This window comes from Paraburkholderia domus, from assembly GCF_905220705.1.
Classification (GTDB): Bacteria; Pseudomonadota; Gammaproteobacteria; order Burkholderiales; family Burkholderiaceae; genus Paraburkholderia; species Paraburkholderia domus.
Genome location: NZ_CAJNAT010000002.1, coordinates 284806 through 400148 on the forward strand (window position 1 = coordinate 284806; position 115343 = coordinate 400148).

Genomic DNA, 115343 nt, shown 5'->3' on the forward strand with positions numbered 1-115343 from the left:
CACGCTCAGCGTGCGGCGCTCGCCGCCGCTCGTGAGCATGGCGTCTAGCGTGCCTTCGCCGCCATCGGCCATCGGACAGATGCGCACAGTGGCGTCGGGCCGGGCACGCTGGATGCCGGACGCAATCGCCTGCGCGACCTGTTCCGCGCTGAGCGAACCTTTGAAGGAATCGGGAGCAATGACGACGACAGGCGAGGACGGCGAATTCGGCATGGTGTCTCTGAATGGTTGGGATCGTTGCGAGGGCGGACGATATGAAAAAATGCAGGCGCAGCCCCGAGCGCGTCCGTTAGCTTATCAGCATGGGCGCGCCGACTGAATATGTCGAACGGCATAGCCGGGATCGTCCGTGGCAGGGCGTGCGTGAATCACGAGCTGGAACGCGCGCGGCAAGCGGGGCGCTGTCGGTCATGCGGATCCCTCTGACGGTAGCGGCGCCGATGAAAGGAATTGTTGAACTGCCGCAAGCCGTATGGAAACTGGCGGGGGCCGAGCGCAAAGCAGGCACCAAATAGCCACCAGGCAAGCTGCAAACAGGTAAAAAACAGCGCGGAAATCGGCCCGAACACCGATAAAAACGCACGCAATCGTCGAATCCCGGCTAAGCGCGCAAATAGTTTGCTAAAATATTCGGCTCTTTGGACCCAACCGTGCTGCCGGCGGCCTGCAAGCCCGCGGCGCAGGCGCCGAATTGATGTAACGCGCGATGCGAAGCGACATCGAAAAGCGGCACGCAGAAGATAACTGATTCGCTCGAATAATTTTAGGACGATTGAAGCCATGGCTAACGTTGTTGAAAACCTCGGCAAGCTCGAACGCCGCGTAACGATTTCCCTGCCGAAGGACGCCGTGCAGAAGGAAGTGGACTCGCGTATCCGTCAACTCGCGAAGAATGTGCGCATGCCGGGTTTCCGCCCGGGCAAGGTGCCGCTCAAGATGGTGACGCAACAGTATTCGGGCCAGGTGGAAGCCGAAGTGCTGAGCGACAAGGTCGGCAAGGAGTTTTTCGACATCAGCCGCGCCGAAAACCTGCGCGTTGCCGGCCAGCCGAGCTTCGCGCCGAAGGTCGAAGCTGCTGAAGGCGATTACGCGTTCGACGCGACGTTCGAGGTGTATCCGGAAGTGAAGCTGGGCGACGTCGCCACGGCAGAAATCGAACGCACCACGACCACCATCAGCGAAGCGGAAATCGACCGCACGCTGGACATCCTGCGCAAGCAGCGCGTGCATTTCCACGCTCGCGGCGAAGCGGGCGAGCATGGCGATGGCGGCGCAGACACGGCCGCTAAAGACGGCGACCGCGTGACGGTCGACTTCGTCGGCAAAATCGACGGTGAAGTGTTCCAGGGCGGCAGCGCTGAAGACTTCGCATTCGTGCTGGGCGAAGGCCGCATGCTGCCGGAATTCGAAAAGGCAGCGTTGGGCCTCGCGGTCGGCGCATCAAAGGAATTCGATCTGGCTTTCCCGGCTGACTATCACGGCAAGGATGTCGCTGGTAAGACCGCGCAATTCACGATCACGATGAAGAAGATCGAATGGCCGCACCTGCCGGAAATCGACGCTGAATTCGCGAAGTCGCTCGGTATCGAAGACGGCGATCTGGTCAAGATGCGCGCTGAGATCAAAGACAATCTCGAACGCGAAGCGAAGCGCCGCACGCAAGCTATCGTCAAGAACCAGGTCATGGACGCGCTCCTGAAGATTTCGGAACTCGACGTGCCGACCGCATTGATCGCACAAGATCAGGAACGCCTGGTCGGCATGGCTCGTCAAGACCTCGAGCAACGCGGCGTGCCGAACGCCGCTGACGCGCCGATCCCGGCTGAAATGTTCAAGGAACAGGCTGAGCGTCGGGTGAAGCTGGGCCTCGTGCTGGCCGAGCTGGTCAAGGCGAACGAGCTGCAAGCCAAGCCGGAGCAAATTCGTGCCGAAGTCGACGAATTCGCGAAAAGCTACGAAGACCCGAAGGAAGTCGTCCGCTGGTATTATTCCAATCAGCAACGGCTTGCCGAAATGGAAGCGTACGTCGTTGAAGCCAACGTCGTCGATTTCGTCCTCAGCAAGGCCAAGGTGACGGACAAGGAAGTAAGCTTCGAAGAACTGGCAAGCGCAACGGCGCAAGCGTAAGCGTCGCTGCAACGGCGTGCCGGCTGTCGGAGCGACGGCCCGCACGCCGTTTTTTTGTGCTGTGAAAATGCGTTGCGTTTTGCATGGTGTTGCACACCGCGTCCGCACTGATCGCGCACTTGAATACGGGCTCGTCGACCACACCTGTCTAGCATCTAATATTTAGAATATTTCCAGACAAGGATCCATTGCATGACCTTTCGCGCCCAAATGCTGGACACGTTGACCTCCCAGTCGTCCCGGGATCTCGAAGCGCAGGCGCTCGGACTGGTGCCGATCGTTGTGGAAACGAGCGGCCGGGGCGAGCGCTCGTATGACATCTATTCGCGTCTGCTGAAGGAACGTATCGTGTTCCTGGTCGGCGAAGTAAACGACCAGACGGCCAACCTCGTTGTCGCGCAGATGTTGTTCCTTGAAAGCGAGAATCCGGACAAGGACATCAGCTTCTACATCAACAGCCCGGGCGGTTCGGTTTCGGCCGGGATGGCGATCTATGACACGATGCAGTTCATCAAGCCGGACGTGTCGACGTTATGCATGGGCCTCGCGGCCAGCATGGGCGCGTTCCTGCTGGCAGCGGGCGCAAAGGGCAAACGCTTTGCCTTGCCGAATTCGCGTGTGATGATTCACCAGCCGCTGGGCGGCGCGCGTGGCCAGGCGTCGGACATCGAAATCCAGGCACGTGAAATTTTGTACCTGAAGGAACGGCTGAATCATCTGCTCGCGCACCACACCGGCCAGCCGGTCGAGCGTATCGCGCGCGACACCGACCGCGACAATTTCATGTCGGGCGATGACGCGCAGGCTTACGGTCTGGTTGACCAGGTGGCGCACAAGCGTCCGTGAATCGGTGCGGTTTTGCCCCAATATGGGGCAAAACCGTCATCGGATCGGTTGTGAAATAATCAAGACTCGTCCGAGCGCCTGCGGCAAACGCCGTTATTTTGGCTCAAGCCCTGCCGCGCCCAAACCGCGAGGCCAGGGCAAACGGCGTATCATGTAATCGAGTGTCCGGAGGCTCACACATCTATGGCGGACAAGAAAGGTTCTAACAGCGAAAAGCTGTTGTATTGCTCGTTCTGCGGCAAGAGCCAGCATGAAGTCAAAAAACTGATTGCCGGCCCGTCGGTGTTCATCTGTGATGAATGTATCGACCTGTGCAACGAAATCATTCGCGATGAGGCTGCAGGTGCGGGTATCGAGGCGGGCTTGTCCAAGTCCGATCTGCCGAGTCCGCAGGAAATCCGTGAAATTCTCGACCAGTATGTGATCGGTCAGGAACGCGCGAAGAAGATTCTCGCGGTCGCGGTGTACAACCACTACAAACGCCTCAAGCATCTCGACAAGAAGGACGAGATCGAGCTGTCCAAGAGCAACATCCTGCTGATCGGTCCGACCGGTTCCGGCAAGACGCTGCTCGCGCAGACGCTCGCGCGCCTTCTGAACGTCCCGTTCGTCATTGCCGATGCAACGACGCTGACGGAAGCCGGCTACGTCGGCGAAGACGTCGAGAACATCATTCAGAAGCTGCTGCAGAACTGTAATTACGAAGTCGACAAGGCTCAGCGCGGCATTGTCTACATCGACGAAATCGACAAGATCAGCCGCAAGTCCGACAACCCGTCGATCACCCGTGACGTATCGGGTGAAGGCGTGCAGCAAGCCTTGTTGAAGCTGGTTGAAGGCACGATGGCGTCGGTGCCGCCGCAGGGTGGCCGTAAGCATCCGAATCAGGACTTCATCCAGGTCGACACCACCAATATTCTGTTTATTTGCGGTGGCGCGTTCGATGGCCTCGAGAAGGTCATCGTAGACCGTACCGAGAAGACCGGTATTGGCTTCGGTGCGAGCGTGAAGAGCAAGCAGGACCGCGACGCCGGCGAAGTGCTGCGCGAAGTGGAGCCGGAAGATCTGATCAAGTTCGGTCTGATTCCTGAGCTGATCGGTCGTCTGCCGGTGGTGGCTACGCTCGGCAAGCTCGACGAAGTGGCGTTGATGAAGATCCTCGTCGAACCGAAGAATGCGCTAGTGAAGCAGTACCACAAGCTGTTCAATATGGAACGCGTCGAGCTCGAGATTCGTCCGGCCGCGTTGCAGGCTGTCGCACGTAAAGCGATCCGTCGCAAGACGGGCGCCCGCGGTCTGCGCTCCATCCTGGAACAGGCGTTGCTTGATGTCATGTACGATTTGCCGCAGATGAAAGGCGTTAGCAAGGTCATCATCGACGACAACGTGATTGACGGCGACGGTAAGCCCCTACTGATCTACGAAGACGCGCCCAAAGTGGCGGGTTCGAACTGATCGGCTTTCGGGTTCTGCAAAAAAAGCCGTTCATGGCGACGTGAACGGCTTTTTTCGTTTATCGTGTGGTCAGGATGGTTGTTTTCACTATGGAGTCACTGAACCTTCGGAGTCACTGAACTTTTCCCACACGCGGAGGCTTGCAATCTTTTCTGCTGGCCTCACCTATCGAACGAACTGATTCCACTCATGGGGAAATGAAATGTCAGGAACCCAACTCCTTCCGCCGGAACGCATTACGCTCCCGCTGCTCCCGCTGCGCGACGTAGTCGTCTTCCCGCACATGGTGATTCCGCTCTTCGTAGGCCGCCCGAAGTCGATCAAGGCTCTCGAAGCAGCGATGGAAGGCGGCAAGCACATCATGCTCGTCGCCCAGAAAACGGCTGCGAAAGATGAGCCGACCGAAAAGGACATGTACGAAGTAGGGTGCGTTGCCAACATCCTGCAAATGCTGAAGCTGCCCGATGGCACCGTTAAGGTGCTCGTCGAAGGCTTGCAGCGCGCGAAAACGCTTTCCATCGAAGAGCAGGAAACGCAGTTTTCGTGCGAAGTCATGCCGCTCGAACCCGACCACGCCGACAGCGCTGAAACTGAAGCGCTGCGCCGCGCGATTGTGTCGCAGTTCGACCAGTATGTGAAGCTGAACAAGAAGATCCCGCCGGAGATCCTGACATCGCTGTCGGGCATCGACGAGGCTGGCCGTCTGGCCGATACGATCGCGGCGCACCTGCCGCTCAAGCTCGACCAGAAGCAGCACATCCTCGAAATGTTCCCGGTCATCGAGCGCCTCGAGCATCTGCTCGCGCAACTCGAAGCCGAGATCGACATCCTGCAGGTTGAAAAGCGCATCCGTGGGCGTGTGAAGCGCCAGATGGAGAAGAGCCAGCGCGAGTACTACCTGAACGAACAGGTCAAGGCGATCCAGAAGGAACTGGGCGAAGGCGAAGAAGGTGCGGATCTCGAGGAACTCGAGAAGCGCATCACGGCTGCCCGCATGCCGAAGGAAGCCAAGAAGAAGGCCGACTCCGAGCTGAAGAAGCTCAAGCTGATGTCGCCGATGTCGGCTGAAGCGACGGTCGTGCGTAACTACATCGATACGCTGATCGGCTTGCCGTGGCGCAAGAAGAGCAAGGTCAACAACGACCTCTCGAATGCGGAACGCGTGCTTGACGAAGACCATTTCGGTCTCGAGAAAGTGAAGGAACGCATTCTCGAGTATCTCGCGGTCCAGCAACGTGTCGACAAGGTCAAAGCGCCGATCCTGTGCCTCGTTGGGCCTCCGGGTGTCGGTAAGACGTCGCTGGGTCAGTCGATCGCTCGCGCAACGAACCGCAAGTTCGTGCGTATGGCGCTCGGCGGCGTGCGCGACGAAGCTGAGATTCGCGGTCACCGTCGTACGTACATCGGTTCGATGCCCGGCAAGATTCTGCAAAGCCTGACCAAGGTCGGCGTGCGCAATCCGCTCTTCCTGCTCGACGAAGTCGACAAGATGGGGCAGGATTTCCGCGGCGATCCGTCGTCGGCTCTGCTGGAAGTGCTCGATCCGGAACAGAACCACACGTTCGCCGATCACTACGTCGAAGTCGACTTCGATCTGTCGGACGTGATGTTCGTGGCGACGTCGAACTCGCTGAATATTCCGCCGCCGTTGCTCGACCGGATGGAAGTGATCCGTCTGTCTGGTTACACGGAAGACGAGAAGGTCAGCATCGCGCAGCGTTATCTGTTGCCGAAGCAGAAGAAGAACAACGGCCTCAAGGATGGTGAGGTCGATGTGACGGAATCCGCGATCCGCGACATCATTCGTTACTACTCGCGTGAATCGGGCGTGCGTTCGCTCGAGCGTGAGATTTCGAAGATCTGCCGCAAGGTTGTGAAGATGCTTCTGCTGAAGAAGGCGGAAGGCGCGGTGACGGTCGACGCTAGCAATATCGACACGTTCCTCGGCGTGCGCAAGTACGACTTCGGTCTGGCCGCCAAGGAAAATCAGGTTGGTCAGGTCACGGGTCTTGCGTGGACGGAAGTGGGCGGCGATCTGCTGACCATCGAAGCCGCAGTGATGCCGGGCAAGGGCAACGTGATCCGCACGGGTTCGCTGGGCGACGTGATGAAGGAATCCGTCGAAGCCGCGCGCTCGGTGGTTCGCTCGCGTTCGCGCCGTCTGGGTGTCAAGGACGAAGCGTTCGAGAAGCAGGACATTCACATCCACGTGCCGGAAGGCGCGACGCCGAAGGACGGTCCTTCGGCCGGTATCGCGATGACGACCGCGCTGGTGTCGGTGTTGACCGGTATTCCGGTTCGCGCCAACGTCGCGATGACGGGCGAAATCACCTTGCGTGGCGAAGTCCTGCCGATCGGCGGCCTGAAGGAAAAACTGCTGGCAGCGCATCGCGGCGGTATCAAGCTGGTGCTGATTCCGGAAGAAAACGTCAAGGATCTGACGGAAATTCCGGACAACGTGAAGAACGCGATCGAAATCGTGCCGGTCCGGTGGATCGACAAGGTGCTCGAGTTGGCGCTCGAACGTGTGCCTCAGGCATTGCCGGACGAAGAGCCGAAGCCGGCTGCGCCTGCTGTCGCAGCGGCTGAACCTGGCAAAGACGCCGGTGCGACGGAAGTCGTGAAGCACTAAGGTAGTCAGCGGCGAAAGCTGTTTGCTGTATTAAAACCCGCGGCCTTGGCCGCGGGTTTTTTATTGCAGGCAAGGTGCAGGAAGGCGCGTCTGAAACGCGCACAATCCCACCTTTTGAGCAAAGGGCGTTTCCAGTTGCCGACTGGTTGTGCGTGCATCGATTTGCGGCAAGATTTGGTTATAAGAAGTGCCTTCCAGAACCGCTCTAATCAGGCTCAATCCCGCTTGACACAAGGGTTTCGGCCAATTCTAATGAGTCGGCTCGGCGTTACCCGCCAGCCGCGTGATGCCAGGTGCTATAGAGCGCCGTCACGATTGCCATAAATATTCTCGGGGGTTGGAATGAATAAAACGGAATTGATCGATCACATTGCACAGCAAGCCGATATTTCGAAGGCCGCGGCCGGCCGTGCACTGGATGCGGTGATCGGCGGGGTCAAAGGTACGTTGAAGAAGGGCGGTTCGGTGACTTTGGTGGGTTTCGGTACATTTGCCGTGGGCAAGCGCACGGCGCGTACGGGACGCAATCCGCGCACTGGCGCTGCCATCAAGATCAAGGCAGCGAAGGTTCCTAAATTTAGGCCTGGCAAAGCTCTGAAGGATGCGCTAAACTAATGGGCTTGCTGCTTGATGAATTGCAGATTCGTTAGAAAGAAGTGCGGCGAATTCTGCGTGACTTGGTGTCGCATTAGTTGATGCGCAAGTTGATGAATCGGGCAGCAAAAGCAGAAGCACACTGAATCGCGAAACGGGTGCTTAGCTCAGTTGGTAGAGCGGCGCCCTTACAAGGCGTAGGTCGGGAGTTCGAGCCTCTCAGCACCCACCAGTTTCAGATTCGGCTCAGTGGTTCTGCTTAGCAGTAGTAGTTAAGCGCAGTATAAGGAGTGGTAGTTCAGTCGGTTAGAATACCGGCCTGTCACGCCGGGGGTCGCGGGTTCGAGTCCCGTCCACTCCGCCAGTATCCTCGAAAGGCGAACTCCGGTTCGCCTTTTTTATTGCCCGCTGTTGTAAGATCGGGCGTTCTGTTTTTGGCACTCGTTCACGCATGCTCGATTTTTTCCGCAATCACAAACGCCTGATGATGTTCATGCTCATCCTCGTCATTGTGCCGGGGTTGGGTTTTGTGGGTATTCAAGGTTTTCGCGGCTTCTTTGACGAAAGTGCAAACGTCGCCAGCGTCAACGGTCACAAGATTACTCGCGCAGAGTACGACGACGCGATGCGTCAGCAACTCGACCGCGCCCGTCAAATGCTCGGTGCGCAGTTCGACATGAAGTCATTCGATACGCCGGCGCGTCGTGGCGAAATGCTCGACGGGTTGATCGAGCAGCGTGTGCTGGCCGACGAAACCCAGCGCCTGCATCTGACCGCATCCGACGACGCGGTTCGTCGTGTGCTGCTGAACGATCCGGTGATCTCGTCGCTGAAGAATCCTGATGGTTCAATCGACGTTGACCGTTACAAGCAGTTGCTTGCGATGCAGGGCATGACGCCCGATCAATACGACGAACGTGTGCGTTACGGCCTCGCCACGCAGCAGTTGCCTGCCAGCATTCAAGGCAGTGCCTTCACGTCGAAGACCCTCGCACAGCATCTGACCGAGCTCGCCGAACAGCAGCGCGAAGTGCAAGGCATTGCATTCCATCCGCGTGACTATGCCGCGAAGGTGCAACCTACGGATGCGCAACTGCAAGCGTATTACGACGCGCATCGCAACGACTTCGCCACGCCGGCCACGGCAACGATCCAGTACCTTGTGATGTCGCCGGCAACGTTGTCTGCTGCCATTCAGCCGAGCGACACCGACCTGAAAAAGTACTACGACGACAACATCGCGCATTACCGTACGGACGGCCAGGTGCGCGCGAGCCACATCCTGATCTCCGCGCCGAAAGATGCAAGCGCGGCTGACAAGGCCAAAGCGAAGCAGAAGGCCGAAGAGGTGCTCGCGCAGGTCAAGGCGCATCCGGATCAGTTCGCGCAGATCGCGCAGCAGGACTCGCAGGATCCGGGTTCGGCGTCGAAGGGCGGCGACCTGGGTTACTTCGGGCGCGGCATGATCGCCGGCGGCCAGGCGTTCGACGACGCCGTGTTCGGTCTCAAGAAAGACGAAGTCAGCAGCATCGTGCAAACTGACTTCGGCTATCACATCGTCAAGGTGACGGACGTGAAGCCGGCAGTCACAAAGCCGTTCGACGAAGTGAAAGATCAGATCGCGAAAGACCTGAAGACGCAACTGGCGAGCAAAGCATTCAGCGACGACTCGGACGGCTTCACGTCGATCGTCTACGAGAAGGCGAAGAGCCTGCAGCCCGCCGCTGACAAGTACAAGCTGCAACTGCAAACGGCCACGGTGACGCCGCAGCCGGATCCCAAGCTGCCGCCTGACAGCCCGCTGAACAATGCGAAGTTCCTCGCTGCCGTATTCGCAAACGATGCCGTCACCGCGCGCAACAACACGCAAGCGATCGACGTTGGCGGTAACACGCTGATCGCGGCGCATGTGACCGATTACAAGGCTGCGGCCGTGCCGGCGCTCGATGTCGTCAAGGACGCAGTGCGTCAGAAAGTGATCGCGGTTCAGTCGAACGAGGCCGCTCACAAGGATGGCATCGCGAAGCTGGCGGAGTTCGACAAGTCGAAGGCCACAACGGGCTTCTCGTCGCCGCTGAAGGTTTCGCGCAATGACGCGCAGGGCGTGCCGCCGGCTGCATTGAGTGCAATCTACAAAGCGGACGCGCAAAAGCTACCTGCCTACGTCGGCGTGGATCTCGGCGACGACGGCTATGCGATCTATCGCGTGAACTCGGTTGTTGCGGCTGCCCCGATCGATCCGCAGCGTTTGGTTGCTGCGCAGCAGCAGATTGCACAAGTCGATGCACAATCCGAGGCGGAGGCTTACGTCGAAGCGCTGCGTGCCCGTTCGAAGGTGAAATTCTACGGTTCGCTCGACAGCAGCAACGCACAAGCGAACGGCGAGTAAGTTCCGGCGCGAGAGCACAAGCAAGTAAAGCACGCAGTACAAAAAAGCCCCGCAAAATTGCGGGGCTTTTTCATTTGACGAGTGCAAGCGCGTCAAACGGTTTACTTCAGGTTGCGGCGTCTTATGCCGTCAGCCGCTTAGAGGCAAGCGCTGATCGAGCTGGTGGCATCGCTGCCTGCAGCGCCATTGGCGCGGAAGCCGACCCACGAACCCGGGCCGCTGTAGGACGGCCGCACCACGGCCGCTGCGCCGTTTGGCGGCTGCTGACCTGGTACATAGACGTCCATTGCCTGATCGTTAGCCATGATGTCTTGCGACACGACTTGCTGTTGCGAGCTATCGGCCCATTTATGCGCGATGCACGTAGCGACGGCCTTTGGCGGTTGCTGACTTTGGCCCACGGATTGGACGCCAACAGGCGGTTGAGCGGCGCATGCAGAAATTGCCACGGTCAAAGCGATTAACGGTAAATATTTCACGTTATCTCCTCAGAAGTCGCTCAGAATCGAGCCGGGTCACGCGGGATTGCGAAAGTGTCGAAGCGACCTTGGCGATCCGCGCTCCCCAATTACCGGAAACAAGTTGTTAGCGAGCTTTTCAGTGCGGCGAACTTGTGCGAAGGAGTGGCTTGACAGCCGGCCACACGTTGTTGAGCAGCACGGGTTGTGCCTGCTGCGTGGGATGGATCTGGTCCGCCTGAAACATGTCCGGTTTGTCCGCGATGCCGGCCAGCAGGAAGGGCACCAGCGGCACGCGCAATTGCTTCGAGAGTTCGCCGTACAGGCCGTGGAACTTTTGCGTGTAGTCGGGGCCGTAATTGGGTGGAACATACATGCCAACCAGCACGACCTTCGCATGGCCTTGTTGAGCCTGCTCGATGATCGTACGCAGATTGTCTTCGGTGGTGGAGAGCGGTACGCCGCGCAGCGCATCGTTGGCACCGAGTTCGACGATCACGATACTCGGCTTGAGGCGCTGCAGAAGCGCCGGCAAGCGGGCCCGGCCGCCGCTGGTGGTGTCGCCGCTGATGCTTGCATTGGCGACGCTATAATCGATTCGCTCGTCGGTGAGGCGCTGGCGCATCAAGGCAACCCAGCCGGTGTCACGGGGCAAGCCGTACTCGGCCGAGATGCTGTCGCCGAGTACGACGATCACCGGCCTGGTCTGTTCGGGCGTGTTGGCCGCATGGGCTGGGAAGGGCAGCGAAAACAGGGCGGCGGCCAGCAGGGCCGAGCCGAATGCCGTAGTCAGCGCCGGCGCACAAGACGCTGCGGCGCGCACTTTCAACCTACGCTTCACCATGCTAAACAAAACTGATCCAGTCATTGAAGTGCGGGGTTTGTGCAAGAAGGTTAAGGATGCAACGGGCGAACTGACGATTCTCGAGGACATCGATCTTGCTATCGATGCCGGCAGCAGCGTGGCAATCGTCGGCGCATCCGGGTCCGGCAAGTCTACGCTGCTTGGCTTGCTCGCAGGATTGGACAGCGCGAGTTCGGGCTCGGTTCGGCTGCTCGGCCGCGAACTCACCGAACTGAGCGAAGACGAGCGCGCGGCGTTGCGCAGCGGCTCGGTCGGTTTCGTGTTTCAGTCGTTTCAACTGATGCCGCATTTGACGGCGCTCGAAAACGTCACCTTGCCGCTCGAACTGCAAGGCGGCATCGGCACGCGCGAGGCTGCGGCGCGCGCTCGCGGATTGCTGGAGCAGGTAGGGCTCGATAAGCGCACTGGGCACTATCCGAAGCTGCTGTCGGGCGGCGAACAGCAGCGGGTTGCGCTCGCGCGCGCGTTCGTTACGCGTCCGGCGATTCTGTTTGCCGACGAGCCGACTGGCAGTCTCGATGCCGCCACCGGTCGCGCGGTGATCGATTTGATGTTCGAGATGAACCGCGCGAACGGCGCCACATTGATCCTTGTCACGCACGACATCGAGCTGGCGCGCCGCTGCGATACGACGGTGACGATCGAAGCGGGTCGTCTGGCTTAAGCGTGCCGCTCGCGCGCGCGAAATCATTCGTACCAGCGCACAAAAGCAAAGCGGGCCGCAAGGGCCCGCTCTTCATTTCAGCCAACGCAACTCAACGCATCGAACAGGGCGCAAAGGCACGCCTAAGTGCACGGTTGAACGATCAGCATTTGCGGCGCAAGCAAGCGCGCCGCTCACGCTTAGCGCTTCAGCGCAGCCCGCGCCCGCGCGATCAACGCCGACGTCGACGAGTCATGCTTTTTCTCATCGACGCTTGCCGCCGTCAGATCCGCCTCGACGACCTTGCCGAGAATCTTGCCGAGCTCGACGCCCCACTGATCGAACGGATTGATGTCCCACACCGACGCCTGCACCAGCACCTTGTGCTCATACAACGCGATCAATGCGCCGAGCGAACGCGCGGTGAGCGCATCGACCAGCAGTGTGCTCGTCGGACGGTTGCCCGGAAACACCAGATGCGGCGCCAGTTCCGGCTTGTCCGCACCGGCGACCTTCTTCGCTTCTTCGAGCGTGCGGCCCAGCATCAGCGCTTCGCTTTGCGCGAAACAGTTCGCCAGCAGCTTCGGATGATGGCTGACAAGCGGATGCTCCGGCGTCAACACGGCGACGAAGTCGATCGGCACGATGGTCGGACCCTGGTGCAGCATCTGGAAGAACGCATGCTGTCCGTTCGTGCCTGGTTCGCCCCAGGTCACAGCCGCAGTCGGATAGTCGACCATCACGCCATCCAGGCGCGCCGACTTGCCGTTGCTCTCCATCTCGAGTTGTTGCAGGTACGACGGCAGGAAATGCAGCGCTTCCGAATACGGCGCGACCAGATAGCTTTGCGAGCCGAAGAAGTTGCGATACCAGATGCCGATCATGCCGAGCAGCACGGGTAGATTCTTCTCAAGCGGCGCGTCGCGGAAATGCTGGTCCATCTCGTTGGCACCGGCCAGCAGTTCACCGAACTGTTGCGGGCCGATCGCAATCATGATCGACAGACCCACTGCCGACCACAGCGAATAACGCCCGCCGACCCAGTCCCACATCTCGAACACGTTCTCTTTCGCGATGCCGAACCTGACCACCTCAGAAGGATTGGCCGACACGCCGACGAAGTGCTTCGCCAGCGCGCTTTCCGGGCAACCTTTCTCGATGAACCAGTCGCGCAACGAGCGCGCATTGGTCATTGTTTCGAGCGTCGTGAAGGTCTTGGAGACGATGATCGCGAGCGTCTGTTCGGGATCGATCATCTGCATCACGTTGTACAGATCCGCGCCGTCCACGTTCGACACGAAGTGCGTGGTGATCTCCGGCGTGGCCAGATGATGCAGTGCGTGCACGACCATCTTCGGCCCGAGGTCCGAGCCGCCGATACCGATGTTCACGACATAGCGAATCCGCTTGCCGGTGTAGCCGGTCCACGCACCGCTGCGGACCTGGTCGGCGAACGCGGCCATCTTCGCGCGTTCGGCCTGAATTTGCGCATGAAACGGTGCTTTCGGATCGGTGGCGCGCAACGCGGTGTGCAATGCGGCGCGACCTTCGGTCGGGTTCACGATCTCGCCCGCGAACATCGCGTCGCGGCGTTTCTCGACGCCGGCTTCGCGCGCGAGTTGCACCAGTAGTTTCAGGGTTTCGTCGGTGATGCGATTCTTCGAAAAATCGGCCGCGAGACCGCCGCCCGCGAACGCAAAGCGCTCAGCACGGGTAGGGGCGGGATCGTTCTCGGGGGCGAACCAGTCGCGCATGTGCGCATCGCGAATCTTCTCGTAATGCGTTTGCAGCGAGGACCAGGAGGGGAGCGAGTTCTGCGTCATAGCGTCCGTCTAACGAAGGGGCACGAAGAAAGGCGCGCGCGTGAAGCGCTGCCGAGGATGATGCAACGATGCTGTTAGAGCGATGCCGCGCGGCCGGGTTGCGGTGGGTTGCCGTGAAGCTTCGCGAGCTTGCCTTACGATCGAACCGGCTTGCTGAAGTTTCGCCGCAACCCGCGATGACCTGACGCGCGGCGCGGTCAATCAGTATAACGGCGTTGCGTGACAGGTGGCAGCGGTTTGGGCGTCCCAGGCACACTGTGGGATGAGTTGGTTCATTCAGCCGTCGCCGGATAGAACATACGATTAAGCAAAGTCCGCACCATCGGGGCGAGTTCGCCCGCCGTCAAACCCGCCGGACCGTGGCCCTGCGCGCTCAGCGTGTCGGCGGCGAGGCCATGCAGGTAGACGCCTGCCAGCGCGGCTTCGTATCGCGGCAGGTGCTGGGCGAGAAATGCGCCGATGATGCCGCCGAGTACGTCGCCCGTGCCGCCTGTCGCGAGTGCCGCATTGCCGGTCGGATTGATCGCGACGCGGCCGTCCGGTGCCGCGATGACGGTGCCTGTGCCTTTCAGCACCACCACGCCGGCAAAGCGCGCAGCCAGTGCCCGCGCTGCGGCGAGGCGGTCGCGTTGCACGCTCGGCGCATCGATGCCGAGCAGGCGCGCGGCCTCCAGCGGATGCGGCGTCAGCACACACGGATCGCCTTGAACGCCGCGCGCGGTGACTTCGGCTGCAAGCGACGGGTCTGTCGAGATCAGATTGAGGGCGTCGGCGTCGAACAGTTTGGGCACGTCGAGTGGCAACACGTTGTGCATGAGAAGTGTGGCGCGATCGCGCAGACCCATGCCGCAGCCGACGGCAAGCGCGTCCATCTTGTCGAGCGGCAAGTCGTCGACCGCATGCAGCATCAGCTCGGGATGCGGCGGATCGTAGGGCGGGGCGCCGTCGCCGAGCAAGGCGACGTGCACTTTACCCGCGCCGGTGTACAGCGCCGCGCGCGACGCGAGGATCGGCGCGCCGCACATGCCGGTGTCGCCGCCGACCACGGCGAGGCTGCCGAAAGTGCCCTTGTTGGTGGCGAAGTCGCGCGGCGGCAGGAAGGCGGCGAAAAGCTCGGGCGCGTTGAGTTGCACGGCCGTGCGAGTGGTGCTGTCAACACCGATCGGCGCCACCGTTACCGCGCCGGCGAGATCGCGTCCCTGCGCCATGAAGAGGCCGGGTTTCGCACCGATGAAGGTGATCGTGTGCGTCGCGTGGACCGCGGCACCGTCGCTTTGGTTGTCGCTTCGGCCCGCGCCTTGATCCCGTCTCTCGCCGACGACCGTGCCGGTGTCGCTGTCGAGGCCGCTTGGCGTGTCGAGCGCCAGAACGCCGCCTCGTTTGGACTTTGCTTTCGTGCGTTGCGAGAGTTGGCGGGCGATGCTGGCAAAGATGCCTTCCAGGGGGCGGGTCAGGCCGATGCCGAACATGCCGTCCACCAGCCATGTATAGCTTTCCAGCGAAGCCGGCGGTGTCGAGGAAATGGCTACGCCTGCCGCGCGGGCGGTGTCGAGCGCCCAGCGGGCTTCGTCCGGCTTGACTTCAAGCGGCATGCAAAGGTCTACGGCGATACCTGCCTGGTGCAGCTCCGCGGCCATGATCAAGGCGTCGCCGCCGTTGTTGCCCGGGCCTGCTACGAGCCATACCTTGTGCTTCGATTTTTCAGTCGACGTGTCGCGGGTGATCCGCTCTTGCAGATAGCTCGCGGCGGCTTTGCCGGCTCGGGCCATCAGGGTGTGCTGAGGCAGTGCTGCCGCGGCCTGGGTCTCAAGGATCCGCAGGTCGGTTAGCGTGAGTAGCGGCAACGCCCGATTTCGCGGGCTGATTAAGGTCGGGAGCGTGGATTCGGGCACAGTCATGGCGAGGCTTGGAGTTCACCTTGGGCAAGGTGAAGAAGCTTTAGGAGCCACTATGTTAGTGCCGATATGCTTCGGGCGCGCGCCGTCTTGGCCTGTGCCGGCCGTGTTTTTGCCTGATTGGCGTGGATTTGGCCTGCTTGGGTCTGATTGGCGTTGCCCGTCGCGAAGCGGCGCCGCCTTGCTCCGCGTGTGCCGCGTTCGGCCCGCTCCAGAGCGGGCCCACCCTTTACTGGAATCGGTCCGCGCGCAGCGCAGCCAGGGTGTCCGCCGGGACGTCGGGGGTGTTGCCCGAGACCAGGTCGGCGATCAGTTTGCCCGACCCGCATGCGAGGCCCCAGCCGGCGGGCCCGTGGCCGGCGTTGACGAACAGGCGCGGATGAAGCGCGTTACCGATCACCGGCATTCCGTCCGGCGACAGCAGTTTTACGCCCTCCCACGGCAGGGCGGCAGAGATTCGGGCAGCGCCCGGGATCCAGTCGTGAGTCGCCTGGCCCAGCAGCGCCAGGGCTTCTTTCGTCAACGCCTCACCCAGCGGCTTGTCGATCTGGCCGGCGCCCTGCAAAACCGCACCACCCGCAATCCGCAGGCGATGATTCATACGGCTGATCGTGATCCGCTTGACCGCATCCACGATCGCGACGTGCGGTGCGCATTCCTCATGCGCAATCGGCGCCACCAGGTTATGCAAACGCAATGGATGCAGCGGCAAGCGCAGCCCCAGGCGTTCCAGCAGCGGCAGGCTGCCTTGCCCGGCGGCGACGACGATTGCGTCGGCGTTGATCACGTCGACTTCGCGTGAGCGCGTTGCGGTGGAGTTGGCGCCCGGCCGCGGCGCCAGTTCCACTGCGGCGCGCTGCCCCTCCAGGCGGATCGCCGAGACTTCGCAGCCCAGCATGAATTGCACGCCGCCCTGCGTATCCAGGGTCTGCTTGATCAGTTTCGCGAAAAGCGGGCAGTTGGCCGTGCGCTCGTGGTCGAACAGCACGCCGCAGGCGAATTCCGGTTCGGTCCGCACGGAATGCTCGAACGCGGCGCACTCGGCAGGGGTCAGCACGTGGTGCGGTACTTCGTATTGGCGCAGCAGATCGAGCGCGGTCTGTGTCTGTTGCCATTCCTGCTCGGAACGCACCAGATAGAGCAGGCCGCTCGCCTGTTCGAATTCCAGCCCGAAGCGCGCTTCGATGTCGGCCATCGCGTCACGCGAGGCTTCGATCAGCGGGCGCAGCCGCCCATATTGGCGGCTGAACGCCTCCGGCTCCTGCAAAGCGGCTAGCTGCTTGACGAACTGGCGCGCCGGCCCGTTAAAGCCGGCCTTGCTGATCACACCGTTTTTGGCGCCCTGACGGCTCGCCATGAAGGTCGGGCCGAACCAGACATCCAGCGGGGTCGGCAAGACGGTGCCGCCGTGCCCATAGGTCGCGCCTTGCGCGACCGTTGCGTGGCGCTCGACGACACATACCCGGTGGCCGGCCGCGCGCAGTTGATAAGCGGTGGCGACGCCCACAATCCCGCCGCCAATGACGATGACATCCATGATCTGATTCGATTTGCCGGCGGGCCGCCGAAGCACAGCGTTCCCGTTAAGCGTGGCATGCGGCGCGCTGCCCGGCATTGCTCAGGCCACTCGCGCCGATCTGGTGAAAGGGCGAATGATAGCAGTCAAACCGACAGACCGGCCACGCAAACCCCGCCAAAACCCTGGTGCGAAGCCCGTTGGCGGCCCGTTCCCGGGGTATAATCCCGGACTTCCTTTCCGCCTCACGTCGCCTTCACGCGCGACTCATCGGCATCACTCATCGGCATCATTAGCGACGCACCGTCAAGTCCATGGCCCACTTCTCGTGTTTCCCCGGCGCTTCGGCCCTTTCCGATTTCCGTCAAACCCGCCTGCTCGACACGCTTACGCGCATCGACGCCAACATCACTGGCGTGCGGGGGCAATATCTGCACTTCGTCAACGCGCAAACGCCGCTGTCCGCGGAAGATAACGCGAAGATCGAAGCGCTGATGCACTACGGCGATCCGCTCGAAGAAACCAAAGAGCGCGGCACGGCCGACACGTTCCTCGTGGTGCCGCGCTTCGGCACGGTGTCGCCGTGGGCCAGCAAGGCAACCGATATTGCTCACCTCTGCGGTCTCACGCAGGTGCGCCGCATCGAGCGCGGCGTCGAATACACGGTCACGCTGAAAAGCGGTCTGCTGGGCGGCAAGAAGGCGCTTACCGACGAAGCACGGGCAGCCGTCGCCGCAGCGCTGCACGACCGCATGACCGAAAGCGTGTCGCCTTCGCGCGATCACGCACTGCATCTGTTCGACGAACTGCCGGCCAAGCCGCTGCAAACCGTCGACGTGTTGAGCAAGGGCCGCGTCGCGCTGGAAGCGGCAAACACGGAACTGGGCCTCGCGCTCGCCGACGACGAAATCGACTACCTCGTCGACGCCTTCACGAAACTCGGCCGCAACCCGACCGATGTCGAGCTGATGATGTTCGCGCAGGCGAACAGCGAACACTGCCGTCACAAGATCTTCAATGCAGATTGGACGATCGACGGCGAGAAGCAGGACATCTCGTTGTTCAACATGATCCGCAACACGGAGAAGCTGAACCCGCAAGGCACCATCGTCGCGTATTCGGACAACTCGGCGATCATGGCCGGTGGCGTGGCTGAGCGCTGGTTCCCGCGAACGCCGGCTGACCTCGGTGCAAGCGAATTGCCCGAGCACTACCGCCGCAACGTCGAACTGACGCACACCTTGATGAAGGTGGAGACGCATAACCACCCAACCGCGATCTCGCCGTTCCCGGGCGCCTCGACCGGCTCAGGCGGCGAAATCCGCGACGAAGGCGCAACAGGTCGCGGTGCGCGTCCGAAGGCGGGTCTGGCGGGCTTCACGGTGTCGAATCTGGAATTGCCGGACGGCGTCGAAGCATGGGAAAACGCCCGTGATGCCGCGCAACCGCTGGCACACCGGAACCCGGACGACAAGCACGAAGCATATGGCCGTCCTGACCGCATCGCATCGCCGCTGCAAATCATGATCGACGGCCCGCTTGGCGGCGCCGCGTTCAACAACGAATTCGGCCGGCCGAATCTGGGTGGCTATTTCCGTGCGTACGAGCAGAACGTCGCGGGTCTGGTGCGCGGCTATCACAAGCCGATCATGATCGCTGGCGGCATCGGCAATATCTCCGATCAGCACACGCACAAGCACGATCTGCCGGAAGGGTCGCTCCTGATCCAGATCGGCGGCCCGGGTATGCGTATCGGCATGGGCGGCGGCGCCGCGAGCTCGATGGCGACCGGCACGAACACGGCTGAACTCGACTTCGACTCGGTTCAGCGTGGCAATCCGGAAATCGAGCGCCGTGCGCAGGAAGTCATCAACGCGTGCTGGCAACTCGGTGAGAAGAACCCGATTCTGAGCATCCACGACGTGGGCGCGGGCGGTCTGTCGAACGCGTTCCCGGAAGTGGTGGACGGCGCCAGCAAGGGCGCGATCTTCGATCTGCGCAAGATCCAGCTGGAAGAGAGCGGTTTGTCGCCGCGCGAAATCTGGTCGAACGAAGCGCAAGAACGTTACGTGCTGGCGATTGCGCCGGCCGATCTGCCGGCTTTCGAGGCGATGTGCAAGCGTGAGCGCTGCCCGTTCGCGGTGGTCGGCACGGCTACGGCCGAACGTCAGTTGAAGGTGATCGACTCCGAAGCGAATGACGGCGCCGCACACGAGCCGGTCGACATGCCGATGGAAGTGCTGCTCGGCAAGGCGCCGCGCATGCATCGCGACGTGAAGCGCGTCGAGCAGAGACTCGAACCGGTGGACGTCACCGGCATCACGTTGTCGGAAGTCGCGGTCAGCGTGCTGCGTCACCCGACGGTTGCCAGCAAGTCGTTCCTGATCACGATCGGCGACCGCTCGGTGGGCGGCACGACCGCGCGCGACCAGATGGTCGGCCCGTGGCAAGTGCCGGTGGCCGACGTCGCGATTACGACAATGGACTACGCGGGTTTCCGCGGCGAAGCGATGACCATGGCCGAGCGTACGCCGCTCGCCGTGATCAACGCACCGGCATCGGGCCGCATGGCGGTCGGCGAGGCGGTCACCAACATCGCGGCGGCGCCGATCGCGTCGCTCGATAAGCTCAAGCTGTCGGCGAACTGGATGGCCGCGTGCGGCGCAGCGGGCGAAGACGCCGCGCTGTACGACACGGTCAAGGCCATCGGCATGGAACTGTGCCCGGCGCTTGGCATCAGCATTCCGGTCGGCAAGGATTCGCTGTCCATGCGGACCAAGTGGGAAGACCGTGGCGTTGCGAAGGAAGTGGTCGCGCCGGTCTCGCTGATCATCACGGCATTCGCGCCGGTCGAAGACGTGCGTCAGCACCTCACGCCGCAACTGCGCCGCGCGAGCGGAGCGGATGGTGTGGGCGACTCCGTGCTGATCGCGATCGACCTCGGCCGCGCCAAGCATCGTCTGGGCGGCAGTATCCTCGCGCAAGTCACGCAGCAGGTCGGCGATACGGTGCCGGACGTCGACGATCCTGAGGATCTGAAGCGTTTCTTCGCTGCGATCCAGTCGCTCAATAGCGACGGCAAGCTGCTCGCGTACCACGACCGCTCAGATGGCGGTCTGTGGGCGACGGTTTGCGAAATGGCGTTTGCGGGTCACGTCGGCGTGTCGCTGAACGTCGACATGCTGGTGCTCGATCCGAACCACGAATCCGACTACGGCGACGCGAAAGACTGGGCGAAGCAGACCAGCGGCCGCCGTGAAGACCGCACGATCCGCGCGCTCTTTACCGAGGAACTCGGCGCCGTGATTCAAGTGCGCGCGACGGACCGCGATGCGGTGCTGGGCGCATTGCGCGAACACGGCCTGGCGGCATGCTCGCACGTGATCGGCAAGATCAACGAGCGCGACACGATCGAAATTTATCGCGACGCAAAGAAGATCTACGACGCACCGCGTACCGAGTTGCATCGCGCGTGGAGCGAAGTGAGCTGGCGTATTTCGCGTCTGCGCGACAACCCGGCTTGCGCCGATGCCGAATACGACGCGCTTTCCGACGCCGCCGATCCGGGCATCTCGCCGATCCTCACGTTCGATCCTTCGGAAGACGTTGCCGCACCGTTCGTTGGCAAGAGCGCACGCCCCCGTGTTGCGATCCTGCGTGAGCAGGGCGTGAACTCGCACCTCGAAACCGCCTATGCATTCGATCGCGCCGGTTTCGACGCGCACGACGTCCACATGAGCGACCTGCTGGCCGGCCGCGCCAACCTGGCGGATTTCGCCGGTGCGGTGGCGTGCGGCGGCTTCTCGTACGGCGACACGCTGGGTGCCGGTGAAGGCTGGGCGAAGGCGATCCGCTTCAACTCGCAACTGGCCGATATGTTCGCCGCGTTCTTCGGCCGTGAAGACACGTTTGCGCTGGGCATCTGCAACGGCTGCCAGATGATGAGCAGCCTCGCGTCGATGATTCCGGGCGCCGAAGCCTGGCCGAAGTTCACGCGCAACAAGTCGGAGAAATTCGAAGCGCGCTTCTCGCTGGTCGAAGTGCAGGCTTCGCCGTCGATCTTCTTCGCAGGCATGGAAGGCTCGCGCATTCCGGTGGCGATCGCGCACGGCGAAGGTTACGCGGACTTCTCGCAGCAAGGCGACGCGTCGAAGGTAGCGGTGGCGATGCGTTACGTCGATCATCGTGGCGTGGCAACGGAGCAGTACCCGTTCAACCCGAACGGTTCGCCGGACGGCATCACGTCGGTCACGACGCCTGATGGCCGCTTCAGCGTGCTGATGCCGCACACCGAGCGCGTGCATCGCGCGGTGCAGATGAGCTGGCATCCGGAAGGCTGGGGTGAGGGCAGCACGGACGCAAGCCCGTGGCTGCGCGTGTTCCAGAACGCACGCCGCTGGTTGGGGTGATAGTGGAAAACAAAAAAACCGCCACGAGGGCGGTTTTTTTGTTCTGAAGCAGCCGGTAAAAACCGCTTACTGAATCTTCGCGTTCTTACGCAGACCTTCTTCGAACGCCTGCAGCTTCTCCTGCTGGATCTGCTGCACGATTTGCGGACGCACTTGTTCGAGCGGCGGCGGCGTGATGTCGCGCACGTCGTCGACTCGGATGATGTGCCAGCCGAATTGCGTATGCACCGGCGTGTCGGTCATCTGGCCTTTCTGCAGATGCGTGGCCGCGTCCGCGAATTCAGGCACGTAGGCCTTCGGGTCCGACCAGTCCAGATCGCCGCCGTTCTTGCCCGATCCCGGGTCCTTCGAGTATTGCTTGGCGAGATCTTCGAAGCTCGCGCCGGCCTTGATCTTGGCGATCAGATCCTTTGCTTGCTGTTCGTTGTCCACGAGGATGTGGTGCAGGTGATATTCCTTGCCGCCCGCGTCCTTGATCAGCGCGTTGTAACGCGCGGTCACTTCGGCGTCGCTCGGCGTGTTGTTCTTCACGAAGTCTTCGATCAGCGCGCGCAGCACGACGGTTTGCTGGGCAACGGCGATTTGTGCCTTGATGTCCGGCCGATTCGGCAGGCCGCGGCGCAGCGCTTCCTGCATCAGGATTTCGCGGTTCACCAGCTCTTCGCGCACAGCCATTTGCAGTTGCGGCGTGTTTTGCTGGCCTTGATGAACCAGTTGATCGATCAGTGCGTCGGCGCGCGCTTTCGGAATCGGCGTGCCGTTTACGACAGCGATGTTCTGTGCGAATGCAGGTGCGGCCGCAAACGCAGCCAGCAATACCCAAAGGTGGGTTTTCTTCAAGGTCATCGAAAGGTTTCCTAGCGGGGCAACAAAGCGAATTCTTCGGGCGTATACGCCGTGATTGCAAGGGCGTGAATGCCGCGCTGCATGGCATCGGCCAGCGCATCATACACCATGCGATGCCGCGCCACGCGGGCTTTCCCGGCGAATGCGGCGGCCACGATCGTGACACTGAAATGACCGCCGGCGGAGGCGCCGGCGTGGCCCGCGTGCTGCGCGCTGTCGTCCGTGATCTGGATCGAGGCGACCGGCGCGAGCGCGGCGGTGAGGCGCGCCTCGATCAGCGCGGCGCGCTCGGCGGTGGTGGCGTGCATGAACACATCGTTCGTCATGTCATTCTTCCTTCATATACTTCGACAGCCACAAACTCTGCCCGACGATGAATACCACGAGGCACCCGGTCGCGCCGAACAGCTTGAAATTGACCCACTGGTCGGTCGTGTAGTGATACGCGACGAACAGGTTAACCAGTCCGAGCAGCACGAAGAAGATCGCCCAGACAATGTTCAGCTTGCCCCAGATCGTGTGTGGCAGCGTGATCTGCTTGCCCATCATCGCTTCGATCAGGTTCTTGTTGAAGGCCACCTGCGAGACGATCAGCGCGACCGAAAACGCCCAGTACAACACGGTCGGCTTCCATTTGATAAAGGTGTCGTTATGCAGCACGAGCGTCGCGCCGCCAAATACGGTGACGACGCCGAGGCTCACCCACAGCATCGGGTCGACCTTGCGATGGCGGAACGCCACCCAAGCGATCTGCACCAGCGTGGCAACGATCGCCACTGCCGTCGCCGTAAAAATGCCCCATATCTTGAAGGTGACGAAGAACAGGATGATCGGGAACAGATCGAACAGGAATTTCATTATCTGGTCGGGAATTCGGAGAGTGGGTCGGAGAAAGAGGGACGCGGCGCGAGGCGCCAGTGGTGGTTGGCTGCATGAACCCGCCGCCGCAGCTGGTGAACGGTGCTGGCCAGTGCTAGCTGCCGCTCGTTGCCTGACTGCAGACCGTGGGTTGTCCGGTTCGCAAGCCGGATGAAGGGTGTTGCGGCCGACGGGCGGGTGATGCAGCTAGCGTGCGTGCATGCACCGATGGCCCGCCGGCCGCGCATCATTCAACTGGCGCCGAACTCCGCGCTGCTTTACTTGGGCTCGAATTGTAACGCAGCCGAATTGATGCAGTAACGCAGACCGGTCGGCGCAGGTCCGTCTTCGAACACGTGGCCCAGATGCGCGCCGCAGTTCTTGCACTGCACCTCGATGCGCAGCATGCCGTGCGTGCGGTCGGTTTTTTCGGCAATCACTTCGCCGTTGATCGGTTTGAAGTAGCTCGGCCAGCCGCAACCGGCGTCGAACTTGGTGTCCGATTCGAACAGCGGCGTGCCGCAGCAGACGCAGTCATAGATGCCGCGGTCCCAATGGTCGTGATAACGGCCGGTAAAGGGGCGCTCAGTGGCCGCGTTGCGCGTCACCTGGTATTCGATGTCGGAGAGCTGCTTGCGCCACTCGGCGTCGTCTTTCTGGATGGCGGGGGCTTCGGTGTTGAGGTCGTCGGGCTTGCTCATGGTAGGGATTCCTGTCTCGGGGTTATTTTTTGGGGCTCGTCACGAAGAGCAACTCACTTCCAGCGAGCTGGCCCAATCTGGCGGCAGCCCCGCATACGCTTCATATTCCGGTTGCTCGTCGAACGGACGGCGCAGGACGGCTGCCAAACGTTCCACTTCGGAGAAGTCCTTCTCTTTCGCACGGCGGATCGCCGTTTCCGCCAGATGATTACGAAGTACGAATTTGGGGTTCACACGGTTCATTGCAATGGCGCGTGTCGCGTCGTCGCGTGTTTCTTCGGACAGGCGCGCGCGGTAGTCGTTCACCCACGCATCGAACGCTGCGCGGTCGAGGAACAGGTCGCGCACCGGCGCGTCGCCGCTTGCGTCGTGCTTCGAAATGCGCGCCAGATTGCGGAACGTCAGCGTGAAATCCGCACGGTTGGCGTGCATGACTTCGAACAGACGGTTGACCAGCGAAGCGTCGCCCGACGTGTCATCGCCGTCGCGCTCGGTGTCGAGGCCGAGCTTGGCGCGCATGCGCTTTTCCAGCGCCGGCGCGAAACGGTTTTTGAAGCCGCCGAGCACACGCTGCGCGTCTTCGATCGCCTTGTCGCCGCGCACGCTTTCCTCGTGCTGAACGCCCAGCAGCGGCAGCAGCCCTTGCGCGAGGCAAAAGAGGTTCCAGTACGCGATCTGCGGTTGCATCTTGTACGCGTAGCGGCCTTGCGAATCAGAGTGATTGCAGATGTAGCCGGCGTCGAAGCCGTCCATGAAACCGAACGGGCCGTAGTCGATCGTGAGACCGAGGATCGACATGTTGTCGGTATTCATCACGCCGTGGCAGAAGCCGACGGCTTGCCATTCGACCATCAGATCGGCCGTCGACATCACCGCTTCATTCAGCAGCGCGAGATATGGATCATCGGCTTCGCGGCAATGCGGATAGAAACGGTCGATCACGTGATCGGCGAGCGCGCGCAGCGCATCGACGCGATCGTTCGAATAGAAATGCTCGAAGTGGCCGAAGCGTACGAAACTCGGCGCCACGCGCGTGACGACTGCAGCGGTTTCGATTTCCTCGCGGCGCACTGGCTGGTCGGAGCCGATCACACACAGCGCGCGCGTGGTCGGAATGCCGAGGTGATGCATCGCTTCCGAACACAGATATTCGCGGATTGACGAGCGCAGCACGGCGCGGCCGTCGCCCATGCGCGAATAGGGCGTGCGGCCCGCGCCTTTGAGCTGCAGTTCGAAGCGATGGCCGTCGTGTTCGACTTCGCCGAGACCGAGCGCGCGGCCGTCGCCGAGCTGGCCGGCCCACACGCCGAACTGATGCCCCGAATACACCGACGCGTACGGCAGTGCCGCGGAAGGCCATTCACGCGTGGCGTTGCCGGAGAACAGCTCGGCAAAGCCCGGATCATTCTGGAGCCCGGGCTCTAAACCGAGCAACGCAGCGGTTTCTTCGGAGAATCCGACCACGTAAGGCGCACTAAGCGGAGCCGCGGGTAGCCGCGTCAGAAACGCGCTACCAAGCCGTGCAAATGCGCTTTCAGGCGAGGTAATAAGTGCGTCGGAAAGAGCCGACAAAGGCCCGGATAACCCTGCAATGCTTGGGGAAAACGACATATTGAGCGCCTCTGGATTAACCGATATTGTAAGTCCGCGCCCGCGGAGCTGCTGGCCGGCCCTTCGCCCGAGGTTTAGCCAGACACACGCCTGCGTGCCGGGCGTCTCCTGCCGGAGCGCTCCTGCGCCGTTTCAGAGTACGCCACGCGACCCGCCGGAATGTCCTTTGCGATTGACCGGAGCGCGCCGCGTGGCGCCCGAGCTGCCACCCCAATGACGCAAAAAAGGCGAGGAGACCTCTTTTTATGACGACGCCGCTGCTTGGCCAGATGATGGACGTGCCGCTCACCGTGTCCTCGTTGCTCGCGCATGCCGCGCGGCATTTCGGCGACACCGAGATCGTGTCGCGGCGCATCGAAGGCGACGTGCATCGCTACACCTACCGCGATTGCGAAAAGCGCGCCAAGCAGCTGGCGCAGGCGCTGATTGCGCTCGGCGTCGAGCCCGGCGAGCGGGTGGCCACGCTGGCCTGGAACGGCTACCGGCATCTGGAAGCGTATTACGGCACGACGGGCTTCGGCGCCGTGTGCCACACGATCAATCCGCGCCTCTTTCCCGATCAGATCGCCTACATCATCAACCACGCCGACGACGCCTACGTGCTCTTCGACACCACGTTCGCGCCGCTTGTCGATGCCTTGGCGCCGCAGTGCCCCAAAGTACGCGGCTGGATCGCCCTGGCCGACGAAGCCCATCTGCCGAAGATGCAAACGCAGGTGCTGAGCTACGAAACGTTGGTAGAAGCGCAGGACGGCAATTACGACTGGCCGCAACTCGACGAACGTCAAGCGTCTTACCTCTGCTATACGTCGGGCACGACCGGCAATCCGAAAGGCGCGCTGTATTCGCACCGCTCGACAGTCCTGCACGCGTTCGGCGCATCGCTGCCCGATGCGATGAGCTTGTCCGCGCGCGACTCCGTGTTGCCGGTCGTGCCGATGTTCCATGTGAACGCCTGGGGCATTCCGCACTCCGCGCCACTGACCGGCGCGAAGCTCGTGTTTCCCGGCAAGGATCTCGACGGTAAATCGCTCTATGAATTGATGGAAAGCGAACGCGTCACGTATTCGGCCGGTGTGCCGACCGTATGGCTCGGTTTGCTCAACCACCTGCGCGAGGCCGGCGTGCGGTTCTCGTCGCTCAATCGTACGGTGATCGGCGGTTCAGCGTGCCCGCCGGCAATGCTGCGTGCCTTCGAGGACGACTACGGCGTGCAGGTGATCCATGCCTGGGGCATGACCGAAATGTCGCCGCTTGGCACCTTGTCGAAGCTGACGTGGGAGCAGAGCCAGCGCTCGCTGCCTGAGCAGCGCAAGTTGCTCGAGAAGCAGGGCCATGCGATCTACGGCGTCGATATGAAGATCGTCGGCGAAGACGGGCGCGATTTGCCGTGGGACGGTGTGGCGTTCGGCGATCTGCACGTACGCGGCCCTTGGGTGATCGACCGGTATTTCCGCAAGGACGATTCGCCGCTGGTGGATGGCTGGTTCCCCACCGGCGACGTCGCCACCATCGACCGGGACAGCTTCCTGCACATCACGGACCGCTCGAAAGATGTCATCAAATCCGGCGGCGAGTGGATCAGTTCGATCGACATCGAGAACGTTGCGATCGCGCATCCGGCGGTGGCCGAAGCCGCGTGCATCGCCTGCGCGCATCCGAAATGGACCGAGCGGCCGCTGCTGGTGATCGTCAAGCGGGTGGGTTTCGACGTGACACGCGAGGAACTGCTCGCGTTCTACGACGGCAAGGTCGCCAAATGGTGGATTCCCGACGACGTCGCCTTCGTCGACGAACTCCCGCACACGGCCACCGGCAAGCTGCAGAAACTCAAGCTGCGCGACATTTTCCGCGACCACATCCTGCCGTCGGCGCTCGAAGACGAAAGGGATTGCCCCCTTACTCCGCTCACCAGGGGAAACCCCGTCTAACGATAAATTGAACGAGCGTGCTTTTTTGTGTATTCTGCCTGCTGACCCCGGGAAAATCGGAAATAAAGTCGGACAATGAGTCGACTCGACGAACCGGACGGGCGGCGCGTGCTGCGCCGCCTCATCGCATGGAGGCTGGCAGATGGCAGTGGACTACACAACTCATGACGGCGTGGCCGTCATCACGCTGAACAATCCCCCCGTAAACGGTCTCGGCCTCTCGACGCGAGCTGGTATCGTCGAAGGGATCGAGCGCGCGCAGAACGATCCGGCCGTCAAGGCGATCGTGCTGACGGGCGCTGGCAAAGCCTTCTCGGGCGGCGCCGACATCACCGAATTCAACACGCCGAAGGCGACCCAGGAGCCCACCCTCCATACGGTCATCAAGACCGTCGAGGGCAGCGCCAAGCCGGTTATCGCCGCGATTCACAGCGTCGCCATGGGCGGCGGCCTCGAACTGGCGCTCGGCGCGCATTACCGGATCGCCGCACCCGGCGCGCAGATCGCGCTGCCGGAAGTGAAGCTCGGCATTCTGCCGGGCGCGGGCGGCACGCAGCGTCTGCCGCGTGCAATCGGCCTGGAAGCCGCGCTCAACATGATCGTCTCCGGTGCGCCGGTGATGTCGGAGAAGCTGGCCGATTCGGGCCTGTTCGACGAAGTCGTGGAAGGCGATCTGGCCGAAGCCGCGCTCGCGTTTGCCCGCAAGGTCGGCGCCAAAACGGGTCCGCATCCGAAGGTGCGCGACCGCAAGATCGAGCATCCGAATGCCGCCGGTTTCATCCAGTTCGCGCGCAATACAGTCGCGGGTGTAGCCAGGAATTTCCCGGCACCGCTGAAGTGCATCGACGCGGTGGAAGCGGGCGTGCAGAACGGCTTCGACAAGGGCCTCGCGTTCGAACGCGAATGCTTCATCGCACTTGTGCAGACGCCGGAAAGCCACGCGCTGCGCCATGCGTTCTTCGGCGAACGTGCAGCGAGCAAGATTCCCGATGTGCCGTCGGACACGCCGGTGCGCGACATCAAGCAGGTGGCCGTGATCGGCGCCGGCACGATGGGCGGCGGCATCGCAATGAACTTCATCAACGCGGGCATTCCGGTCACGCTGCTGGAAACCAGGCAGGAAGCGCTCGACCGCGGCGTCGCCACGATTCGCAAGAACTACGAAGCCACCGTCAAGAAAGGCAAGCTCAAGCCTGAAGCGCTGGAACAGCGCATGGCCTTGATCACGCCGACGCTCTCCTACGACGACCTGAAAACCGCCGACATGATCGTCGAAGCGGTGTTCGAAGAACTCGGCGTCAAGGAGCAGGTGTTCAAGCGTCTGGACGAAGTGGCGAAGCCCGGCGCGATCCTGGCCTCGAACACGTCCACGCTTGACGTCGACAAGATCGCCGCTTTCACGAAGCGTCCGCAGGACGTGGTCGGCATGCACTTCTTCAGCCCGGCCAACGTGATGAAGCTGCTCGAAGTCGTGCGCGGCAAGGAGACGGCGAAAGACGTGCTTGCCACCGTCATGAAGCTCGCGAAGAAGATCAAGAAGACCGCCGTGGTCTCGGGCGTGTGCGACGGCTTCATTGGCAACCGGATGATCGAGCAGTACATCCGTCAAGCGCTCTTCATGCTCGAAGAAGGCGCCTTGCCCGCTCAAGTGGACAAAGCTATCGAGAAGTTCGGCTTCGCGATGGGCCCGTTCCGCATGAGCGATCTGGCGGGTAACGACATCGGCTGGGCGATCCGCAAGCGCCGCTATCAGGAACATCCTGACATGCACTACTCGAAGATCGCCGACCGTCTCTGCGAGACGGGGCGCTTTGGGCAGAAGACCGGTGGGGGCTGGTACGACTACAAGGCGGGCGACCGCACCGCGTATCCGTCGAAAGTGGTCGACGAGATGATCACCGAGTTTTCGAAGGAAGCCAACGCGGAGCGCCGCAAGATCAGCGACGAGGAAATCGTCGAACGCCTCGTGTTCGCGCTCGTCAACGAAGGCGCGAAGATTCTTGAGGAAGGCATTGCGTCGAAGGCGTCGGACATCGACATGGTCTATCTGACCGGCTACGGCTTCCCGCTCTATCGCGGCGGTCCGATGCTGTACGCGGATACGGTCGGTCTCTACAACGTCGAGCGCGCGATTCGCCGCTATGCATCGCGCCCGAATGGCGACGCGTGGCAGTTGGCGCCGAGCATCGCAGAGTTCGCGGCGAAGGGCCGTGGGTTCAACGGTTGAAGCGCCGCCGCTCAGGCGAAATGAGTGAAATGAATGAAGTGGAGCGACTGAGCGATCCGCCAGCGCGCCCACCATCAACATCTGGAAGTACCAGCCGACTTGCATGGGACCCGAGTAAGCGCTAAAGCGCCAACTCGGGTCGACCGCTTTGCATAGGACCCGAGTAAGCGCTAAAGCGCCAACTCGGGTCGACATAGGAGAGATGCATGACTGACGCCGTAATCGTATCGACCGCCCGTACGGGTCTCGCCAAATCATGGCGCGGCGGTTTCAACATGACGCATGGCGCAACGCTCGGCGGACATGCAACCCAGGCCGCTGTCGAGCGCGCGAAGCTGGATCCGGCGCGCATCGAAGACGTGATCATGGGCTGCGCGAATCCGGAAGGCGCGACGGGCGCCAACATCGCGCGGCAAATCGCACTGCGCGCCGGCTTGCCGGTCAGTGTGCCGGGCATGACGGTGAACCGTTTCTGTTCGTCGGGTTTGCAGACGATCGCGCTGGCTGCGCAACGCGTGATCGCCGGTGAGGGCGATGTGTTCGTCGCGGGTGGCGTGGAATCGATCTCGTGTGTGCAGAACGAGATGAACCGCCACATGGTGGCCGAAGGCTGGCTCAGCAAGAACAAGCCGGAAATCTATTGGTCGATGCTGCAGACCGCCGAGAACGTCGCGAAACGCTATTCGATCTCGAAGGAACGTCAGGACGAATACGGCGTGCGCTCGCAACAGCGCGCTGCGGCCGCGCTCGAAGCCGGCAAGTTCAAGGACGAGATCGTGCCGATGACGGTGCTGGCAGGCGTCGCCGACAAAGCGACCGGCCGTCTCTACACGAAAGAAGTGACCGTCAGCGCCGACGAAGGCATTCGTGCCGACACGACGCTCGAAGGTGTGTCGAAGATTCGTACCGCAATGCCGGGCGGCGTGATCACCGCAGGCAACGCGAGCCAGTTCTCGGATGGCGCGTCGGCTTGTGTCGTGATGAACGCGAAAGTCGCGGAGCGCGAAGGTTTGCAACCGCTGGGTATTTTCCGCGGCTTTGCGGTGGCCGGTTGCGAGCCGGACGAGATGGGCATCGGCCCGGTGTTCGCGGTGCCGAAGCTGCTCAAGCAGGCCGGCCTGAAGGTCGAAGATATCGACCTGTGGGAGCTGAACGAAGCGTTCGCGGTGCAGGTGCTGTATTGCGCCGACAAACTCGGCATTCCGCACGACCGCCTGAACGTGAACGGCGGCGCGATTGCGGTGGGCCATCCGTATGGCGTGTCGGGCGCGCGCTTGACCGGCCATGCGCTGATCGAAGGCAAGCGGCGCGGTGCGAAGCTGGTCGTTGTGACGATGTGTATCGGCGGCGGCCAGGGTGCGGCGGGCTTGTTCGAAGTAGTCTGATGCGTGCGGTTTGCGCGGGTTGGCCTGGTTTGGCGCGACCCGGCGGCGGCCTGGTGTGACGTAGTGTGACGTGAGGACGCGTCACGGGTGGCGAGAGCGGGTGTTGCGGTTCGGTGTCGATTGCATTGAATCCACGACACCCGTTTTTTTTTCGTGCGCGTCTCGCCAGATCAGGCCGCCGGTATTAAGGAAACGCCATCCCGAGCGCAGGCAGGCTCAACGTACCTTGATTGACAAAACGATAACCGCCCGCCAGACCCGTCGTGACGCCGCCCGAAAAGCCGTCGGCGAGCTTGCCACGCAGGATGTACGGAATCTGGCCTGATTGAGTGGCGTCCGCGAAGGCGAAGGCTTGGCGAACCGCGGCGAAAGCCGGCACCGTCAGGGGCACGTCGACAATGATTTCGCCGTAGCGCGGCACGACGCCGCTTTGATTACTGACGCCGCTTGCGAACGGCTTGCCGTTCAGTTCGAGATCGAGCGAGACGCCGTCGAAATTGATGGCGGATTCGTTGGGATTCTGGACGCGCAGTTTGACGTTGAAGCGCACTTCCAGGCCCTGACTGTCGATCGGCTCGATGCCGGCCACGTTCACGCGCACCGGCTCGCTGCCGAACATCCCGGCGCAGCCGTTGAGCGTCAGCGCGACGAGGGCGATGATCGCTGCCAGACGAGGGGTACGGGAAAACCGTAACGCGCGAAAGAATGACATGACCGGCACCTCGAAGGAAGCGGGTTGGATCATGCATTGTAACGGGCGGTTTGCCCAGTGGAGACGTTTCAGACGGCGCGCCGCAGACGTGTTTTAGCGAGATTGGCCAGATGATGCGCAGCTTGACGGATGAAGCTGTGCCGCGCGTTTTCAGCCTGCCGTGGCTGCACGACGAACACCGCGGGATGGGTGTGCGCTGCACTGATCGAGACGAGACCGCGCTGCGGGGTCACAAAACGCTCGCCTTCGTGCAGTGTGATCGACGTGACCGGAACGGTGTCGCCGAGCCACGCCAGAGAATGATCGCGGAAGTCGAGTTGCAGCGCGCCTTCGACGGCCACGATGGAGGTTTGTGCGCGGAGATCGTGCACGGCCATCTGGCCCGCCGCCAGGCGCGAGGTGACGGCATCGCGAGGCAGACCGGCGTGAAGTTGAGTAATGGGCATAACCGATTCCTTTAAACCGTTTTCATGCCACACAGCTTATTGAGTCCGTCCACGTGAAAACAGGCGCAGCTATGAGCGATGTGAACCGGTACAGAGTGACGTTTCAGCGCGCTGTATCGGTTGGAATCACGCTGATGTGTATCTGTCGCCACGCCCGAACTGTCCGCACCATCGGATCATGAACTCTTCGATCCTTATGTCAGATGAATCAGATGAACCGCTTGCGCACCGCGCGGAAGCACTACTCGTGGACGGGACCTCGGCCTGCCTGTCGCCGGATGCGCCGGATGTGGACTTGCGCGCCGACCGTGTATCGGTGGACGACGGGCTCCTCGATCGTCGCCCGCGGGTTGGTCAACCCTCGGACGGTCGGCCCCTTTACCGTCAACTGGCCGACCAATATCGCCGTGCAATCGATAACGGCGCGCTGCGTCCCGGCGACCGCATGCCGTCGATGCGCGCATTCATGCAGCGGCACGGCGTCAGCCTGGCGACGGCCACCGAGAGCTATCGCACCCTGGAACGCGAGGCACTGATCGACGCCCGTCCACGCGCTGGCTATTTCGTGCGAGCCCGACAGACGCTTACATTGCCCGCGGCCACCGAGCCCGACCTTGCGGCCGCGCCCGGCGCCGCGCAGTTCGTCGGCATCCATTCGACGATTTCGGCGATCGTGTCGAAATTCCAGCGCTATCCCGACGCGCTGAATCTCGGCGGCGCGACCGCGTCGCCGGATCTTTATCCCACCGACGCCTTGCAGAAAGCAGCGCTTCGCGCATTGCGCCGACGGCCGACCTTGCTAACCGCGGCCGGACACGATCAGGGCGATCCCGAGCTGCGCGCAATCATTGCGCGCCGTGCGCTCGACGTCGGCATCCAGATCGGCGCGGACGATGTGATCATGACCCATGGCGGCATCGAGGCCGTGAACCTGGCCTTGCGTGCGGTCACGCAACCGGGCGACACGGTCGCGGTGGAGTCGCCGTGCTTCTTCGGCTTGCTGCAGGCGCTCGAAAGCCTCGGCCTGCGCGCGCTCGAAATTCCGGCCAGTCCTACTACCGGCCTCGCCATCGAAGCGCTGGCGTTCGCGCTGCAAACGCATCCCGACATCAAAGCGGTCGTGGTCGTGCCGAATCTGCAGAACCCACTTGGCAGCGTCATGCCAGACACGCACAAGGCGCGGCTCGTCGAACTGTGCGCACGAACCGGCGTTCCGCTGATCGAAGACGATCCTTACCGCGAACTCGCTGACACTGCGCAGCCGCCTAAATCGTTAAAGGCCTGGGACGTCGACGGCACCGTGATCCATTGCACGTCGTTCAACAAGACGCTCGCGCCCGGCATGCGGGTCGGCTGGATCAACGGCGGACGCTGGCATCCGCGCATCGGCATGCTGAAGTTCGCGCAGTCGCGCCATAACGAGCAGTTGTCGCAAGTCGTGCTCGCCGAATTTCTGGGAACCAATGCGTATGAGCGGCATCTTCGGCGTTTGCGCGACCGTCTGCGAATTCAGCGCGAACGGATGGCCGCAGCGATCGCCGCATCGTTTCCCGACGGCACGCGCTTCACGCCGCCTGGCGGCGGCATGTTTTTCTGGATCGAGCTGCCGCGCGACGTGTCGTCGTCTGTTTTTTTCGACGCGGCTTTGGATGAAGGCATCCGCGTGATGCCGGGCACCGTGTTTTCGAACGCAGGGCGCTTCGATCATTTCATTCGTCTGAGTTGTCCGAGCACGGATCTCGATCAGGCCGATGAGGCGGTACGCAGGTTAGGGCGTCTGGCGGCACGGATGGTGGCGCATGCGTGAACGCCATAGCGGTTATGATTTCAAATTGAATTGAACAAGGTAATCCCGTGATCCGTCATATTGTGATGTGGAAGCTCAAAGAACACGCAGAAGGTGCCTCGCGTGCTGAAAACGTCCTGAAGCTGAAGGAAAAGCTCGAAGGCTGCCGCGACATTGTTCCTGGCATCCTCAAGCTCGAAGTCGGCATAGCGGCACCGGGTCTCGAGTCGACCTACGACATCGTGCTGGTGTCGGACTTCGCCGACAAAGCCGCGCTCGACGCCTACCAAATCCATCCGAAGCACACGGCGCTGAAGGGCTTCACCGGCGCGGTGCGCGAATCGCGTGAATGTGTCGACTACGAATTCTGAAATCAGCAATGACCGATTCATCCTCATCTAAAACGGGCAGCGCGTCGTTGCCTGAAAGCCCGTTCGTCGACCGGCTCGGCGCGCAACTCGTGTCGGTTGCAGACGGCGTCAGCGAAGTCGTGCTGCCACTGCAGCCCGATCACATGAACACGTGGGATGTCGCGCATGGCGGCGTGACCATGACCCTCGCCGACGTCGCGCTCGCGATGGCCGCGCGCAGTTTAGCCGGCGACGGCGTCGGCGTGGTCACGATCGAAATGAAGGTCAACTTCATGCAGCCAGGCCGCGGCGAATTGCGCGCCACCGGCCGCGTGCTGCACCGCTCGACCACCATGGCCTATTGCGAAGGCGAGATCCGCGATAGCGAAGGCCACTTCGTCGCCAAAGCGCTCGGCACCTTCAAATACATGCGGCGTCTCGCCGTGGGTCGCGACGTGACGCAACAGCGTCTGCGCAGCGATCCTTCGGCGAAACCCGGCCCAAGCGACGGCTAATCACCGGATGAACAGCGTGCGTGTCGAGAGCGTCGCGCGCTGAATCCTGTTGCTGCAGACGCCGTTCGTTCAAATTATTCGCCGAACACATCGGTAACCCATGGAGACGATCGTCATGCCCCAGATCAACCGTCAACTCGTGCTGGCTTCGCGCCCGCAAGGCGCTGTTACGCCGGATAACTTCAAGCTCGTCGAAACGCCGCTCGCGCCGCTCGTCGACGGCGAATTCCGCGTACGCAATCACTTCCTGTCGCTCGACCCGTACATGCGCGGCCGCATGAACGACAGCAAGTCGTATGCTGCGCCGCAGCCGCTGAACGAGGTGATGATCGGCGGCACGGTGGGCGAAGTGGTGGAGTCGAAGAATCCGAAGTTCGCAGTCGGCGACAAGGTCGTTGCGATGTTCGGCTGGCAGGAGTACGGCACCTCGAACGGTGCGGGTGTGCAGAAAGTTGACGACACGCACGTGCCGCTGTCGGCGTATCTCGGCCCGGTCGGCATGCCGGGTGTGACGGCCTGGTATGGCCTGAACAGGATCATCGCGCCGAAAACGGGCGAGACGGTGGTGGTCAGCGCGGCGAGCGGCGCGGTGGGCAGCGTGGTCGGGCAACTGGCGAAGCTGGCCGGCGCGCGCGCGGTCGGCATCGCGGGCGGCGCGGACAAGTGCCGCTATGTGGTCGAGACGCTCGGCTTCGATGCCTGCGTCGACTACAAGGCCGGCAATCTGTACAAGGATCTCAAAGCCGTGACGCCGGACGGCGTCGATGGCTACTTCGAGAACGTCGGCGGCGAAGTGCTCGACGTGACGCTCGCGCGCATGAACGCGTTCGGCCGCATCGCGTTGTGCGGGTTTATCGCAGGCTACGACGGCCAGCCGCTGCCGCTCAAGCATCCGTCGCTGATGCTGACGCAGCGGCTGCTGGTGCAGGGCTTCATCGTCAGCGAGCATATGGACGTGTGGCCCGAAGCGCTCAAGCAACTCGGCACGCTGGTCGCGCAGAAGAAGCTGCAATACCGCGAGACCATCGCACAAGGGCTCGATGCGGCGCCCGAGGCGTTCATCGGTCTCCTGAAGGGCAAGAACTTCGGCAAGCAGCTCGTCAAGCTGATCTGATCTGATCTGATCGCAGCGGCAGTCGGATCACCCACGCGATATATGGCGATGGCCGCCTGCCGATAGACCCACGCCGATAAACCCAGGAGAGAAATGATGTTCGAATTCGAAGGCAAGGTGGCGGTGATTACCGGTGCGGCAAGCGGCTTCGGCCGCGCGTTTGCGGAGAAGGGCGCGTCGCTCGGCATGAAGCTCGTGCTGGCCGACGTGAATCCCGAGGCGCTTCTTCAAATCGTCGACGCATTACGCGCCGACGGCGTCGAGGTAATCGGCGTGCCGACCGACGTGTCCGACGCCGCTCAGGTCGAAGCGCTCGCGCAAGCGGCGCTCGACGCCTACGGCCGAGTGCATCTTCTGTTCAACAACGCGGGCGTGGGCTCGGGCGGCTACCTCTGGGAAAGCTCGGTGAACGACTGGGCGTGGGTGTTCAACGTCAACGTGATGGGCGTCGCGCACGGTGTGCGCGCCTTCACGCCGATCATGCTGCGGCAGAACGAACCGGCGCATATCGTCAACACGGCCTCGGTAGCGGGCTTGCTGTCGCCGCCCGCGATGGGCATCTACAACGCCTCGAAGCATGCCGTCGTGTCGTTGACGGAGACGCTTTATCACGACCTGCAACTCGCGCAAGCGGCGAAACCGGCGGGGGATGGCGAGGTTGGCTGTTCGCTGTTGTGCCCGGCCTTCGTGCCGACCGGCATCGCCGACGCGGAACGCGCGCGGCCCGCGGAACTGCGCAACGATAGCGGACCGACCCGCTCGCAGATCGCTGCCGGCAAGCAACTGCAACGCGCGGTGCAATCGGGCAAGCTGACGGCGACCGACGTCGCTGACATCACGTTCGAAGCGATCGCGGCGCGCCGTTTCTATATCGTCACGCATCCGGGCATCATGGCGACGGTGAAGCTGCGCCACGAGGATATCGAGCAGTTGCGCAACCCGACTGATCCGATGTCGCTGAAACCCGAAGTGAAGAACGCAAGCTAGGCGGCCACGGCATCATATAGCGGGTTTTTTGCAGTTCGCGCTACTGCTCGTCCCGCTGCTTACCTATTCTTTGACCCAATAACCTTCGGCGCCCACGCGCCGCCAGACGAACAATGCCGCTGAATTCGAAGATCGAGCAGGTGCTCGACATGATCGCGCGCGCGAAACGCCCGCAACTTCACGAGTCGAGCCCGCAACAGGCGCGCGCGTCCTACGAGAAAAGCGCGCCGATTCTGGAAATCGCGAGCGCACCCATGTTTTCGGTCGAAGACCTGCAAGTGCCGACGCGCGACGGCGCGACGATTCGCGCGCGTCTCTATCAACCTGTCGAGCCGAGTTGGGCCGAGCCTGCACCAGCGCTGGTGTATTACCACGGCGGCGGCTTCACGGTCGGCAGCGTCGACACGCACGATGCGTTGTGCCGGATGTTCGCGCGCGATGGCCGTTGCACGGTGCTGTCTGTCGATTACCGGCTCGCGCCCGAGTACAAATTTCCCACCGCCGTTGACGACGCGTTCGATGCCTTGACGTGGCTGCACGCGCATGCCGCGGAATATGGCGTCGATGCTAAGCGGCTGGCCGTGGGCGGCGATAGCGCGGGCGGCACGCTGGCCACAGTGTGCGCGGTGCTGGCACGCGACGTCGGCATCAAGCTCGCGCTGCAATTGTTGATTTATCCGGGTACCACGGGCTATCAGCAAACCGACTCGCACTCGCGCCTCGCCGACGGCTTCCTGCTGTCGGGCGACACGATTCAATGGTTCTTCGAGCTATACGTGCGCGATAAGAATGACCGCGACGACTGGCGTTTCGCGCCGCTCGACGGTACGCGCGGCGCGCCCGATTTCAGCGGCCTCGCGCCGGCATGGATCGCGACCGCCGAATACGATCCCTTAAGCGACGAAGGCGATGCGTATGCGGAAAAACTCCGCGCAGCGGGCAATCAGGTCACGCTGAAGCGCTACCCGGGCATGATCCACGAATTCTTCAAGATGGGCGGCTTCGTGCCCGACGTGGCGCAGGCACATCAGGATGCCGCCGCGGTATTACGGGCGGCGTTCGGCGTCGAGTAATCGCCGCTATTAGCAGCGCCTCAGGCGATCTCGCGTTCAACGTTGAAGGCAAAGCTGCGTTCGAAGTCGCCGGGTCGAACGATCCGGTGCGAACCGTTGTCGTCGCTGCGCTCGGCGGCCGCTACGCTGATCACCTCGCCGTGCGCGACCACGCGCACCGCCGTGGTGCCGCGCGTGCCGTACTCGGGCGTTTCAATAAACGCCGCCGACAGTGCCCGTTCGCGTTCGAGCGGAATGCCGGTGGACGGCAATTCGTTATCGCGCGCAAGGTGCGGATCGCGCATCAGGTCGATCAGGCGTTCGAGCGGCGGCATCGCATCGCGCGCGAGCATGGCCCCGAGTTCCGCGCGCTTTTTGACCAGCTTCGGCCAGGCGGTGTCGAGCACCGCGTTCGAGATGCCGTGCGTACCGGGTGCGAGCAGCGTGGGCGCAATGTTCGACCGGTTGCAGTACCAGCCGAGCTCGCGGCGCGTCCAGTCGCCGACGAGCAGATTGAAGCCGTTGTAGATGTCGCCGGTTCGCGCGACGTGTTGCAGATAGTCGAGCGGTGTTTCGTGCTGGCCGTTGCCCGCGCTACTGAGCCAATCGCTGACGAGCGTGCCGCGAGTCGGCGCATCGGCGCGCATTTCATGCGGCGCGCGGTAATTGGTCAGCGCGGCGAACCGGCCATCTCGCGACATGCCGAGCCACGTGCCGCCGCCCACCAGATCGCGCCCGGCCAGCACGGTCGGCGCGTCATGCCACCAGTTGATCGGCTCGGCGGTGCGTCGGAAAAATTCGTCGCGATTCGCAGCGAGCGTGAAGAGCGGTCCGTCGGCCGCATCGGGCCGCCAGTCGAAGACGATCAGGCACATCGGGTGGAGTCTCCCGGTGAAGGCAGTGGAGGAACTGATGCCATGAAAAAGCGGCGCTTGTTGCGCCGCTCGGGTTCGGGAGCTTAAACCTCAGCCGGCAACCCGTACGGCAACGCCAGGAACGTCAGCGCCGGACCTTCCGCCGCGCCCAGATGCACCGAGCCGCCTTCGAGCGCCGCCAGCTTGACCTCCACCAGCACATCGACGCCGCCCTCCGGCGCCGACGCAGCATTCACCACCATCCCGCACGGTTGGCCTGGATCGTCCGAGTGGAACAGTTCGGCACCGGCCTTGACCGTAGCCAGTTCGCCCGCCACGTTCGCGAGCGAGGTGCGCCGCTTGATCGTGCCGCGATACTGGCTGCGCGCCACCACTTCCTGACCCGGATAGCAGCCTTTGCGGAAATTGACCGCGCCGAGCACGTCGAAATTGACCATTTGCGGCACGAACTGCTCGACCACCGGCTGCGTGATGCGCGGTTCGCCGGCCCGAATGTCGAGCCAGTCCCATACCGCCGGCGACACCCGCTTGAGCTTTTCGTCGAGCAGGGGCAGGTGCGCCTCGACCGCGGCCTTCGGGCCGACCCACAAATAGCGCAGCCGGCCGAGCGCGTCCGGAACACGAATCAGCGAACCCGCAGTTCCGTCCACCTGGACATGCACGCCGTCGGGCAGCGCATCGAACACGCCGGAAAGCGCTTTGCGCACGTCGCCCGCGAGGCCCACCACCGCCAGGTCGCCGCTCGCATCGACGAGCCTGGCCTTGGCGCGCAGAACGAACATGGACAGCCGCTTTTGCACGGCGGCCTGCACGTCTTTCGACACCAGCAGGCGGATCCGGTCGCCCGTGCGCCACGTCAGGAACGACGCCAGCAGCCGGCCTTTGGCCGAGCAGTAGCCCGCCAGGCGCGCATTGGCGGCGTCGAGATGCTGGGTGTCGTTGGTCAACTGGCCGTGCAGGAAGCTCGCCGCGTCGTCGCCGGTCGCGTCGATCACGCCGAACTGCGTCAGCGGCATGTAGGCGCCTTGGTGAATGACGGCGTCGAATTCGTCAGCGGCGGGGCGTGGCAAAGCAGGAAGTCCGGCAGGCGCGGAAGCCTGTGCCGTGGCGGCGGTGCCAGTGTGAGCAACGGCGGGAGCAACTGAAGGCGTGCCTGAAGCGGTAGCGAGCGGTGTGTTCATGGATTCCGAGAACAGTCAATTCTGACTTTAGCTAAGGCAAACAAGTATTATATGAGGTCCAACCCAGCCACGTTACGCATGTCCCTTTTGAAGAAATGTTTCGCCGCCGGCTCAATCGTCGTTGTGCTGGCCGCAGCCGCAATCGCAGGCGGATATCACTGGGCCACCAGCCCACTCGATTTGACCCCCGCGCAACTCGATGTCACCGTCAAACCGCACAGCAGCTTGCGCAGCGTCACGCTGCAGCTCAACCGTGGCGGCGTCCCGGTCCAGCCTGAACTGTTCGTCATCATGACGCGCCTGCTCGGTCTGCAAGGCAATCTGAAATCAGGCAACTACGAGTTCAAGACAGGCATCACGCCGTACGAAGTGCTGCAAAAAATCGCGCTCGGCGACGTCAATGAATATGTGGCGACCATCATCGAAGGGTGGACCTTCAAGCGTATGCGCGCCGAGCTGGACGCCAATCCGGCGCTCAAGCACGATACGGCCGGCATGAGCGACGCCGATCTGATGAACGCGATCGGCGCACCGGAAGCCTCGATCGGCAACGGCGAGGGGCTGTTCTTCCCGGACACCTATCTGTTCGACAAGAACACCAGCGATCTGGACGTCTACCGCCGTGCGTACCGGCTGATGCGTGTGCGTCTCGACGAAGCGTGGATGGCCCGCGCGCCGAACCTGCCGTACAAGACGCCGTACGACGCATTGACGATGGCGTCGATCATCGAAAAGGAAACCGGCAAGCCATCGGACCGGCCAATGGTGGCGGCCGTGTTCGCGAACCGTCTGCGCGTGGGCATGCCGCTGCAAACCGATCCGACCGTGATCTACGGCATGGGGGATGGCTACACCGGCCGCATCAGGAAGAAAGACCTGCAGGCCGACACTCCCTACAATACCTACACCCGGATGGGGCTTCCGCCAACACCCATCTCGCTGCCCGGTGTCGCATCGCTGCAGGCAGCGATGAACCCGGCGCAATCCACCGCGCTGTACTTCGTATCGCGCGGCGACGGCAGCAGTATCTTTTCTGACACCCTCGGCGATCACAACAAGGCCGTGGACAAATACATTCGAGGGCAATGATGGCGCGGGGCAAATTCATCACGTTTGAGGGCATCGACGGTGCCGGCAAAACCACCCACCTGGGCTGGTTTCGCGAACGCCTCGAAGAGAAAGTCGCGAGCACCGGCCGTTCGGTCGTGATGACGCGCGAACCGGGTGGCACGCCGCTCGGCGAACAGATCCGCGAGATTGTGCTGCATCAGAAGATGGACCTCGAAACCGAGGCGCTGCTGATGTTCGCGCTGCGCCGCCAGCATCTGGCCGAAGTGATCGAGCCGGCGCTGGCGCGCGGCGACTGGGTGCTGTCCGACCGTTTCACCGACGCGACCTTTGCCTACCAGGGCGGCGGCCGCGGCCTGCCGCGCGACAAGCTGGAAACGCTGGAGCGCTGGGTGCAAGGGGGCTTTCAACCGGATCTGACGGTGCTGTTCGACCTGGATCCGGAGGTTGCCAACGAACGGCGCAGCGCCGCGCGCGATCCGGATCGTTTCGAAAGCGAGTCGGAGGCATTTTTCAAGCGCACCCGTGCCGAATATCTGCGCCGCGCGGAAGAGGCGCCATACCGGTTCGCTATCATTGACTCTTCGCAGAGCATCGCACGCATTCAGAAACAACTTGAAGAATTGATCACAGTTCTTTGATTTTAAAAGAATATAATTCTTAATTATAACGGTCACGAAGTTCGCTTAACGTCTCATCAAGCGTCGTCAACCGATTGATTTAAAAGAGAAGCGATGATCTATCCGTGGCAAGCCGATGACTGGAATCGCCTTCAGCAGTTGCGTGGGCACTGGCCGCACGCCTTGCTGCTGCATGGCCAGGCGGGGATCGGCAAGCTGCGCTTCGCGCAGCACCTGGCGCAGGGGCTCCTGTGTGAGTCTCAGCTGGCCAATGGCGAGCCCTGCGGCGCGTGTGTGGCGTGCAACTGGTTCACGCAGGGCAATCATCCGGACTATCGGATCGTCGTGCCTGAGGCGCTCGCCGCCGAAGCCGGTCTCGGTAACGCCGCAGAGGAAAAAGCCGAGAAGGCCGACGGCGACGAAGGCAAGAAAACTCGCGCGCCCAGCAAGGAGATCAAGATCGAGCAGATTCGCGGCTTGCTCGATTTCGTCGGCGTCGGCTCGCACCGTGGTGGCGCGCGCGTGGTCGTACTGTATCCCGCCGAGGGGTTGAACATCGCCGCGGCCAACGCGCTCCTGAAAACGCTCGAAGAACCGCCGGCGGGCGTGGTGTTTTTGATGGTGTCGGCGCGCATCGATCGCCTGCTGCCCACCATCATCAGCCGCTGCCGCCAATGGCCGATGACGATCCCCGCACCGGACGTGGCAACGAAGTGGCTCGCCGCACAAGGCGTCGCCGAAGCGCCTGCGCTGCTTGCCGAGGCCGGCGGTGCACCGCTCACGGCCCTTGCGCTGGCGAGCGACGAGAACCGCGCGCTGCGTGACTGGACGCTTAAGCAACTGGCCGCCGGAGCCGATTGCGACGCCTTTGCCTGTGGCGAGGCGCTGCAGAAGCTGCCGGTGCCGCTCGTGCTCGGCTGGCTGCAACGCTGGATGTACGATTTGCTGGCGCAACGCACAGCCGGCACGCCACGCTATTTTCCGCAGGCGTCGACGGCATTGACGCGCTGTGCGTCGCAAGCCGACGCCAGCGCGTTCGCGCGGTTCATGCGCACCGTGACGCGCCAGCGCGCCGTCGAGAACCATCCGCTGAACGCGCGGCTGGTGTTCGAAGAACTGTTTATCGGCTATCGCGAACTGTTCGCGTAAGTCGGTTGATGGCGGACGGTCCGGCCGGGACAGGCCCGCCTGACTGCGCCGCGCCCACCCGCGCCTCCGTCCACTGATTCATCTTCCATCTCACGTTCAAAGCACCATGAGCCTTTCTTACCGCGATGCCACGCTCGACGATCTGCCCGCGATCGTCGCTATCTACAACTCGACCGTGCCGTCGCGGCAAGTCACCGCCGATCTGGAGCCGGTGAGCATTGAAAGCCGTCTGGCGTGGTTTCACGCACACGGCCCGCACAAGCGCCCGCTGTGGGTGGTGGAAGATCCGCAGCAGTCCGGCCGCGTGATCGCGTGGTTGAGCTTCTCGGATTTCTACGGCCGCCCGGCCTATCTGCGCACTGCCGAAGTCAGCATCTATCTGGATGAGAGCGCGCGCGGCAAGGGGCTCGGCAAGCAACTGCTGGCGGCTTCACTCGAGGCGGCGCCGGCGCTCGGCATCGACACGGTGCTGGGGTTTATCTTCGGCCACAATGACGCGAGCCTGCGTCTGTTCCGCGGCTTTGGTTTCGACACGTGGGGGTCGCTCCCGCGCGTCGCGGTGCTGGACGGCGTGGAGCGCGATCTGGTGATTCTCGGCAAGCGGCTCGACGCGGCTGCCGCCTGATTTGCAGTCATATTGACAGCCAGATTCACATCAAGCTATTCATCAGCAGGACATCATCATGTTTGTCGATTCGCACTGCCATATCAACTTCGAAGGACTCGCCGACCGCCTGCCACAGGTGCTCGAGAACATGCGCAGCCACTCGGTCACGCATGCGCTGTGCGTCTCGGTCGACCTCGAGACGCTGCCATCCGTCCTCGCGATCGCCAGCCAGTACGAGAACGTGTACGCGTCGGTCGGGGTGCACCCGGATCACGAGGACATGCGCGAGCCGAGTCTCGCCGAACTGATCGAGCTGGCCGAGCATCCGAAAGTGGTCGCGATCGGCGAGACCGGCCTCGACTACTACCGCCTGGAAGGCCGCACGATTGCCGATATGGAATGGCAGCGCGAGCGCTTCCGCACGCATATCCGCGCGGCGCACGCCACGAAGAAGCCGCTGATCATTCACACGCGGTCGTCGGCGGAAGACACGCTGCGCATCATGGCCGAGGAGCGCGCGAGCGAGCCGGGCGGCGTGATGCATTGCTTCACCGAACCGTGGGCGGTGGCTGAGCAGGCGCTGGCGCAAAATTTTTACATTTCGCTGTCAGGCATCGTCACGTTCAAGAGCGCGACCGACGTGCAGGACGTCGCGCGCCGCGTGCCGCTCGATCGCTTGCTGATCGAAACCGACTCGCCGTACCTCGCGCCCGTGCCGTACCGCGGCAAGCCTAATGAACCTGCATACGTAAGTTATGTCGGACGCTTCATTGCGCAACAACGCGAGATGCCGGATACGGCGCTTGCCGCCGCGACGACACACAACTTCTTCCGGCTCTTCAAGATTCCCGCGCCCGCGGGCGTGTGATCGGTAAAGTTAATAAATATCAAATGGATAGGGAAGTTTCCTAAAGTAAAACATGACAAATTATTCGACTTCGACTGTAGCGTTTCAGGCGACTTCAGCGGTGCAAACCGCCCTCGGTTCGGCACGCCGCAGCGCGTCGCGCCTCGCGCTGACCGCCGCGCTCGCCTGCGCCGCGCTGTCTTCGCTGATCGCCGCGCCGGTTCAGGCCGCGCCGATCGATTCGCTCATCAAGTCGGTCAAATTCGACGACGTCGACGGTGTCAACAAGCTGCTCGCCAAGGGCATGGATCCGAACAGCGTCGACAACCAGGGCTTCCCGCTGCTGGTGATCGCCGCGCGCGAGAAGTCGGACAAGGTGGGCGCCGCGCTGATCGCCAATCCGAAGACCAACATCGAGATAGAGGACAAGGCCGGCGAGAACGCGATGATGATGGCCGCGCTGAACGGCGACCTTGACTTCGTCAACCTGCTGATCGCGAAGGACGCCGAAGTCAACAAGAAGGGCTGGGCGCCGCTGCACTACGCGGCCGCGAACGGCCATGACGATATCGTCAAGGTGCTGCTCGACCATTCGGCCTATGTCGACGCCGGCTCGCCGAACGGCACCACGCCGCTGATGATGGCCGCACGTGGCGGTCACGTGTCGACGGTGAAGCTCTTGCTCGACAACGGCGCGGACCTGACAGTGAAGAACCAGATCGGCCTGACCGCGCTCGATTTCGCGAAGACGTACAAGGAGCCGGACGTGGTCGAAGGACTCACCGCGCGCCTGCAGCAGATGCAACAGAAGTGAACGGTGTGAAAAACCGGAGTGCCGGCCACCGGTACGTCGCCGACCGGATTACCGGCCGCCAGAGTACCGGACCGCACAAAATTGCCTGAAGAAAGCGGCCGCCGGCATGCCTGCCGCTTCGCAAAACAGTGCAGAATGACGACTTGGCGCGTTGCGAGGCGCGCCGGTTCGATGCGGCGCAAGACCGCCTGATAAACGACCCTGGAAAGGAACACCATGCTGCGGGCTTTGATTTTCGCCAGCGCACTTGCCGCACCGCTATCGGCATTTGCGTTTACGGGGGGCGACCTCAACAAGCTGTGCACCAAGACCGATGTGGCATCGCGTAGCGCGTGTGCCGCGTATATCGAGGGCGCCGCCGACGGCATCTTCAATACGATCGACGCGATCGGCGGCACTACCGGGCCGCGCGTCGGCCAGTACTTCTGCCTCCCGCCGGATGCGCGTTCGGCGCAACTCACCGACGCGGTACGCAAGTACATCGCCGAGAATCCGATCGTCGCGGGCTATAACGCCAGCACGGCGATCTCGCTGGGGCTCGGCAAGGCATTTCCTTGCAAGAGCGGCAATTAATGGTGGTTGGTCTGACATTCGATGTGAATCGCGGCTGACCCCTACGCCGCGTGCCTGTTTTCATGCCGGCTCAACGCCGGCTGCCCGCTTCTGGACGCTGCCAATTCTCGACGACCTCAGCAGTGTCGCCGAAGCCCCGCTACATTTCAGTTATCAGCGATGCGCCGGTCAGATGCAACTGATCGCGCGCTAACGCGGTCGAACTGTCCATCTGATCCACGAACCTGGCGCGGTTTTGTCTTTCCGGCCTGCTTTACCGGCTGGATTTCGCTGAAGCGTGCTAATGCCTAAGCAGGCGAAGCGTTTGCAGCACACGGGCCGCGCCGTGCGAATCAAGGAGGACGACCAACATGGGCCGACTGATCGTCGTGTCGAATCGTGTCGCAACGCCGACGGAAACCAAAGGATCGGCGGGTGGCCTCGCGGTCGGCGTGTTCGGCGCGCTGAAGGACGCGGGGGGCGTGTGGTTCGGCTGGAGCGGCGACGTGGTGAGCGAGACCGTTGCCAACGCCGGCCCGACGCTCGAGCAGGACGGCGTGGTGACCTTCGCGACCGTCGGACTCACGCGCAAGGATTACGACCAGTACTACCGCGGTTTTTCAAACGCGACGCTATGGCCGGTGTTCCACTACCGCAACGACCTCGCGCGCTACGAGCGCGACGAGTATGCGGGCTACCGGCGTGTCAACGCATGGCTCGCACACAAGCTGATCAAGCTGCTCGAACCCGACGACGTGATCTGGATTCATGACTACCATCTGATCCCGTTCGCCGAAGCGTTGCGTTCCGAAGGCGTCACGAACCGCATTGGTTTCTTCCTGCACATTCCGTTTCCCGCACCGCAGATTCTGCTCAACATTCCACCGCACGAAGAGCTGGTGAAATCGCTGTCGTGCTACGACCTGCTGGGGTTCCAGACTGCAACCGATGAACTCGCTTTCCACGACTACGTGACGCGCCACGCGCGCGGCACTGTCACCGAGGGCAATCACGTCGAAGCCTTCGGCCGCAAGCTGCGCACGGGTGTCTATCGGATTGGCGTATTCCCCGACGAAATCGCCGAACAGGCCAAACGCTACGAAAGCCGCCAGCACGTGCTCGACCTGAAGCAGAGTCTGGAAGGCCGCAAGCTGATCATGAGCGTCGACCGGCTCGATTATTCGAAAGGGCTCGTTGAACGTTTTCGCGCCTTCGAGCAATTGCTGGAACGCTCGCCGGAATGGCGCGGCAATGTCACGCTAGTGCAGATCGCGCCGCCGACCCGGTCGGACGTCGCCACCTACCAGAAGATCCGCCAGGACCTGGAATACGAAGCGGGGCGCATCAACGGCCGTTATTCGGGCCTCGATTACACGCCGATCCGCTATCTGAATCAGCAGTACGACCGCTGGAAGCTGATGTCGCTGTTTCGTGAGTCGCAGATCGGTTTTGTCACGCCGTTGCATGACGGCATGAACCTCGTCGCGAAGGAGTATGTCGCCGCGCAAAATCCGGAAGATCCCGGCGTGTTAGTGTTATCGATTTTCGCTGGCGCGGCGGCGGAGTTGACCGGCGCGCTGCTAGTCAATCCGCATGATGCGATTGGCATGTGCGAAGCCTTGCAGCGCGCGCTGCAAATGCCGCTCGATGCGCGCCAGCGGCGTCATGAGATCAACATGGCGGCGCTGCGCAAGAACGATCTCGGCGTGTGGCGCGACACCTTCCTGAACGATTTGCGCAACGTGCCCGTGCAGAAGCCGGGCAAGGGCGGCGGGCATAACTAATGATGGGCTTTAACGAAGTTGTTTTACCGGGCGTCCGAAGGCGCGCGTCGGTTCGGAAGGTGGCCGCATGCTGAGGACCTTGGCTATCGCAGGGTATCGGTCGCTACGCGAGTTGATCGTGCCGCTCGGGCAGTTGAATGTCATTACGGGTGCGAATGGCAGCGGGAAATCGAGCGTGTATCGCTCGCTGCGGTTGCTGGCTGAGACCGCGCGCGGCGGTGTGATTACGTCGCTCGCGCGCGAAGGTGGTTTGCAATCCACGTTGTGGGCTGGGCCTGAACGGTTCTCGCGCGCGGTGCTGGCCGGCGAGATGCCGGTCGAGGGCACGCGCCGCAAAGAACCGGTGAGTTTGCGGCTCGGCTTTTCCGGCGATGAATTCGGTTATGCGATTGATCTCGGTCTGCCGCCGCTTGATAGGGCCACCCGGTTCCCGCTCGACCCCACGATCAAGCGCGAGTGCATCTGGAGCGGTCCCGTGCTGCGGCCATCGGCCTTGTTGGTCGACCGGCACGGCGCGGCACTGCGCACGCGTGACGAGCAGGGCGACTGGCAAACCATTCCCCAACCCGTCGCCAGTTTCGACAGCATGATGACGGAGTTCTCCGACCCGCGGACCGCCCCCGAGATGATCACGGTGCGCGAGCAGATTCGCTCGTGGCGCTTCTACGACCACTTCCGCACGGATGCCGAAGCAGCCGCGCGTCTACCGCAGATCGGCACGCACACGCCGGTGCTCTCGAACGACGGCGCGGACCTCGCCGCGGCCTTGCAAACCATTCGCGAAATCGGCGATCCGGTTGCGCTCGACGCCGCCATCGACGACGCCTTCCCGGGTTCGCACCTCGACATCGCGACTCAGGATGGCCGCTTCGAGGTGTCGATGCAGCAACACGGCTTGCTGCGGCCGCTGAAGGGCGCGGAACTGTCGGACGGCACCTTGCGTTACCTGTTGCTCGTGGCCGCGCTGTTGACGCCGCGTCCACCCGCGCTGCTCGTGCTGAACGAACCGGAGACGAGCTTGCATCCGGACCTGCTGCCGGCGCTGGCGCGCCTGATCGCGCGGGCGTCCACGCATTCCCAGGTGCTGGTGGTGTCGCACGCGGCGCGTTTGATCGCGGCGCTCGAACGTGAAAATGGCAGCCAGTCGATCGTGCTCGAAAAGCACTTCGGCGCCACGCGCATCGCCGATGCGGACGATCGGGACCTGCCGGCCTGGAAATGGCCGGCGCGATGACCGCAGGGCAGCGGATAACAGACACGACACCGGATGTAAGCTGAATGTAACAGCGCGCAGCAATTGCAAGTCCAAGGGCTTTTTGTCGCGCCCTGATGAATAATGCTTTGATGCGGATGGTGCAGGCGGACGCGCGGCGTTCGCCGCATTGATGGAGAAGGACCGGCGCTGCCATACTCAGCGCCGCTGACGTGCACCGCCATTGGCGCAAGCCGTCAGTTCACGGAGACAAAATATGAAAATTGCGCAGATCGCCCCCTTGACCGAATCGGTGCCGCCGAAGCTATACGGCGGCACGGAGCGCGTCGTGTCCTACATCACAGAGGCGCTGGTCGAACTTGGCCACGACGTGACGCTGTTCGCGAGTGGCGACTCCGTCACCAGCGCAAAGCTCGAACCCGTCTGGCCGCGTGCGTTGCGTCTGGACCCGGGTATCCGCGACCGCATCGCGCCGCATATGCTGTTGATGGAACTGGTGCGCCGCCAGGCCGAAAACTTCGACGTGCTGCATTTTCACCTCGACTATTACTCGTTTTCGGTCTTCAAGCGCCAGGACACACCCTTCGTCACGACCATGCATGGTCGTCTCGACTTGCCCGAGCAACAGCCGGTGTTCGACACCTTCAACACCGCGCCGGTGATCTCGATTTCGAATGCGCAGCGTCATCCGTTGCCGCAGGCCAAGTGGCTCACCACCGTCTATCACGGTCTGCCGGAGCAGCTCTATACGCCGCAGCCGGTCGAGCAGAAGTACCTCGCGTTTCTCGGCCGTATCTCGCCGGAAAAGCGGGTCGATATTGCGATCCGGATTGCCGGGCGCTGCGGGATGCCGATTCGTATCGCCGCGAAAGTAGATTCCGCCGACCGCGAATACTTCGAGCGCGAAATCCGGCCATTGCTGGACTTGCCGTATGTCGAATTCATCGGCGAAATCGCGGATCACCAGAAGGCTGAGTTTCTATCTGGCGCGCATGCGCTGCTCTTCCCGATCGACTGGCCGGAGCCGTTCGGCCTGGTGATGATTGAAGCCATGGCGTGTGGCACACCGGTGATCGCGTTCAATCGCGGTTCGGTGCCGGAAGTGCTGGAAGAGGGCGTGACGGGCTTTATCGTCGAAGACGAGATCGGCGCCGTGGCTGCGGTCAATCGCCTGCATAAGGTGCCGCGGGCGGGCGTGCGGCAACGCTTCGAGGAGCGTTTCACATCGCACCGGATGGCGCAGCAGTATGTTGATGCGTATCAGTCGGTGATTCGCGCGCAGAAGCGTTCGCGCTTCAAGGTGATCGATACGTCGGGAAGCTGAGCGGCCTAAAGCCGCTCACGCGGCAGTCTGAAAAAGAACGGCGACGTGCACTGCGCATCGCCGTTTTTTTATTGCCACCGTGCTCGGGACCGGTAAATGGATCGCGCGCCTAGATCTTCAGGCGCGATACCTTGGTACCCTGCAGCGAGATATCCGCCATCAGGCCGGTATTGGTCAGCACGAATACTTCGACCGGAGCCGTCGCTGTGGTTGTGTCGATCGCGCCGTTGGCGCCCATCTTCACCAGCGCGACGGAGGCGTCGCCGCCCGCCGACCAGCCGTCGGCATTGCGGAATGAGTCGAGCGAGTCCTGCGTCATGAACAGGAAGACGATGGCCTTCGACTGCGCGCCTGCCGTCAGACCGAACGAGCCGGAAATCGTGCTGTAGTAACCCACCGAGCTGCCGCCTACGCGCAGCGCACCTTCGCCATACTGGCCGCCAACGATGAAACCCGCTTGCAGGACCGACGGGAACACCAGTACGCCGCGGGCCTTGGATACGAGTTCGCGCGAACCCTTCACGGTCGTGAACAGGCGCGACATGGTGCCGTCGACGCTGGCGTCGATCGACTGGCGTTTGGATGCATCAGTGGAGGGTGTGCTTGGGCTGCTGCCGTTGGTTGTACAACCAGCGAGTGCAAGGCCTCCGAAAGCGAGCGCAGCGGTAGTCTTCAGCATGAAGTTTCGTCTTTGCATCGTTTTTCTCCATCATGGTTCCTGGGCGCAACCTCAAGTGGTGTTGCCGGGTTGCCTTTCAGTTATATCACACGCAAGCGTATAAGAAGCGCTTCGCCGTTCGGCGAAAAGCCTTGCGTGGCGGGGGTTTCGAGCATCGCACGGCGTGACGATGTAATTTTGACCGACCGCATCGGAGCGTAAAAAGACGCTGGTGTAGCGCGCTCGAATGGGCTTTCGATGAATCATGCCTGGCATGGGCCGGCGTGTCGTTGGCGGGGCTGAAACCGTATCAGGTGCCCGTTTTTACCGATTTTTCGCGTTCACGATTCTCATTGAAATCGAACTGAACGTGCTGTCATGGCGCCGTACCGCGTCCTCACCCATGGTTCGCGGGACTTTTGACCGGCGGCCGCCGCAAGGCACGGCGAATCATCCCGATCAACACGCCAATCAGGAACAGCGTGACGGCCGGCACGATCCAGTAGCCGACGAACGCGTGCCAGAGGTAAGCCATCAGCGTAGAGCGGCGCACGGTGTATTCGTTGCGGGCATCCTGCTGGCGCGGTGCATTGGCGGCCAGCACATCGGCCGGGCAGCCGGCGGCTTGCGCCTCGTCGGGCTTGCCATGGCAGCGCGCGGGCGCACCGGCGGCGCGTTGTGCGTCGGTGAAATTCCAGGTGGTCAGTTCGCGGTCGAGGTCGACGGCGTTATACGCCATTTCTTCCCGGATCTCACTGACCGCAACGATCGCCACGGGCACGGCCCAGAATACGATGACGACCAGCCACCGCCTCAACCAGCGGTTTTTATGCTTCGATACCATCCTTGCCTCCGATCGATGCTCTGCAGCACCAACGACAAGATGGCGGCCCGTCTAATGTTGTATATGGGGGTGGGCCGTCTCCGCAGCCATCATAGAAGAAAAACGGCGCGTTCGCGCGGACGGACTGCGAAGCGATGTGTCGAGCAAGGGCGGTTGCGGGGGAGACGAACTGCCGGGGAGAGCGGAAGAAAGCGCAGGAGTCGGGACAGAAGAAAGGCAGCAGCCGCGCCGGAAAATGACGCGGCCCTGTTCGAGCAACACGCGGCGAAACGCGCGGCGTGCGGGCCGCGCCGATCGCCTCGCGTTTTAGTTGGCTGGCGCGGACGACAGGCAGGTCTTCATGAAGGCCTTGCGGTCGTCGCCTTTCTTGCCGGTGGCTTGCGTGTTGCACGCCTTCATCTTGTCCTGCTGGCTCATCGGCGCTGAGGCGGCGACCGGCTTGGCGGACAGGCAGGTCTGCATGAAGGCCTTGCGGTCGTCGCCTTTCTTGTCGCCGGCCTGCTTGTTACAGTCGGCCATTTTCGTTTGCTGGCTGTTCTGCGCGAACACCGGCGAAACGAGGACAGCACCCAGCACCAGCGTAGCGATAGCGGATTGGATTTTCATGTGACACTCCATCGGTGGTGAAAACGTTTTTGGTCGTTCATGCGCGCGGGCGTCAACGGCGTCCAGGGCCCCTCGGCACATCCATTATGGCAAATGCTGTTTGCCAGAAGAACGGATAAAAGAGCATTCTGGTTGACAGGCGCCCACGCTGGTTTTCCCCTACGCAGCGGGGCGGAGAGCGATGCTCCGGCGAATAAAACGGCTGAATCGCAGCAGTGAAAAATATGTTATGCAATCCGGATCAATTGGCGAGACGCATGCAAATGAATTAGCTCGCCGTCATTTCCATATGGCGGATCAAATTCTAAACATTCGATCCGCATTGCTGCAGGTGCAAATGAATAAAAAATAGGCAGAAAATTCCATTGAAGATCAAGGGGGTAATCTTGACTCGACTCCCTGCGCCGAGGCACCGCCCGCCGTCTCTGTCACGCAAGCCAAAGGAGGCTCGCCATGCACTACCTGTTGATGTATGACCTCGTACCGGACTACCTCGAACGGCGTGGCGCGTATCGCGACGACCATCTGAAACTCGCCTGGGCGGCAGCGGCGCGCGGTGAATTGAAACTGGCCGGCGCGTTGACCGAGCCCGTGGATACTGCCATGCTGCTCTTCGAAGGCGACGCTCCTGCGGCCGCCGAAGCCTTTGCCAGAGCCGATCCGTATGTGCTCGCGGGACTCGTGGAGCGCTGGCGCGTACGCCCATGGATGACGGTGGTGGGTGAGGGCGCGGCAAACCCCGTACGCTAGAAGCAAGCCGATCCGCGCGCCCGTGCGGCGTCGAGAGGAATGAGAACCGCATGCTCAAGCGCTGCGTTCGCTTGCGCGACCATGTGTCTCGAGGTCAGTCAGGTGCTGTCCATCCACTGTGCCCGTGCACGTCCCCGTCGGGCAAAAAATACGTTCAAAACGCATCGAAATGCATTGCGGATCAAATATCGGTTTCACAAAATCAATTTGCCGCCATTGCCGTGCCATTGTGCCGTGCAATAGTGACTTTTGAAGCCTGAACTGCCAGCCGTTCTGTTACAGCAATAGGTGGGGCGACGCAGCAAAAAGGACAAGATTGTTTCCATCCGTAACACTTGTCTCAACGATATTCACGCAAACCCTGGTGATGGTATGCTTCGTGCACAAATTCTCCCATGCACGAGTGAGACCACGTTTTGTGCTTCGCAATAGGGACAAACCGCACTAAGCCAGTGCGACATTGACCCAGCAAACAGAACGTACAAAACATATTTGTGCAACCGCGGGCTGCACACGGATCGTGAAAGTTGAATCCGTGGCCGTCCAACGCCGCGGCCCGGCCAGGCTGCGTGGAGAAAACCCAATGTTTTTCGATGAGCTAAGCAATGACGAATGGGCGCTGCTGGCAGCGCTTGTCTCTGATGAGCCGGCCGTCCGTCTGAACCGACGCGGCCGGCCCCGCGCCGAACCGCGTATCGTGGCGAATGCCGTCCTGTGGATTCTGACAACGGGCGAACCCTGGTCGAAGCTGCCGGGCCGCTATCCGTCGGGGCCTACATGCCGGCGCCGTTTCGAAGAATGGCAATTGAACGGCACCCTCCTCGAGATGGTTCGGCTGTTGTCGCAGGCCACCGGGCGCACCTTCGCGTACGTCCCGCAACCGGCGCCGCCCGTCGCGGCCAAGCCGGCAGCTCCGGTCGCAGAAACGCCCAGCGTGCGCGACGAAGGTCTGCGTGGCGTGACGTGGAAGAGCCCCGAGTCCTGGCAGGCGCCCGGCATCTCGAACAGTCTTAGCCGATGGCGTTCGGCCGATCCGATCGCCGATATCACGCGCCAATTGTCCGGGCTGACGAACGTGCCGCCGGTGCCGGCTCCTGCTGCGTCCTCGTCACTCGCAGCACGGCCTGCCATGCGCGCCGATCTGCGGAGCATGGACGAAGTGCGGGCCGTGGACGCGGCTATGCGCAGTCTGGATTCGGCCATCACGTCGGCACGTCACACGCAACAGCTTGAAGATCAGCGCAGCCCGCTGTCGATGAGCCTCGCGCCACGCGGCACGCAGGTCGCCGACCGGCGCGGCTATGTGATCTACGTGGCGGCGGAGCAGGTGCCCAGCGCCATGTATCGCGCGTGGGCGGAGATCATGAAGGACGGCAAACGCGTCGAGCGTTCCGGCCTCGTCGGCCCGCGCTTTGAGGAGGCCGACGCGGCGGAGCAATATGCGCTCGAATGGGCGCGGCAGTGGATTGACCGTGAATGCCGCACGCAGGCTGCAGCCGATGCCGCACCTGCAGTCAACGCCACCGCGGTGGCGCGTCCGTTGCCGGCCATGCGTCATGTGCCGGAGCCGGTTACGGTGAATCACGGCGGCCCTTTGCATGGTCCGCTCAATGGGTTCCGTGGACCGCTGCGCCGTTACCCCGGCGAACCGGCCGCATCTGCGAAACCAGCTGCATCCGCGACCGAAAGCAGTGCATCAGATCGTTTCCCGTCGTATCCAGAACTCATCTCCCATGCGGGATGAGCGCGGCGGCCAGCACGGCTGTAAGCGCGGCAACTAACACGACAGTACCCCGCGGCCGGTAGGAGCAACCGCCGCAGGTTCCCGCTTCTTCCGTTGTGAATCATTGGTGTTGCCTGATTGACGCTGAATCGATGCTGCCTGGGCGCCGCTTTAACGTTGCCCGCCGGCCTCCTTCACCGGCGTTCCTCATTGGCATGCTTCAGCGATTTGCTTCAATGACACGCTTCATTGGCGTCCATACGTGTCGTCGAAGCGCACGATATCGTCCTCGCCGAGATACGAACCCGACTGCACCTCGATCATTTCGAGCGGCATCTTGCCCGGGTTCTCGAGACGATGGGTCACGCCCAGCGGAATATAAGCCGATTCGTTTTCGGAGACGATGAAGCGCTCTTCGCCTCGCGTGACGAGCGCGGTGCCGCGCACGACGATCCAGTGTTCCGCGCGGTGATGATGCATTTGCAGCGAGAGCCGCGCACCGGGCTTCACGACGATGCGTTTCACCTGGAAGCGCTCGCCGGTGTCGACGGAATCGTAGTTGCCCCACGGGCGATGCACCTTGCGATGGCTGGCCGCCTCCAGGCCGCCATCGTTACGAATCCGTCCGACAATCTTCTTGACGTCCTGCACACGCGATTTGTCCGCGACCAGAATCGCGTCGGCCGTTTCGACGACCACGAGATCCTGCGTGCCGACGCAGGCAATCAGGCGTCCTTCCGAATGCGCGAAAGTCGAAGTCGCCCCTTCGAACATCACGCGGCCGCGGCCCACGTTCTGATCGGCGTCCTTCTCCGAGATGTCCCAGATCGCGTCCCACGAGCCCACGTCCGACCAGCCCGCCTGCAGCGGCACCACCACGCCGGACGCGGCGGTCTGATCGTTGCCCAGTTGTTCCATCACCGCGTAATCGATCGAATTCGACGGCGAGGCGCTGAACGCGTCGCGTTGCAGACGGAAGAAATCGCCGTCTGCTTTGCCGCCTGCAAACGCCGCTTCGCAGGCTTCGTAAATCGCCGGCTGGAAATGGTGGATCGCCTTCAGCCAGGTCGATGCGCGCATGATGAAAATGCCGCTGTTCCACCAGTATTCCTGCGATTCGATATAACGCTGCGCCAACTCCAGATGCGGCTTTTCGACGAAGCGATCGAGTTTGTGCGCGCCGATCTTGCCAGCTGAATCGATGTCTGTTGCGCGAGCGTCGTTAGGCGTGCCAAGCGCCGCGCCGATACGGATGTAGCCGTAGCCCGTTTCCGCACGCGTCGGCACGATGCCCATCGTCACGATATGGCCGGCGGCCGCATGCTGCACGCCGGCGGCCACCGCCGCGTGAAAGCCGTCGATGTCGGTCACGGCGTGATCGGCGGGCATCACGACCATGATGCCGTCTTCATCCTGCGCGGCGATCGAAAGGGCGGCCACCGTCAGCGCCGGCGCCGTGTCGCGCCCGGCCGGTTCGAGAATCAGCCGGGTCGGCTTGCCGCTCGTGCGCAATTGCTCGGCCGTGGTGAAGCGCTGTTCTTCATTGGCCACTACGACGAGTTGCTCGGCGAGCAGATGGCCGGCTTCGAGCCCGTCGAGCCGGCGGGTGGTCGATTGCAGCAGCGAATCGTCGCCGAGCAGGCCAATCAGTTGTTTCGGATGCTGCTCACGCGACATCGGCCACAACCGTGTGCCGGAGCCGCCCGCCAGAATCACGGGATGAACCTTGAGCTTGACGTTAAGGGGCATAGCTTGCGTGGACCGGGTGGCGGCGGGTGTGGCCGTAACCGAAGCTGTCATGATGGACTCCTCGAGGCAGGGTGAATGCGTCAAGTTTTATCACGAAGTAAAGAATCAATAAAAGCGCGTTAAATAGAAACTATATAAAACGCCAAATAAAATTATCTGTTTCGTGAAGGAAAAATGTCTGACTGGTTTTTAAAAAAGAAAAATTACCCGAAAAAAATCGCAGGCAATTTTTTTATCCGAAGGAATGACGCAGAATGGCGACGAAAGGCGAGACGTAAGCTTTGTAGGAAAACGGACAGATTGGTTCGGAACGGCTTCCAGAAAGCCCTGAAATGGTCATTTCAAACGCCAATCCGGTAACAATTGCCGCACAAAATTCGGAAAAAATATCGAAATTTTGACCGATACAATTTGAGATATTTTGCTATCTTGCGGTCCGAATTTTAATATCGCTTTATCTATACCTGTACAAGGGTATTCACTCATTTCGACACCTGCTTTCCGAATTGTCCGTTCAGGATTTTTTTAGTCCGGAAAGCGGCAGGGAAATTAGCACCGCCTCAATCAGTTTCGCGTCGCGCGTTTATCTGGCCGGCGCGCATACCGGCGTTGTGCGCCCGGTGGACGGACTGGATGAGAGGCGAATTCAACCAACCAATGGATGGCACTTGACTGACGAACTGAGGGGCAGCGCATGCTGAGCGTTCTATCGAGAATCATCGACATTGCCATGGTCGTGTTCGGCGCCGCCATCGCGACGGCCGTGCACAGCGGGAAATTGGCGTGGCTGGACGACGTCCAAAGCGTGTCGCTCGCGTTCGACTGCCTGCTGGTGGTGGTGGTCTTTCCCGCGCTGGGCATCTATCAGTCGTGGCGCGGCAAGCCGCTCTACGACCTGCTGTGCCGCGTCGCGGGCGGTTGGGTGATGGTGGAAGTCACGGGTGTGCTGATCAGCTTCAGCCTGCACCGCTCGGACAGTCTGTCGCGGCTGTGGCTCGTGTATTGGGCGGTCGCCACGATCGTGCTGCTGATCGTCACCAAGATGATCATCTATTCGATCCTGCGCGGACTGCGCCGCGAAGGCTTCAATCAGCGCGCGGTGGCGATCGTCGGCGGCGCACCGTATGGACGCTTCCTGATCGAACAGATGCGCAGCCGTCCGGAAACGGGCTTCAGCCCCGTCGTGGTGTTCGATGAGGAAGGCACGATCAACCCTTATGAAGACCCCGATGCGAGCGACTCGATCGAAGGCGTCCCGGTCGAGCGCGATTACGCGCAAATGCTTCAACTGGTGCGACAGCGCGCGATTCGCGAACTGTGGCTCGCGCTGCCGATCTCGAAGGAGAAGGTGATCCATCGCTTCGTGATGGACCTGAAGAACGACTTCGTGAACATCCGCTTCATTCCGGACGTGCGCAGCCTGACGCTCTTCAATCAGCCGATGGTCGATCTGCTCGGCGTGCCGGCGATCAACCTGGCCGCCTCGCCGATCACCGATCTGCGCGTGCTGCCCAAGCGCGTCTTCGACCGGCTGTTCGCGCTGGCGGCATTGACCGCGCTGGCACCGGTGATGCTGGCGATCGCGGTGATGGTGAAGGTGAGCTCGCCGGGGCCGGTGTTCTTCCGCCAGAAGAGGAAGGGCATCGACGGCAACCAGTTCGAGATCTACAAGTTTCGCTCGATGAAGATGCACAAGGAAGAGGCCGGCAAGATCACCCAGGCCACACGGCGCGATCCGCGCATCACCGCGGTCGGTGCGTTCCTGCGGCGCACCAGCCTCGACGAATTGCCGCAATTCATCAACGTGCTGCGCGGCGAGATGTCCGTGGTCGGCCCGCGCCCGCACGCGCTCGAACACGACGACATCTACAAGGATCTGGTGAAGGGTTACATGCACCGTTACCGGATCAAGCCGGGCATCACCGGATGGGCGCAGATCAACGGCTATCGCGGCGAAACCGATCGCATCGAAAAGATGATGGGCCGCGTCAAGCTCGATCTGTACTACATGCAGCACTGGACCTTCTGGCTCGACATCAAGATCGTCGTGCTGACGCTGTGGAAGGGCTTTGTGGGCAGCAACGCGTACTGAGGGGGCTCCGGCTGTCGCTCAGCGCCAGCCACGCAGCTCAACGCGTGACCTCATTTACTGATTCAACTCCATTTTCCGAGGTGTAATACATGAACCTGACGATCATCGGTAGTGGCTACGTAGGCCTTGTGACGGGCGCTTGTCTGGCGGACATCGGCCATGACGTGTTCTGTCTCGACGTCGATCAGCGCAAGATCGACGTGCTCAACAACGGCGGCGTGCCGATCCATGAACCGGGTCTGCAGGAGATCATTGCGCGCAATCGCAAAGCCGGCCGCCTGAGGTTCTCGACCGACATCGAGGCTGCGGTCGCGCACGGCGACATCCAGTTCATCGCGGTGGGCACGCCCTCCGACGAAGACGGTTCTGCCGATCTGCAATACGTGCTCGCCGCCGCGCGCAACATCGGCCGCCACATGACGGCCTTCAAGGTGATCGTCGACAAATCGACGGTGCCGGTCGGCACGGCGTCGCGCGTGCGCGACGTGATCGCCGAGGAACTGGCCGCGCGCAACGCCAGCCATATGTTCTCCGTGGTGTCGAATCCGGAGTTCCTGAAAGAAGGCGCAGCCGTGGAAGACTTCACGCGGCCCGACCGCATCGTGCTTGGCTGCGATGAAGACGTGCCCGGCGAAAAAGCCCGCGAACTGATGAAACGCCTCTATGCGCCGTTCAACCGCAATCGCGAACGCACGCTATACATGGATGTGCGCTCGGCCGAGTTCACCAAGTACGCGGCCAACGCGATGCTCGCTACGCGCATCTCGTACATGAACGAACTCGCGAATCTGGCCGACCGCGTCGGCGCGGATATCGAAGCGGTGCGCCGCGGCATCGGTTCCGATCCGCGTATCGGTTACGACTTCCTGTATGCCGGTTGCGGCTACGGCGGTTCGTGCTTCCCGAAAGACGTGCAGGCGCTGATTCGCACGGCAGCCGACCACAAGGCCAACCTGCGCATTCTCGAGGCGGTGGAAGCCGTCAACGACACGCAGAAAAAGATCCTCGCACACAAGATCGTCGATCGTCTGGGCGAAGACCTGTCGGACCGCACCTTCGGCGTGTGGGGCCTCGCCTTCAAGCCGAACACGGACGACATGCGCGAAGCGCCGAGCCGTCCGCTGATCGCCGAACTGCTGCGCCGCGGCGCGCGCGTGAAGGCTTACGACCCGGTCGCGATCGACGAATCGAAACGCGTCTTCGCGCTCGACCTGAAGGACGTTCCGCAACAGCATGCGCGCCTGTCGTTCGTGAACGAGGAGATGGATGCGGCCGAGGGCGCCGATGCGCTCGTGATTCTCACCGAGTGGAAGGTCTTCAAGAGCCCCGACTTTGGTTTGCTCAAGCAGAGTCTCGCCACGCCGCTGATTTTCGACGGCCGCAATCTGTATGAGCCGGACGCGCTGCTCGAACTCGGTATCGAGTATCACGCGATCGGCCGTCAGCACGCGCTGCGCAATGCGCCGGCTAAGGTCGGCGCGAATGGCCTGCTGGTAACGGCACACTCGGCCGACCCGGTCGAGGCCGGCCAGTAAGCCGCCACGCCTCGTTAAGGAGCCCGCTATGTTCGCCAACGTTCTGATCGTCTGCCACGCCAACGTGTGCCGTTCGCCTGCCGCCGAGATGCTGTTCAAGTCCCGGCAGCGCGCGTCGTCGCGGTCGTCCTCAGCGCCGATCGCGTTTCATTCGGCGGGCCTCCGTGCCGTGAACGGCCACGGCATGGACCCGGTGATGCGTCGCCTGCTCGCCGAGCAGGGCGTCGCCTCCGGCATCCACTATTCGCGGCGCCTTGACCGCAAGCTCGTGCGGTCAGCCGACCTGGTGCTCGTCACCGAGCGCGCGCAGGTGAGCGCGGTCGAAGCGCTCGATCCGGCCTCGCGCGGCAAGGTCTATCCACTCGGCAAATGGGACGACGACTCCGATGTCGCCGATCCGCACGGCCACGTGGAAGCCGACTATAGGGAGAGTCTCGTGCTCATCGAACATCTGGTCATGGGATGGCTGAAAAAAATATGCTGATGAAAAAAATCGCTACACACACATTCGCGAACTTGAACTCGACGGGTTTTAAATCGAGATTCGCCGCCACGCTTTTGCTGACGTCCTTTCTGTCGGCCTGCGCTACCGCACCTGGCAATTACCTCGACACGTCCCGTCTGAAAGACGACGGCAAGCAGCAGAGTCAGCAAGCTAACGAAACCTATCCGGTCCACCTGATCGACGGCGCGCTGGTCGCCGAGCAGGCACAGACGCAAGCCGCCGCCTCCGCGCAGCAGGTGCTGCCGGCCTCGCGCTACAGCGATCCGTCGCAGTACGTGTACCGGCTCTCGCCGCAGGACATTCTCGGCATCACCGTATGGGACCACCCTGAATTGACCACGCCGCAGGGCAGCACGCTGTCGGCGGGTGGCAACACCACACAGTCGATCGGCGGCGCCCTGCAGCAGCCGTATACCGCTGCGCTGCCAGGCCAGGCCGATCCCTACGGCCAGACCATCGCCGCCGACGGCACGATCTTTTTCCCGTTCGTCGGCCGCATCGAGGCTGCGGGCAAGACCGTAGGCGAGTTGCGCGATCAGTTGAGCGCCGGCCTCGTGCGCTACATCCGCAATCCGCAGGTCGACGTGCGTGTGTTGTCGTATCGCGGTCAGAAAGTGCAGGTGACCGGCGACGTGAAGACGCCGGGCCCGCTCGCCATCAGCGACGTGCCACTCACGCTGGTCGACGCGATCACGCGCTCGGGCGGCACGAACACCGACGCCGATATCCAGCGGGTGCGCCTAACGCGCAACAACAAGCTGTACGTGCTCGACGCCAATCGCATGCTCGACCAGGGCGACACCACGCAGAACGTCATGCTGCAAAACGGCGACGTAATCAACGTGCCGGACCACAGCGACAGCCGCATCTTCGTGATGGGCGAAGTGAAGACGCCGATCCAGGTGCCGATGTTGAAGGGCCGTTTGACGATCGCCGACGCGCTCACCCAGTCGGGCGGCATTCTCGACACGGACGCCAATCCGCGCCAGATCTTCGTGATGCGCGGCATGCGCGAGCATCCGACCACGCCGGACGTGTACCGCCTCGACATGACGCAGCCCGACGCGATCATGCTGTCGTCCCAGTTCCAGTTGCAGCCGATGGATGTCGTGTATGTGGGCACCGCCGCTTCGACCACGTTCAACCGTGTGTTGCAGCAGGTCCTGCCGACCATACAGACGCTGTTCTACCTGAAGCAGTTGACGAAATAACCGTCTGAGCCGTCGACAGGCCCGCGCCGCTTTCCCAGGGCGCGGGACCGAAGCAAACGCCAAGGCACATGCCGAAGCACACGCTGAAGCACACGCCGAAGCAACCGAAACGGGATCGAATTGTGAGCAATCAAATCTCTCCACACATGGCCGGTCCGATCAGGACCGAAGAAGAGGACGTTGTCCTCGGGCAACTGGTGCAGGTGATCCTCGACGACATCTGGTGGCTGATCGCCATTGCCGGGATGATCGTCGCGCTGGCCGCCGCGTACTGTTTCCTCGCCAAGCCGATCTATTCGGCCGATGCGCACGTGCGGGTCGAGCAGTCCGACAACACCTCGCAGGCACTCACGCAAACGCAGACGGGTGCGGCGATCACCACCGGCTCGACCTCGCTGCCGACCGACGCCGAAATCGAGATCATCAAGAGCCGCGGTGTAGTCGGCCCGGTGGTCCAGCAATTGAAGCTGAACTTCAGCGTAGCGCCGAAGACGATTCCGCTGCTCGGCAGCATCGCCGCGCGCATGGCAACGCCGGGCCAGCCGGCGCGGCCATGGCTGGGCCTGTCCTCATACGCCTGGGGCGGTGAAGACGCCGAGGTCGATTCGATCGACGTGGTGCCCGCGCTCGAAGGCGAAAAGCTGACGATGAAGGTGTTCGACGACCAGCACTACGAACTGTACGCAAAGAACGGCTCGCTGCTGCTGCGCGGCCAGGTCGGTCAGCAGGAGCAGGGTGGCGGCGTGACGATCCTTGTCAGCAAGCTGGTGGCCCGTCCGGGTGAAGAGTTCACCGTGACGCGCTTTAACGACCTCGACGCGATCACGGCGTTCCAGTCTGCGATCACCGTGCAGGAGCAGGGCAAGCAAACCGGCGTGATTCAGATTTCGCTGGAAGACAAGAGCCCGGAGCACGCTGCTGAAGTGGCAAACGCGCTCGCGCAGTCGTATGTACGTCAGCATGTGTCGAACAAGCAGGCCGACGCAAGCAAGATGCTCGACTTCCTGAAGAGCGAAGAGCCGCGCCTGAAGGCCGATCTCGAACGCGCCGAAGCCGCGTTGACCGCGTATCAACGCCAGTCCGGTTCGATCAATGCGAGCGATGAAGCCAAGGTCTACCTCGAAGGCAGTGTGCAGTACGAGCAGCAGATCGCCGCTTTGCGTCTGCAGATGACGCAGCTGGCCGAGCGCTATGGCGACGACCATCCGACGCTCGTGGCCGCGCGCCAGCAGATGGCCGAACTGGAGGCGCAACGCGCCAAATATGCCGATCGTTTCCGCGATCTGCCGGCCACCGAAGTGAAGGCCGTGCAACTGCAACGCGACGCCAAGGTGGCAGAAGACATCTACGTGCTGCTGCTCAACCGTGTGCAGGAATTGTCGGTGCAGAAGGCCGGTACCGGCGGCAACGTGCATATCGTCGACCAGGCGATGCGCCCGGGTGCGCCGGTCAAGCCGAAGAAGGTGCTGATCCTGTCGGCGGCGGTGATTCTGGGCCTGATCTGCGGCACCGGTTTCGTGTTCCTGCGCCGCAATATGTTCAAGGGTATCGACGACCCCGACCATATCGAGCGCGCCTTCCATCTGCCGGTGTACGGTCTCGTGCCCTTGAGCGCCGAACAGGCTGTGCTCGAAAGCAGCTTCCAGCGCGGCGGCGAACGCCTGCGCGCGGTGCTGGCGAATGCGCGGCCCAAGGATGTCACGATCGAAAGCCTGCGCAGCCTGCGCACGTCCATGCAATTCACGATGATGGACGCGAAGAACCGCATCGTCATGCTGACAGGCCCTATGTCCGGCGTCGGCAAGAGTTTTCTGACGGTCAATCTGGCGGTGTTGCTGGCGAACTCAGGCAAACGTGTGCTGATGATCGACGGCGATATGCGTCGCGGGGTGCTCGAACGCTATGTAGGCGGTGTGCAGGACAACGGCCTGTCGGAATTGCTGAGCGGGCAGATCTCGCTCGAGGAAGCGATCCGCAGCTCGAATATTGAAGGCTTGAGCTTCATCTCCTGCGGGCGTCGTCCGCCGAATCCGTCGGAACTGCTGATGTCGCCGCGTCTTCCGCAATACCTGGACGGCCTCGCGAAGCGCTACGACGTGATCCTGATCGACACGCCGCCGGTGCTGGCCGTGACGGATGCGTCGATCATCGGGGCGTATGCCGGTTCGACCTTCTTCGTGGTTCGTTCGGGCGTGCACAACGAAGGCGAGATCGCGGAGGCACTGAAACGTCTGCGCGCAGCCGGCGTACACGTGCAGGGCGGCATCTTCAACGGTATGCCGGCGCGCGCGCGCGGCGGCTACGACCGCGGCTACGCATCGGTCCAGGAATATCTGAGCACCTGAGCCGTCAGGCTGAGCCCATTGCTCTGATCCCAGCGCAAACACGATAAAGAAGGACATCACGATGAAAGTGACGGTACTGGTTCCGACTTACCGCCGCCCGGCCGACCTGGCGCGCTGCCTCGCGGCGCTGCAACGGCAGTCGCGCGCGCCGGACGAAGTGGTGGTGGTCGCGCGCGCCGACGACGAAGCAACCCATGTCTGCCTGCGCGATCCCGCCGTGCCGGGCAAGCTGCCGTTGTCCGTTGCGCGGGTGGACGTGCCCGGCCAGGTCGCCGCCCTGAATCGCGGCCTGGAAGCGGCCAACGGCGACGTCATCGCGATTACCGACGACGACGCTGCGCCGCACGTCGACTGGGTCGAACGTATTGCTGCCGCGTTCGGCAGCGATGCGCGCCTGGGCGCGCTGGGCGGACGCGACTGGGTGCATGAAAAAGGCCGCGTGCTCGACGGAGAGCGGCCGCTGGTCGGCAAGGTGACAGCGCACGGCAAGATCATCGGCAATCATCACCTTGGGGTCGGCGGCGCACGCGAAGTCGACATCCTGAAGGGCGCCAACATGAGCTACCGGCGCGAGGCAGTCCGCACGATCCGTTTCGATGGGCGTCTGCGCGGCGCGGGCGCTCAGGTCCACAACGACATGGCCTTCAGCCTCGCGGTGAAGAACGCCGGCTGGAAGCTGATGTACGACCCGCGCGTGGCCGTCGACCATTTCCCGGCCGAACGTTTCGACGACGACCGGCGCGACGCGCAAACCATGGCGGCGTTGCGCAATGCGGCCTTCAACTTCCATCTGATCCTGCGCGACCAGTTGCCGCCGCTACGTCGCGAAACCGCCTGGTGGTGGTGGACATTGGTCGGCACGCGCGTCTATCCGGGTCTCACGCACGCCGCGCTCGCGCTGGTTTCGAAACAGGCAAGCCTGAGGCTGTCGCGTTGGCGCGCGGTGCGTACCGGCGCGCATGAAGCGCGCCGCGCGCTGTCCCGAACCGCATGACCCTCCGTGACCCCGCGCGATCCCGCGTGTCCCAATCGTCCCGCACGTTCGTGCATCGGCACCGGCGCCTGCTCGCGCATGCTGATGCTCCTTTCCACCGGCAGAGCGGAGTGTCTGCATGAGTACGAAAGTTCACGTTCATCTGTTTTACGGCGCCGACCCGCGCTTTTACCGGCCGGGCGACGACATCGGCTGTCTGTACGGCTATCACCACGCGCAATCTGACGCGTTCGCCCTGACCTATTCGCAGGACGCGCGCGAGAGCAAGCCAGTGCGTTTGCTGCGCCGCGGGCTGAAGGCGGCGCTCGGGTTCGACATCATTCATACGTGGCGCAACCGCGCCGAGATGTTGCGCTCGGACGTGATCTGGACACATACCGAGCAGGAATGGCTGTCCGCCGCGCTGATGCTGCTGCTGAGCGGCCGCAAGGCGGGCGCTGATGGCTCAGAACCCTTGCTGCTCGCGCAAAGCGTGTGGCTGCTCGATAAATGGCCTTCCTATGGGATTTTGCGCAGCTGGCTATATCGCAAGCTGATGACGCGCGCTGACCAGCTGACCACGCTCGCCAGCGAAAACGCCGAACTGTGCCAGCGCTACTTCGGCCGCGACGCGAAAGCGCTCCTTTATGGCCTCAACACGCAGGACTTTCCCGTGACGGCGCCGACCGACTGGCAACCGCACACGCCGATCCGTATCGCCGCGATCGGCAACGATCGCGATCGCGATTGGGAGACGCTCATCAAGGCCTTCGGCAACGATGCGCGCTACACGGTGAAGCTCGCGACACGCCGGCGGATTCCCGCTTCGCTACGCGCACCGAACGTGGAGATCGCCTTGTTTTCGGGCATTAAGAAGCAGCACGAGCTCTACGACTGGGCCGACGTGATCGTCGTGCCGCTGCGGCCGAATACGCACGCCTCGGGCATTACGGTGATGCTGGAAGCGGCGGCGGTCGGCAAGCCAATGGTGGTCACCGACGTCGGCGCGTTGCAGGATTATTTTCCGGCGGGCGAAGCGGCTTATATCCCGCCGTTCAACCCGCAGGCGTTGCGCGAGGCGGTAGACCAGCTCGCCGCCTCTCCTGCGGATGCGTTGAGGCAGGCACAAGCGGCAGCTGCCGGTTTGCTGTCGCGCGATCTGACCACGCAGAACTATGCGATGCAGCACGTGCGCATCACGCAGGAGATGCTGCGCGTGCGCGCAGCGTCGCGCGGACGGCCCGCGCCGGCCAGGGCCGATACGGACGTGACGACGACGCCGCGCGCTGCGGCCGGCGCGCAAGGCCAACGTTCCAGCACGCGCGAATCACACGGAGGCCTCTAAACGATGTCGACAATCACGCGAGCCGGTGGCGATAGCGCGGGGCGGAGTCTGTCCAGCGGTCGCAAGGAATGGCTGCCGGAGGCCTTGCTGTGGCTGATCACGGCGATGCTGATCATCGCGCATCAGGGCACGGTGCTCACGCTCGGATTCCCGGTGCTCGCGATCCTGACGGGCCTGTGGCTCTACTTCAAGAGCCCGGCGCGCTACATCGGTTTCATGTGGTGGCTGTGGTTCCTGAGCCCGGAGGTCCGGCGTCTCGCCGACTGGTCCAAAGGCTCGTTCACGCCGACCAGCCTGATTCAGGTCGCGCCGCTCGCGGTGACGATGATCAGTGCGTTTTCCTTGCTCCGTTACTACACGCTGCTTTCGCAGCGGCGCGGCTTGCCGGTGCTGCTGATTCTGATGGGGCTCGCCTACGCGTTCATGATCGGCGTGATGTCGAGCGGGCCGCTCGCCGCAACCTATGACCTCGCGAACTGGCTCTATCCGATCCTGATCGGCTTTCACATCATGGCGCACACGCGCCAGTACCCGAAGTACCGCGACACCATCGTCAATACCTTCATCTGGGGCATGCTGGTGATGGGCGGCTATGGCCTGATTCAGTTCTTCATCATGCCGCCGTGGGACGCGCTGTGGATGCTCGGCTCGCAGATGAATTCGCAAGGCGATCCGGTGCCGATGGGCGTGCGCGTATTCAGCACGATGAACTCTTCGGGACCGTTCGCTTTCGCGATGATGGGCGCGATGGTCTACGTGATGGCGGCGACACACCGCGTGCGCTGGGTCGCGGCGGCGCTGGGTTTCTTTGCGTTCGCCCTGAGCCTCGTGCGTTCGACGTGGGGCGGCTGGGTGATCGCGCTCCTGATCCAGCTGGTCAAGTCGAACAACAAGGTGCGTGTGCGGATCGTCGCGAGCGCGGTGCTGCTGGCCGGTCTATGTGTGCCGCTGCTCACGGTCGGCCCGGTCGCCGAGCGGATGCAGGCGCGCCTGAACACGCTCGTCAACCTGAGTGACGACCAGAGCTACGCCGCGCGTAACGAGTTCTACGCGACCTTCGCGAAGACCGCCTTTACCGACGTCTCCGGCGAAGGCATGGGCGCGACCGGCACCTCGACCAAGCTCTCGAACGACGGCGGTCAGCTCGGCCAGTACGGCAACTTCGACAGCGGCGTGATGAACATCCCGTTCGTGCTCGGCTGGCCCGGTACCTTGCTCTACATGTCGGGCATCGTGTGGCTGGTGGTGCGTGCGGCGCTCGCGTCGTTCAAGCTGCGCAACGACAAATTCGTTTCCGCCTGCCTGAGCCTCAGTCTCGCGACCTTCGCGATGCTGGTGTTCACCAATTCGCTGGTGGGCACGGGCGGGCTGCTGCTTTTCATGAGTGTTTTTTCGATCCTTTCTGCGGTGCACTACGAAAAGATGAACCGCAGACGCACGCTATTTCTCCACGGAGGCACTGATTGAGAGTCGCCATTGTCACGCACGTCGTGCGCCATAACGACGGCCAGGGGCGCGTCAACCACGAGATTGCGCGCGCCGCCCTCGACGAGAACATCGGTGTGACGCTGGTCGCGTCGCATGTCGCCCCGGATCTTCTTGCCCATCCGGAGGTCCGCTGGGTGCCGATCAAAATCGGCCGCTGGTGGCCCACCAATCTGCTGCGCCAGCAGGTGTTCGCCTTCAAGAGCGCGATGTGGCTGCGCGCGCATCGCCGCGAATTCGACGTGTTGCACGTAAATGGCTTCATCACATGGGCGCCCGCCGACGTCAACACCTCGCACTTTGTGCATAGCGGCTGGTTCGGCAGCAAGTACTACCCGTTCGGGCTCACCAAAGGCGTGTGGTCCGCGTATCAGTCGGTCTATACGCGCTGCAACGCATGGCTCGAACGCTGGGCTTACCGGCGCTCGAAGGTCATTACGGCGGTGTCGCAAAAGGTCGCCGATGAAATCCGCGCGATCGGATTGACGCCACATAACCAGGTCGATGTCATTTACAACGGCGTCGATACGCAAGGCTTCGCGGCCGCAACCGGCGACCGCGCGAAGTTTGGTTTGCCTGCGGACGCCTTCCTGCTGCTGTTCGTCGGCGATTTGCGCACGCCGCGCAAGAACCTCGGCACGGTGCTGGCCGCGCTCACGCATCTGCCCGAACACGTGCAGATCGCGGTGGCCGGGTTCCTGCCGGGCAGTCCGTATCCGGAAGAGGCGAAGGCGCTGGGTATTGCGCACCGCGTGCATTTTCTCGGGCTCGTCAAGGAGATGCCGGTGCTGATGCATTCGGTCGACGCGTTCGTGTTTCCGTCGCGCTACGAGGCCATGAGCCTGTCGCTGCTCGAAGCGATGGCGGCGGGCCTGCCGGTGGTTACGGCACGCACGGCGGGCGGCGCGGAAATCATCACGCCGGAATGCGGCATCGTGCTCGACGATCCGGACGATCCCAAAGCATTGGCCGGCGCCGTCGCGCATCTTGCCGACAACGACGACGCGCGCCGCGCGATGGGTGTCGCCGCCAATGAACTGGCGACGGGCTTCGGCTGGGCGCGCATGGCCGCGCAATACATCGCGCTGTACCGGCAATTGGCGGGGCAGCAGAAGGACCGCCGGCGCAGCGAAACGGAAGCGGCGGTGGTCGCCAAGACCGACGCGCTAACGCTGAACACGCTGGCCCGGCAGACAATCCACAACAACGCACAGAACGCACAGGGGCAACAATCATGACGACGAGCTCAATCAAATCGCTGCAGATCGGGATGCACTGGTTTCCCGAGCGCGCGGGCGGCCTCGACCGCATGTACTACTCGCTGGTCGGCGCATTGCCGGGTGCGGGCGTCGCGGTGCGCGGCGTGGTGGCCGGCTCGCCTAAAGTCGCCGCGGACACCGGTGGCGCGATCAACGGTTTCGGCTCAGCCGCGCAATCGTTGCCGCTGCGCCTGATGGCCGCACGCCGCGCGCTGCGCCAGGAGATCGGCACCTCGCGCCCCGACGTGATTTCGTCGCACTTCGCGCTGTACACGTTTCCGGGTCTCGACGTGACACGCGGCATTCCGCAGGTCTCGCATTTTCAGGGGCCGTGGGCCGATGAGAGTCACGTGGAAGGCGCCGATTCGCTCGGCCAGCGTGCCAAGCGCTATCTCGAGCAATCGGTGTATGCGCGCTCGTCGCGGCTGATCGTGTTGTCGGAGGCTTTCGGCAAAATCTTGACTTCCCGCTATCGCATCTCGCCGGACCGCGTTCGTGTTGTGCCGGGATGCGTGGATGTCGAGCAGTTCAATCTGCCGATCACGCCGGCCGAGGCGCGCCTGAAACTCCAATTGCCGCAAGACCGGCCGATCGTGCTGGCCGTGCGGCGGCTGGTGCGCCGCATGGGCCTCGAAGATCTGATCGATGCGGTGAAGCTGCTCAAGCGCACAGAACCCGATGTGCTGCTGCTGATCGCGGGTAAGGGGCGGCTCGAAGGCGAGTTGCAGGCGCGCATCACCGCGGCGGGTCTGGAGGACAACGTGAAGCTGCTGGGCTTCGTGCCCGATCAGCATCTGGCGGCGTTGTATCGCGCGGCGAATATCAGCGTGGTGCCGACGGTCGCGCTCGAAGGTTTCGGGCTGATTACCGTTGAATCGCTGGCTTCGGGCACGCCCGTGCTGGTGACGCCGGTAGGTGGTTTGCCGGAAGCGGTGGCGGGCTTGTCGCCGAATCTGGTGTTGCCGGAGACGGGAGCGAAGGCGATTGCCGCAGGTCTGGCGGGCGCGTTGAACGGCTCACTAAAGTTGCCGGATGCCGATGCCTGCCGCCGCTATGCACGCGAGAATTTCGACAACTCGGTGATCGCGAAGCGAGTGGCCTCCGTGTATAGCGAGGCGATTGCGGCGGGTGGGGTGCACTGAAGGCTTGATGACGTAGTAGAAAAAAGGCCTGAACCGTGACGATCAGGCCTTTTTGTATTGGGCTTCTTGCACTGGGAGAGCGGCGGCTGCCCGAGCCGCCGTCACCCACAATCAGAACGTCTCGTGATGCTCGTTCCGACCAAGGTCCGCATGAACCATCATGTGGCAGAGTTGCTCGAGCGTGGTTTCCGGCTTCCAGCCGAGCTTCTCGTGCGCCTTGTCCGCACAGCCGATCAGCAGGTCCACTTCCGCCGGGCGGTAGAACTTCGGGTTCACGCGGACCAGTGTCTTGCCGGTGGCGACGTCGATACCGGTCTCGCGCTCTTCCTTGCCCGACCATTCGAGCTGATAGCCCGCGGCGGAGAACGCCATGCGCACGAAGTCGCGTACCGTCTCGGTGCGGCCGGTGGCGAGCACGAAGGTGTCGGGTTCGTCGGCTTGCAGCATGCGCCACATACCTTCGACATATTCCAGCGCGAAGCCCCAGTCGCGCTTGGCGCTCAGGTTGCCGAGTTCGAGCGCGTCCTGTTTGCCGAGCTTGATCTTCGCGACCGTGTCCGTGATCTTGCGGGTGACGAATTCGCGGCCACGCAACGGCGATTCGTGATTGAACAGAATGCCGCTGCTGGCGAACAGGTTGTACGACTCGCGATAGTTGATGGTCGACCAGTGCGCAAACAGCTTGGCCACGCCATACGGGCTGCGCGGGTAGAAAGGCGTATCCTCGCGCTGCGGCACGGCCTGCACGAGACCGAACATTTCCGAGGTCGACGCCTGGTAGAAGCGGGTCTTCGGATTCAGAATGCGGATGCCTTCGAGCAGATTCAGCGCGCCGATGCCGGTGACTTCCGCCGTCGTCACCGGCTGGTCGAACGAGACACCCACAAAGCTCTGCGCGGCGAGGTTGTACAGCTCGTCCGCCTGCGCGCCTTCGAGCAGACGCAGCGTCGAGCCCAGGTCGGTCAGATCGTGTTCGACCAGACGCAGATTCGGATGGTCGAGCACGCCGAGCTCACGAATGCGCCAGAAATTGACCGAACTCGTGCGCCGGTAGGTGCCGGTCACGTGGTAGCCCTTGTCGAGCAGCAGTTTGGTCAGATAGGCGCCGTCCTGTCCGGATACGCCGGTGATGATCGCTTTGCGTGGTTGGCTCATAGCTTGCCTTCGATATTGGTAAAAGAAAAAAGAAGCGCACTTGAAAAAAAAGAGCTTCAGAGCGTGCCGTCCAGCAGTCGCCGCACCAGCGGATCGACGACTTGAAAATCCTGTTCAGCCTTGAGCCGGTACAAGCCCGGCTTCGGATGCGCGCCGTCGGACATCAGCGTCTTCCAGTCCGGCAGATTGCTGACATACGCGAACTGATCGACAAGCGGCACCTGCTGTTCGGCAGCCACGCGGCGCGTCATCGCGACCATCGCGGCGAGCTTCGCGTTGAGGCGGTTGTCGGGCATCGGGTTCGAGGTCTGCAGAACGGGCTCCTTGCCGAGCGCGCGGGCGGTTTTCACGAGCGTCGTTTCGGCTGCGTAGAACTGCTCGGGCGTCTGGTTGTGCATGACTTCGTTGATGCCGTAATTAATCAACACGATCTGCGCGGATGACGTCGCGAGCCGTTCCTGCCAGGGCAGGCCGGCGGTCGGGCCGGCGCGGCGGTTGCCGGTGCCGTCGCGCAACTGGGTGGCCATCGTGCCGCCTACGCCGTAGTTCGTGACGCTCACGCGTTGGCCGTACCTGGCCTGTAATTCGTCCTGCAGATACGACACGGCGTTTTGCGCCTGGGGTCCGCAGTGGCCGTCGCTGCAAGTAATGCCCAGCGTGGTCGAATCGCCGTAGGCGCCCACCAGCACCTGCGTTGCCGGAGCGCCGGCGTGCGCATCCAGTGCCAGCGAAACCAGCACCGACGCAGCGGCCGACACGCTCGCGACGAGCCACGCGCGGCGCCTCATGCGCGGCTTTGCGGCGCTCGCGACGCGCCCCCCGAAACGCTGCCGGCCGGCGTATGGGCCTTGCCTGCCGTGCCGAAGATCAAACGCTTTTCGAACAGGAACCACGTGACGCTGGCGTACGCGAGGGTGATCGCGAGGGCGAGCGCCGCAGTCAGATAGCGATTCAGATGCAGCGGCCACAGCGTGTACAGCACGCTCAGGTGGATCAGATAAATCGTGTAGCTGATGGTGCCGATATAGACCAGCACGGGGTTGCACAGCAGCCGTTTGACGATGCCCTTGCTTTGCAGGGCGATGACCACGACGGAAGTGCACAGCACCAACGAAACGCTGTAGAGCCCGGCGTTCGACAGCGGCGTGTTCGCCGCCCGAAACCGCGGGTAGTGCAGATGCAGCCACGCAAGCACGGCCAGCGCGGCAAAAAGACCGAGCACGGCGAGGCCCTTGAACGGCTCGAGTGCATTGCGATCGCGCCGAACGGCAACCGCGAGCAGTGCGCCGGCCGCGAGCAAGTCCATGCGGAACGGCGTCAGGTAATAAATCGGCCAGAACGAATCGAACCACGGCGTAGCGACCGCGCGCAGCACCGGCACCAGCACGATCAACGCGGCGGCCACGTAGCCGAGCACGCGCTCAGGCAGCAACAGAATCACGAACGGCCAGAAGATATAGAACTGCTCTTCGACCGCCAGTGACCACAGCACATTCAGGCTGTCGTGACCGCTTTGATTGAGTGCGTCGCCGATATTGGTCGCGAAGAATGCGTACCACTGCCAGTGCTGAGCCCAACCGAAGCCGAACAGAATCGACGACACCACCATCAGCAGCAGATAGGGCGGCAGGATGCGCCGTGCCCGGCGCGCATAGAAATAGCCGAAATAGGACTGCTGACGCGCCTTGCGTTCGAGCAGGATGCCGGTAATCAGAAAGCCGCTCAAAACAAAAAACAGATCGACGCCCATCCACAGCGGCGCTTTCAGGGCGTGCTGGGCGAATACCGCGAGCACGGCGATGGCGCGCAGGCCGTCGAGCTGCACGATACGGTGAGAGTGAGAAGGCGCTAAGGGCAGTGCGCTAGCAGTCATGAACCGTCCATGGTGTGAAGCGGATGGGCCGGGCGAAGGATCGCGTGAGCCTTCTCAAGTCAGAAACAGGACTTGAGAGCAAAGACGCGCTCGCTTCGCGTCGCAACGGAAGTGCAATCGATTCTAAGGAAAATAAATTGATGAAAAAACGGGAATGAAATGGATAAGTGAATCAGATTGCAACAGGGTGTTTCGTTACCCATTCTCAATAGATTTTTATGCTTGTGTCTTGAGGATATCGCAATGCGTAAGAAGTGCAGGCGGCATCAGGCTGGGTCGGTAAAGATGAACGTAAGTGCACTGCTGGATGCCGACATCTACGTCGTTTTTCTTTTAATCGATTTTTAAATCAATTTCTTTCGCAACGCTTAAAGCGACGAATATTTTTGAATTATTTTAGATTTTCGTTGCGGCGTTTTTTCCGCGTAATGTGGGCCGTGGAGATCAGGTGGCCAAGGGTGGCGCGTGGGTCGCGATTTTGCACCCGCGCGGGCTATTTGCCTGATCGCGGCACGGCCCTGATTGGAGGAATGACTTTGGCCCGTTTCACGTTCAAAACCTGGATTGCTGTACTTGCTTGTGCTGCCGGTGTGACGGTGGCGTCGGTCAGTTGCACGGCATCCGCGGAAACCGTGTTGAACGCGAAAAATTCCTGGATCGGCAACACCTTCGGTTTCGGCGACGGCACGTGGACGCAGATCAACATCACGGCGATTGCGGTCTCGCCCGACGGCAAGGTCTATACAAACGCGCCGTGGGATGAAAGCGGCGCCGAAGCGAGCATCTACCAGAACGGCAAGATGCAGGGCTTCGCGGGCGGCACGCATGGCTGGGGCAACAGCGGCGGCAGCGCGATCGCGGTAAATCGCAAGTATGCCTTCGTGGCGATCGCAGTCGGCAACGAGAAGGGGCGCCTGGTCGAGCAGGGCGTGTGGCCGGAGAAGGGCAAGCAATGGTTCGGCATTTCGCGTCGGCAGATCGCCGATCCGAAGCGCGCCGCGCCGTTCCAGCCGGCCGCGAAAAGCGCCGACCCGCATGCGCAACTGGCAGCCGGTTTTCTGATGATGAACGAAGTGCCGACAGGCACGAGCGCCGAGATCGGCGGGTTGGCAGCGAACGACACGACGCTCTACGCGGCGAACACTGCGCGCGACCGCATCGAAGTCTATGACGCGGAATCGATGCAGCAGAAGACCACGTGGACCGTGCACGAACCGGGTCGCATTGCGCTTGCGCCCGACGGCACGCTCTGGGTGTTGAGCGGCACGCGCAATGACAAGTCACCGCATGTGGAGCACTACACCGCCGCGGGCAAGCGTATCGACGAAACGTTCACGCTGCCGGCCGATACGGTCGCGGTCGATATCGCTATCGATGCACAAGGCCGCATCCTGATCGCCGACAACGGCCCGCGTCAACAGGTGCTGTTTTTCAGCAAGAGCAACGGCCGTTACGCGGAGTCGGGCTCGCTCGGCGAACGCGGCGGCATTTTCAGCGGCACGCCCGGCAAGCCCGGACCGCAGCGCTTCAACGGTTTGACCGGCGTCGGCGTGGATGCGCGCGGCAACGTCTATGTGTCGACCAACGGCATCGGGCCGCGCTACGACCCGATCGGCGCGGGCCTCGGCGCCACGCTCGAAAGCTATGCGCCCGACGGCGAACAGAACTGGCAGGTGCAGGGCCTGTTGTTCGTCGACGGTGCCTGGATCGATCCGTCACGTCCGGATAGCGTCTATACCGGCGACAAACGCTTCGAACTCGATCTCTCGAAGCCCGCAGGTCAGGACTGGAAATACGTGGGCTTTCTGTCGAACCGTTTCAAGTATCCGGACGACCCGGTCTTTCACACCGATCAATATCCTGGTCTGCCGATTGCCCGCAAGCTCAAGGGTCACACGTTCCTGTATCTGACCGACATGTACGCGGACCACCTGAAGATCTATCGCTTCGACCCGCAGCACGACGGAGAAACAGCGATTCCTTCAGGCTTCATCGCCGGGCGTGAGCGTGCGGTCGCCAAGGTGCCGAATGCGCCGCCGGGCGGCGACTGGATCTGGCGCGATACGAACGGCGACGGCAAGTTCAACACCGACGAATTCACGCTCAACACGAGCGGCACGAAGCTCGCGGGCGGCTGGGGCTGGTGGGTCGATGCCGCCGGCGACATCTGGCGCACGCGGGATAACAAAGGCATCTATCGCTTCCGTTTCGGTGGTCTGGATGCGAAGGGTAATCCCATCTACTCGTATTCGAACCTGACGCAGTACCCGGTGCCGCAACCGTTCACCGAACTGCACCGCGCGATCTACGAACCCGACACCGACACGATGTACGTGACCGGCTATACGCCCGACACGCCGGTCGATCGCGGCTTCTGGAAAGAAGTGGGCCGTGTGCTGGTGCGCTACGACAAATGGTCGAGCGGCAATCCGGTGCAGCGCTATTCGATCACCCTGCCGTGGACGACGCAGAGCAAACCCATCGCCACGATCATCGGCCTCACGGTCGAAGGGCAATACATCTTCGGCGTCGAACCGGTCGGCGCGGTGCACGTGTGGGACAAGGACAGTGGCCGCGAAGTGGGTGTTATCCGTCCAGGCCCGGAAGTGGGCAGCGCGTCAGGCTGGGTCGATGTGCCCAACGGCATCAGCGCGGCGAAGCGCAGCAACGGTGAGTACCTCGTGTTCGTCGAAGAAGACGCGCGCGGGAAAGTGATGATGTATCGCTGGAAACCGTAAGGCGCAGCTCCAGGCATGGCGGTTTCTGAATGACTCATCCGGCAACTGATTTAACCCAAGGCATCCGATGGACAAAGGCATTCTCAAGAACGTAGCGATCAACTTCTTCGGGCTGGTGTTGCCGACTTTCGTCTCGCTCGTGACTGTACCGTCGTATATCAAGTTGCTCGGCGTCGAGCGCTACGGCGTGATCAGTCTTGTGTGGACCCTGATCGGCTACTTCGGGATTCTCGATCTCGGCATGAGCATGGCCGCGCAGAATCACATCTCGAAGGCGCGCGCCTCGGGCGACAAGGGCGAGAGCGCACGCGTGTTCTGGAGCGCGACGTGGCTCAATCTCGCGACCGGCATTGTCGGCGGACTGATCATCTATTTCGGCGCGTTTCTGTACACGGCGTACTTCACCAAGGTGTCGCCGGAATTGCAGCATGAGGTCTATATGGCGCTGCCGTGGCTTGCGGTGGCCATTCCGATTGCCAACGTGTCGTGGGTGTTCGCCGGGGCGATCAACGGCGCGGAACGCTTCGGGGTCTACAACACCAATCAGACCATCGGCACCTTCCTGTTTCAGTTGCTGCCGCTTGGCGCTGCGTTCTGGATGGGCGCGACCTTGCAGAACGTGCTCGCGGCAGCGGTATTCGCACGCATTCTGGCCGCCATTCTGCTGGGCCGTTCCGCGTTGAAGGTACTGGAAATCCGCAGCATTCTGCCGCCGCAACTCGGCGTGGCGAAAGGACTCTTCAACTTCGGCGGCTGGATGCTGATTGCGAGCGTGACCAACATGATCGCCGAATCGCTCGACCGCGTGATGCTCGGCACCAGTCTCGGCGCGCGTTTCGTCACGTACTACACGGTCCCGCAGAATCTCGTGACGCGTTTGAACATTGTGCCGACCGCGCTGGTGCGCACGCTGTTTCCGCGCCTGTCTGCCGTGGGTCGTGCCGATGCGGACACCATCACGCAGCAGTCGCTCGAGTTCCTTAACGGTGTGTTCACGCCTGTCGCACTGGTCGCGATGCTGGTGCTCGAACCGTTTCTGCATCTGTGGGTGGGCAATGAGATCGCCACCGTGGCTGCGCCGGTGGGCCGGATCATGATCGTCGCCGTGTGGCTGGTCGGCCAGGCGAACGTCACGCGGATTCTGATCCAGTCACAGGTCAATCCGGCCACCGCCGCGCGGGTCGGTTTGTTCGAATTGCCCTTGTTTGCAGGGGCATTGTGGTTCGGCATCACCCATTTCGGTCTGACCGGCGCGGCGATAGCCGTGGCCGGCCGGGCACTGTTCGACTACGCCGTGCTGCTGCGCCTGTCGGCGATTCGCGCACGCCAGATCGCACTCGACATGCTCGCCCACCTCGCTTTTCTGCTGGCCAGCCTGTGGCTTGCCAGCTTCCTGCCGAGTCTCGCTGTGGCGATCCTCGCCGGCCTGTTGATGGTCGGCGCGAACGTCGCCTGGTCAATCACGATGACCCCCGCTTTGCGCGATCTTGCGCGTTCACTGCTGTTGCGACTGAATCCGAGGAAAAGCGCATGAACCACGAAGTCCTTGAAGAAGCCGTGCTGCAACCCGCGACGCGCAGCGCACTGGCCGAACTCACCACCGTTCCTGGCGTTCAGGCGCCGTCGCGCCGCACGGCGTTACGCAGCGACAAGACAGTGCGTGTCGCGATCGTGCACGACTGGCTCGTCACCTATGCGGGCGCCGAGAAGGTGCTCGAGCAGATCGTCGCGTGCTTTCCGGACGCGGACCTGTTCAGCCTCGTCGATTTTCTCGACGACCGCAGCTTTCTGCGTGGCAAACCGGTCACGACCTCGTTCATCCAGAAACTGCCGCTCGCGCGGACCAAGTACCGCACGTATCTGCCGTTGATGCCGCTCGCGATCGAGCAGCTCGACGTGTCGGCTTACGACGTGGTGATTTCAAGCAGCCACGCGGTGGCGAAAGGCATTCTGACCGGCCCCGATCAGGTGCATATCAGCTACGTGCATTCGCCGATCCGCTATGCGTGGGATCTGCAGCACCAGTACCTGCAGCAGTCGAAGCTGACTGCCGGTCCGAAGTCGGCGATGGCGCGCCTGATTCTTCACTACATCCGCAACTGGGATATCCGCACGTCGAATTCGGTGGACGGTTTTGTCGCGAACTCCGATTTCATCGCGCGGCGGATCAAGAAGGTGTATCAGCGCGAAGCGCAGGTGATCTTCCCACCCGTGGATGTCGAAGCGTTTTCGCTGTGCACCGACAAGGATGATTTCTATCTGACCGCGTCGCGGATGGTGCCGTACAAGAAGATCGATCTGATTGTCGAAGCGTTCACGCGGATGCCCGAACGCAAACTGGTGGTGATCGGCGACGGTCCCGACATGCCGAAGATCCGCGCGAAGGCTGGGCCCAATGTCGAGATCATGGGTTATCAGCCGTTCAAGGTGCTGAAGGAAAAGATGAGCCGCGCGAAAGCTTTCGTGTTCGCGGCAGAAGAAGACTTCGGCATTTCAGTGGTCGAAGCGCAGGCGTGCGGTACGCCGGTAATCGCCTACGGCAAGGGCGGAGCGCTCGAAACCGTGCGCGATCTCTCCGAGTCGCGGCCCACCGGCATGTTCTTCGACGAGCAGGACGCCGAAGCGATCATTGCGGCGGTCGGTCGTTTCGACGAGCACATGAAGCGTTTTTCGCCGGTGGATTGCCGCGCGAACGCCGAACAGTTCTCCGTTGCCAATTTCCGCGAACGCTTTTTTGCCCATGTGCGGGATGCGGTGCCGGCATTGCGCTCGGCGACACTGCCGCCGTACGTCCCGTATAAAGCAGACGCGGCTGCCGGCGCGCCTCGCATTCTCGCGGTCGACCAGAGCGGCGTGCTCGGTGGCGCTGAGTTATCGCTGCTGGAGATCGTTAAAGCTTTGCGCTCGCGTATCGAAGTCGTACTGTTCGACGACGGGCCGTTCCGCACCGCCGTGGCCAGGACCGGTGTGACCGTCAACGTGCTGGATGCCGGCGCACTACGCAATGTCCGCAAGCAGGGTGGGTCGTTGCCGAAGGGCCAGGCGCTCAAGGGCTTGATGTCGCTCGTGCGTGCCACTGCGAAACATGCGCGCAACGCCGAGGTGATCTACGCCAACACGCAGCGCGCGATGGTGATCGGCGCGATTGCCGGCAAGCTCGCGAGGCGGCCGGTGGTCTGGCATCTGCGCGACATCGTGAGCCCGGAGCATTTCGGCGGCAAGCAACTGGCGATCATCAAGTGGTGCGCGCGCCTCGGCCTCACACACGTGATTGCCAATTCGGCGGCTTCTGCTCGTGCCTTCGCGGAACTCACACACTTCGACGAAAAACGCATCGACGTGGTGTTCAACGGCATTTCCGTAGCACCGTTCGACGCGTTGCGCACGATCCCGCAAGCGACGCTGCGCCGGCGCCTGAACCTGCCGCAGGACGCGTATCTGGTCGGCTCGTTCAGCCGCCTCGCGCGCTGGAAGGGGCAACACGTGCTGCTCGAGGCGATGGTCCTCAATCCGCAGATGCATGCGGTGCTGGTGGGTGCGCCGCTGTTCGGCGAAGACGCCTACGAGATCGAACTGCATGCCTTCGTCGCCAAGCACAACCTCGGCGGGCGGGTGCATTTCCTCGGCTTCCAGCACGACATTCCGGCCTGCATGTGCGCGGTCGACGCCGTCGCGCATACGTCGATCACGCCGGAGCCGTTCGGTCGCGTGATTGTCGAGGGGATGTTGGCGCAGCGGCCGGTGGTTGCCGCACGCGCGGGTGGTGTGCTGGAGATCATCGACGACTACGAGAACGGCGTGCTGTGCACGCCTGGCGACGCACATGGTCTCGCCGACACGCTCGCTGAGTTGCGTTCGAACGACGACCTGCGCAATAAGCTGGTCAGGAATGGGTATCAGACGGCGTTGAGCCGGTTTGGGACAGCAACGTATGTGGAAGGTGTCGAGCGGATCCTGAAGCGCGTGGCGGGGCGTTGAAGTGGCTTTGCGCGCGCGGATTGATGCGGATGGTTGGCGTGGATAGTTAAACGCGGGGGTAGGCAGGGACTCGGCCGGTTCCTGTCGTTAGCGCAGCGGAGCGAAAGTCCTGAGGACCTTCGCTCCGTTTTTTTTCGTGCTGTGGCTGGGATATGCGACTGGGCCGCACCACGACGCGCCGGTGGCACGTCGTGTGCCTCTCGCATTGTCAAACGAGGAAACCTGTTGCAGATCTGAACACGGCGTTTCCCCGAGACTTCTACCGCATCGCTACGCTCAGGCCTGCTTCACCGCACCTTTTGGCTTAAAACTCGCCGACCACTTCATCGCCGGCAGTTCAACCAGCCTGTAAAACACGTAAGCCACCGGCACGGCCACCAGCATGTAGCCGAACGACGGCCAGATCGACAGTTGCAGCGACGAGCGGAACAGGATCGACGACAGCAGCACGAAGATCGGCAGATGGATCAGATACAGCGAGAAGCTGAAATCTCCGAAGCGCGACAAAAGCCGCACGCCTGGGGTATCGGCATTGCGGCGCTCGAGCGCCTTATACAGGTAGAACGCGAAACCAACCGCCCACAACTGGAACGCGCCGTACTGGCCGAAATGGAACGCCGCGCAGCCGATCGCGATGAACGCCGCAGCCAGCACGTAGAGCCAGCTCGACGAGCGCTTATCCGGAGCGGTACGGGTCCTCGCATCGGCGATCCACGCACCGAGCGTCCACGAAAACCAGTAAGACGTGAAAAACTGGATATCGTGGCGCTCGAGCACATAGGCGGACACGACATTGATCACCGCGACGATCGCCAGCACGGAAGTCATGCCCAGACGCCGGCGCAGCGCAAATAGCAGCGGGTAGATCGCGTAGAACTGCACTTCGAGCGATAGCGTCCAGAGCGCGCCGTTCGATCCAAACGTCTTGCCGGCCACGCCTTGCAGCGAAAACAGGTTGACGAGGAACGCCTGCAGGCCGATCTCACGGATCTTGTGATTGACCGGCGGCAACTGCAAGCTAACCCAGTCGAGTGCAAAAGTCAGTACGAGCGCCGCAAGCAACACCGGATAAATGCGCGCGAAGCGGCGCACCCAGAAATTGCCGGTATCGAGCCGGTAGTCGGGATTTTTTGCGAGGCGCAGCGCGCCGCCACGATGGATGCAGTAGCCGCTGATCACGAAGAAAATCGGCACACCGGCCGAGCCCCACGCAATCGGGAACGTCAGATAGGCGGCAATCGTGCTCAAGCTGAATGAATGGCCGACGCTTTGGTGAAAGGCCTGCATGCCGACCCATTCGACCTGGCGGCAATGAAAATACGCGACCAGAAGCGCGGCAAAGCCCCGCATTGCGTCGATCACATGTTCCTTGCCCGCGCTGTCGGCGCGCGCTTCGCTCGGCGCGCGCAATGCGGCGGCCGGTCGTGACGGGGAGTGGGGCAGGGATGAGCCGGCGGCATCCAGTGCTGAGTCGCTCATACGCGGTCCTTATTCTAAAGGAGGAAAAAGCTTATTCCCGGGCGCCGTACGCGCCCGCGATGCATGACATGCTAGTGCACCGCGACAGCAAAAAACGAATAAAAAATTGCGTAGAGAATCGGATTAAAAGTCGATTTTGTGACGAATTGTAATTGCGTATAAGCACATGCTACATCGAATTATTTGCCGGTTTTTTTGTGCTAATTTAAGGCACGGATTCTCTTGACCCGAGGTGAAGTCATGAACCTGCATTTACTCGCCGGCGTTGCCGTGCTGCTGATCCTTGTCGCTGCCTCCGCCTATCGGGAGGCGCTGCGCAACGAGCCGATCCGCCGTTTTCGCATCAATCCGGGCAAGCTGCCCCAGCTCGACGAGAACGAATGAGCGGCGTCCGGGCAGCACCTAAGCGCATGCGGACGCGCTTCGGTGCTGCCCGCTATCCACGTCGACGGATACGTAAGATTTTCTGAATTTCCGGAAATAATTCGCTTTAGATACGTAAATGTTTCCTGATGCAGGTCGCGCTCGGGAATATCGAAAGCGAATCGATTTATTTATTCGAATTGCGAAAAATTAACACGTAAAGAGAATTAATTTTTTGTTAGCCTTTTCGGCGACATCGAGTGGCCACCAGGCCCGCGAACACACTAATTTCTAACCGATGTGGGAATGCCTACCATGCTGAAAGTCACCAAAGCCGTGTTTCCCGTAGCGGGCCTCGGGACACGATTCCTGCCGGCTACCAAAGCAAGCCCCAAGGAAATGCTGCCGGTCGTCGACAAGCCGCTGATCCAATACGCGGTTGAAGAAGCGATTGCCGCCGGCATCACCGAGATGATCTTCGTGACGGGCCGCAGCAAGCGCGCCATCGAAGACCATTTCGACAAATCCTATGAGATCGAAGCGGAACTCGAAGCGCGCAACAAGCAGAAGCTGCTTGACCTCGTGCGCAGCATCAAACCGGCCAACGTCGACTGCTTCTACGTGCGGCAGGCCGAAGCGCTCGGTCTGGGCCACGCAGTGCTGTGTGCCGAGAAACTGGTAGGCGAAAGCCCGTTTGCCGTCATTCTGGCTGACGACTTGCTGCACAGCCCGAAGCCAGTGATGAGCCAGCTCGTCGACACCTTCAATCACTATCACAGCTCGGTGATCGGCGTCGAAACCATTGCGCGCGAAGACAGCCGCTCGTACGGCGTCGTGGACGGCCGCGAGTGGGAAGACAATGTGATCAAGATGTCGGGCATCGTCGAAAAGCCGGCACCGGACAAGGCGCCGTCGAACCTCGGCGTGGTGGGCCGCTACGTGCTGATGCCGACCATCTTCAAGCATATCCGCGCGCTCAAGCCAGGCGCGGGCGGTGAACTGCAACTAACCGACGCGGTGCAGTCGCTGCTGACCGAAGAGCAGGTGCTCGCCTATCGCTACTTTGGCACACGCTTCGACTGCGGCAGCAAGCTGGGCTATTTGAAGGCGACAGTGGAATTCGCGCTGCGCCATCCGGAGGTGAAGGCGGACTTCGAAGCGTATCTGCAAACATATATGCAGGCCAACATGCAGGCGAGTGTGCCGGCGCAGTACACGGCTGAAGCGGCTTAAGGGTAAGAGACAGAGGTAAAAGGCAGGGGTAAGAGGCCGTCGCGAACGCATCACGCAGAAGCAACGCGCAGCACTACCGCGCAAATTAAAACGGGCGCCGCATCACGCGGCGCCCGTCTTTCTTTCCGGCCTGGTTCGCGGCTGAAACCCGGACCCGAATAATCGAACCTCAGAGCCGAGCTACGACCGAAAAGCCTTTACTGCCCCTTTTTCACTTCCAGCCGGAACTTATGCAGCAACGGTTCCGTATAGCCGCTCGGCTGCTGGCGTCCTTCGAATACCAACGCCTGCGCGGCCTTGAACGCGAGCGTGTCGAAGCCCGGCGCCATCGGCTTGTAGTGCGGATCGCCCGCATTCTGCTCGTCAACCACCTTCGCCATGCGCTTGAAGGTCTCTTCGACCAACTCACGCGTCACCACGCCGTGATGCAGCCAGTTCGCAATGTGCTGGCTGGAAATACGCAGCGTTGCGCGATCTTCCATCAGGCCGACGTTGTGGATGTCCGGCACCTTCGAACAGCCCACGCCCTGATCGACCCAGCGCACCACGTAGCCGAGAATGCCTTGCACGTTGTTATCGAGTTCGCTGCGGATCTCGTCCGCGCTCCACTTCGCCGATTCGACGACCGGAATCGTCAGCAGGCCGTCGAGCAGTTCGTCGCGCACCTTCGCGTAGTCGGTGCGTTCGAGTTCCTGCTGAACCGCCTGCACGTCGACCTGGTGATAGTGCAGAGCGTGCAGCGTCGCGGCGGTCGGCGAGGGCACCCATGCGGTGTTCGCGCCGGCCTTCGGATGCGCGATCTTCTGTTCGAGCATGGCGTGCATCAGGTCCGGCATGGCCCACATGCCTTTGCCGATCTGCGAGCGGCCACGCAGGCCCGCGCTCAAACCGACCAGCACGTTGCTGCGCTCGTACGCGGTGATCCATGCGCTCGACTTCATGTCGCCCTTGCGCATCATCGGGCCGGCTTCCATCGCCGAGTGCATTTCGTCGCCGGTGCGGTCGAGGAAACCCGTGTTGATGAACGCGACACGCTCGGACGCTTCGCCGATACAGGCGAGCAGGTTGACGCTGGTGCGGCGCTCCTCGTCCATGATGCCCATCTTGATCGTGTTGCGCGGCAGCTTCAGCAGGTCTTCGACGCGCGCGAACAGTTCGCTCGCGAACGCGACCTCGGCCGGGCCGTGCATTTTCGGCTTCACGATATAGATCGAGCCGGTGCGCGAATTCAGCTTGTGCTTGCGGTCGTGCAGCGCGCACAGCGTGGTGATGACGCCATCGAGAATGCCTTCCGGAATCTCCAGGCCGTCTTTTGTCAGCACGGCCGGATTCGTCATCAGGTGACCGACGTTGCGGATGAACAGCAGCGAGCGGCCATGCAGCTTGACTTGCGACTTGCCGTCCGCGCCCGTGTACTCGCGATCGGCATTCAGACGGCGCGTGAAGGTCTTGCCGCCCTTCGTGACTTCTTCCACGAGGTCACCGTTCATCAGGCCGAGCCAATTGCGATAGAGCTGCACCTTATCGTCGGCATCGACGGCGGCAACGGAGTCTTCGCAGTCGATGATCGTGCTCACCGCGGCTTCGACCAACACGTCTTTCACGTGCGCCGAATCGGTCTTGCCGATCGAATCGTTCGCGTCGATCTGGATTTCGAAGTGCAGGCCGTTGTGCTTCAACAGCACGGCGGACGGTGCGCTCGCGTCGCCCTGATAGCCGATGAACTGCGCCGGCGTTTTCAGTTCGGTCTTGCCGCTCTTCAGCGTGACGACGAGCTTGCCGCCTTCGACGCTATACAGCGTGGCGTCGACGTGCGAGCCGTTCGCGAGCGGGGCGGCCTGATCGAGAAACTTGCGGGCGTAGGCGATCACCGCGGCGCCGCGCACCGGGTTGAAGGCCTTCTGTTTTTCGGCGCCGTTGGTCTCGGGGATCGCATCGGTGCCGTACAGCGCGTCGTACAGGCTGCCCCAGCGCGCGTTCGCTGCGTTGAGCGCGTAGCGCTGATTCGACAGCGGCACCACGAGTTGCGGGCCGGCCTGTTCGGCGATTTCGGTGTCCACGTGGTCGGTCGTGGCTTTGACGCTCGCCGGCGACGGCACGATGTAGCCGATGCCTTCGAGGAAGGCACGGTACGCGCGCAAATCGCGCACCGGACCCGGATTGGCGCGATGCCAGGCGTCGAGTTCCGTTTGCAGGCGGTCGCGCTCGGCCAGCAGCGCACGGTTTTTGGGCGCCAGCTCGTGCACGAGGGTGTCGAAACCGGACCAGAATGCGGCGCTGTCGATACCGGTGCCGGGCAGGGCTTCGGTTTCGACGAACTGGTCGAGGTTGGCGGCGACTTGCAGTCCTCCGCGCGTGTTCATCTGAGTCATCGACTGCTCCATCCTTGAATGGGACCGATGTGGGGACACCGGTCCGTGTTGTGCTTCTTTCTTTTATTGATGCCGCTTTGAACGAATCCGAACGGATCTCGAACTTAAGCGCCGATCGCGTGAATACCCGCCTTGGCGATTTGTGCGTCCTGATCCGACTTGACGCCCGATACGCCGACCGCGCCGACCACCTGGCCGTCGACGATCACCGGCACGCCGCCTTCCAGCGTGCCTTGCAACGGCGCGCTGAGGAATGCCGTGCGGCCGTTATTGATCATGTCTTCGTATACCTTGGTTTCACGGCGGCCGATCGCCGAAGTGCGGGCTTTTTCCGTCGCGATGTACGCGCTGGCCGGCGCGCTGCCGTCCAGACGCAGCATGCCGAGTGGGTGGCCGCCGTCGTCGACCACCACGATCGCAACGGCCCACTGGTTCTTCTCAGCTTCCGCGCGGGCGGCTTCGAGGATTCGGGTCGTTTCGGCAACGGTCAACACGGGTTTGCTCAGCATAATGAATTTCCTGTTTCGGTTATGGTAGGGATGCTTCTACAAGTTCTATCCAGTGGCGCACCGGAGTGCGCCCGGCGCCGTCCAGATGCGTCTGGCAACCGATGTTGGCCGTGACGATCATCTCCGGCTTGCCGCTTTCCAGCGCATCGAGCCTGTTGTTCCGTAATCTTTCCGCAAGCTCGGGCTGGGTGATCGAATACGTTCCCGCCGATCCGCAGCACAGATGCGCGTCGGGCACCGCGGTCAGGTCGAAGCCGAGCCGTTGCAGGATCGACTCGACCGCGCCGCCCAGCTTCTGCGCATGCTGTAACGTGCACGGGCAGTGAAACGCGATTTTCTGCGGCGCCTGATCCGGCAACGTCGCCGGCAACGTCGCCGGCAAATTCGCCGGCAATGGATTCGCCTGCAACTGATCGAGCGGCTCGTTAGCCAATACCTCCACGAGGTCTCGCGTCAGCTCGCTCACCCGCTGCGCTTTTGACGCATAGCGAGGGTCGTGGCGCAGCAGATGCCCATACTCCTTGACGAACGCGCCGCAGCCGCTCGCGGTTTGCACGATCGCTTCAGCGCCGGACTCGATGGCGGGCCACCACGCGTCGATATTGCGCCGTGCCCGCGCGAGGCCTGCCTCTTGCGCATTCAGATGATAATCGGTCGCCCCGCAGCAGCCGGCCCGCCGGACATTCACGATACTGATGCCGAGCCGGTCCAGCACACGCGCAGCGGCCGCGTTGGTGTTCGGTGACAGCGCGGGTTGCACGCAGCCTTCCAGCATCAGCATTTTGCGCGGATGCCGCGACGCCGGCCTGGGTTTTATCCCAGCATTTGACCGAGCGCTTCGCTTGGGGATTTTACGTCCAAGCGCGGCCGGAAGAAACGGCCGCATAGCCTGGCCGGTTTCAAGCAGCGCGCGGAATACGGCGGAATTCGGGATCACCCGGCGCAAACCCGCGCGCAGCAGGCGTTCCGAGGCGGGCCGCTCGATGCGCCGCTCCAGTTCCGCGCGGCCGATATCCAGCAGCGCATGGTAGGTGACGCCGGACGGGCAGGTGGTTTCACAGTTGCGGCAGGTCAGACAGCGGTCGAGGTGCAACTGGGTTTTCTGCGTGACCGGCTCGCCTTCCAGCATTTGCTTGATCAGATAAATGCGGCCGCGGGGACCGTCGAGCTCATTGCCGAGCAACTGATAGGTCGGGCAGGTCGCGTTGCAGAAGCCGCAGTGCACGCACGAGCGCAGGATCTGTTCGGCTTCGTCGGCGCGCGACAGGGTTTTGGCGGCGTCGCTGAGATTGGTTTGCATGGTGTCGTTCGCCTTCAGGGCTTCACAGGCCAGTGTTCACAGGCCGCGTTCGGCGGACCGGGCTTCATGGGCGTGGATTCACAGGCCGGCATAAAGGCGGCCGGGGTTGAAGAGGCCGCGCGGGTCGAGTTGCTGCTTCAACTGCTGGTGAAAGCGCAGCAGCGCTTCTGGCAGCGGCGTGAACGGCTCGGCGTCCGCACGCGGCGTGAAGCAGGTCGCATGGCCGCCGGCGGCACGAGCGATCTGGCGGATCGTCGCGGCCGGGGCATCGCTTTTCAGCCAGCGTTGCGCGCCAGCCCAGTCGAGCAGCGTGTCGCCGGGCAAGCTGGTCAGCGGCGAAGCATTCGGCAGCGAGAGGCGCCATAACGGACGCGGGTCGTCGAAAAACGCCAGCCGGTGCTCACGCAAGGCGTCCCAGAACTGCAGATCGAGTTGCTTGCCGCCGATGCGATCCACGGCCGAGGCCACCGACCCCATGCCGCCTTCGAGCCGCACATGGAGGTGCCCGTCGACGTAAGCCGCGCCGCTGATCGGCAACGCGGCACGGCGCCACGCCGACAGTTCACGCAGCGCTTCCCCCGCATCGAGTTCGAGCATGAGGCTGCCCACCGCGCGCGGCTTCGGCAACACCTTGAGCGACACTTCAGTGATCAGGCCGAGACAGCCGAAACTGCCGGCAAGCAGACGCGAGACGTCGTAGCCCGCGACGTTCTTCATCACTTCACCGCCGAAGCGCAGATGCTTCGCCTGACCCGTGATCACACGGCAGCCGAGCACGAAATCGCGCACTGAACCGGACCACGGCCGGCGCGGACCGGCGAGGCCGGCAGCGACCATTCCGCCGACGGTGGCGGTGCCGTCGAAGGTCGGCGGTTCACAGGGCAGCATCTGACCGGCCGCGTCGAGCGCGGCGTTCAGTTCGGCGACCGGCGTGCCCGCGCGCGCGGTGATCACGAGTTCAGTCGGGTCATAGCTGACCACGCCGCGATGCGAGCGTGTGTCGATCGGCGTGCCTTGCACCGGGCGGCCGAGAACAGCCTTGCTGTTGCCGCCGCGGATCTTCAAGGGGGTACCACTTGCCCACGCTTGCGAGACTTCGGTGACGAGCCGTTCGCTATCGTCCATCGATACTGCTTCGATCAACATCAGAAACGCTCCAGTTCAGGAAAGGGCAGTGCGCCATGGTGGACATGCATCGAGCCGAATTCGGCGCAACGGTGCAGGGTCGGCACGTTCTTGCCGGGGTTCAGGAGGCCGCCCGGGTCGAAAGCCGCTTTCAGCGCGTGGAAGAAGCTCAGTTCGTCGCTATTGAACTGCGCGCACATCTGGTTGATCTTTTCGCGGCCCACGCCGTGTTCGCCGGTGATGCTGCCGCCCACGGCCACGCACAGCTCAAGGATCTTCGCGCCGAGGGCTTCGGCGCGTTCGGTTTCGCCTGGCGCGTTCGCATCGAACAGGATCAGCGGATGCATGTTGCCGTCGCCTGCATGGAAGACGTTGGCCACGCGCAGACCATATTCGTTCGAGAGGTCCTCGATGCCTTTGAGCACGCGCGGCAATTCGCGGCGCGGGATCGTGCCGTCCATGCAGTAGTAATCCGGCGAGATGCGGCCCACGGCCGGGAACGCGTTCTTGCGGCCGGCCCAGAAGCGCTGGCGTTCGGCTTCGTCTTTCGCGAGCCGGATATCGGTGGCGCCTGCCGCGCGCAGCAGCGCTTCGACGCATTCCACGTCTTCCTGCACGTCGCTTTCGACACCGTCGACTTCGCATAGCAGGATCGCTTCGGCATCGACCGGATAGCCTGCGTGGATGAAGTCTTCCGCGGCGCGAATCGCGAGGTTATCCATCATTTCGAGGCCGCCGGGGATCACGCCCGCGCCGATGATCTGTGCGACCGCCGCGCCCGCTTTCTCGACATTGTCGAAACTGGCGAGCAGCACCTTCGCGCTTTGTGGCTTGGTGAGCAGCTTCACGGTGACTTCGGTGACGATGCCGAGCATGCCTTCTGAGCCGGTGAAGAGCGCGAGAAAATCAAATCCGGATGCGTCCAGCGCATCTGAGCCGAGCGTGATGCGCTCGCCGTCGATGGTGAGAATTTCGAGCTTCAGGATGTTGTTGACGGTCAGTCCGTACTTCAGGCAGTGCACGCCGCCCGCGTTCTCGGCGACGTTGCCGCCGATCGAGCAGGCAATCTGCGACGATGGGTCCGGCGCGTAATACATGCCATGGGGTGCCGCGGCCTGCGAGATCGCCAGGTTGCGCACGCCGGGTTGCACACGGGCAATGCCGGCCTCGGGATCGACTTCGAGAATCCGGTTAAAGCGCGCCATCACCAGCAGAATGCCTTTGTCCAGTGGCAGCGCGCCACCCGACAAACCGGTGCCGGCGCCGCGCGCGACCACTGGAATCTTCTGTGTGTTGGCGAATTTCAGCAGCGCTTCGACCTGCTCGACCTTGTCGGGCAGCGCGACCAGCATCGGCGTCGCGCGATAGGCGGCCAGGCCGTCGCATTCGAACGGCCTCAGATCTTCCTGTTCGTAGAGGAGTTGCAGACCGGGGATCAGCGCTTGCAGCTGCGCGACGACTGCGGACTTGTCGTGCGTCGCGAGCGCGCCGTCGATGCGCTCGTCATAGTGATAGCTCATGTGAGGGTCTCCTGATGCTGCGCTAACCTGGCGGTCATACCCGTGGGGACGGGCGCGCAAGCGTGTCTCAGGCGGGATTGTTACGGCTATGGGAGTCGCTGTCGACCGGTTCGGCAAGTGGTCGTACCAGTTTTTAATGACGTGTTCTTCACTGTGATAGAAGCAATCTATTGGTGAATATGGGATGTAAAGGGAATTCGTGATTTCAACGTGTTAGCATTTCAAAGTGGTCATACCAGTTGGAATTGCAATGCAGACAGCGGATCAGGAAAGCGCGCGGCAGGTGGCGGACGTCGTCGCCGAGCGTATCGAGCGATTGATTGTCGATGGCGTGCTGAAAACGGGGCAGGCGCTGCCGTCCGAGCGGCGCCTCACCGACAAGCTCGGCGTTTCGCGCACGGCGCTGCGCGAAGGGCTCAAGCTTTTGCGGGCGCGCGGCATCATCGAGACATCGCACGGCAAGGGCTCGTTCGTCGCCAGCCTCACCGCGCAACCCACGCTTACGCCGCTGATGCACCTGCTCGGCTCGCAGCCGCGCACCCTCTACGATCTGTTCGAAGTGCGTGCCTTGCTCGAAGCGGAGTCCGCCCGGCTTGCGGCGCTGCGTGGCACGCCTGCCGACTTCGTGCTGATCACGCGCCGCTACGAGGAAATGCTCGCGGCCCACGGCAAGGAGACGAGCGCGTCCACCCACGCGCGCCTCGATCATGCGTTTCACCTCGCAATTTGCGAGGCCTCGCATAACCCCGTGCTGGTGCATACCTTGAGCACGCTCACCGATCTGCTGCTGAGTTCCGTGTTCGCGTCGGTGAACAATCTCTATCACCGCGAACCGCAGAAACGGGTAATCGATCGTCAGCATGCGAGGCTCTACAACGCCGTCACCGGCAAGTTGCCCGAACAGGCGAAGAAGGCGGCGGCCGATCATATCGACAGCATGTGTGCGAACCTGCGGGAAATCGAACAGGAAGAGCAGCGGCTCGTGCGCGCCACGTTGCGGCTGGAAGGCTGGGAGTAGTCAGTGCTGCTGGCTGGGCGCAGGTGTCAGAATTACCGTAGCGCCGGAGTTAACGCGCAGCAGCGCTTTACAATCGAGCTTCAATACAAAAACGCGTGTTCCCCCACACCGCCCACACCATGCCTACCATCAGCGAGCTTTTCGTCTATCCGATCAAATCCTGCGCCGGCATCGCGCTTAACGAAGCGCGCCTGCTCGCCACCGGCCTCGAATACGATCGATGCTGGATGGTCACCGACCCGAGCGGTGCGATGCTCACACAGCGTGCGCATCCACGCATGGCGTTGATCAAGGTCGAACTCGGCGAACATGAACTCGTGATCCGCGCGCCGGGCATGAGCGCGTTGCGCACGCCGCTCGACGCCGCCGCACTTGGCGCACCGCAAAAGGTGCAAACCGTGGTTTGGGGCGACGCAGCCTACGGGCTCGACACTGGCGAAGAAAGCGCCGCATGGTTTTCGGGCTTTCTCGGCGTGCCATCGCGGCTTCTGCGCTTCAATCCCGAGCGCGAGCGGATTGTCGATCCGGACTACACCGGTAGCGTCGGCGGGGCCACCACGCATTTCGCCGATGGTTTTCCGCTGCTGGTGATCGGCCAGGCCTCGCTCGACGATCTGAATGTGCGCCTGAACAGTAAGGGCGCGTCGTCGATTCCGATCGACCGGTTCCGCCCCAACGTCGTGCTGACGGGGCTCGACGCGTATGAAGAGGATTATGTCGAGCGTCTGAGCGTGGATGGCGCAGAGGATGAGGCCGTGCAACTGCAACTGGTCAAGCTGTGCTCGCGCTGTCCGATGCCGACCATCGATCAGGCAAAGGGTGCGCCCGATCCCGATTGGCCGAATGAACCCACCGACACCATGAGCGTGTACCGGGCGAATCCGCAGCGAAATGGTGCGCTGACGTTCGGCAACAATGCAATCGTCGCGCGCGGAGCCGGGGCGTGGCTGCGTGTCGGGCAAACGGTCGAAGCTGAATTGGGGTTCGGCGATTAGGCCAGGGTTCTTGCCGGTATTGAGCTGAACGCCTGAATCGGCGCGCAGGGCGGCACGGCAATTAGCGCCTTGCCAGGCGCCGATGCATGCCCGCTAATGCGGGCCATGCCCGGTCAGCGCCGCGAGGATCACCGGCATCGGCACGGGCTTGACGAAATGATGGTTGAATCCGGAGCGCAACGACTCGCGCCTGTCTTCTTCGCGCGCGAGGCCGGTCACGGCGACCAGCGTGGGCGCTGGCGTGTCGGCCACGCGGCGGATGCGGCGGGCGACCGCGCGCCCGTCGAGACGCGGCATTTCGACGTCGAGCAGTGCGGCGCCCGGATGCCACGCGCAATACTGCGCGAGCGCGTCGAAGCCGTTGCGCGCGGTCCGGACGTCGAAACCATGCGCACTGAAGAAGAGTACGTAAGCGGCCAGCAGATTCGGATCATCGTCGGCGATCAGCAGGCGTGTGGTGCCGTCATTGCACATCCGGTTCTCCCCATTTGCTTTCCTTGTAGTGAGCAATTTGAAGTCCCGATAGAATCGGCGCCCAATTTCGGCAAGGACCCGGTCTATCACGGTCACCACACAGCGCGGATCTACAACGTGGGTAGTTATTTCCCTGCCGATCGTTTTGCCCGACGGCAGCTATTTCGGTAATCTCTACGCAATCGACCCGAATCCGAATGAGCACTCGGATGCGCGCACGATTAGTGGGTTCGAGATGTTCGCCGACCTGATCGCGCACCATTCAGGTTCACACGGCCGCTCTCACGGCACGCCACGCTGCGGCTCGATTTACGCGGCTTGCGCAACCGGCTCGTGCGCAATCACCGCTTCGGGTTGCATGGCAGCCGGGTCGTCGCGCAATTCGGTGCTTCCTTCACGCCCGCGCTCGCACGTGCACAGTGCTGCGTCGCACCATCCATGTGCCTCGCTGCATCAAAACGTGCCGCGCATCGTGCTGACAGCAGGTCCCCGTCATTTGCCGCCCGGCCCCGTGCGATAAGGCTGCAGCGGGAATTTTTCACAATTGGCACGGCCTTTGCGTAAAGCCTTGCCATCGGATCAACGTGGATCCGTTGCGAGTGCAACAACACAGCGCTCGCTGCAGCACAGGTCAGGACAACGGCGTCCCCCGAATTCAGTCATCGACTGGGTTCGCGGGACGCCGTTTTTATTTCCGGAATCGCTTTCGCGCAGCAGCCAAGCGGCAGCGATTCCAGCCCAGCACATTGAGGAAGCCGCGGTCATGAAAATCATCGTTATCGGTCACGGGATGGTCGGCCACAAACTGGTCGAATGCCTCGCACAAGACGCGGCGCATGGCCTCGACATCACCGTGCTGTGCGAAGAATCGCGCCCCGCGTACGACCGTGTGCATCTGTCGGAATTCTTTGCGGGCAAGACGGCTGACGACCTGTCGCTCGTCGAACCGGGTTTCTTCGAGCGCCAGAACGTCTTGCTGAAGTTGAATGCGAAAGCCGTGGCGATCGATCGCGACGCGCGCACGGTGACGGTATCGACCGGTGAGACATTGCCGTACGACAAGCTGGTATTCGCTACGGGCTCCTATCCGTTCGTGCCGCCCGTGCAAGGTCGCGAGCGGGCCGACTGCTTCGTCTACCGCACCATCGACGATCTCGAAGCCATGCAGGAATGCGGCGCGCGTTCGAAAACCGGCACGGTGGTCGGCGGCGGTCTGCTCGGTCTCGAATGCGCGAAGGCATTGCGCGACATGGGCCTGCAAACGCACGTGGTCGAATTCGCACCGCGCCTGATGGCGGTCCAGGTGGACGAAGGCGGCGGCCGGGTGCTGCGCACCAAGATCGAAGAACTCGGCGTGACGGTGCACACGCAGAAGAGCACCTCGGCGATCGTCGATGGCGACAACGGCACGCACCGCATGCAATTCGCCGACGGCAGCTTCCTCGACACCGACATGATCGTGTTCTCCGCCGGCATTCGTCCGCGTGACGATCTCGCACGCGAAAGCGGTCTCGCGCTCGGCGAACGCGGCGGCATCGTGATCGACAACGCGTGCCGCACCAGCGACCCGCACATCTACGCGATCGGCGAATGCGCGCTGTGGAACGGCAAATTGTTCGGCCTCGTGGCACCCGGTTATGACATGGCGCGCGCGGTGGCGAAGCAACTGCTCGGCGATTCGGCGGAATTCGCCGGCGCCGATATGAGCACCAAGTTGAAGCTGATGGGGGTGGACGTCGCCAGCATCGGCGATGCGCACGGCGACACACCGGGCAGCCGCGCGTATCAGTTCAGCGACGAACGCAAGCAGGTCTACAAGAAGCTGGTGGTGTCCGAGTGCGGCAAGTATTTGCTCGGCGGCGTGATGGTGGGCGATGCGACCGAATACGGCACGCTGCTGCAAATGATGCTGAACCGCATCGAATTGCCGGAAGCGCCTGAATTCCTGATCCTTCCGTCGTCCGACGGTCAGGCAAAGCCGGCGCTCGGCGTCGAGGCATTGCCCGCCGCCGCGCAGATCTGCTCGTGCAACAACGTTTCGAAGGGCGACCTGTGCGCGGCCGTGTGCGCGGGTGCGACCGATATCGGCGCGTTGAAGTGCGCGACCCAGGCCGGCACCTCGTGCGGCGGTTGCGTGCCGCTCGTCACGCAGGTGATGAAGGCCGAGATGAAGAAGCAGGGCCTCGCGGTTAACAACCACGTGTGCGAGCACTTCCCGTATTCACGTCAGGAGTTGTATCACCTCGTGCGCGTGGAGGGCGTGCGCAGTTTCGGCGAATTGCTCGCGAAGCACGGGCACGGCCTCGGTTGCGATATCTGCAAGCCGGTCGTGGCGAGCATCCTCGCGTCGTGCTGGAACGAATTCGTGTTGAAGAAGGAGCACGCCTCGCTGCAGGACACCAACGATTACTACCTCGCCAACATCCAGCGCGACGGCACCTATTCGGTGGTGCCGCGCATGGCAGGGGGTGAGGTGACTCCCGACGGTTTGATCGCCGTCGGTCAGGTGGCAAAAAAATACGGGCTCTACACGAAAATCACCGGCGGCCAGCGGGTCGACCTGTTCGGCGCGCGGGTCGAACAACTGCCGTTCATCTGGGAAGAGCTGATCGCGGCCGGTTTCGAATCGGGCCATGCATACGGCAAATCGCTGCGTACGGTGAAGTCGTGCGTCGGTTCGACGTGGTGCCGCTACGGCGTCGGCGACTCGGTGGGCCTCGCGGTCGAGCTTGAGAACCGCTACAAGGGCCTGCGCACGCCGCACAAGATCAAGTTCGGCGTATCGGGCTGCACGCGCGAATGCGCGGAGGCGCAAGGCAAGGACGTCGGCATCATCGCGACCGAGAAGGGCTGGAATCTCTACGTGTGCGGCAACGGCGGCATGAAACCCCGCCACGCGGAATTGCTCGCCTCGGACCTCGATAAGGACACGCTGGTGCGCTACATCGACCGTTTCCTGATGTTCTACGTGCGCACGGCAGACCGTCTGCAACGCACCAGCGTGTGGCGCGACAACCTCGAAGGCGGCCTCGAGTATCTGATCGACGTGGTCGTCAACGATCGTCTGGGCGTGGCTGCGGAACTCGAAGTGGAAATGCAGCACGTGGTCGAAACCTACGAATGCGAATGGAAGAAGGCCGTCACCGATCCTGAGACGCGCAAGCGCTTCCGTCACTTCGTCAACAGCGGCGAGCCGGACAGCAATGTCGCCTTCGTCGAGGAACGTGGCCAGATCCGGCCCGCGACGACGGCCGAGCGGAGATCGAAGCTCGTATCGATTCCTGTGGTTGTCGAAACCGTTTGATTTTTTTGTGTCGTTCACTGAGGACTTCTGCCATGAACCTTGACCGCCTTCCGCTTGCCTGGACACCGATTTGCCCGATCGACGAGATTGTCCCGAACACGGGCGTGTGCGCGCTCGTCAATGGCGAACAGGTCGCGGTATTTCATGTGGACAACGGCGACGCGGAGACCGTCGTGTATGCGATCGAAAACTACGATCCGGGCTCGCAAGCGGCGGTGATCTCGCGCGGGTTGATCGGCAGCCTCGGCGAGCGTCTGGTGGTTGCCTCGCCGATCTACAAGCATCACTTCGATCTGCGCACCGGCGAATGCCTCGAAACACCGGCGTATTCCGTCAGCGCGTTCTCCGCGCGGGTGGAAGACGGTCAGGTGTGGGTCGCGGTTTGATCGACTGATTTTTCAACCTCTTCGAACGACGTCGCCTGCCATGTCCTCCACTAGCGTAAAGACTGTGTGCCCTTACTGCGGCGTTGGCTGCGGAATGGTGCTGCACGTCGAGGACGGCCAGGTCGTGAAGATTTCCGGCGACAAGGAACATCCGGCGAACTTCGGACGGCTGTGCACGAAGGGCCAATCGGCACACGTCGCCTTGCGCAAGTCGGGCCGTCTGGAAGCTGCGTTCGTTCGTCATGCACGCGGCCAGGATCCGATGCCGCTGCCGATGGCGCAGGCGATCAGCGGCACGGCGGCGCGTTTGCGCGGCCTGCTCGACAAACATGGACCGGACGCCTTGTCGTTCTATGTGTCGGGCCAGATGTCGATCGAGGCGCAGTACCTCGTCAACAAGCTTGCGAAGGGTTTTGTCGGCACCAACAACATCGAATCGAATTCGCGTCTTTGCATGGCGAGCGCGGGCAGCGGCTACAAGCTCTCGCTCGGCGCGGACGGGCCGCCGGGGTCGTACGAAGACATCGATCATGCCGATCTGTTCTTCGTGATCGGCGCGAATATGGCCGACTGTCACCCGATTCTTTTTCTGCGCATGATGGACCGGGTGAAGGCGGGCGCGAAACTGATTGTGGTCGATCCGCGCCGCACCACGACGGCAGACAAGGCCGATCTCTTCATGCAGATCAAGCCGGGCACCGATCTGGCGTTGCTCAATGGTCTGCTGCATCTATTGCACGAAAACGGCCATACGGATGCGTCTTTTATCGCTGACGCTACCCAAGGCTGGGACGCGATGCCAGCTTTTCTCGCGGACTACACGCCGGAGAAAGTCGCGGAGATCACAGGCCTCGCCGTCGAAAACATCCATCAGGCCGCGCACATGATCGGCGCCGCGCCGGAGTGGATGAGCTGCTGGACCATGGGCCTGAATCAGAGCACGCATGGCACGTGGCACACGAACGCGATCTGCAATCTGCATCTGGCGACGGGAAAAATTTGCCGCCGCGGCAGTGGACCGTTCTCGCTGACTGGTCAGCCCAATGCGATGGGCGGCCGCGAAATGGGCTACATGGGTCCCGGTTTGCCGGGGCAACGCTCAGTGCTGGTCGAAGACGACCGCGTGTTTATCGAAGACCTGTGGGGCATTCCGAAGGGCACGCTGAAGACAGAAGTCGGCAACGGCACGATCGATATGTTCACCCGCATGGCCGCGGGCGAGATCAAGGCGTGCTGGATCATCTGTACGAATCCGGTAGCGAGCGTCGCCAACCGTCAGAACGCGATCGCCGGTTTGAGCGCCGCGGAGCTCGTGATTTCGCAGGACGCCTTTCTCGACACGGAGACCAATCGTTACGCCGATGTGCTTTTGCCTGGGGCGCTGTGGGCCGAAGCCGAAGGCGTGATGATCAACTCCGAGCGCAATCTGACGCTGATGCAGAAGGGCATCGAGCCGCCGGACGCTGCGTTGCCGGATTGGGAAATCATCGCGCGCGTCGCGTGTGAAATGGGCTTCGCCGATGCGTTTACCTATGCAAGCGCCGCAGAAGTTTTCGCGGAAATCACCCGCGCGTCGAATCCGAAAACCGGCTATGACTTGCGCGGTGCGAGTCATCGCCGTCTGAAGGAAACGCCGCTGCAATGGCCGCTTCCTTCCGACAACGCTGCGGACCGCAATCCAGTTCGCTACGTCAACGATGGCGTCAGCCAGACGCTGAAGGAACTGCCCGACGGTACCCGTCCGCGGCTCGTGTTTCCGACTGCAAGCGGTAAAGCCGTGTTCTTCGCACGTGCCTTTGCGGCCCCGGCTGAATTGCCCGATGGCGAATTTCCAATCGTGTTGAACACGGGACGTTTGCAGCATCAATGGCACACCATGACCAAGACCGGCAAGGTTGCGATGCTCAACAAGCTGAACCCTGGCCCGTTCGTGGAGATTCATCCTGAAGACGCCGCGACGCTCGGCATCAAGGCCAAAGACGCGGTCGAGATCCGGTCGCGGCGCGGACGCGCTGTATTGCCGGCGGTCGTCACGGAGCGCGTGCAGGCAGGGAACTGCTTCGCACCGATGCACTGGAACGACGTCTTCGGCGACGACCTGTGTATCAACGCAGTCACCAGCGACGCAATCGATCCAGTGTCGCAGCAACCCGAACTCAAGTTCTGCGCTGTTGCGCTGAGCCCGGTTGCGGTCGAATCCATCGACCCGGTTTCGAATGAGGGTGATGAGACGCTCATCGATATGCCAGCCGTTGGGGCCGACGCGGCGGCAGCAAGCGCAATATCGGCGAACACCAAGGAAATGGAAATGCCCCGCATCAACGCACTGACGAGCCTGCTGCAGCTTCCACAGACAGATGTGCCGTCGTTCACGGAAACCGAGCGGGCGTATCTGGGCGGTTTCGTCAGTGGCCTGCGCTCGGCTGAAGGACAAGGCATCGACAGCGTGCCGGTCTTGCCGGCCGGTGCACCGTTTGATCCGACTAACCGCTTGTACGTGGACGGTTTGCTGGCTGGACTTTACAGCCGCAGTGGAACACATGCGGCGTCGCCGGGCGGTGCGCTGGCCGCGCCGCAGTCCGACGCGGCGCATGCATCCGGTGTGCGCATCTTGCGCGTGCGACCCAAGGTGACCCTGCTGTGGGCCTCGCAAACCGGCAACACCGAATCGCTCACCGACCGTTATGCGACACGTCTGATGGAATCGGGCTTCGAAATCCGCACGTCATGCATGGCGGACTATCAGGCTTCGGCGCTCGCGAAAGCGCAGTACGTGCTGCTCATGACGAGCACCTTCGGCGACGGTGATCCGCCCGACAACGCGCAAAGTTTCTGGTCACAACTGAGCAGCGATGCCTCGCCTCGCCTCGAAGGTGTGCGCTATGCAGTGCTCGCACTGGGTGACCGAAACTACGATCAGTTCTGCGGCCATGGGCGCCGGCTCGACGAGCGTCTCGCCGCGCACAGCGCGCTGCGTCTGATGGATCGCGTCGACTGTGACAGCGAGTATCAGGAGAGCGCGGATGCATGGCTCGAAAGCATCATCGTGCGCATCAAGGAAGAAGATGCGGCGCTGCATGCGGTGCCGCCGGGCGGCATGATCAATGCCGTGGTGCCAGGCGCCGTGCCGACCAAGACGCGGCCGGCAGCATCGCGTCTCGTCAGGAACCTGCAACTGAACAAGCAGGGCGCCGTGAAGGATACGCGCTACTTCTCCTTGAGTACGGGCGATTCGGGCCTCGAATACGAAGTGGGCGATGCGCTGGGTGTATGGCCGAGCAATTGTCCCGAACTGGTCGACGAATTGATCAGCCTGAGCGGCTTGAGCGCCGACGCTGCGGTCAGCGTGTCCGGCGCGGGCGATATGCGCCTTGCCGACGCGCTCGGCAAGCACTACGAGATCGCGCGTCCCAGTCCTGATGCGCTCGCGTTCATTGCCGCACGCAGCAGCAACGGCACGCTGCGCGACCTGCTCTCTACGGAGCGCAAAGCGGACCTCAAACAATGGTTGTGGGGCCAACAGCTCGCCGACGTGCTGCACGAATTTCCGGTGGATCTGACGGCTGCCGAATTGACCGGCATGCTCAAGCGCCTGCAACCGCGTTTGTATTCGATTGCTTCGAGCCCGAAGGCGCATCCCGGCGAAGTTCATCTGACGGTGTCCGCGGTTCGCTACAGCAATGGCCGCCGCCGTCGCAAGGGCGTGTCCTCGACGTTTCTCGCCGACCGGGCCGGGGACGTGAATGTGCCGGTATTCGTGCAGAAATCCGCACACTTTCGTCCTCCTCACGTTTCGGACACGCCGATCATCATGGTCGGTCCCGGCACCGGCGTTGCACCGTTTCGCGGCTTTCTGCACGAGCGGCGTGCACGTGGTGACAAGGGGCGCAATTGGCTGTTTTTCGGCGAGCAGCATGCGGCCACTGATTTCTACTATCGCGACGAACTCGAAGCGATGCGCGACAGCGGTGTGCTGACCCAACTCGACGTCGCTTTCTCGCGCGATCAAACGGAAAAGATCTATGTGCAGGACCGCATGCGCGAGCAAGGTTCGCAACTGTGGGCATGGCTCGAAGAAGGTGCGCATTTCTACGTCTGTGGCGATGCTAGCCGCATGGCGAGAGACGTCGACGCGACGCTCAAGCACGTGGTCGCCCAGCACGGTGGCATGAGTGAAGAAAAAGCCGTTGAGTATGTGAGCCGTTTGGCGCAACAAAAGCGCTACGCACGCGATGTTTATTGATTTCTAGGGTGGCCGGCACAGGCACGGCATCACGATTTCAGAGCGTTCGCAGTCAAGCTTCAGTAGAGGGACCCGGATGGCATGGAGCTTGCGTGTTCAGACCGGTATTCAACTTCGTGATTATCCCGGTGCGCGGCAAATGAGCGCCGTGCACCAGGTAATCGAACAATCAGTATCTGTGAGGATGTCTAATGAAAAATGTGATGAGCTCCCTAAAGAGTGGGGACTGGCGCGCGCTAGTGGCGTGTTTCCTCTATTTCGACACTGGCTTCACCGTCTGGGTGCTGTATGGGCCGCTCGCGCCCTTCATCAGCAAGAGCATCGCAATGACACCTGCTCAGCAAGGTTTGCTGGTCGCCGTGCCCGTGCTGTCGGCGGCGATCCTGCGCGTGACACTCGGTAACCTCTATCAATCGGCACATGGCAAACGCATCGCGTTGATGGGCGTGTTGCTGTCGGCTGTGCCGACGATCGTGCTGCCGCTGTTGCCGTTCGTGCCGTCGTACACCTTGCTGCTGGTGCTCGGCGTGTTCCTCGGCGTGGGCGGTGCGAGCTTCGCGGTGGCCCTGCCGATGGCCGGCAGCAACTATCCGCCGAAGGTGCAGGGCCTGGTGCTGGGCCTCGCCGCTGCCGGCAACATCGGTGCAGTGCTCGACGGCTTCCTGTTCCCACAACTGGCGACGCACTACGGGTGGCAAATGGCGACGGCCGGCGCACTGCCGTTGCTCGCCATCGCAGCGATCACGCTGTACTTCTGGGCCAACGATTGTGGTATCAAATCAGGCAGCGTGCTGCGCGCGTTCGGCAGCTTTACGGTAACGCTCGTTGGCTTGATCGTACTCGTGCTGCTGGTCGAAGCGGGCCTGTTCGGTTCGGGCAAGACAGGTGTGCTGCTGTTGCCGGTGATCGGCGCGCTGCTGGCGATTGCCGTGCTGCCCAAGCGCTATCGCTCGGTACTGGCCGAGCGCGACACGTGGGTGATCATGCTGGTGTACAGCATCACTTTCGGTGGTTTTGTCGGCATGTCCTCGTATGTTTCGCTGCTGCTCACCAACCTGTATCAGCTGTCGAAGATCGATGCGGGTCTGTTCATGGCGCTGCTTGCAGCAACCGGCGCGATCGTGCGGCCGCTCGGCGGCTTGATCGCCGACAAGGTGTCCGGCGTGCGCGCACTGACGTTCCTGCTTGCGATCATTTCGCTGTGCGACCTCGTATTCGCTGCCGCGATGCCGTCGATGGTGGGCGGGATTGCGCTGCTGCTATGCCTGTATGTGGCCTTCGGTCTGGGCAATGGGGCGACCTTCCAGCTGGTGCCGCATCGCTGGGCCGGCCGGACCGGGTTGATGTCGGGCATCGTCGGCGCCGCGGGCGGTATCGGCGGGTTCTATCTGCCGGTCGTGATGGGCATCGCGAAGGAAAGCACGGGCAGCTATCAGATGGGTTTTGCGACCTTCGGCGCGCTGGCAGCTTGCGCGTTCCTCTCGATCGTCGCACTGCGCCGTCCGTGGATGGCGTGGTCGATGCACAGTAACGTGATGCACGCGCACGCAACGGAGTAACGCGACTGGACATCCGCGTCGCGGTCGATGCGCCTGGCCTTGAACCGGTCGTCGATACGGTCCACGCATTCGACGAACCGCCGGCCGCGGTGGACGTGTCGGTCGACTACTCGCCGGAGCCCACCACACTAGTCGCATTCGAGCTGAGCGAGGTCGATTCGGGCACGTTGTTGCGTGTGATCGAATCGGGCTTCGATCGAATTCCTGCCGCGCGCCGTGACGAGGCGTTCCGTATGAATAGCGGCGGCTGGGAAGAGCAGATGGTCAACATCGAAAAGTATGTCGCAAAGGGATAAGCCGGCTGCCGGTAATGCGCGTGCGAAGGCAGCCATGCTGCGAAGTTCCGCGCAGATTTTTGCGGCGCTCGGCGATGAGACGCGCCTGCGCCTGATCGCCGTGTTGTGCGCGGGCAGTGCGATGTCGATCGCTCAGTTGACCGCCGGAACGGAGATCACGCGGCAGTCCGTCACGCAGCATCTGCAGGTGCTCGCCAACGCGGGGCTTTTGCGCGACGTCAAGGTGGGCCGTGAACGCTTATGGGCGTTCGAACCGGCACACTTCGACGAAGCGCGACGCGCGCTCGAGCGATCTCGCAGCAGTGGGATCACGCGTTGTTGAGATTGAAGGCGGCGGTGGAGGAGGATTGAACCCTCAGAACTTGTGCCGCAACGCGACCCGCACGGCGACCTGATTCCCCGTCGACGAGGGCGCCTGCACGCCCGGAATGAACGCGTTGTCGAGAATCGAGTTGGTCGAGTCGCCAGCCACCTTCTGGTACTCGCCCTGCACATAAACGTCTGTGCGTTTGGTCAGGTTGTAATCGGCCATTAAACCGACCGAGTGAATCTTCGGCTTCACGCTGCCGGTCGACGCGTCGTAGTTCTCCATCGTGTACACATACTGCGCGCCGATAAAGAAGGCCGGCGTGAACTGGTATTTGCCGTTCACTTCGAAATTCTGATACTTCAGCGTATTCAACTTGACGCCGGGCGCCGCCAGCGGGATGCCGATATAGCCGTTGCCGGTCGGATCCTTATAGTTGGAGTTGGTGTAAGCAAAACCGGCGGTCGCCGAGCCGAACGTGTAGTTGATGCCGCCGCCGACCACCCGCATGCGCCCGGCGATGAAGCTCGCGTCGTTCGCGGTGATCGCGCCGGTGGAACCCGCGCCCGGATTGTTCGCCTGCAGGTACGCGGCTGCAATCAGCAGGCCGCCGTTCGCATACTGGCCGCCGAAGCTATAGGCGCGATTGTTCGCGAAGTTCGTGTCGTTGCTGAAGCTGTACACGCCGCCGAACTGGAAGCCCGCGATCTCCGGGCTCGCGTACTTCACGCTGTTGCCGAGCCGGAACGAGTTGTCCGTGTTGTCGTTGTCATACGGGTGCGCAAACAGGTAGCCGGCCCAGTTGCCGTTGGCGGTGGTCTGCGCGAGGTAGTCGACCACCGAATCGTACTGGCGACCGAGCGTGACCGTGCCGAACCGGCCGTCGCTCAAGCCCACATAAGCCTGGCGGCCGAACATGCGGCCGCCCTGGCCCAGCCGCCCCGAGCTCACATCGAAGCCGTTTTCCAGTTGGAACACCGCCTTCATGCCCCCGCCCAGATCTTCCGAACCCTTCATGCCCCAGCGGCTGCCTTGCGCATAGCCGCTCGCCATTTCCCAGACCGCGCCGCGCCCGGCATTGTTGGTGTAGTCGATACCTTCATCCAGCACGCCGTACAGAGTCACGCTGCTTTGCGCAAAGGCGGACGGGGCCGCCAGCGAGGCGAGTGCGGTGAACGCTGCGGTGGCGATGACATTCTTTTTCATTGTTAGCTCCAGGCGTTGGTAACGAGCGGCCCGGGTGGTTCGAAACGGGGTTCGAACAGGTTCAGAGGCCGCTGCTTTTTGGCAAAGCCCGGATTCTGCTATTCGAGATGGGAATCGCGTATGAGGCACATCCCTGGATAAACATGATTTTTTCGAATGTTTGTCCAGCGAATTATTCGCTTGTGGGCGGCCGTGCCCCGGAGAAAAATTCTGTTCATGCACCTTTGGCATGAAGGCAATAGCCGAAGGCAATGCGCCACTGCGCAGGTTTCTGCACCACGCTTCTCAGGAGACGACATGCGACTCGATCGGAATTTTGCTAACGGCTGCTTTATCGACGCGGCAAGCGACGAGCTCATCGCCGTCACCAACCCTGCCACTGAAGCCGTGATTGCGCACGTCACGGGCGCCACCGAGGCCGAGGCAATCGCTGCGGTCGATGCCGCAGCAGCCGCTCAGAAAGGCTGGCGCAAGCTGCCGTCGGCCGAGCGCGCGGTCTATCTGCATAGGCTCGCCGACGCGCTCACCGAATGCGCGCCCGCCATCGGCGCGGCGCTCGCGCTGGAGTCGGGCAAGAGCGTTGCCGACGCCACCAACGAAGCGATCTACGCCGGCCAGATCACCCGCTACCACGCCGAATGGGCGCGCCGCATCGAAGGCGAGGTGATTCCGAGCGACACACCTGACGAAAACCTCGTGTTGCATCGTGAGCCGATCGGGGTGGTCGCGTGTCTGATCCCGTTCAATTACCCGGTCTATACGTTCATGCGCAAGGTGGCGCCGGCACTCATCGCCGGCAACACCGTGGTGGTGCGCCCAAGCAACAACACGCCGACTTCCGCCTTCGAGATCGCCAGGGCGGTTGAGAAAGCAGGGCTGCCCGCTGGCGTCGTGAATATTCTCACGATGAATCATGCAACCGCCGAAGCGCTTTGCACGCATCCGAAGGTCGGCATGATCACGCTGACCGGCAGCGTCGGCGCGGGACGCAAGGTACTCGAATATTGCAAGGCGAACATCGCCAAGCCGTCGCTCGAACTGGGCGGCAAGACGCCCGCCATCATCGAGGCGGATGCCGATCTGGAGAAAGCCGCGCGCGATCTGGTTGCGTCCAAAACCACGCACTGCGGGCAGCTTTGCACGGCGATCGAACGTGTCTACGTGCAGGAAAGCGTGCATGACCGTTTCGTCGCGCTGCTGAAGAAGCACATGAGCGCGGTGGAATCCGGCGATCGCAGCGAACAGCCTTCACTGATGGGTCCGCTGGTCAACGACGCGTCGCGTCAGTCGATTCACGGAATGGTCGAGCGCGCGATTGCGGCGGGCGCCACGCTCGAAACCGGCGGCAGGCTGCCGCAAGGCAAGGGCTTCTTCTATCCGGCTACGCTGTTGTCGAACTGCCGTCAGGACATGGAAATCATCCAGGAAGAAACCTTCGGTCCGATCATGCCGGTCGTCAAATACCGCACGCTGGACGAAGCACTGGAGATGGCCAACGACCATCAATTTGGTTTGTCGTCGGTGCTTTATACCGAGAACTACCGCAGTGCGATGAAGATCGCCAACGGCATCGAAGCAGGCGAGTTATACGTGAACCGCACGCCTGCCGACCCGTACCAAGGTTTCCACGCGGGCTGGAAACGCTCGGGTCTCGGCGGCGACGACGGCAAGCACGGCATGCTCGAATTCACGCAGACCCGACTCGTGGTCATGAAGTACTGAAGCTGAAACCGGCGCGTGCCGCGCGATTCGGAGTAGACGGCACGCGTCGCCTTGAAACCCGCAGAAACGCAGCAAATCCGCTGCACTTATAAAAAAATTTGGAGATCCGGCAGACCGGTAGACCGGCGCTGTGTCTCTCAGGAGCGCTCACGTGTCATCTCAACCCGTTCAAACCACCGCGTCGCTTGCCTCAAGCGACGCAGAAACCGCGCTGCAAAACAACAAGGCTCAACGCTACATCCAGCTCATGTTGCTGGTGGTGGCAGCCGGCGCGATTTACCCGATTCTGTATCTGCGGCAGGTCTATCAGCCGACGATGCTCGAAGTGTTTCACATCACCGATAGTCAACTCGGCTATCTGTATTCGTCGCTCGGCACGATCTTTCTGCTGAGCTACCTGCCGAGCGGCTGGCTCGCCGACCGGATCGCACCGCGCCTGCTGATCTGCTTTTCGCTGATTGCAACCGGCGTGCTCGGCCTGTGGTATTCGACCGCGCCTTCGTTCCAGGTGCTGATGCTGATCTTCGGCGGCTGGGGTTTGTCGACCGGATTGACCTTCTGGGCCGCCGTCATCAAACGCGTGTCGATGATCGCCGGCACGCAGGAGCAGGGCCGCTTCTTCGGTTTGCTCGACGGCGGACGCGGCTTGATCGAAGCCATGCTCGCGACTATCGCGATCACGCTATTCGCGTGGTTCACGCAGACCAAAGGGGAGCCGGTTGCGGCCGGCTTCAAGCTGGTCGTCTACATGTACGCGTTTCTGTGCATCGCGCTCGGTGTGGTACTCGCGCTCGTCAAAGACCCGCAAGGCGCAAAAGACGCTGCCGCCAATCGTGCCGCGAAGAAACGCAGCAACGTGCTGGTCGATCTGAAAACGCTCGCGTCGATTCCCGAATTGTGGCTGGTCGCGGCCATCGTGTTCTGCGGCTATCAGGTGTTCTGGGCCACCTACAGTTTCTCCGCGTATCTGCATGAAAGAGAGATTGGCTTGACGGTGGTGATGGCCGGCACGATTACCACGCTCAAGCTGTGGATGCGGCCGATCGGCGGCATCGGCGGCGGCTTTCTCGGCGACCGTTATTCGAAAGTCTCGGTGCTGGTGATCGCGCTCTTTCTCGCGGCAGTCTCGCTGCTGGGCCTGATGGCAGCGCCACGTATCTCGAGCCACGTGCTGCTGGTGTTCCTCGTGCTCTTCATCGGCATTCTGACTTACGCGATTCGAGGTCTGTACTGGTCGCTCTTGGATCGCTGCAAGATCCCGGTCGAAACGATGGGCCTCGCCATCGGCCTGATCTCCGTACTCGGCTATTCACCCGACGTGTTCCTGCCGTTGATCAACGGCTATCTGACGCAGAACTTCCCGGGCGTCTTCGGTTACCAGCTTTACTTCGGTTATGTGGCCGGAGTGGCGGCGCTCGGCGGCTTTGCCGGCCTGGCGCTACGAAACATGCTTAATAGGAAAGGGGTTGCGTAAATGAAAGTCGTCTCGCTCGAAACGCATATCGTCGCCGTACCGCCGCCGCACGTGGGTGGCATGTACTGGATCTTCGTCAAGCTCAAGACCGATTGCGGTATTGAGGGTGTCGGCGAAATCTATTCGGCGACGTTCCATCCGAAGGCGATGACCCACATCATCGACGATGTATTCGGCCGTTATCTGCTCGATAAAGATCCGCATCATATCGAGCGGCTCTGGCGCGAAGCGTATTCGAGCGGCTTCACGCAACGCCCCGATCTGACGATGATGGGCGTGGTCAGCGGGCTGGAAATGGCGTGCTGGGACATCATCGGCAAGGCGGCGAACAAGCCGGTGTACGAGCTGTTGGGCGGCATGGTGAACCCGCGTCTGCGTTCGTACACGTATCTCTATCCGAAGAACAGCCGCGGCGAATACGACTACGACGATCCCGATCTCGCCGCTGAATGCGCCGTTGAAAACGTGAAGCGTGGCTTCACTGCGGTGAAGTTCGATCCGGCGGGGCCGTACACGGCTTACTCGGGTCACCAACTGTCGATGGAAGTACTCGACCGTTGCGAGACTTTCTGCCGCCGCGTGCGCGAAGCCGTCGGCAGCAAGGCCGATCTGCTGTTCGGCACGCATGGACAGATGGTGCCGTCGTCGGCAATCCGGCTCGCCAAACGTCTCGAGAAATACGATCCGTTGTGGTTCGAAGAACCGGTGCCGCCGGGGCAGGAAGGCGCGATGGCGCAAGTCGCGCAGCACACGAGTATTCCGATTGCCGCGGGCGAACGCCTGACCACCAAGTATGAATTCTTCAAGCTGCTCGAAGCGGGTGCGGCGTCGATTCTGCAACTGAATGTGGCGCGTGTGGGCGGCCTGCTCGAAGCGAAGAAAGTCGCGGCGATCGCCGAGGTGTACTACGCGCAGATCGCACCACATCTATACAACGGGCCGATCGGCGCGGCTGCCAGCATCCAGCTCGCTGCTTGCACGCCGAACTTTCTGATTCAGGAAAGCATCGGCACGTGGGACGGCTTTCATGCGGCGGTGTTGAAGAAGCCGATTCAGTGGGAAGACGGCTACATCATTCCTTCGCAGGAACCGGGTCTGGGCGTGGAGTTGAACATGGACGTCGTCAGGCAGCACACGCCGTACACCGGCGAGCGTCTGCATCTGCAAATGGCCTCGCAACCCGCCGACGTGAAAGATCTCGCGCCGGCCAAGGGTTGAGCCCGGATTGAACCTGCAGGTTCGACCTGCAAGTTTCAAGCTGCGAGTTTCACATTGTTTTACGCATTCAATGGATTGGGCGCCGTCTGGCGATATAGAGCATGAACTACGATTACATCATCGTCGGCGCAGGTTCGGCGGGCTGCATTCTCGCCAATCGCCTTTCGGCGTCGGGCCAATATTCGGTACTGCTGCTCGAAGCGGGCGGCAAGGACAGCTCGTTCTGGTTCAAGATTCCCGTGGGTTTCACCAAGACGTACTACAACGAAACCTATAACTGGATGTACTACAGCGAGCCAGAAAAGGAACTCGACAACCGGCCAATCTATTGCCCGCGCGGCAAAGTGCAGGGCGGCTCAGGCTCGATCAACGCGATGATCTACGTGCGCGGCCAGCCGCATGATTTCGACGACTGGGCGGCGGCGGGCAACCCGGGCTGGGCGTTTGGCGAGGTGCTGCCGTATTTCCGCAAGCTCGAATCGCATCCGCTCGGCAACACCGAGTATCACGGCGCGGACGGCCCGATCCGTATCTCGCCGATGAAGGATGCCGTCCATCCGATTTGCCACGTGTTTCTCAAAGGCTGCGACCAGGCCGGCTACAAGCGCAGCGACGACTTCAACGGCGCACGTTTCGAAGGCGCGGGCATCTACGACGTGAATACGCGCAACGGGCAGCGTTCGTCGAGCAGCTTCGAGTACCTGCATCCGGTACTGACGCGTAAGAACCTGACGGTCGAGCGTGACGTGCTGGCAAACCGCGTGCTGTTCGACGGCAACCAGCGGGCAATTGGCGTGAGCGTGACGCAGAACGGCGCGACGCGGCAATTCATGGCGAACCGTGAGGTGATCCTGTCGGCGGGCGCGGTCGATTCCCCCAAACTGCTGCAACTCTCGGGCGTTGGCGATAGCACGTTGCTGGCGAAGCATCGCATCGCGATGGTCAAGGAACTGCCCGCTGTCGGGCAGAACCTGCAGGACCATCTGTGCGTGAGTTTCTACTATCGCGCGAACGTGAAGACGTTGAACGACGAGATGCGTCCATTGCTCGGCAAGCTCAAACTCGGTCTGCAGTATCTGCTGACGCGCAAGGGGCCGCTCGCGATGAGCGTGAACCAGTCGGGCGGATTCTTCAAGGGCAACGATCAGGAAGCGCAGCCGAATCTGCAGTTGTATTTCAATCCGTTGTCGTACCGGATTCCGAAGAGCAACAAGGCGAATCTCGAACCCGAGCCGTATTCGGGCTTTCTGCTCGCGTTCAATCCGTGCCGCCCGACGAGCCGCGGATCGATCGAGATCGCATCGAATCGCGCGGAAGACGCCGCGAAGATCCGCATCAACGCGCTGACTACGGAGAAGGACATCGACGAAGTGATTCAGGGTTGCGAACTGGTGCGCAAGGTCATGTCATCGCCGGCGTTGAAAGAGATCACGGTCGAAGAAATCTCGCCGGGACCGCAGGTGAATACGCGTGAGGGCTTCCTGCAATATTTCCGAGAGCAATCGGGTTCGATCTATCACCTGTGCGGCTCGTGTGCGATGGGCGACGACCCGCGCACCTCGGTGGTCGATGCGCGTTTGCGGGTGCACGGCATTGCCGGCTTGCGCGTGGTCGATGCGTCGATTTTCCCGAACATCACGTCGGGCAACATCAATGCACCGACGATGATGGTGGCGGAGAAGGGCGCCGAGATGATTCTCATGGACGCCGCCGTCGAATCCGCCTTTAAGCCCGAAACGGCGGAGCTGGCTGCTGCTGCCTGACTGATGGAAATACACCGTTAGCGGTGTAGAGAGAAAAGCGCGCCGATGCGATGCAATCGGCGCGCTTTTTTGCGTCACGTAAGGCGGCACCGGTGTGGCTCAAACGGCGCTGCGTGGCTTAGCCGCCCGCACTCGGACGATTTTTGCGCCACTTAACGCGCTTCGCCCAACTGTGCCGACTCCGACGAATCGAGCGCACGCTCGGTCAACCAGATCTCCTGCTGCAGCCAGTCACGGAATAGCGCAACGTGCGGCAGCTCGTCCTGTTCCGCGCGCGTGATGAGCCAGTACGACTGATGCCCGTCGACGTGCACATTCAGCACCTGCACGAGTTGGCCTTCCGCGAGTTCGCGGCCGATCATGTGACGATCGGCGATCGTTACGCCGAGGCCGTCGATGGCCGCGCGGATCGCGTGATCGAGCAGATCGAATTCGTAGCCGCCGCGGGTGTCGACGTTGTCGATGCCGGCTGCTTTTAGCCAGTGCTGCCAGGTCTGATAGCGCTGATCGGCGCTCGCGAGCACGTGCAGCAGCGTGAACTGATTCAGATCGATGGCCGCGCGGCCGGCCTGGCGCGCGAGCAACGCGGGCGCGCAGACGGCGATATGCCGTTCGTTCATCAGCAGACGGTTGTCGAAGCCTTCCCACTCGCCGTTGCCGAAGCGAATCGCGCAGTCGAGTACACCCGATTCGGCGAGGTTGTCGTCGATGCGGGTCGACAGGCTGAGTTCGAGATGCGGATGCGCGTCGCGCAGGCGTCCGAGACGCGGCATCAGCCATCGGCTCGTGAAGGTGGGGGGCGCGTTGATACGCAGGCGGTTGCGGTGGGTTTTTTCCTGCAGGCTGCGGACTGTGAGTTCGATCCGGTCGAATGATTGTTGCAGCGCCTGGAGGAGGATGCGGCCGGCGGCCGAGAGCTCGAGGTGGTGATGGTGACGCTGGAGCAGCGTCTCGCCGAGTTGGGCTTCTAGTTGCCGGACTTGCCGGCTGACTGCGCTTTGCGTCACGTTCAGGAGTTCCGCTGCGCGGGTGAAGCTGCCCGTGCGGCCGGCGACTTCGAAGGCTTTTAGCGCGTTCAGCGCGGGCATTTTGCGTTTCAAGATCTGGCTCTGGGGGCTTTGCGCGGCGGCGCGGGTGGTGGGTATTTTACTTGGTTGGCTGTGGGGGTTGGGCTTTGGCTGGATTGTTTGCCTGCGCGGCGCTTTTGTCTGTTTGCCTATGGGGTTGGCCTTTCCTTGTTTTGTTAGTGGTTTATTAGCGTTGCCCCTGTGCGGGGCGGCACCTACTTCTCTTTGCTGCTGCAAAGAGAAGTAGGCAAGAGAAAGCAGCTCACACCGCCAATTCTTAAGCGGGTCCCCCGCACAGTCGCGGTAGTGGTGCATCTGGAATTTGTGTCTTCGCACATTCGGCGTCAGTGACAAGGCAATCATACTTCCCGCCTCGCACTCCGTGCTCGCCGGAAGGGTCTGCTGCGACCCCGTGCTTCGTTTCGCGTGGCGGAGCCATTGACTTTGCCTCGGCAAACGACAGAATTCGCCGGTGGAAGGGTTTGCCGCAACCCGGAGCTTCGTTCTGCGTAGTGGGGCCATCGGCTTCGCCTTGGCAAACGACAGAATTCGCTGGCGTTTCGGAGGGGCAGCTTCAATCTTGAGATCTTCACGAGAGTTGCCAGGCCCGCGCATTGCAAGAGCGCATTTCCAATAGTACGGCTTCGCCTCGCGATATTGGCGACCCAACGGCGGCACACCGCCCCAGGTAAGCGCCGGCGCGAGAACGCAGCACGCGGCTTGATGAACTACCGCGTCGGCGCGCGCAGCGCCGCCGGAGGTATGACTGCCTTGTCACCAGGGTCGAATGTGCGAGGGTACAGTTCCAGATGCACCACTACCGTGGCTGTGCGGGGGACCCGCTTAAGAATTAGCGGTGTGAGCTGCTTTCTCTTGCCTACTTCTCTTTGCAGCAGCAAAGAGAAGTAGGTGCCGCCCCGCACAGGGGCAACGCTAATAAACCACTAACAAAACAAGGAAAGGCCAACCCCATAGGCAAACAGACAAAAGCGCAACGCAAGAAAAACCCTCATCAATAAGCAATACAAACCGACTTACTCTCGGTATAAGCATCCACAATAGCCTTGCCATGCTCACGCCCGATCCCCGACGCCTTAAACCCGCCGAACGGCATAGCAGGATCAACCATATTGTGGGTATTGACCCAAACGGTTCCCGCTTCGATGCCGTCAACCAGCCTCAGTGCCTTATCGAGCTGATTCGTCCAGACACTCGCACCAAGGCCATATTCTGACGCGTTGGCCTGAACCAGCACCTCATCGATATCGTCATAAGGCATCGCCACCAGCACCGGTCCGAACACCTCCTCCCTGACAACGGAAAGTGGCTTGCACGCACGATTGGCAATGACCGTCGGCCGCACAAAGAAACCATCCGCATCGACGGCCGCATCACGCGACAGGATCTCGCCGCCTTCCTGTTTGCCTTGCGCAATCATGCCCATGACCTTGTCGCGATGCCGCGCGGAAACCATGGGCCCCATCTGCGTCGCAGCATCGAAACCGGAACCCAGTGCAATGCCGTCTGCCACCGCCGCAATGCCTTGCACGACTTCGTCGTAAATCGACCGCGCAACGTACAGGCGCGAACCCGCGGTGCAGACCTGTCCGTGGTTGAAGAAAATCGCGCCTGCGGCGCCTTCAATCGCTTTCTTCGGGTCGCAATCGTCCAGCACGATCACCGGGCTCTTGCCGCCCAGTTCCAAAGATGCCCGTTTCAGATCGTCAGCGCACTGGCGGCCAATGATGCGGCCCACTTCAGTCGATCCCGTAAAGGTGACTTTGTTCACCAACGGATGCTTGACCAGTGCTGCGCCAGCGGTCTCGCCACGGCCGGTGACCACGTTGAATACGCCCGGCGGGAAGCCGGCTTCGTGTGCCAGTTCCGCTAGACGGATCGCCGTCAACGGCGTTTCCTCCGCCGGCTTCAGCACGACGGTGCAGCCGCATGCGAGTGCCGGAGCGATTTTCCAGACTGCCATCAAAAGCGGAAAATTCCACGGGACGATTGCGGCGACTACGCCAGCCGGCACGCGCTTGGTCGAGGCGTTGTAGCGGGTGCCCGGAGGGAAGGGGATCGACAGGTCGAAAGTCGTGCCCTCGATTTTGGTGGCCCAGCCAGCCATGTAGCGCAGCCATTGGACGCTGCCGGAGACTTCCAGCATTCTTGAGAATGCTATTAGCTTTCCCTGGTTCAGGGTTTCTAGTGTGGCTAGTTCGTCGGTGTGATGCTCTATCAGGTCGGCTAGTTTTAGCAGCAGGCGTTCGCGGGTGGCTGGCGGCATTCTGCGCCAGAGGTCTGATTCGAAGGCTGCTTTTGAAGTTCTGACCGCGTGGTCGATGTCGGTTTCTGAGGCGTCCGGGATGCGGGCTAGTTCTTCTCCTGTTGATGGGTTGTAGATCGGGAAGGTTTTGCCTGCGGCGCTGGGGGTTTTTTCGCCGTTGATGAACATTGTTTGGGGTAGATACACTGCTGAGGGTTTTTGTTCGGTCATTTTGCTTCGTCTCCGTTGGAGTGAGATTGGCGGTGCTGTTCGTTTGTTGCTTGTCTGTTTGCCTACGGCGTTGGCCTTTCCTTGATTTGTTATTGGTTTATTAGCGTCGCCCCTGTGCGGGGCAGGCACCTACTTTTCTTTGCCTGCCGCAAAGAAAAGTAGGCAAAAGAAAGCGGCTCAAACCGCTAATTCTTAAGTGGGGCCCCTGGCTTGGAGGAGGTAGTGGTGCATCTGGAATCTGTGCCCTCGCATCCTCAACCCTGAGTGACAAGGCAGTCATGCTTCCCGCCTGGCACTTCGTGCTCGTCGGAAGGGGCTGCTCGGTGGTGGGGATGGTTTGAGTGCTTGCGCAATGGTCTTGCGAGCCATCTGGTTGCTAATGTGCCAGCACACGTCAGATTCGCAATCGCGCTCAGCGCATACAGCACCATGAATCCGTCGCCGAAAAAATACGGTGTCGTCGATAACGTTGCTCCCAATACCATCCCAAGATGGTGTGCCGCGCCAGGGCAGCCCGCACTCATTGCGCCGCGCGATTTGCCTCGCAGTTGCATGAGCGCCGGAATCGTCAGGCAGTCGAGTACCAAGAACATCTTGGCCGCGGGCAGTGCCAGTGTCGGGCTGTCTAAGGCTGCAAGCGCTCCAATTAACGCCGCTCGTAGGACGTACAGCACAATCAACACTCGATTGTTGTTGCCGGATCGGTCGGCGACGAGCGCCAGCGCGCAAACCGCACCCAGCGACAGCGCAATCTCCCACATCGGTTGCGCACCACTCATGCCGCAAATCGCATACAGCTGGAAACGCGCAAGACTGCCACTCGACAACCCCGCAAGCAATGCGAGTAACGCCGTCAAGCCGGTCGCGTGGATGGCTCCGGAAAAATGGTCCACGCTTCGATTCGCGTATCTATTCCGATCGAAATCTTCGGGCGGCGAGACCGCCGCGCCAACAAGACGCCATCCGTAAAATAGCAATGCGCCACCTATCACCATAGCCAACGTTGCTATCGCGATGCGATGCTCCAAGCCACTCACATATGCCTGTACGACGCTCATCGCACTCGTCGCCGCAATCAGCGTCACAGCCGTCGCAAGCGTGGTGTGCGGCCTCGATAGGCGCGACATCAACAGCGGCACAATCGTCATCGTGGCCAACGCCAGTGCGCTCATCCACAGTGCGTTGGCTCGTTGGCCAAGGCCGGCTTGTGTCACCAGCGTCGCAGCGCCGCTCACGAGCAACACACAGGCCGTGCCGCCCACGCTCGCAATTAGCCCGCGAGTCGCGCCGCTCACGCTCGTCATCCGCTGGCGCGCCGCGACACTTATTCTCGCCATCAATACGCGTGCTGCTCCGCTGACGCTCGCCGTCAGAACGCATGCCGCGTCCGCTGCAATCGCGGGACACACGTTTGCCGAGTTGACTACGTGTGCGATCGCGAGCTGTGTGCCACGCCTCGCCGGCTTAGCGCTTGCAGCAGCCATGATCCGTGGACTTGCCGTCTTCAACGCTGTTCTGGTCACGCTCGGACGGTAAGTCCATCGTCGGGTTGGCGGAGAAGAAGTTGTTCGGCTTGAGCATGAAGCCGGCGTACTCCACGGGCATCACCGGGAAGTCCTCGGGTTTGCACACGTGCGTGTGACCAAAGCTGTGCCACAAGACAATGTCTTCGTTCTCGATGTTGCGGTTCGCCTCGATGTAGCGCGGCAAGCCGTCACCACCGGCGTGCTGGTTCGGATAGTC

Annotated in this window: 88 protein-coding genes, 2 tRNA genes and 2 pseudogenes (2 of these 92 only partly in view); 58 read left to right on the top strand and 34 right to left on the bottom strand. The window is 62.1% G+C overall.

Annotated elements, in window-relative coordinates:
• Positions 1-213: the start of a glycerate kinase gene (locus tag KHO31_RS06425; protein WP_201082660.1), read on the bottom strand. The gene continues 933 nt to the left of window position 1, outside the view; 213 of the gene's 1146 nt are visible here — the first part of the coding sequence; the start codon lies at positions 211-213; its stop codon lies off the left edge, out of view.
• Positions 214-780: 567 nt separating this feature from the next.
• Between KHO31_RS06425 and tig the strand changes: the two genes are divergently transcribed.
• From tig to KHO31_RS06465, 8 genes are all read left to right on the top strand, one after another.
• Positions 781-2127, top strand: a complete 1347-nt coding sequence (gene tig / locus KHO31_RS06430; RefSeq protein ID WP_201082661.1) for a trigger factor — start codon at positions 781-783, stop codon at positions 2125-2127.
• A gap of 192 nt (positions 2128-2319) precedes the next feature.
• A complete protein-coding gene (gene clpP, locus KHO31_RS06435) occupies positions 2320-2973 on the top strand; it encodes an ATP-dependent Clp endopeptidase proteolytic subunit ClpP (RefSeq protein ID WP_007182010.1) in 654 nt (217 codons plus the stop codon).
• A 183-nt stretch (positions 2974-3156) separates the two neighbouring features.
• The gene (gene clpX, locus KHO31_RS06440; RefSeq protein ID WP_007182009.1) at positions 3157-4428 is read left to right on the top strand and encodes an ATP-dependent Clp protease ATP-binding subunit ClpX; all 1272 of its coding nucleotides are present in this window, start codon (positions 3157-3159) and stop codon (positions 4426-4428) included.
• 202 nt (positions 4429-4630) lie between these two features.
• Positions 4631-7060 carry an endopeptidase La gene (lon, locus tag KHO31_RS06445; RefSeq protein ID WP_201082662.1) on the top strand — a complete coding sequence of 810 codons (2430 nt, stop codon included), beginning with the start codon at positions 4631-4633 and terminating at the stop codon, positions 7058-7060.
• Positions 7061-7402: 342 nt separating this feature from the next.
• Positions 7403-7675 (top strand): HU family DNA-binding protein, encoded by a 273-nt coding sequence (locus KHO31_RS06450; RefSeq protein WP_007585907.1) that lies wholly within the window; start codon positions 7403-7405, stop codon positions 7673-7675.
• Between the two features lie 135 nt (positions 7676-7810).
• Positions 7811-7886, top strand: a tRNA-Val gene (locus KHO31_RS06455).
• A gap of 55 nt (positions 7887-7941) precedes the next feature.
• A tRNA-Asp gene (locus KHO31_RS06460) sits at positions 7942-8018 on the top strand.
• Positions 8019-8105: 87 nt separating this feature from the next.
• Positions 8106-10043, top strand: coding sequence for a SurA N-terminal domain-containing protein (locus KHO31_RS06465; protein ID WP_211622911.1), 1938 nt, complete (start codon positions 8106-8108; stop codon positions 10041-10043).
• Positions 10044-10180: 137 nt separating this feature from the next.
• Here the strand turns inward: KHO31_RS06465 and KHO31_RS06470 are convergent, their stop codons facing one another.
• On the bottom strand, positions 10181-10522 hold the full coding sequence (locus tag KHO31_RS06470; RefSeq protein WP_201084443.1) for a hypothetical protein: 342 nt from the start codon (positions 10520-10522) through the stop codon (positions 10181-10183).
• Between the two features lie 118 nt (positions 10523-10640).
• Positions 10641-11345, bottom strand: coding sequence for an arylesterase (locus KHO31_RS06475; RefSeq protein WP_201084444.1), 705 nt, complete (start codon positions 11343-11345; stop codon positions 10641-10643).
• Here KHO31_RS06475 and KHO31_RS06480 point away from each other — a divergent pair.
• Entirely contained in the window at positions 11344-12030 is a 687-nt protein-coding gene (locus KHO31_RS06480) for an ABC transporter ATP-binding protein (protein WP_201084445.1), read from the top strand. The two genes, KHO31_RS06475 and KHO31_RS06480, sit on opposite strands and share 2 nt — an antisense overlap.
• A 179-nt stretch (positions 12031-12209) precedes the next feature.
• Here KHO31_RS06480 and pgi read toward each other — a convergent pair whose 3' ends face one another.
• From pgi to KHO31_RS06495, 3 genes are all read right to left on the bottom strand, one after another.
• Positions 12210-13832, bottom strand: a complete 1623-nt coding sequence (gene pgi / locus KHO31_RS06485) for a glucose-6-phosphate isomerase (protein WP_211622913.1) — start codon at positions 13830-13832, stop codon at positions 12210-12212.
• A gap of 272 nt (positions 13833-14104) precedes the next feature.
• Entirely contained in the window at positions 14105-15730 is a 1626-nt protein-coding gene (locus KHO31_RS06490) for an NAD(P)H-hydrate dehydratase (protein ID WP_211622915.1), read from the bottom strand.
• A 226-nt stretch (positions 15731-15956) separates the two neighbouring features.
• Positions 15957-17264, bottom strand: coding sequence for an FAD-dependent oxidoreductase (locus tag KHO31_RS06495; RefSeq protein ID WP_201079404.1), 1308 nt, complete (start codon positions 17262-17264; stop codon positions 15957-15959).
• A gap of 293 nt (positions 17265-17557) precedes the next feature.
• On the opposite strand from KHO31_RS06495, the gene purL reads away from it, so the two are divergent.
• Entirely contained in the window at positions 17558-21652 is a 4095-nt protein-coding gene (gene purL / locus KHO31_RS06500; protein ID WP_201079402.1) for a phosphoribosylformylglycinamidine synthase, read from the top strand.
• A gap of 66 nt (positions 21653-21718) precedes the next feature.
• Here purL and KHO31_RS06505 read toward each other — a convergent pair whose 3' ends face one another.
• The 5 genes from KHO31_RS06505 to KHO31_RS06525 form a co-directional block, all read right to left on the bottom strand.
• Positions 21719-22498, bottom strand: coding sequence for a peptidylprolyl isomerase (locus tag KHO31_RS06505; protein ID WP_201079400.1), 780 nt, complete (start codon positions 22496-22498; stop codon positions 21719-21721).
• An 11-nt stretch (positions 22499-22509) separates the two neighbouring features.
• Complete coding sequence (locus KHO31_RS06510; protein WP_201079398.1) at positions 22510-22824, bottom strand: BolA family protein; 315 nt, start codon at positions 22822-22824, stop codon at positions 22510-22512.
• 1 nt (position 22825) lies between these two features.
• The gene (locus KHO31_RS06515) at positions 22826-23356 is read right to left on the bottom strand and encodes a septation protein A (RefSeq protein WP_201079396.1); all 531 of its coding nucleotides are present in this window, start codon (positions 23354-23356) and stop codon (positions 22826-22828) included.
• 278 nt (positions 23357-23634) lie between these two features.
• The gene (msrB, locus tag KHO31_RS06520; RefSeq protein WP_201079394.1) at positions 23635-24057 is read right to left on the bottom strand and encodes a peptide-methionine (R)-S-oxide reductase MsrB; all 423 of its coding nucleotides are present in this window, start codon (positions 24055-24057) and stop codon (positions 23635-23637) included.
• Between the two features lie 39 nt (positions 24058-24096).
• Entirely contained in the window at positions 24097-25668 is a 1572-nt protein-coding gene (locus KHO31_RS06525) for a protein adenylyltransferase SelO (RefSeq protein WP_201079392.1), read from the bottom strand.
• 245 nt (positions 25669-25913) lie between these two features.
• Between KHO31_RS06525 and KHO31_RS06530 the strand changes: the two genes are divergently transcribed.
• From KHO31_RS06530 to KHO31_RS06540, 3 genes are all read left to right on the top strand, one after another.
• Entirely contained in the window at positions 25914-27599 is a 1686-nt protein-coding gene (locus KHO31_RS06530) for a 3-(methylthio)propionyl-CoA ligase (RefSeq protein WP_201079389.1), read from the top strand.
• 142 nt (positions 27600-27741) lie between these two features.
• Positions 27742-29826: a 3-hydroxyacyl-CoA dehydrogenase NAD-binding domain-containing protein gene (locus tag KHO31_RS06535; RefSeq protein ID WP_201079387.1), complete on the top strand. Its 2085-nt coding sequence runs from the start codon at positions 27742-27744 to the stop codon at positions 29824-29826.
• 206 nt (positions 29827-30032) lie between these two features.
• A complete protein-coding gene (locus KHO31_RS06540; protein ID WP_201079385.1) occupies positions 30033-31211 on the top strand; it encodes an acetyl-CoA C-acyltransferase in 1179 nt (392 codons plus the stop codon).
• Between the two features lie 184 nt (positions 31212-31395).
• On the opposite strand, the gene KHO31_RS06545 is transcribed toward KHO31_RS06540, so the two are convergent.
• Both KHO31_RS06545 and KHO31_RS06550 read right to left on the bottom strand, forming a co-directional pair.
• Positions 31396-31923 carry an LEA type 2 family protein gene (locus KHO31_RS06545; protein ID WP_201079383.1) on the bottom strand — a complete coding sequence of 176 codons (528 nt, stop codon included), beginning with the start codon at positions 31921-31923 and terminating at the stop codon, positions 31396-31398.
• A gap of 68 nt (positions 31924-31991) precedes the next feature.
• Positions 31992-32369: a hypothetical protein gene (locus tag KHO31_RS06550; RefSeq protein WP_201079381.1), complete on the bottom strand. Its 378-nt coding sequence runs from the start codon at positions 32367-32369 to the stop codon at positions 31992-31994.
• A 178-nt stretch (positions 32370-32547) separates the two neighbouring features.
• On the opposite strand from KHO31_RS06550, the gene KHO31_RS06555 reads away from it, so the two are divergent.
• From KHO31_RS06555 to KHO31_RS06580, 6 genes are all read left to right on the top strand, one after another.
• Positions 32548-34176 (top strand): aminotransferase-like domain-containing protein, encoded by a 1629-nt coding sequence (locus KHO31_RS06555; RefSeq protein ID WP_236061721.1) that lies wholly within the window; start codon positions 32548-32550, stop codon positions 34174-34176.
• Positions 34177-34223: 47 nt separating this feature from the next.
• Entirely contained in the window at positions 34224-34526 is a 303-nt protein-coding gene (locus KHO31_RS06560; protein WP_236061720.1) for a Dabb family protein, read from the top strand.
• Between the two features lie 8 nt (positions 34527-34534).
• On the top strand, positions 34535-35020 hold the full coding sequence (locus KHO31_RS06565) for a PaaI family thioesterase (RefSeq protein ID WP_172310139.1): 486 nt from the start codon (positions 34535-34537) through the stop codon (positions 35018-35020).
• Between the two features lie 115 nt (positions 35021-35135).
• On the top strand, positions 35136-36134 hold the full coding sequence (locus tag KHO31_RS06570; protein WP_201086062.1) for an NADP-dependent oxidoreductase: 999 nt from the start codon (positions 35136-35138) through the stop codon (positions 36132-36134).
• A 96-nt stretch (positions 36135-36230) separates the two neighbouring features.
• Complete coding sequence (locus tag KHO31_RS06575) at positions 36231-37121, top strand: SDR family oxidoreductase (RefSeq protein WP_201079426.1); 891 nt, start codon at positions 36231-36233, stop codon at positions 37119-37121.
• Between the two features lie 113 nt (positions 37122-37234).
• A complete protein-coding gene (locus tag KHO31_RS06580; protein WP_201079376.1) occupies positions 37235-38194 on the top strand; it encodes an alpha/beta hydrolase in 960 nt (319 codons plus the stop codon).
• Positions 38195-38214: 20 nt separating this feature from the next.
• Here KHO31_RS06580 and KHO31_RS06585 read toward each other — a convergent pair whose 3' ends face one another.
• The gene (locus KHO31_RS06585) at positions 38215-39048 is read right to left on the bottom strand and encodes an NRDE family protein (protein WP_201079374.1); all 834 of its coding nucleotides are present in this window, start codon (positions 39046-39048) and stop codon (positions 38215-38217) included.
• Between the two features lie 83 nt (positions 39049-39131).
• Positions 39132-40229: a CAF17-like 4Fe-4S cluster assembly/insertion protein YgfZ gene (gene ygfZ, locus KHO31_RS06590; RefSeq protein WP_201079372.1), complete on the bottom strand. Its 1098-nt coding sequence runs from the start codon at positions 40227-40229 to the stop codon at positions 39132-39134.
• 78 nt (positions 40230-40307) lie between these two features.
• Here ygfZ and mltG point away from each other — a divergent pair, with 78 nt between their 5' ends.
• The 10 genes from mltG to KHO31_RS06640 all read left to right on the top strand — a co-directional run bounded on the left by mltG (position 40308) and on the right by KHO31_RS06640 (position 50207).
• Positions 40308-41318 (top strand): endolytic transglycosylase MltG, encoded by a 1011-nt coding sequence (gene mltG, locus KHO31_RS06595; RefSeq protein WP_201079370.1) that lies wholly within the window; start codon positions 40308-40310, stop codon positions 41316-41318.
• On the top strand, positions 41318-41938 hold the full coding sequence (tmk, locus tag KHO31_RS06600) for a dTMP kinase (RefSeq protein ID WP_201079424.1): 621 nt from the start codon (positions 41318-41320) through the stop codon (positions 41936-41938). The genes mltG and tmk overlap by 1 nt, the downstream gene beginning before the upstream one ends.
• Before the next feature lie 93 nt (positions 41939-42031).
• The gene (locus KHO31_RS06605; protein ID WP_201079368.1) at positions 42032-43066 is read left to right on the top strand and encodes a DNA polymerase III subunit delta'; all 1035 of its coding nucleotides are present in this window, start codon (positions 42032-42034) and stop codon (positions 43064-43066) included.
• 106 nt (positions 43067-43172) lie between these two features.
• Complete coding sequence (locus tag KHO31_RS06610) at positions 43173-43691, top strand: GNAT family N-acetyltransferase (RefSeq protein ID WP_201079366.1); 519 nt, start codon at positions 43173-43175, stop codon at positions 43689-43691.
• 58 nt (positions 43692-43749) lie between these two features.
• A complete protein-coding gene (locus tag KHO31_RS06615) occupies positions 43750-44541 on the top strand; it encodes a TatD family hydrolase (protein WP_201079364.1) in 792 nt (263 codons plus the stop codon).
• 52 nt (positions 44542-44593) lie between these two features.
• Complete coding sequence (locus KHO31_RS06620; protein WP_201079363.1) at positions 44594-45334, top strand: ankyrin repeat domain-containing protein; 741 nt, start codon at positions 44594-44596, stop codon at positions 45332-45334.
• A 216-nt stretch (positions 45335-45550) separates the two neighbouring features.
• A complete protein-coding gene (locus tag KHO31_RS06625) occupies positions 45551-45907 on the top strand; it encodes a Rap1a/Tai family immunity protein (protein WP_201079362.1) in 357 nt (118 codons plus the stop codon).
• A gap of 350 nt (positions 45908-46257) precedes the next feature.
• Complete coding sequence (gene otsA, locus KHO31_RS06630; protein WP_211622917.1) at positions 46258-47670, top strand: alpha,alpha-trehalose-phosphate synthase (UDP-forming); 1413 nt, start codon at positions 46258-46260, stop codon at positions 47668-47670.
• Positions 47671-47737: 67 nt separating this feature from the next.
• On the top strand, positions 47738-48904 hold the full coding sequence (locus tag KHO31_RS06635; RefSeq protein WP_201079360.1) for an AAA family ATPase: 1167 nt from the start codon (positions 47738-47740) through the stop codon (positions 48902-48904).
• 235 nt (positions 48905-49139) lie between these two features.
• On the top strand, positions 49140-50207 hold the full coding sequence (locus KHO31_RS06640) for a glycosyltransferase family 4 protein (protein ID WP_201079359.1): 1068 nt from the start codon (positions 49140-49142) through the stop codon (positions 50205-50207).
• Between the two features lie 109 nt (positions 50208-50316).
• On the opposite strand, the gene KHO31_RS06645 is transcribed toward KHO31_RS06640, so the two are convergent.
• The 3 genes from KHO31_RS06645 to KHO31_RS06655 form a co-directional block, all read right to left on the bottom strand.
• The gene (locus KHO31_RS06645; RefSeq protein ID WP_201079358.1) at positions 50317-50904 is read right to left on the bottom strand and encodes a BPSL1445 family SYLF domain-containing lipoprotein; all 588 of its coding nucleotides are present in this window, start codon (positions 50902-50904) and stop codon (positions 50317-50319) included.
• A gap of 358 nt (positions 50905-51262) precedes the next feature.
• Complete coding sequence (locus tag KHO31_RS06650; RefSeq protein ID WP_201079357.1) at positions 51263-51709, bottom strand: hypothetical protein; 447 nt, start codon at positions 51707-51709, stop codon at positions 51263-51265.
• A 306-nt stretch (positions 51710-52015) separates the two neighbouring features.
• Positions 52016-52315, bottom strand: a complete 300-nt coding sequence (locus KHO31_RS06655) for a PsiF family protein (RefSeq protein WP_201079356.1) — start codon at positions 52313-52315, stop codon at positions 52016-52018.
• A 453-nt stretch (positions 52316-52768) separates the two neighbouring features.
• Here KHO31_RS06655 and KHO31_RS06660 point away from each other — a divergent pair, with 453 nt between their 5' ends.
• Positions 52769-53065 carry a YciI-like protein gene (locus KHO31_RS06660; RefSeq protein WP_201079355.1) on the top strand — a complete coding sequence of 99 codons (297 nt, stop codon included), beginning with the start codon at positions 52769-52771 and terminating at the stop codon, positions 53063-53065.
• A gap of 583 nt (positions 53066-53648) precedes the next feature.
• Positions 53649-54809, top strand: coding sequence for a transposase (locus KHO31_RS06665; RefSeq protein ID WP_201079354.1), 1161 nt, complete (start codon positions 53649-53651; stop codon positions 54807-54809).
• 225 nt (positions 54810-55034) lie between these two features.
• On the opposite strand, the gene KHO31_RS06670 is transcribed toward KHO31_RS06665, so the two are convergent.
• Positions 55035-56588 (bottom strand): mannose-1-phosphate guanylyltransferase/mannose-6-phosphate isomerase, encoded by a 1554-nt coding sequence (locus KHO31_RS06670; RefSeq protein ID WP_328822712.1) that lies wholly within the window; start codon positions 56586-56588, stop codon positions 55035-55037.
• Positions 56589-57231: 643 nt separating this feature from the next.
• Between KHO31_RS06670 and KHO31_RS06675 the strand changes: the two genes are divergently transcribed.
• The 10 genes from KHO31_RS06675 to KHO31_RS06720 all read left to right on the top strand — a co-directional run bounded on the left by KHO31_RS06675 (position 57232) and on the right by KHO31_RS06720 (position 70429).
• Complete coding sequence (locus KHO31_RS06675; RefSeq protein ID WP_201079353.1) at positions 57232-58629, top strand: undecaprenyl-phosphate glucose phosphotransferase; 1398 nt, start codon at positions 57232-57234, stop codon at positions 58627-58629.
• 89 nt (positions 58630-58718) lie between these two features.
• A complete protein-coding gene (locus tag KHO31_RS06680) occupies positions 58719-60164 on the top strand; it encodes a UDP-glucose dehydrogenase family protein (protein ID WP_201079352.1) in 1446 nt (481 codons plus the stop codon).
• 28 nt (positions 60165-60192) lie between these two features.
• The gene (locus KHO31_RS06685) at positions 60193-60648 is read left to right on the top strand and encodes an arsenate reductase/protein-tyrosine-phosphatase family protein (protein WP_201079351.1); all 456 of its coding nucleotides are present in this window, start codon (positions 60193-60195) and stop codon (positions 60646-60648) included.
• On the top strand, positions 60642-61880 hold the full coding sequence (locus KHO31_RS06690; protein WP_201079350.1) for a polysaccharide biosynthesis/export family protein: 1239 nt from the start codon (positions 60642-60644) through the stop codon (positions 61878-61880). The genes KHO31_RS06685 and KHO31_RS06690 overlap by 7 nt, the downstream gene beginning before the upstream one ends.
• Positions 61881-62026: 146 nt before the next feature.
• Positions 62027-64225 carry a polysaccharide biosynthesis tyrosine autokinase gene (locus KHO31_RS06695; RefSeq protein ID WP_201079420.1) on the top strand — a complete coding sequence of 733 codons (2199 nt, stop codon included), beginning with the start codon at positions 62027-62029 and terminating at the stop codon, positions 64223-64225.
• A gap of 61 nt (positions 64226-64286) precedes the next feature.
• Complete coding sequence (locus KHO31_RS06700; RefSeq protein ID WP_211622919.1) at positions 64287-65219, top strand: glycosyltransferase family 2 protein; 933 nt, start codon at positions 64287-64289, stop codon at positions 65217-65219.
• Between the two features lie 118 nt (positions 65220-65337).
• Positions 65338-66543: a glycosyltransferase gene (locus KHO31_RS06705; protein WP_201079348.1), complete on the top strand. Its 1206-nt coding sequence runs from the start codon at positions 65338-65340 to the stop codon at positions 66541-66543.
• A gap of 3 nt (positions 66544-66546) precedes the next feature.
• Complete coding sequence (locus KHO31_RS06710) at positions 66547-68010, top strand: glucose-6-phosphate isomerase (RefSeq protein ID WP_201079347.1); 1464 nt, start codon at positions 66547-66549, stop codon at positions 68008-68010.
• The gene (locus KHO31_RS06715; RefSeq protein ID WP_211622921.1) at positions 68007-69266 is read left to right on the top strand and encodes a glycosyltransferase family 4 protein; all 1260 of its coding nucleotides are present in this window, start codon (positions 68007-68009) and stop codon (positions 69264-69266) included. Before KHO31_RS06710 ends, KHO31_RS06715 begins: the two co-directional genes overlap by 4 nt.
• Positions 69263-70429, top strand: a complete 1167-nt coding sequence (locus KHO31_RS06720; RefSeq protein WP_201079345.1) for a glycosyltransferase family 4 protein — start codon at positions 69263-69265, stop codon at positions 70427-70429. Before KHO31_RS06715 ends, KHO31_RS06720 begins: the two co-directional genes overlap by 4 nt.
• A gap of 111 nt (positions 70430-70540) precedes the next feature.
• Here KHO31_RS06720 and gmd read toward each other — a convergent pair whose 3' ends face one another.
• The 3 genes from gmd to KHO31_RS06735 are packed head-to-tail and all read right to left on the bottom strand — an operon-like array spanning position 70541 to position 73457.
• On the bottom strand, positions 70541-71584 hold the full coding sequence (gmd, locus tag KHO31_RS06725) for a GDP-mannose 4,6-dehydratase (RefSeq protein ID WP_201079344.1): 1044 nt from the start codon (positions 71582-71584) through the stop codon (positions 70541-70543).
• A gap of 56 nt (positions 71585-71640) precedes the next feature.
• Positions 71641-72372: an SGNH/GDSL hydrolase family protein gene (locus tag KHO31_RS06730; protein ID WP_211622923.1), complete on the bottom strand. Its 732-nt coding sequence runs from the start codon at positions 72370-72372 to the stop codon at positions 71641-71643.
• Positions 72369-73457 carry an acyltransferase family protein gene (locus KHO31_RS06735; protein WP_211622925.1) on the bottom strand — a complete coding sequence of 363 codons (1089 nt, stop codon included), beginning with the start codon at positions 73455-73457 and terminating at the stop codon, positions 72369-72371. Before KHO31_RS06735 ends, KHO31_RS06730 begins: the two co-directional genes overlap by 4 nt.
• 536 nt (positions 73458-73993) lie before the next feature.
• On the opposite strand from KHO31_RS06735, the gene KHO31_RS06740 reads away from it, so the two are divergent.
• The 3 genes from KHO31_RS06740 (at position 73994) to KHO31_RS06750 (ending at position 80173) form a co-directional block, all read left to right on the top strand.
• The gene (locus KHO31_RS06740) at positions 73994-76195 is read left to right on the top strand and encodes an NHL repeat-containing protein (protein ID WP_211623002.1); all 2202 of its coding nucleotides are present in this window, start codon (positions 73994-73996) and stop codon (positions 76193-76195) included.
• Positions 76196-76262: 67 nt separating this feature from the next.
• Entirely contained in the window at positions 76263-77729 is a 1467-nt protein-coding gene (locus KHO31_RS06745) for a flippase (protein WP_201079341.1), read from the top strand.
• Positions 77726-80173 (top strand): glycosyltransferase family 4 protein, encoded by a 2448-nt coding sequence (locus tag KHO31_RS06750; protein ID WP_211622927.1) that lies wholly within the window; start codon positions 77726-77728, stop codon positions 80171-80173. The genes KHO31_RS06745 and KHO31_RS06750 overlap by 4 nt, the downstream gene beginning before the upstream one ends.
• Positions 80174-80449: 276 nt before the next feature.
• On the opposite strand, the gene KHO31_RS06755 is transcribed toward KHO31_RS06750, so the two are convergent.
• Positions 80450-81652 (bottom strand): acyltransferase family protein, encoded by a 1203-nt coding sequence (locus KHO31_RS06755; RefSeq protein ID WP_201086058.1) that lies wholly within the window; start codon positions 81650-81652, stop codon positions 80450-80452.
• A 240-nt stretch (positions 81653-81892) separates the two neighbouring features.
• Between KHO31_RS06755 and KHO31_RS06760 the strand changes: the two genes are divergently transcribed.
• Together KHO31_RS06760 and galU are read left to right on the top strand one after the other, a co-directional pair.
• Positions 81893-82036, top strand: coding sequence for a hypothetical protein (locus KHO31_RS06760; RefSeq protein ID WP_201079336.1), 144 nt, complete (start codon positions 81893-81895; stop codon positions 82034-82036).
• 294 nt (positions 82037-82330) lie between these two features.
• On the top strand, positions 82331-83248 hold the full coding sequence (galU, locus tag KHO31_RS06765; RefSeq protein ID WP_211622929.1) for a UTP--glucose-1-phosphate uridylyltransferase GalU: 918 nt from the start codon (positions 82331-82333) through the stop codon (positions 83246-83248).
• A 197-nt stretch (positions 83249-83445) separates the two neighbouring features.
• Here galU and KHO31_RS06770 read toward each other — a convergent pair whose 3' ends face one another.
• The 5 genes from KHO31_RS06770 to glcD form a co-directional block, all read right to left on the bottom strand.
• Positions 83446-85620 (bottom strand): malate synthase G, encoded by a 2175-nt coding sequence (locus KHO31_RS06770; protein ID WP_201086057.1) that lies wholly within the window; start codon positions 85618-85620, stop codon positions 83446-83448.
• Positions 85621-85724: 104 nt separating this feature from the next.
• Positions 85725-86129, bottom strand: a complete 405-nt coding sequence (locus KHO31_RS06775) for a heme-binding protein (protein ID WP_201079331.1) — start codon at positions 86127-86129, stop codon at positions 85725-85727.
• A gap of 19 nt (positions 86130-86148) precedes the next feature.
• On the bottom strand, positions 86149-87429 hold the full coding sequence (gene glcF, locus KHO31_RS06780) for a glycolate oxidase subunit GlcF (protein WP_201079329.1): 1281 nt from the start codon (positions 87427-87429) through the stop codon (positions 86149-86151).
• 78 nt (positions 87430-87507) lie between these two features.
• Positions 87508-88575 carry a glycolate oxidase subunit GlcE gene (gene glcE / locus KHO31_RS06785; RefSeq protein ID WP_201079327.1) on the bottom strand — a complete coding sequence of 356 codons (1068 nt, stop codon included), beginning with the start codon at positions 88573-88575 and terminating at the stop codon, positions 87508-87510.
• A complete protein-coding gene (glcD, locus tag KHO31_RS06790; protein WP_201079325.1) occupies positions 88575-90074 on the bottom strand; it encodes a glycolate oxidase subunit GlcD in 1500 nt (499 codons plus the stop codon). The genes glcE and glcD overlap by 1 nt, the downstream gene beginning before the upstream one ends.
• 250 nt (positions 90075-90324) lie before the next feature.
• On the opposite strand from glcD, the gene glcC reads away from it, so the two are divergent.
• Positions 90325-91092, top strand: coding sequence for a transcriptional regulator GlcC (glcC, locus tag KHO31_RS06795; protein ID WP_201086056.1), 768 nt, complete (start codon positions 90325-90327; stop codon positions 91090-91092).
• Between the two features lie 119 nt (positions 91093-91211).
• Positions 91212-92087, top strand: a complete 876-nt coding sequence (locus KHO31_RS06800; protein ID WP_201079321.1) for an MOSC domain-containing protein — start codon at positions 91212-91214, stop codon at positions 92085-92087.
• 93 nt (positions 92088-92180) lie between these two features.
• Here KHO31_RS06800 and KHO31_RS06805 read toward each other — a convergent pair whose 3' ends face one another.
• Entirely contained in the window at positions 92181-92561 is a 381-nt protein-coding gene (locus KHO31_RS06805; RefSeq protein WP_201079319.1) for a response regulator, read from the bottom strand.
• Positions 92562-93324: 763 nt separating this feature from the next.
• Here KHO31_RS06805 and nirB point away from each other — a divergent pair.
• The 6 genes and pseudogenes from nirB to KHO31_RS06835 all read left to right on the top strand — a co-directional run bounded on the left by nirB (position 93325) and on the right by KHO31_RS06835 (position 102700).
• Positions 93325-95865, top strand: a complete 2541-nt coding sequence (gene nirB / locus KHO31_RS06810) for a nitrite reductase large subunit NirB (RefSeq protein ID WP_201139229.1) — start codon at positions 93325-93327, stop codon at positions 95863-95865.
• Between the two features lie 32 nt (positions 95866-95897).
• Entirely contained in the window at positions 95898-96251 is a 354-nt protein-coding gene (nirD, locus tag KHO31_RS06815) for a nitrite reductase small subunit NirD (protein ID WP_201079315.1), read from the top strand.
• A 40-nt stretch (positions 96252-96291) separates the two neighbouring features.
• Positions 96292-100494, top strand: coding sequence for a bifunctional nitrate reductase/sulfite reductase flavoprotein subunit alpha (locus KHO31_RS06820; RefSeq protein WP_211622931.1), 4203 nt, complete (start codon positions 96292-96294; stop codon positions 100492-100494).
• Between the two features lie 191 nt (positions 100495-100685).
• Entirely contained in the window at positions 100686-102053 is a 1368-nt protein-coding gene (locus KHO31_RS06825; protein ID WP_201139227.1) for an MFS transporter, read from the top strand.
• Between the two features lie 80 nt (positions 102054-102133).
• Positions 102134-102349: pseudogene (locus KHO31_RS06830) on the top strand (SRPBCC domain-containing protein); the annotation flags it as partial.
• Positions 102333-102700, top strand: a pseudogene (locus KHO31_RS06835) (ArsR/SmtB family transcription factor). The pseudogenes KHO31_RS06830 and KHO31_RS06835, both read left to right, overlap by 17 nt.
• A gap of 4 nt (positions 102701-102704) precedes the next feature.
• On the opposite strand, the gene KHO31_RS06840 reads toward KHO31_RS06835, so the two are convergent.
• On the bottom strand, positions 102705-103862 hold the full coding sequence (locus tag KHO31_RS06840) for a porin (RefSeq protein WP_211622933.1): 1158 nt from the start codon (positions 103860-103862) through the stop codon (positions 102705-102707).
• Between the two features lie 297 nt (positions 103863-104159).
• Between KHO31_RS06840 and aldA the strand changes: the two genes are divergently transcribed.
• The 4 genes from aldA to KHO31_RS06860 all read left to right on the top strand — a co-directional run bounded on the left by aldA (position 104160) and on the right by KHO31_RS06860 (position 110039).
• Complete coding sequence (gene aldA / locus KHO31_RS06845; protein WP_211622935.1) at positions 104160-105584, top strand: aldehyde dehydrogenase; 1425 nt, start codon at positions 104160-104162, stop codon at positions 105582-105584.
• A gap of 151 nt (positions 105585-105735) precedes the next feature.
• Positions 105736-107058, top strand: a complete 1323-nt coding sequence (locus KHO31_RS06850; RefSeq protein WP_201141087.1) for an MFS transporter — start codon at positions 105736-105738, stop codon at positions 107056-107058.
• The gene (locus tag KHO31_RS06855) at positions 107059-108276 is read left to right on the top strand and encodes a mandelate racemase/muconate lactonizing enzyme family protein (protein WP_201079301.1); all 1218 of its coding nucleotides are present in this window, start codon (positions 107059-107061) and stop codon (positions 108274-108276) included. It begins immediately after the preceding gene.
• Between the two features lie 101 nt (positions 108277-108377).
• The gene (locus KHO31_RS06860) at positions 108378-110039 is read left to right on the top strand and encodes a GMC family oxidoreductase (RefSeq protein ID WP_201079299.1); all 1662 of its coding nucleotides are present in this window, start codon (positions 108378-108380) and stop codon (positions 110037-110039) included.
• Positions 110040-110191: 152 nt separating this feature from the next.
• On the opposite strand, the gene KHO31_RS06865 is transcribed toward KHO31_RS06860, so the two are convergent.
• From KHO31_RS06865 to KHO31_RS06880, 4 genes are all read right to left on the bottom strand, one after another.
• The gene (locus KHO31_RS06865) at positions 110192-111127 is read right to left on the bottom strand and encodes a LysR substrate-binding domain-containing protein (protein ID WP_201079416.1); all 936 of its coding nucleotides are present in this window, start codon (positions 111125-111127) and stop codon (positions 110192-110194) included.
• 991 nt (positions 111128-112118) lie between these two features.
• The gene (gene styD / locus KHO31_RS06870) at positions 112119-113600 is read right to left on the bottom strand and encodes a phenylacetaldehyde dehydrogenase StyD (protein ID WP_201079297.1); all 1482 of its coding nucleotides are present in this window, start codon (positions 113598-113600) and stop codon (positions 112119-112121) included.
• A 254-nt stretch (positions 113601-113854) separates the two neighbouring features.
• Positions 113855-114772, bottom strand: a complete 918-nt coding sequence (locus tag KHO31_RS06875) for a hypothetical protein (RefSeq protein ID WP_201079295.1) — start codon at positions 114770-114772, stop codon at positions 113855-113857.
• Positions 114773-115064: 292 nt separating this feature from the next.
• On the bottom strand, positions 115065-115343 hold the 3' end of the coding sequence (locus KHO31_RS06880) for a primary-amine oxidase (protein WP_201079293.1). Its footprint extends 1707 nt past the window's final position; the window shows 279 of its 1986 coding nt (coding positions 1708-1986); its start codon lies off the right edge, out of view — the gene reads right to left on this strand; its stop codon occupies positions 115065-115067.

Bases quoted from the DNA above. Each gene is read 5' to 3' on its own strand.
- KHO31_RS06615 (WP_201079364.1), top strand. From the start codon at position 43,750: ATGTTTGTCGATTCGCACTGCCATATCAACTTCGAAGGACTCGCCGAC.
- nirD (WP_201079315.1), top strand. From the start codon at position 95,898: ATGAACCTTGACCGCCTTCCGCTTGCCTGGACACCGATTTGCCCGATC.
- clpX (WP_007182009.1), top strand. From the start codon at position 3,157: ATGGCGGACAAGAAAGGTTCTAACAGCGAAAAGCTGTTGTATTGCTCG.
- KHO31_RS06475 (WP_201084444.1), bottom strand. From the start codon at position 11,345: ATGGTGAAGCGTAGGTTGAAAGTGCGCGCCGCAGCGTCTTGTGCGCCG.
- KHO31_RS06875 (WP_201079295.1), bottom strand. From the start codon at position 114,772: ATGAGCGCACTGGCGTTGGCCACGATGACGATTGTGCCGCTGTTGATG.
- KHO31_RS06565 (WP_172310139.1), top strand. From the start codon at position 34,535: ATGACCGATTCATCCTCATCTAAAACGGGCAGCGCGTCGTTGCCTGAA.
- KHO31_RS06655 (WP_201079356.1), bottom strand. From the start codon at position 52,315: ATGAAAATCCAATCCGCTATCGCTACGCTGGTGCTGGGTGCTGTCCTC.
- KHO31_RS06610 (WP_201079366.1), top strand. From the start codon at position 43,173: ATGAGCCTTTCTTACCGCGATGCCACGCTCGACGATCTGCCCGCGATC.
- KHO31_RS06495 (WP_201079404.1), bottom strand. From the start codon at position 17,264: ATGGATGTCATCGTCATTGGCGGCGGGATTGTGGGCGTCGCCACCGCT.
- KHO31_RS06825 (WP_201139227.1), top strand. From the start codon at position 100,686: ATGAAAAATGTGATGAGCTCCCTAAAGAGTGGGGACTGGCGCGCGCTA.
- KHO31_RS06665 (WP_201079354.1), top strand. From the start codon at position 53,649: ATGTTTTTCGATGAGCTAAGCAATGACGAATGGGCGCTGCTGGCAGCG.
- KHO31_RS06700 (WP_211622919.1), top strand. From the start codon at position 64,287: ATGAAAGTGACGGTACTGGTTCCGACTTACCGCCGCCCGGCCGACCTG.
- KHO31_RS06540 (WP_201079385.1), top strand. From the start codon at position 30,033: ATGACTGACGCCGTAATCGTATCGACCGCCCGTACGGGTCTCGCCAAA.
- KHO31_RS06855 (WP_201079301.1), top strand. From the start codon at position 107,059: ATGAAAGTCGTCTCGCTCGAAACGCATATCGTCGCCGTACCGCCGCCG.
- KHO31_RS06750 (WP_211622927.1), top strand. From the start codon at position 77,726: ATGAACCACGAAGTCCTTGAAGAAGCCGTGCTGCAACCCGCGACGCGC.
- KHO31_RS06525 (WP_201079392.1), bottom strand. From the start codon at position 25,668: ATGTCGTTTTCCCCAAGCATTGCAGGGTTATCCGGGCCTTTGTCGGCT.
- purL (WP_201079402.1), top strand. From the start codon at position 17,558: ATGGCCCACTTCTCGTGTTTCCCCGGCGCTTCGGCCCTTTCCGATTTC.
- aldA (WP_211622935.1), top strand. From the start codon at position 104,160: ATGCGACTCGATCGGAATTTTGCTAACGGCTGCTTTATCGACGCGGCA.
- galU (WP_211622929.1), top strand. From the start codon at position 82,331: ATGCTGAAAGTCACCAAAGCCGTGTTTCCCGTAGCGGGCCTCGGGACA.
- glcE (WP_201079327.1), bottom strand. From the start codon at position 88,575: ATGTTGATCGAAGCAGTATCGATGGACGATAGCGAACGGCTCGTCACC.
- KHO31_RS06760 (WP_201079336.1), top strand. From the start codon at position 81,893: ATGAACCTGCATTTACTCGCCGGCGTTGCCGTGCTGCTGATCCTTGTC.
- KHO31_RS06450 (WP_007585907.1), top strand. From the start codon at position 7,403: ATGAATAAAACGGAATTGATCGATCACATTGCACAGCAAGCCGATATT.
- KHO31_RS06545 (WP_201079383.1), bottom strand. From the start codon at position 31,923: ATGTCATTCTTTCGCGCGTTACGGTTTTCCCGTACCCCTCGTCTGGCA.
- mltG (WP_201079370.1), top strand. From the start codon at position 40,308: ATGTCCCTTTTGAAGAAATGTTTCGCCGCCGGCTCAATCGTCGTTGTG.
- ygfZ (WP_201079372.1), bottom strand. From the start codon at position 40,229: ATGAACACACCGCTCGCTACCGCTTCAGGCACGCCTTCAGTTGCTCCC.
- KHO31_RS06820 (WP_211622931.1), top strand. From the start codon at position 96,292: ATGTCCTCCACTAGCGTAAAGACTGTGTGCCCTTACTGCGGCGTTGGC.
- tmk (WP_201079424.1), top strand. From the start codon at position 41,318: ATGGCGCGGGGCAAATTCATCACGTTTGAGGGCATCGACGGTGCCGGC.
- KHO31_RS06805 (WP_201079319.1), bottom strand. From the start codon at position 92,561: ATGTGCAATGACGGCACCACACGCCTGCTGATCGCCGACGATGATCCG.
- KHO31_RS06690 (WP_201079350.1), top strand. From the start codon at position 60,642: ATGCTGATGAAAAAAATCGCTACACACACATTCGCGAACTTGAACTCG.
- tig (WP_201082661.1), top strand. From the start codon at position 781: ATGGCTAACGTTGTTGAAAACCTCGGCAAGCTCGAACGCCGCGTAACG.
- KHO31_RS06535 (WP_201079387.1), top strand. From the start codon at position 27,742: ATGGCAGTGGACTACACAACTCATGACGGCGTGGCCGTCATCACGCTG.
- KHO31_RS06510 (WP_201079398.1), bottom strand. From the start codon at position 22,824: ATGACGAACGATGTGTTCATGCACGCCACCACCGCCGAGCGCGCCGCG.
- KHO31_RS06640 (WP_201079359.1), top strand. From the start codon at position 49,140: ATGAAAATTGCGCAGATCGCCCCCTTGACCGAATCGGTGCCGCCGAAG.
- KHO31_RS06605 (WP_201079368.1), top strand. From the start codon at position 42,032: ATGATCTATCCGTGGCAAGCCGATGACTGGAATCGCCTTCAGCAGTTG.
- KHO31_RS06635 (WP_201079360.1), top strand. From the start codon at position 47,738: ATGCTGAGGACCTTGGCTATCGCAGGGTATCGGTCGCTACGCGAGTTG.
- KHO31_RS06675 (WP_201079353.1), top strand. From the start codon at position 57,232: ATGCTGAGCGTTCTATCGAGAATCATCGACATTGCCATGGTCGTGTTC.
- KHO31_RS06575 (WP_201079426.1), top strand. From the start codon at position 36,231: ATGTTCGAATTCGAAGGCAAGGTGGCGGTGATTACCGGTGCGGCAAGC.
- pgi (WP_211622913.1), bottom strand. From the start codon at position 13,832: ATGACGCAGAACTCGCTCCCCTCCTGGTCCTCGCTGCAAACGCATTAC.
- KHO31_RS06580 (WP_201079376.1), top strand. From the start codon at position 37,235: ATGCCGCTGAATTCGAAGATCGAGCAGGTGCTCGACATGATCGCGCGC.
- KHO31_RS06660 (WP_201079355.1), top strand. From the start codon at position 52,769: ATGCACTACCTGTTGATGTATGACCTCGTACCGGACTACCTCGAACGG.
- KHO31_RS06625 (WP_201079362.1), top strand. From the start codon at position 45,551: ATGCTGCGGGCTTTGATTTTCGCCAGCGCACTTGCCGCACCGCTATCG.
- KHO31_RS06555 (WP_236061721.1), top strand. From the start codon at position 32,548: ATGAACTCTTCGATCCTTATGTCAGATGAATCAGATGAACCGCTTGCG.
- otsA (WP_211622917.1), top strand. From the start codon at position 46,258: ATGGGCCGACTGATCGTCGTGTCGAATCGTGTCGCAACGCCGACGGAA.
- KHO31_RS06745 (WP_201079341.1), top strand. From the start codon at position 76,263: ATGGACAAAGGCATTCTCAAGAACGTAGCGATCAACTTCTTCGGGCTG.
- KHO31_RS06710 (WP_201079347.1), top strand. From the start codon at position 66,547: ATGTCGACAATCACGCGAGCCGGTGGCGATAGCGCGGGGCGGAGTCTG.
- KHO31_RS06840 (WP_211622933.1), bottom strand. From the start codon at position 103,862: ATGAAAAAGAATGTCATCGCCACCGCAGCGTTCACCGCACTCGCCTCG.
- KHO31_RS06620 (WP_201079363.1), top strand. From the start codon at position 44,594: ATGACAAATTATTCGACTTCGACTGTAGCGTTTCAGGCGACTTCAGCG.
- KHO31_RS06735 (WP_211622925.1), bottom strand. From the start codon at position 73,457: ATGACTGCTAGCGCACTGCCCTTAGCGCCTTCTCACTCTCACCGTATC.
- KHO31_RS06505 (WP_201079400.1), bottom strand. From the start codon at position 22,498: ATGACCTTGAAGAAAACCCACCTTTGGGTATTGCTGGCTGCGTTTGCG.
- KHO31_RS06800 (WP_201079321.1), top strand. From the start codon at position 91,212: ATGCCTACCATCAGCGAGCTTTTCGTCTATCCGATCAAATCCTGCGCC.
- KHO31_RS06570 (WP_201086062.1), top strand. From the start codon at position 35,136: ATGCCCCAGATCAACCGTCAACTCGTGCTGGCTTCGCGCCCGCAAGGC.
- KHO31_RS06530 (WP_201079389.1), top strand. From the start codon at position 25,914: ATGACGACGCCGCTGCTTGGCCAGATGATGGACGTGCCGCTCACCGTG.
- KHO31_RS06480 (WP_201084445.1), top strand. From the start codon at position 11,344: ATGCTAAACAAAACTGATCCAGTCATTGAAGTGCGGGGTTTGTGCAAG.
- glcC (WP_201086056.1), top strand. From the start codon at position 90,325: ATGCAGACAGCGGATCAGGAAAGCGCGCGGCAGGTGGCGGACGTCGTC.
- KHO31_RS06720 (WP_201079345.1), top strand. From the start codon at position 69,263: ATGACGACGAGCTCAATCAAATCGCTGCAGATCGGGATGCACTGGTTT.
- KHO31_RS06705 (WP_201079348.1), top strand. From the start codon at position 65,338: ATGAGTACGAAAGTTCACGTTCATCTGTTTTACGGCGCCGACCCGCGC.
- KHO31_RS06670 (WP_328822712.1), bottom strand. From the start codon at position 56,588: ATGACAGCTTCGGTTACGGCCACACCCGCCGCCACCCGGTCCACGCAA.
- KHO31_RS06515 (WP_201079396.1), bottom strand. From the start codon at position 23,356: ATGAAATTCCTGTTCGATCTGTTCCCGATCATCCTGTTCTTCGTCACC.
- glcF (WP_201079329.1), bottom strand. From the start codon at position 87,429: ATGCAAACCAATCTCAGCGACGCCGCCAAAACCCTGTCGCGCGCCGAC.
- KHO31_RS06695 (WP_201079420.1), top strand. From the start codon at position 62,027: ATGGCCGGTCCGATCAGGACCGAAGAAGAGGACGTTGTCCTCGGGCAA.
- KHO31_RS06730 (WP_211622923.1), bottom strand. From the start codon at position 72,372: ATGAGGCGCCGCGCGTGGCTCGTCGCGAGCGTGTCGGCCGCTGCGTCG.
- KHO31_RS06645 (WP_201079358.1), bottom strand. From the start codon at position 50,904: ATGCAAAGACGAAACTTCATGCTGAAGACTACCGCTGCGCTCGCTTTC.
- lon (WP_201082662.1), top strand. From the start codon at position 4,631: ATGTCAGGAACCCAACTCCTTCCGCCGGAACGCATTACGCTCCCGCTG.
- KHO31_RS06865 (WP_201079416.1), bottom strand. From the start codon at position 111,127: ATGCCCGCGCTGAACGCGCTAAAAGCCTTCGAAGTCGCCGGCCGCACG.
- KHO31_RS06650 (WP_201079357.1), bottom strand. From the start codon at position 51,709: ATGGTATCGAAGCATAAAAACCGCTGGTTGAGGCGGTGGCTGGTCGTC.
- KHO31_RS06680 (WP_201079352.1), top strand. From the start codon at position 58,719: ATGAACCTGACGATCATCGGTAGTGGCTACGTAGGCCTTGTGACGGGC.
- KHO31_RS06550 (WP_201079381.1), bottom strand. From the start codon at position 32,369: ATGCCCATTACTCAACTTCACGCCGGTCTGCCTCGCGATGCCGTCACC.
- gmd (WP_201079344.1), bottom strand. From the start codon at position 71,584: ATGAGCCAACCACGCAAAGCGATCATCACCGGCGTATCCGGACAGGAC.
- msrB (WP_201079394.1), bottom strand. From the start codon at position 24,057: ATGAGCAAGCCCGACGACCTCAACACCGAAGCCCCCGCCATCCAGAAA.
- KHO31_RS06685 (WP_201079351.1), top strand. From the start codon at position 60,193: ATGTTCGCCAACGTTCTGATCGTCTGCCACGCCAACGTGTGCCGTTCG.
- nirB (WP_201139229.1), top strand. From the start codon at position 93,325: ATGAAAATCATCGTTATCGGTCACGGGATGGTCGGCCACAAACTGGTC.
- clpP (WP_007182010.1), top strand. From the start codon at position 2,320: ATGACCTTTCGCGCCCAAATGCTGGACACGTTGACCTCCCAGTCGTCC.
- KHO31_RS06860 (WP_201079299.1), top strand. From the start codon at position 108,378: ATGAACTACGATTACATCATCGTCGGCGCAGGTTCGGCGGGCTGCATT.
- KHO31_RS06490 (WP_211622915.1), bottom strand. From the start codon at position 15,730: ATGACTGTGCCCGAATCCACGCTCCCGACCTTAATCAGCCCGCGAAAT.
- KHO31_RS06775 (WP_201079331.1), bottom strand. From the start codon at position 86,129: ATGCTGAGCAAACCCGTGTTGACCGTTGCCGAAACGACCCGAATCCTC.
- KHO31_RS06585 (WP_201079374.1), bottom strand. From the start codon at position 39,048: ATGTGCCTGATCGTCTTCGACTGGCGGCCCGATGCGGCCGACGGACCG.
- glcD (WP_201079325.1), bottom strand. From the start codon at position 90,074: ATGAGCTATCACTATGACGAGCGCATCGACGGCGCGCTCGCGACGCAC.
- KHO31_RS06755 (WP_201086058.1), bottom strand. From the start codon at position 81,652: ATGAGCGACTCAGCACTGGATGCCGCCGGCTCATCCCTGCCCCACTCC.
- KHO31_RS06770 (WP_201086057.1), bottom strand. From the start codon at position 85,620: ATGACTCAGATGAACACGCGCGGAGGACTGCAAGTCGCCGCCAACCTC.
- styD (WP_201079297.1), bottom strand. From the start codon at position 113,600: ATGACCGAACAAAAACCCTCAGCAGTGTATCTACCCCAAACAATGTTC.
- KHO31_RS06465 (WP_211622911.1), top strand. From the start codon at position 8,106: ATGCTCGATTTTTTCCGCAATCACAAACGCCTGATGATGTTCATGCTC.